Origin of the sequence: Micromonospora sp. C28ISP2-4 (genome assembly GCF_030519385.1) — a bacterium.
Lineage (GTDB): Bacteria > Actinomycetota > Actinomycetes > Mycobacteriales > Micromonosporaceae > Micromonospora > Micromonospora tulbaghiae.
Window position 1 is genome coordinate 1 of sequence record NZ_JAUMKG010000009.1, and the last position, 112,507, is coordinate 112,507.

110 protein-coding genes, 1 pseudogene and 1 riboswitch are annotated in these 112,507 nt (G+C 73.0%); of the genes and pseudogenes, 41 read left to right on the top strand and 70 right to left on the bottom strand.

The genetic code is table 11. The annotated features are described in order from the left end of the window. Nucleotides 1-72 precede the first annotated feature (72 nt). The 10 genes from Q3W68_RS26735 to Q3W68_RS26780 all read right to left on the bottom strand — a co-directional run bounded on the left by Q3W68_RS26735 (nt 73) and on the right by Q3W68_RS26780 (nt 16,134). Nucleotides 73-1,083 carry a sugar phosphate isomerase/epimerase gene (locus Q3W68_RS26735; protein ID WP_302908076.1) on the bottom strand — a complete coding sequence of 337 codons (1,011 nt, stop codon included), beginning with the start codon at nt 1,081-1,083 and terminating at the stop codon, nt 73-75. Between the two features lie 173 nt (nt 1,084-1,256). Further along, the gene (locus tag Q3W68_RS26740; RefSeq protein ID WP_302908077.1) at nt 1,257-3,371 is read right to left on the bottom strand and encodes a lectin; all 2,115 of its coding nucleotides are present in this window, start codon (nt 3,369-3,371) and stop codon (nt 1,257-1,259) included. Between the two features lie 17 nt (nt 3,372-3,388). After that, complete coding sequence (locus Q3W68_RS26745; RefSeq protein WP_302908078.1) at nt 3,389-6,226, bottom strand: RICIN domain-containing protein; 2,838 nt, start codon at nt 6,224-6,226, stop codon at nt 3,389-3,391. 287 nt (nt 6,227-6,513) lie between these two features. Continuing rightward, complete coding sequence (locus Q3W68_RS26750) at nt 6,514-7,581, bottom strand: polyprenyl synthetase family protein (protein ID WP_302908079.1); 1,068 nt, start codon at nt 7,579-7,581, stop codon at nt 6,514-6,516. A 765-nt stretch (nt 7,582-8,346) separates the two neighbouring features. Then, a complete protein-coding gene (locus tag Q3W68_RS26755) occupies nt 8,347-9,552 on the bottom strand; it encodes a Gfo/Idh/MocA family protein (RefSeq protein WP_302908080.1) in 1,206 nt (401 codons plus the stop codon). Nucleotides 9,553-9,572: 20 nt separating this feature from the next. Continuing rightward, nucleotides 9,573-10,625 (bottom strand): substrate-binding domain-containing protein, encoded by a 1,053-nt coding sequence (locus Q3W68_RS26760; RefSeq protein WP_302908081.1) that lies wholly within the window; start codon nt 10,623-10,625, stop codon nt 9,573-9,575. A 91-nt stretch (nt 10,626-10,716) separates the two neighbouring features. Further along, nucleotides 10,717-11,805 carry an ABC transporter permease gene (locus Q3W68_RS26765; protein ID WP_302908082.1) on the bottom strand — a complete coding sequence of 363 codons (1,089 nt, stop codon included), beginning with the start codon at nt 11,803-11,805 and terminating at the stop codon, nt 10,717-10,719. A 76-nt stretch (nt 11,806-11,881) separates the two neighbouring features. Further along, nucleotides 11,882-13,450: a sugar ABC transporter ATP-binding protein gene (locus tag Q3W68_RS26770; protein WP_302908083.1), complete on the bottom strand. Its 1,569-nt coding sequence runs from the start codon at nt 13,448-13,450 to the stop codon at nt 11,882-11,884. A gap of 178 nt (nt 13,451-13,628) precedes the next feature. Continuing rightward, complete coding sequence (locus Q3W68_RS26775) at nt 13,629-14,807, bottom strand: ROK family protein (protein WP_302908084.1); 1,179 nt, start codon at nt 14,805-14,807, stop codon at nt 13,629-13,631. Nucleotides 14,808-15,051: 244 nt separating this feature from the next. After that, nucleotides 15,052-16,134, bottom strand: a complete 1,083-nt coding sequence (locus tag Q3W68_RS26780; protein WP_302908085.1) for a YihY/virulence factor BrkB family protein — start codon at nt 16,132-16,134, stop codon at nt 15,052-15,054. Between the two features lie 1,021 nt (nt 16,135-17,155). Here Q3W68_RS26780 and Q3W68_RS26785 point away from each other — a divergent pair. The 5 genes from Q3W68_RS26785 (at nt 17,156) to Q3W68_RS26805 (ending at nt 24,107) form a co-directional block, all read left to right on the top strand. Then, nucleotides 17,156-19,342: a TRAP transporter fused permease subunit gene (locus Q3W68_RS26785; protein WP_302908086.1), complete on the top strand. Its 2,187-nt coding sequence runs from the start codon at nt 17,156-17,158 to the stop codon at nt 19,340-19,342. Further along, nucleotides 19,318-20,337: a TAXI family TRAP transporter solute-binding subunit gene (locus Q3W68_RS26790; protein ID WP_302908087.1), complete on the top strand. Its 1,020-nt coding sequence runs from the start codon at nt 19,318-19,320 to the stop codon at nt 20,335-20,337. Before Q3W68_RS26785 ends, Q3W68_RS26790 begins: the two co-directional genes overlap by 25 nt. Nucleotides 20,338-20,401: 64 nt before the next feature. Continuing rightward, nucleotides 20,402-22,753, top strand: coding sequence for a nitrate- and nitrite sensing domain-containing protein (locus Q3W68_RS26795; RefSeq protein ID WP_302908088.1), 2,352 nt, complete (start codon nt 20,402-20,404; stop codon nt 22,751-22,753). Then, the gene (locus tag Q3W68_RS26800; RefSeq protein ID WP_018787377.1) at nt 22,750-23,142 is read left to right on the top strand and encodes a roadblock/LC7 domain-containing protein; all 393 of its coding nucleotides are present in this window, start codon (nt 22,750-22,752) and stop codon (nt 23,140-23,142) included. The genes Q3W68_RS26795 and Q3W68_RS26800 overlap by 4 nt, the downstream gene beginning before the upstream one ends. Beyond that, nucleotides 23,139-24,107 (top strand): TAXI family TRAP transporter solute-binding subunit, encoded by a 969-nt coding sequence (locus Q3W68_RS26805; protein ID WP_302908089.1) that lies wholly within the window; start codon nt 23,139-23,141, stop codon nt 24,105-24,107. The genes Q3W68_RS26800 and Q3W68_RS26805 overlap by 4 nt, the downstream gene beginning before the upstream one ends. Before the next feature lie 48 nt (nt 24,108-24,155). Here Q3W68_RS26805 and Q3W68_RS26810 read toward each other — a convergent pair whose 3' ends face one another. After that, nucleotides 24,156-24,695, bottom strand: a complete 540-nt coding sequence (locus tag Q3W68_RS26810) for a GNAT family N-acetyltransferase (RefSeq protein ID WP_302908090.1) — start codon at nt 24,693-24,695, stop codon at nt 24,156-24,158. A 78-nt stretch (nt 24,696-24,773) separates the two neighbouring features. On the opposite strand from Q3W68_RS26810, the gene Q3W68_RS26815 reads away from it, so the two are divergent. The 5 genes from Q3W68_RS26815 to Q3W68_RS26835 are packed head-to-tail and all read left to right on the top strand — an operon-like array spanning nt 24,774 to nt 27,734. Then, complete coding sequence (locus Q3W68_RS26815) at nt 24,774-25,697, top strand: ABC transporter ATP-binding protein (RefSeq protein WP_302908091.1); 924 nt, start codon at nt 24,774-24,776, stop codon at nt 25,695-25,697. 32 nt (nt 25,698-25,729) lie between these two features. Next, nucleotides 25,730-26,521 (top strand): ABC transporter permease, encoded by a 792-nt coding sequence (locus Q3W68_RS26820; RefSeq protein WP_302908092.1) that lies wholly within the window; start codon nt 25,730-25,732, stop codon nt 26,519-26,521. Then, nucleotides 26,518-27,075 carry a TetR/AcrR family transcriptional regulator gene (locus Q3W68_RS26825; protein ID WP_302908093.1) on the top strand — a complete coding sequence of 186 codons (558 nt, stop codon included), beginning with the start codon at nt 26,518-26,520 and terminating at the stop codon, nt 27,073-27,075. The genes Q3W68_RS26820 and Q3W68_RS26825 overlap by 4 nt, the downstream gene beginning before the upstream one ends. Nucleotides 27,076-27,108: 33 nt before the next feature. Next, nucleotides 27,109-27,363, top strand: coding sequence for a type II toxin-antitoxin system Phd/YefM family antitoxin (locus Q3W68_RS26830; protein ID WP_043329066.1), 255 nt, complete (start codon nt 27,109-27,111; stop codon nt 27,361-27,363). Then, nucleotides 27,360-27,734, top strand: coding sequence for a type II toxin-antitoxin system VapC family toxin (locus Q3W68_RS26835; protein WP_302908094.1), 375 nt, complete (start codon nt 27,360-27,362; stop codon nt 27,732-27,734). The genes Q3W68_RS26830 and Q3W68_RS26835 overlap by 4 nt, the downstream gene beginning before the upstream one ends. A gap of 3 nt (nt 27,735-27,737) precedes the next feature. On the opposite strand, the gene Q3W68_RS26840 is transcribed toward Q3W68_RS26835, so the two are convergent. The 10 genes from Q3W68_RS26840 to ppdK all read right to left on the bottom strand — a co-directional run bounded on the left by Q3W68_RS26840 (nt 27,738) and on the right by ppdK (nt 39,279). Next, the gene (locus Q3W68_RS26840; protein WP_302908095.1) at nt 27,738-28,280 is read right to left on the bottom strand and encodes a hypothetical protein; all 543 of its coding nucleotides are present in this window, start codon (nt 28,278-28,280) and stop codon (nt 27,738-27,740) included. Continuing rightward, on the bottom strand, nt 28,280-30,175 hold the full coding sequence (gene dnaG, locus Q3W68_RS26845) for a DNA primase (RefSeq protein WP_302908096.1): 1,896 nt from the start codon (nt 30,173-30,175) through the stop codon (nt 28,280-28,282). The genes Q3W68_RS26840 and dnaG overlap by 1 nt, the downstream gene beginning before the upstream one ends. A gap of 73 nt (nt 30,176-30,248) precedes the next feature. After that, nucleotides 30,249-30,494 carry a helix-turn-helix transcriptional regulator gene (locus Q3W68_RS26850; RefSeq protein ID WP_013287928.1) on the bottom strand — a complete coding sequence of 82 codons (246 nt, stop codon included), beginning with the start codon at nt 30,492-30,494 and terminating at the stop codon, nt 30,249-30,251. 10 nt (nt 30,495-30,504) lie between these two features. Continuing rightward, complete coding sequence (locus Q3W68_RS26855; RefSeq protein ID WP_302908097.1) at nt 30,505-31,356, bottom strand: ABC transporter permease; 852 nt, start codon at nt 31,354-31,356, stop codon at nt 30,505-30,507. After that, nucleotides 31,353-32,327, bottom strand: coding sequence for an ABC transporter ATP-binding protein (locus Q3W68_RS26860; RefSeq protein WP_302908098.1), 975 nt, complete (start codon nt 32,325-32,327; stop codon nt 31,353-31,355). The genes Q3W68_RS26855 and Q3W68_RS26860 overlap by 4 nt, the downstream gene beginning before the upstream one ends. Before the next feature lie 44 nt (nt 32,328-32,371). After that, entirely contained in the window at nt 32,372-34,006 is a 1,635-nt protein-coding gene (locus tag Q3W68_RS26865; protein WP_302908099.1) for a BCCT family transporter, read from the bottom strand. 45 nt (nt 34,007-34,051) lie between these two features. Next, on the bottom strand, nt 34,052-34,888 hold the full coding sequence (locus Q3W68_RS26870) for a siderophore-interacting protein (RefSeq protein WP_302908100.1): 837 nt from the start codon (nt 34,886-34,888) through the stop codon (nt 34,052-34,054). Between the two features lie 39 nt (nt 34,889-34,927). Then, nucleotides 34,928-36,154 (bottom strand): deoxyguanosinetriphosphate triphosphohydrolase, encoded by a 1,227-nt coding sequence (locus Q3W68_RS26875; protein WP_302908101.1) that lies wholly within the window; start codon nt 36,152-36,154, stop codon nt 34,928-34,930. Then, nucleotides 36,151-36,498, bottom strand: coding sequence for a VOC family protein (locus Q3W68_RS26880; RefSeq protein WP_302908102.1), 348 nt, complete (start codon nt 36,496-36,498; stop codon nt 36,151-36,153). Before Q3W68_RS26880 ends, Q3W68_RS26875 begins: the two co-directional genes overlap by 4 nt. A 72-nt stretch (nt 36,499-36,570) precedes the next feature. Then, nucleotides 36,571-39,279, bottom strand: a complete 2,709-nt coding sequence (gene ppdK / locus Q3W68_RS26885) for a pyruvate, phosphate dikinase (protein WP_302908103.1) — start codon at nt 39,277-39,279, stop codon at nt 36,571-36,573. Nucleotides 39,280-39,860: 581 nt separating this feature from the next. On the opposite strand from ppdK, the gene Q3W68_RS26890 reads away from it, so the two are divergent. Continuing rightward, nucleotides 39,861-41,651, top strand: a complete 1,791-nt coding sequence (locus Q3W68_RS26890; RefSeq protein ID WP_302908104.1) for a family 20 glycosylhydrolase — start codon at nt 39,861-39,863, stop codon at nt 41,649-41,651. A 783-nt stretch (nt 41,652-42,434) separates the two neighbouring features. Further along, on the top strand, nt 42,435-43,082 hold the full coding sequence (locus tag Q3W68_RS26895) for a C39 family peptidase (RefSeq protein WP_302908105.1): 648 nt from the start codon (nt 42,435-42,437) through the stop codon (nt 43,080-43,082). A gap of 72 nt (nt 43,083-43,154) precedes the next feature. Here Q3W68_RS26895 and dusB read toward each other — a convergent pair whose 3' ends face one another. After that, nucleotides 43,155-44,318: a tRNA dihydrouridine synthase DusB gene (gene dusB, locus Q3W68_RS26900; protein WP_302908106.1), complete on the bottom strand. Its 1,164-nt coding sequence runs from the start codon at nt 44,316-44,318 to the stop codon at nt 43,155-43,157. A gap of 178 nt (nt 44,319-44,496) precedes the next feature. On the opposite strand from dusB, the gene Q3W68_RS26905 reads away from it, so the two are divergent. Together Q3W68_RS26905 and Q3W68_RS26910 are read left to right on the top strand one after the other, a co-directional pair. Continuing rightward, on the top strand, nt 44,497-45,051 hold the full coding sequence (locus tag Q3W68_RS26905; RefSeq protein WP_302908107.1) for a type IV toxin-antitoxin system AbiEi family antitoxin domain-containing protein: 555 nt from the start codon (nt 44,497-44,499) through the stop codon (nt 45,049-45,051). An 83-nt stretch (nt 45,052-45,134) separates the two neighbouring features. After that, nucleotides 45,135-45,458 (top strand): hypothetical protein, encoded by a 324-nt coding sequence (locus tag Q3W68_RS26910; protein ID WP_302908108.1) that lies wholly within the window; start codon nt 45,135-45,137, stop codon nt 45,456-45,458. Between the two features lie 64 nt (nt 45,459-45,522). Here the strand turns inward: Q3W68_RS26910 and Q3W68_RS26915 are convergent, their stop codons facing one another. The 3 genes from Q3W68_RS26915 to Q3W68_RS26925 form a co-directional block, all read right to left on the bottom strand. Further along, entirely contained in the window at nt 45,523-46,902 is a 1,380-nt protein-coding gene (locus tag Q3W68_RS26915; RefSeq protein ID WP_302908109.1) for a glycine--tRNA ligase, read from the bottom strand. Between the two features lie 113 nt (nt 46,903-47,015). Then, nucleotides 47,016-47,489 (bottom strand): hypothetical protein, encoded by a 474-nt coding sequence (locus Q3W68_RS26920; RefSeq protein ID WP_302908178.1) that lies wholly within the window; start codon nt 47,487-47,489, stop codon nt 47,016-47,018. Nucleotides 47,490-47,583: 94 nt separating this feature from the next. Beyond that, complete coding sequence (locus Q3W68_RS26925; RefSeq protein WP_302908110.1) at nt 47,584-47,925, bottom strand: antibiotic biosynthesis monooxygenase; 342 nt, start codon at nt 47,923-47,925, stop codon at nt 47,584-47,586. 27 nt (nt 47,926-47,952) lie between these two features. Here Q3W68_RS26925 and Q3W68_RS26930 point away from each other — a divergent pair, with 27 nt between their 5' ends. The 7 genes from Q3W68_RS26930 (at nt 47,953) to Q3W68_RS26960 (ending at nt 52,060) form a co-directional block, all read left to right on the top strand. Continuing rightward, nucleotides 47,953-48,216 (top strand): DUF6703 family protein, encoded by a 264-nt coding sequence (locus tag Q3W68_RS26930; RefSeq protein ID WP_302908111.1) that lies wholly within the window; start codon nt 47,953-47,955, stop codon nt 48,214-48,216. A gap of 83 nt (nt 48,217-48,299) precedes the next feature. Then, nucleotides 48,300-49,241 (top strand): metal ABC transporter substrate-binding protein, encoded by a 942-nt coding sequence (locus Q3W68_RS26935; RefSeq protein ID WP_302908112.1) that lies wholly within the window; start codon nt 48,300-48,302, stop codon nt 49,239-49,241. Beyond that, nucleotides 49,238-50,002: a metal ABC transporter ATP-binding protein gene (locus Q3W68_RS26940; protein WP_121685352.1), complete on the top strand. Its 765-nt coding sequence runs from the start codon at nt 49,238-49,240 to the stop codon at nt 50,000-50,002. Before Q3W68_RS26935 ends, Q3W68_RS26940 begins: the two co-directional genes overlap by 4 nt. 1 nt (nt 50,003) lies before the next feature. Further along, nucleotides 50,004-50,879 (top strand): metal ABC transporter permease, encoded by an 876-nt coding sequence (locus Q3W68_RS26945; protein ID WP_302908113.1) that lies wholly within the window; start codon nt 50,004-50,006, stop codon nt 50,877-50,879. Between the two features lie 43 nt (nt 50,880-50,922). After that, nucleotides 50,923-51,225 carry a metalloregulator ArsR/SmtB family transcription factor gene (locus tag Q3W68_RS26950; RefSeq protein ID WP_013287947.1) on the top strand — a complete coding sequence of 101 codons (303 nt, stop codon included), beginning with the start codon at nt 50,923-50,925 and terminating at the stop codon, nt 51,223-51,225. A gap of 52 nt (nt 51,226-51,277) precedes the next feature. After that, nucleotides 51,278-51,883 (top strand): hypothetical protein, encoded by a 606-nt coding sequence (locus Q3W68_RS26955; protein WP_013287948.1) that lies wholly within the window; start codon nt 51,278-51,280, stop codon nt 51,881-51,883. Nucleotides 51,884-51,892: 9 nt separating this feature from the next. Then, nucleotides 51,893-52,060: a hypothetical protein gene (locus tag Q3W68_RS26960; protein WP_302908114.1), complete on the top strand. Its 168-nt coding sequence runs from the start codon at nt 51,893-51,895 to the stop codon at nt 52,058-52,060. A gap of 45 nt (nt 52,061-52,105) precedes the next feature. Here the strand turns inward: Q3W68_RS26960 and Q3W68_RS26965 are convergent, their stop codons facing one another. From Q3W68_RS26965 to Q3W68_RS26980, 4 genes and pseudogenes are all read right to left on the bottom strand, one after another. After that, nucleotides 52,106-54,079 carry an acyl-CoA dehydrogenase family protein gene (locus tag Q3W68_RS26965; RefSeq protein WP_302908115.1) on the bottom strand — a complete coding sequence of 658 codons (1,974 nt, stop codon included), beginning with the start codon at nt 54,077-54,079 and terminating at the stop codon, nt 52,106-52,108. Nucleotides 54,080-54,187: 108 nt separating this feature from the next. After that, nucleotides 54,188-54,688, bottom strand: coding sequence for a DUF6328 family protein (locus Q3W68_RS26970; protein ID WP_302908116.1), 501 nt, complete (start codon nt 54,686-54,688; stop codon nt 54,188-54,190). A gap of 90 nt (nt 54,689-54,778) precedes the next feature. Beyond that, nucleotides 54,779-55,267: pseudogene (locus Q3W68_RS26975) on the bottom strand (sugar isomerase domain-containing protein); the annotation flags it as partial. A gap of 41 nt (nt 55,268-55,308) precedes the next feature. Next, nucleotides 55,309-56,145, bottom strand: coding sequence for an alpha/beta fold hydrolase (locus Q3W68_RS26980; protein WP_302908117.1), 837 nt, complete (start codon nt 56,143-56,145; stop codon nt 55,309-55,311). Nucleotides 56,146-56,221: 76 nt separating this feature from the next. Next, nucleotides 56,222-56,328, top strand: a riboswitch (TPP riboswitch). Between the two features lie 75 nt (nt 56,329-56,403). Here Q3W68_RS26980 and Q3W68_RS26985 point away from each other — a divergent pair. The 7 genes from Q3W68_RS26985 to Q3W68_RS27015 all read left to right on the top strand — a co-directional run bounded on the left by Q3W68_RS26985 (nt 56,404) and on the right by Q3W68_RS27015 (nt 62,365). After that, complete coding sequence (locus Q3W68_RS26985) at nt 56,404-56,994, top strand: ECF transporter S component (RefSeq protein WP_302908118.1); 591 nt, start codon at nt 56,404-56,406, stop codon at nt 56,992-56,994. 109 nt (nt 56,995-57,103) lie between these two features. Further along, on the top strand, nt 57,104-58,609 hold the full coding sequence (locus tag Q3W68_RS26990) for an ABC transporter ATP-binding protein (protein WP_302908119.1): 1,506 nt from the start codon (nt 57,104-57,106) through the stop codon (nt 58,607-58,609). Then, the gene (locus tag Q3W68_RS26995; RefSeq protein WP_302908120.1) at nt 58,606-59,406 is read left to right on the top strand and encodes an energy-coupling factor transporter transmembrane protein EcfT; all 801 of its coding nucleotides are present in this window, start codon (nt 58,606-58,608) and stop codon (nt 59,404-59,406) included. Before Q3W68_RS26990 ends, Q3W68_RS26995 begins: the two co-directional genes overlap by 4 nt. Before the next feature lie 70 nt (nt 59,407-59,476). After that, nucleotides 59,477-60,052: a MauE/DoxX family redox-associated membrane protein gene (locus Q3W68_RS27000; protein WP_302908121.1), complete on the top strand. Its 576-nt coding sequence runs from the start codon at nt 59,477-59,479 to the stop codon at nt 60,050-60,052. Nucleotides 60,053-60,085: 33 nt separating this feature from the next. Next, nucleotides 60,086-60,640 carry a TlpA disulfide reductase family protein gene (locus tag Q3W68_RS27005; protein WP_302908122.1) on the top strand — a complete coding sequence of 185 codons (555 nt, stop codon included), beginning with the start codon at nt 60,086-60,088 and terminating at the stop codon, nt 60,638-60,640. Further along, the gene (locus Q3W68_RS27010; RefSeq protein WP_302908123.1) at nt 60,637-62,148 is read left to right on the top strand and encodes an ABC transporter ATP-binding protein; all 1,512 of its coding nucleotides are present in this window, start codon (nt 60,637-60,639) and stop codon (nt 62,146-62,148) included. Before Q3W68_RS27005 ends, Q3W68_RS27010 begins: the two co-directional genes overlap by 4 nt. A gap of 10 nt (nt 62,149-62,158) precedes the next feature. Beyond that, nucleotides 62,159-62,365 carry a hypothetical protein gene (locus Q3W68_RS27015; protein WP_302908124.1) on the top strand — a complete coding sequence of 69 codons (207 nt, stop codon included), beginning with the start codon at nt 62,159-62,161 and terminating at the stop codon, nt 62,363-62,365. 63 nt (nt 62,366-62,428) lie between these two features. Here the strand turns inward: Q3W68_RS27015 and Q3W68_RS27020 are convergent, their stop codons facing one another. Continuing rightward, nucleotides 62,429-62,734 (bottom strand): hypothetical protein, encoded by a 306-nt coding sequence (locus Q3W68_RS27020; RefSeq protein WP_302908125.1) that lies wholly within the window; start codon nt 62,732-62,734, stop codon nt 62,429-62,431. Nucleotides 62,735-63,098: 364 nt separating this feature from the next. Between Q3W68_RS27020 and gndA the strand changes: the two genes are divergently transcribed. Then, nucleotides 63,099-64,541: an NADP-dependent phosphogluconate dehydrogenase gene (gndA, locus tag Q3W68_RS27025; protein WP_302908126.1), complete on the top strand. Its 1,443-nt coding sequence runs from the start codon at nt 63,099-63,101 to the stop codon at nt 64,539-64,541. A gap of 66 nt (nt 64,542-64,607) precedes the next feature. Here the strand turns inward: gndA and Q3W68_RS27030 are convergent, their stop codons facing one another. From Q3W68_RS27030 to recO, 4 genes are all read right to left on the bottom strand, one after another. Continuing rightward, nucleotides 64,608-64,832 (bottom strand): thioredoxin reductase, encoded by a 225-nt coding sequence (locus tag Q3W68_RS27030; RefSeq protein WP_302908127.1) that lies wholly within the window; start codon nt 64,830-64,832, stop codon nt 64,608-64,610. 148 nt (nt 64,833-64,980) lie between these two features. Beyond that, nucleotides 64,981-65,166 (bottom strand): hypothetical protein, encoded by a 186-nt coding sequence (locus Q3W68_RS27035; RefSeq protein WP_026268349.1) that lies wholly within the window; start codon nt 65,164-65,166, stop codon nt 64,981-64,983. 68 nt (nt 65,167-65,234) lie between these two features. Continuing rightward, nucleotides 65,235-66,011 (bottom strand): isoprenyl transferase, encoded by a 777-nt coding sequence (locus Q3W68_RS27040; RefSeq protein ID WP_194802397.1) that lies wholly within the window; start codon nt 66,009-66,011, stop codon nt 65,235-65,237. Between the two features lie 32 nt (nt 66,012-66,043). After that, on the bottom strand, nt 66,044-66,916 hold the full coding sequence (gene recO / locus Q3W68_RS27045) for a DNA repair protein RecO (RefSeq protein WP_302908128.1): 873 nt from the start codon (nt 66,914-66,916) through the stop codon (nt 66,044-66,046). A gap of 102 nt (nt 66,917-67,018) precedes the next feature. On the opposite strand from recO, the gene Q3W68_RS27050 reads away from it, so the two are divergent. After that, on the top strand, nt 67,019-67,852 hold the full coding sequence (locus Q3W68_RS27050; protein ID WP_302908129.1) for a DUF4097 family beta strand repeat-containing protein: 834 nt from the start codon (nt 67,019-67,021) through the stop codon (nt 67,850-67,852). Nucleotides 67,853-67,916: 64 nt separating this feature from the next. Here Q3W68_RS27050 and Q3W68_RS27055 read toward each other — a convergent pair whose 3' ends face one another. The 8 genes from Q3W68_RS27055 to Q3W68_RS27090 form a co-directional block, all read right to left on the bottom strand. Further along, nucleotides 67,917-69,095, bottom strand: coding sequence for an acyltransferase (locus tag Q3W68_RS27055; RefSeq protein ID WP_302908130.1), 1,179 nt, complete (start codon nt 69,093-69,095; stop codon nt 67,917-67,919). A 150-nt stretch (nt 69,096-69,245) separates the two neighbouring features. Continuing rightward, a complete protein-coding gene (gene era / locus Q3W68_RS27060; RefSeq protein WP_302908131.1) occupies nt 69,246-70,142 on the bottom strand; it encodes a GTPase Era in 897 nt (298 codons plus the stop codon). After that, nucleotides 70,139-70,525, bottom strand: coding sequence for a cytidine deaminase (locus Q3W68_RS27065; protein ID WP_120568509.1), 387 nt, complete (start codon nt 70,523-70,525; stop codon nt 70,139-70,141). Before Q3W68_RS27065 ends, era begins: the two co-directional genes overlap by 4 nt. Then, complete coding sequence (locus Q3W68_RS27070) at nt 70,518-71,927, bottom strand: hemolysin family protein (protein WP_302908180.1); 1,410 nt, start codon at nt 71,925-71,927, stop codon at nt 70,518-70,520. The genes Q3W68_RS27065 and Q3W68_RS27070 overlap by 8 nt, the downstream gene beginning before the upstream one ends. Next, entirely contained in the window at nt 71,903-72,376 is a 474-nt protein-coding gene (gene ybeY, locus Q3W68_RS27075) for an rRNA maturation RNase YbeY (protein WP_302908132.1), read from the bottom strand. Before ybeY ends, Q3W68_RS27070 begins: the two co-directional genes overlap by 25 nt. A gap of 39 nt (nt 72,377-72,415) precedes the next feature. After that, nucleotides 72,416-73,474 (bottom strand): PhoH family protein, encoded by a 1,059-nt coding sequence (locus tag Q3W68_RS27080; RefSeq protein WP_302908133.1) that lies wholly within the window; start codon nt 73,472-73,474, stop codon nt 72,416-72,418. Between the two features lie 135 nt (nt 73,475-73,609). Beyond that, nucleotides 73,610-74,986, bottom strand: a complete 1,377-nt coding sequence (locus tag Q3W68_RS27085) for a serine hydrolase (RefSeq protein ID WP_302908134.1) — start codon at nt 74,984-74,986, stop codon at nt 73,610-73,612. Then, nucleotides 74,983-75,327 carry a histidine triad nucleotide-binding protein gene (locus Q3W68_RS27090; protein WP_302908135.1) on the bottom strand — a complete coding sequence of 115 codons (345 nt, stop codon included), beginning with the start codon at nt 75,325-75,327 and terminating at the stop codon, nt 74,983-74,985. Before Q3W68_RS27090 ends, Q3W68_RS27085 begins: the two co-directional genes overlap by 4 nt. A gap of 93 nt (nt 75,328-75,420) precedes the next feature. Here Q3W68_RS27090 and Q3W68_RS27095 point away from each other — a divergent pair, with 93 nt between their 5' ends. Further along, nucleotides 75,421-76,182, top strand: coding sequence for an SDR family NAD(P)-dependent oxidoreductase (locus Q3W68_RS27095; RefSeq protein ID WP_302908136.1), 762 nt, complete (start codon nt 75,421-75,423; stop codon nt 76,180-76,182). 153 nt (nt 76,183-76,335) lie between these two features. Here the strand turns inward: Q3W68_RS27095 and Q3W68_RS27100 are convergent, their stop codons facing one another. From Q3W68_RS27100 to hrcA, 3 genes are all read right to left on the bottom strand, one after another. Then, complete coding sequence (locus Q3W68_RS27100) at nt 76,336-77,070, bottom strand: 16S rRNA (uracil(1498)-N(3))-methyltransferase (RefSeq protein ID WP_302908137.1); 735 nt, start codon at nt 77,068-77,070, stop codon at nt 76,336-76,338. 1 nt (nt 77,071) lies between these two features. Further along, nucleotides 77,072-78,217, bottom strand: a complete 1,146-nt coding sequence (dnaJ, locus tag Q3W68_RS27105) for a molecular chaperone DnaJ (protein ID WP_176710436.1) — start codon at nt 78,215-78,217, stop codon at nt 77,072-77,074. Nucleotides 78,218-78,290: 73 nt separating this feature from the next. After that, entirely contained in the window at nt 78,291-79,313 is a 1,023-nt protein-coding gene (hrcA, locus tag Q3W68_RS27110; RefSeq protein WP_091572036.1) for a heat-inducible transcriptional repressor HrcA, read from the bottom strand. Nucleotides 79,314-79,545: 232 nt separating this feature from the next. Between hrcA and Q3W68_RS27115 the strand changes: the two genes are divergently transcribed. Next, a complete protein-coding gene (locus Q3W68_RS27115) occupies nt 79,546-80,190 on the top strand; it encodes a DUF4870 domain-containing protein (protein WP_302908138.1) in 645 nt (214 codons plus the stop codon). Between the two features lie 39 nt (nt 80,191-80,229). Here the strand turns inward: Q3W68_RS27115 and hemW are convergent, their stop codons facing one another. After that, entirely contained in the window at nt 80,230-81,453 is a 1,224-nt protein-coding gene (gene hemW, locus Q3W68_RS27120) for a radical SAM family heme chaperone HemW (RefSeq protein ID WP_302908139.1), read from the bottom strand. A 19-nt stretch (nt 81,454-81,472) separates the two neighbouring features. Between hemW and Q3W68_RS27125 the strand changes: the two genes are divergently transcribed. After that, nucleotides 81,473-82,258, top strand: a complete 786-nt coding sequence (locus tag Q3W68_RS27125; protein ID WP_302908140.1) for an enoyl-CoA hydratase-related protein — start codon at nt 81,473-81,475, stop codon at nt 82,256-82,258. Between the two features lie 102 nt (nt 82,259-82,360). After that, a complete protein-coding gene (locus Q3W68_RS27130) occupies nt 82,361-83,221 on the top strand; it encodes a hypothetical protein (RefSeq protein WP_302908141.1) in 861 nt (286 codons plus the stop codon). Nucleotides 83,222-83,235: 14 nt separating this feature from the next. On the opposite strand, the gene Q3W68_RS27135 is transcribed toward Q3W68_RS27130, so the two are convergent. The 7 genes from Q3W68_RS27135 to Q3W68_RS27165 all read right to left on the bottom strand — a co-directional run bounded on the left by Q3W68_RS27135 (nt 83,236) and on the right by Q3W68_RS27165 (nt 90,154). Then, the gene (locus Q3W68_RS27135) at nt 83,236-84,069 is read right to left on the bottom strand and encodes a carbohydrate ABC transporter permease (protein WP_128136489.1); all 834 of its coding nucleotides are present in this window, start codon (nt 84,067-84,069) and stop codon (nt 83,236-83,238) included. After that, nucleotides 84,066-85,052 carry a carbohydrate ABC transporter permease gene (locus tag Q3W68_RS27140; RefSeq protein WP_302908142.1) on the bottom strand — a complete coding sequence of 329 codons (987 nt, stop codon included), beginning with the start codon at nt 85,050-85,052 and terminating at the stop codon, nt 84,066-84,068. Before Q3W68_RS27140 ends, Q3W68_RS27135 begins: the two co-directional genes overlap by 4 nt. Then, on the bottom strand, nt 85,049-86,341 hold the full coding sequence (locus Q3W68_RS27145; protein WP_302908143.1) for a sugar ABC transporter substrate-binding protein: 1,293 nt from the start codon (nt 86,339-86,341) through the stop codon (nt 85,049-85,051). The genes Q3W68_RS27140 and Q3W68_RS27145 overlap by 4 nt, the downstream gene beginning before the upstream one ends. A 223-nt stretch (nt 86,342-86,564) precedes the next feature. Next, complete coding sequence (locus Q3W68_RS27150; RefSeq protein ID WP_302908144.1) at nt 86,565-86,849, bottom strand: GlsB/YeaQ/YmgE family stress response membrane protein; 285 nt, start codon at nt 86,847-86,849, stop codon at nt 86,565-86,567. A 252-nt stretch (nt 86,850-87,101) separates the two neighbouring features. Next, nucleotides 87,102-87,389: a GlsB/YeaQ/YmgE family stress response membrane protein gene (locus Q3W68_RS27155; RefSeq protein WP_302908145.1), complete on the bottom strand. Its 288-nt coding sequence runs from the start codon at nt 87,387-87,389 to the stop codon at nt 87,102-87,104. Nucleotides 87,390-87,613: 224 nt separating this feature from the next. After that, complete coding sequence (gene lepA, locus Q3W68_RS27160; RefSeq protein ID WP_302908146.1) at nt 87,614-89,491, bottom strand: translation elongation factor 4; 1,878 nt, start codon at nt 89,489-89,491, stop codon at nt 87,614-87,616. A 126-nt stretch (nt 89,492-89,617) separates the two neighbouring features. Next, nucleotides 89,618-90,154 (bottom strand): DUF4240 domain-containing protein, encoded by a 537-nt coding sequence (locus Q3W68_RS27165; protein ID WP_135241591.1) that lies wholly within the window; start codon nt 90,152-90,154, stop codon nt 89,618-89,620. Between Q3W68_RS27165 and Q3W68_RS27170 the strand changes: the two genes are divergently transcribed. Further along, nucleotides 90,153-91,229: a phosphotransferase family protein gene (locus Q3W68_RS27170; protein ID WP_302908147.1), complete on the top strand. Its 1,077-nt coding sequence runs from the start codon at nt 90,153-90,155 to the stop codon at nt 91,227-91,229. The genes Q3W68_RS27165 and Q3W68_RS27170 overlap by 2 nt on opposite strands. Before the next feature lie 245 nt (nt 91,230-91,474). Continuing rightward, the gene (gene rpsT / locus Q3W68_RS27175) at nt 91,475-91,741 is read left to right on the top strand and encodes a 30S ribosomal protein S20 (protein WP_013287988.1); all 267 of its coding nucleotides are present in this window, start codon (nt 91,475-91,477) and stop codon (nt 91,739-91,741) included. Between the two features lie 346 nt (nt 91,742-92,087). Here rpsT and Q3W68_RS27180 read toward each other — a convergent pair whose 3' ends face one another. The 10 genes from Q3W68_RS27180 to pepN all read right to left on the bottom strand — a co-directional run bounded on the left by Q3W68_RS27180 (nt 92,088) and on the right by pepN (nt 103,409). Next, nucleotides 92,088-92,585 (bottom strand): hypothetical protein, encoded by a 498-nt coding sequence (locus Q3W68_RS27180; RefSeq protein ID WP_302908148.1) that lies wholly within the window; start codon nt 92,583-92,585, stop codon nt 92,088-92,090. Further along, nucleotides 92,582-93,562: a DNA polymerase III subunit delta gene (gene holA, locus Q3W68_RS27185; protein ID WP_013287990.1), complete on the bottom strand. Its 981-nt coding sequence runs from the start codon at nt 93,560-93,562 to the stop codon at nt 92,582-92,584. Before holA ends, Q3W68_RS27180 begins: the two co-directional genes overlap by 4 nt. 121 nt (nt 93,563-93,683) lie before the next feature. Then, nucleotides 93,684-96,080: a ComEC/Rec2 family competence protein gene (locus Q3W68_RS27190; RefSeq protein WP_302908149.1), complete on the bottom strand. Its 2,397-nt coding sequence runs from the start codon at nt 96,078-96,080 to the stop codon at nt 93,684-93,686. Then, nucleotides 96,077-96,853 carry a ComEA family DNA-binding protein gene (locus Q3W68_RS27195; RefSeq protein ID WP_302908181.1) on the bottom strand — a complete coding sequence of 259 codons (777 nt, stop codon included), beginning with the start codon at nt 96,851-96,853 and terminating at the stop codon, nt 96,077-96,079. The genes Q3W68_RS27190 and Q3W68_RS27195 overlap by 4 nt, the downstream gene beginning before the upstream one ends. Nucleotides 96,854-97,383: 530 nt before the next feature. Further along, on the bottom strand, nt 97,384-98,160 hold the full coding sequence (locus Q3W68_RS27200) for an SDR family NAD(P)-dependent oxidoreductase (RefSeq protein ID WP_302908150.1): 777 nt from the start codon (nt 98,158-98,160) through the stop codon (nt 97,384-97,386). A 9-nt stretch (nt 98,161-98,169) separates the two neighbouring features. Next, nucleotides 98,170-99,024 carry a DegV family protein gene (locus Q3W68_RS27205; protein WP_302908151.1) on the bottom strand — a complete coding sequence of 285 codons (855 nt, stop codon included), beginning with the start codon at nt 99,022-99,024 and terminating at the stop codon, nt 98,170-98,172. A 48-nt stretch (nt 99,025-99,072) separates the two neighbouring features. Beyond that, the gene (locus tag Q3W68_RS27210; protein WP_302908152.1) at nt 99,073-99,702 is read right to left on the bottom strand and encodes a histidine phosphatase family protein; all 630 of its coding nucleotides are present in this window, start codon (nt 99,700-99,702) and stop codon (nt 99,073-99,075) included. Next, nucleotides 99,699-100,103, bottom strand: coding sequence for a ribosome silencing factor (rsfS, locus tag Q3W68_RS27215; protein ID WP_013287996.1), 405 nt, complete (start codon nt 100,101-100,103; stop codon nt 99,699-99,701). The genes Q3W68_RS27210 and rsfS overlap by 4 nt, the downstream gene beginning before the upstream one ends. Nucleotides 100,104-100,213: 110 nt before the next feature. Beyond that, nucleotides 100,214-100,810 carry a nicotinate-nucleotide adenylyltransferase gene (nadD, locus tag Q3W68_RS27220; protein ID WP_018787303.1) on the bottom strand — a complete coding sequence of 199 codons (597 nt, stop codon included), beginning with the start codon at nt 100,808-100,810 and terminating at the stop codon, nt 100,214-100,216. 82 nt (nt 100,811-100,892) lie between these two features. Further along, the gene (gene pepN / locus Q3W68_RS27225) at nt 100,893-103,409 is read right to left on the bottom strand and encodes an aminopeptidase N (RefSeq protein ID WP_302908153.1); all 2,517 of its coding nucleotides are present in this window, start codon (nt 103,407-103,409) and stop codon (nt 100,893-100,895) included. 66 nt (nt 103,410-103,475) lie between these two features. Between pepN and Q3W68_RS27230 the strand changes: the two genes are divergently transcribed. Beyond that, nucleotides 103,476-103,694, top strand: a complete 219-nt coding sequence (locus Q3W68_RS27230; protein WP_013287999.1) for a DUF397 domain-containing protein — start codon at nt 103,476-103,478, stop codon at nt 103,692-103,694. A 7-nt stretch (nt 103,695-103,701) separates the two neighbouring features. On the opposite strand, the gene Q3W68_RS27235 is transcribed toward Q3W68_RS27230, so the two are convergent. Further along, nucleotides 103,702-104,088 carry a hypothetical protein gene (locus tag Q3W68_RS27235; RefSeq protein WP_302908154.1) on the bottom strand — a complete coding sequence of 129 codons (387 nt, stop codon included), beginning with the start codon at nt 104,086-104,088 and terminating at the stop codon, nt 103,702-103,704. A 238-nt stretch (nt 104,089-104,326) separates the two neighbouring features. On the opposite strand from Q3W68_RS27235, the gene Q3W68_RS27240 reads away from it, so the two are divergent. Further along, a complete protein-coding gene (locus tag Q3W68_RS27240; protein ID WP_302908155.1) occupies nt 104,327-105,592 on the top strand; it encodes a cytochrome P450 in 1,266 nt (421 codons plus the stop codon). A gap of 21 nt (nt 105,593-105,613) precedes the next feature. Here Q3W68_RS27240 and Q3W68_RS27245 read toward each other — a convergent pair whose 3' ends face one another. Both Q3W68_RS27245 and Q3W68_RS27250 read right to left on the bottom strand, forming a co-directional pair. After that, entirely contained in the window at nt 105,614-106,792 is a 1,179-nt protein-coding gene (locus Q3W68_RS27245; protein ID WP_302908156.1) for a zinc-dependent alcohol dehydrogenase, read from the bottom strand. Continuing rightward, entirely contained in the window at nt 106,789-107,427 is a 639-nt protein-coding gene (locus Q3W68_RS27250) for a cyclase (protein ID WP_302908157.1), read from the bottom strand. The genes Q3W68_RS27245 and Q3W68_RS27250 overlap by 4 nt, the downstream gene beginning before the upstream one ends. A 120-nt stretch (nt 107,428-107,547) precedes the next feature. On the opposite strand from Q3W68_RS27250, the gene Q3W68_RS27255 reads away from it, so the two are divergent. After that, nucleotides 107,548-108,633: a glycosyltransferase family 2 protein gene (locus tag Q3W68_RS27255; RefSeq protein WP_302908158.1), complete on the top strand. Its 1,086-nt coding sequence runs from the start codon at nt 107,548-107,550 to the stop codon at nt 108,631-108,633. A gap of 65 nt (nt 108,634-108,698) precedes the next feature. Here Q3W68_RS27255 and Q3W68_RS27260 read toward each other — a convergent pair whose 3' ends face one another. Genes Q3W68_RS27260 through Q3W68_RS27270 form a run of 3 tightly spaced genes read right to left on the bottom strand, consistent with a single transcriptional unit; the run spans nt 108,699 to nt 110,600 of the window. Continuing rightward, on the bottom strand, nt 108,699-109,337 hold the full coding sequence (locus tag Q3W68_RS27260; protein WP_302908159.1) for a DUF3618 domain-containing protein: 639 nt from the start codon (nt 109,335-109,337) through the stop codon (nt 108,699-108,701). Then, nucleotides 109,334-109,786, bottom strand: coding sequence for a phage holin family protein (locus Q3W68_RS27265; RefSeq protein ID WP_018787295.1), 453 nt, complete (start codon nt 109,784-109,786; stop codon nt 109,334-109,336). Before Q3W68_RS27265 ends, Q3W68_RS27260 begins: the two co-directional genes overlap by 4 nt. A 31-nt stretch (nt 109,787-109,817) precedes the next feature. Further along, complete coding sequence (locus Q3W68_RS27270; protein ID WP_302908160.1) at nt 109,818-110,600, bottom strand: hypothetical protein; 783 nt, start codon at nt 110,598-110,600, stop codon at nt 109,818-109,820. A gap of 209 nt (nt 110,601-110,809) precedes the next feature. Between Q3W68_RS27270 and Q3W68_RS27275 the strand changes: the two genes are divergently transcribed. Both Q3W68_RS27275 and Q3W68_RS27280 read left to right on the top strand, forming a co-directional pair. Next, nucleotides 110,810-111,274: a DUF4383 domain-containing protein gene (locus Q3W68_RS27275; protein WP_302908182.1), complete on the top strand. Its 465-nt coding sequence runs from the start codon at nt 110,810-110,812 to the stop codon at nt 111,272-111,274. A gap of 85 nt (nt 111,275-111,359) precedes the next feature. Next, on the top strand, nt 111,360-112,019 hold the full coding sequence (locus Q3W68_RS27280; protein ID WP_302908161.1) for a DUF6766 family protein: 660 nt from the start codon (nt 111,360-111,362) through the stop codon (nt 112,017-112,019). Nucleotides 112,020-112,034: 15 nt separating this feature from the next. Here Q3W68_RS27280 and Q3W68_RS27285 read toward each other — a convergent pair whose 3' ends face one another. Beyond that, nucleotides 112,035-112,484 carry a GNAT family N-acetyltransferase gene (locus Q3W68_RS27285; RefSeq protein ID WP_302908162.1) on the bottom strand — a complete coding sequence of 150 codons (450 nt, stop codon included), beginning with the start codon at nt 112,482-112,484 and terminating at the stop codon, nt 112,035-112,037. Nucleotides 112,485-112,507 lie beyond the last annotated feature (23 nt).

A 112,507-nucleotide genomic window follows, 5' to 3' on the forward strand; every position in this document is an offset into this window, starting at 1 on the left:
CCGGTTGTTCCCGTTTCGGGAGGGCAGCAAGTGCAAGATCGCGGGCGCGGAGGCGGGGGCGCGGAGGGCGGGTCAGGGGTGGCTGGTGCTGAAGGCGGCGTCGAAGGCGGCGCTCGGGGCGTCGAACGCCAGGCGGCGGACGAACTGGAGTGCCTCCGGCGCGCCGACCAGGCGGTCCATGCCGGCGTCCTCCCACTCGACCGAGATCGGACCGTCGTAGCCGATCGCGTTCAGCGCCCGGAAGCAGTCCTCCCACGGCACGTCGCCGTGGCCGGTGGAGACGAAGTCCCAGCCGCGCCGCATGTCGGCCCAGGGCAGGTGGGAGGAGAGCCGGCCGCGCCGGCCGTCGCCGGTACGGACCTTCGCGTCCTTGCAGTCCACGTGGTAGATCCGGTCGGCGAAGTCGAAGATGAAGTTCACCGGGTCCAGCTCCTGCCAGACGAAGTGCGACGGATCCCAGTTGAGCCCGAACGCCTCCCGGTGCCCGATCGCCTCCAGCGTGCGCTTCGTGGTCCAGTAGTCGTAGGCGATCTCGCTGGGGTGCACCTCGTGCGCGAACCGCACGCCCACCTCGTCGAACACGTCCAGGATCGGATTCCACCTGTCGGCGAAGTCCTGGTAGCCGCGCTCGATCATGGCTGGCGGCACCGGCGGGAACATCGCCACCGTGTGCCAGATGGACGAGCCGGTGAAGCCGACGACTGTGCGTACGCCGAGCTTCGCCGCCGCCCGCGCGGTGTCCTTGATCTCCTCGGCGGCCCGCTGCCGCACGCCCTCCGGCTTGCCGTCGCCCCAGATCCGGGCCGGCAGGATGTCCTGGTGCCGCTCGTCGATCGGGTGGTCGCAGACGGCCTGCCCGACCAGGTGGTTGGAGACGGCGAACACCTGGAGGTTGTGCTTGGCGAGGGTGGCCCGCTTGCGCTCCACGTACGAGTCGTCGGCGAGCGCCTTGTCCACCTCGAAGTGGTCGCCCCAGCAGGCGATCTCCAGCCCGTCGTAGCCCCACTCGGCGGCGAGCCGGCAGACCTCGTCGAACGGCAGATCGGCCCACTGGCCGGTGAAGAGCGTGATGGGTCGCGCCATTGTCCTTCTCCCCTGTGGTGATGGGGGATTCCGTCGCGGACCGGGGCGAGGACGACCGGAGGCGGCGGCGCGTGGGAACCGGTGGACGCCGGAGCGTCTGCTCCCGGGCGGGTTGCGCCTCCCGCCGGGTCACCGGCCACCTCGCGGTCGCCGCCTCCACTCTATGGCCTCCGTCAGGGCAGGGTCCAGCGCTGGTTCGCCGCGCCGGTGCACGTCCACAGGTGCACAGCCGTGCCGTCGGCCGAGTTGTTGCCCGACACGTCCAGGCACTTGCCCGACTGCGGGTTGCGCAGCGTCCCGTCGGCCTGCGCCGACCAGTTCTGCGCGCCCGTGCCGTTGCACGTGTAGAGCTGGATCTTCGTGCCGTCCGCGCTGCCGCCTCCCGACACGTCCAGGCACTTGCCGAGCGCCTTCACCGGCCCGTTCGGCGTCACCGTCCACGACTGCGCCGACGAGCCGTTGCAGGTGTAGAGCTGGATCTGGGTGCCGTCCGCCGACGACCCGTTGCGCACGTCCAGGCACTTGCCGGCCAGGCCCCGGATCGGGCCGGCGCCGCCGGTGCCGGTGCCGGTCGAGCGGACCAGCGTGAAGTCGTCGACGTCGAACAACCCGGAGCCGCTGCCGGTGAACGTCAGGTGGACTGTCTGCGTACCGGAGGGCACGCCGGTGAGCGCGGTGGACACGTCGGCGAACGTGGTCCAGCTGCCGGTGTTCGGCACCGCCACCTGGCCGAGCACCGGACCGGTCGGCGATCCGGTCCGCACCTGGAGCGTGCCGCCCGGGCCGCCGGACACCACCCGGGCGCGCAGGGACGTCACACCGGTCAGGTCCAGCCCCGGGTACGCGGCCCAGTCGCCCGGGTCCACGTACCCCAGGGTCTGGCCGCCGTTGGCGCCGGTCTTGGGGTACGCGCTGACGCCGCTGGCCGAACCGAACGCCTCGGCCTGGACGGTGGTGTTGCCGGTCGGCGGCGGCGTGCCGCCGAGTTCCTTGATCCGGATGTTGCGGAACGACGCGTCGTCGCCGGTGCCGTGGTTCTGGATGCCGACGTGCCCGGCGAGCGACCGCACCGGGTCGGTGTTGGTGAAGTCGTTGATGCGTACGCCGTTGAGGAAGACCTGAAGGCGCTCTCCCTCGACCAGGATCTCGTAGGTGTTCCACTCCCCCGCCGGGTTCAGCGCCGCGTCCCGGGCCGCCAGGTCGGCGGACTTGAAGCCGTAGATCGCGCCGGTGGTGCGGTCGGCCGCGTCGGTGGGGTCGATCTGGATCTCGTAGCCGTTGTTCACCGCCGAGTTCGGGTCGCTCGACGGCGGGAAGCCGACGAACACGCCGGAGTTGTCGTCACCGGCCAGCCGCCAGTCCAGCTTGAGCGAGTAGTTGGTGAACTGCTTGGCGCTGTACCAGTAGAGGCCCATGCCGCCGACCGAGGTGAGCGTGGCGTCGGCGTTGGTGAAGCTGCCCGGCCCGGCCTGCGACCAGCCGGTGGTGCCGCCGTTGTAGAGCGCGGTGTAGCCGGTCTCCGGCCGGCAGTCGGCCTTCGTGCGCCCGGCGGCGTAGCGGATGCCGCCGAGCAGGTGCGACCGGAACGCCGCGTCGGAGTACGACGCCTGGGTGTGGCCGCCGCCGGTGTAGAAGGACCGGCCGCCGCTGTACGTCTTGCACCAGGCGTGCGGGTGGTCACCGCCCATCGAGCCACCGGAGTACGTGGACTCGTCGAGGCTGGCCAGCACGTGCGCGGTGGAGCGGGCGTTGGTGCGGTAGTCGTACCACTCGTCGGTGCGGTTCCACCGCTGCGGCAGGTGCGCGGTGGCCGCGTGCGCCCGGTCCTCCACCTTCACGACGGCCGGCTGGATGGCCGGGTGGGAGGCGAACCAGGCGCCGACCAGGTTGCCGTAGAACGGCCAGTCGTACTCGGTGTCGGCGGCCGAGTGCACGCCGACGTACCCGCCGCCGGCGCCGATGTACGCCTCGAACGCCGTCTGCTGGCTGGCGTTCAGCACGTCCCCCGTGGTGTTGAGGAAGATCACCGCCTCGAAGCGGGCCAGGTTGGCGGTGGTGAACTGGGCGGCGTCCTCGGTCGCGGTGACCGTGAAGTTGTTGGCCGCGCCCAGCTCACGTACCGCCTGCGTGCCGGCCGCGATGGAGTCGTGGCGGAAGCCGGCGGTCTTGGAGAAGACGAGCACGTCGTAGGGGGCGTCGGCGGCGGCCGCCGGACCCGCGGGGACGGTGCAGGCGATGGCGGCGAGGACGGCGGTCACCGCCCCCAGCGCGGTACGCAGGAGCTTCATCTGGTTCTCCTTCATCCTCACGGCAGGGTCCAGCGCTGGTTGGCCGCGCCGGTGCAGGTCCACAGGTGCACAGCCGTGCCGTCGGCCGAGTTGTTGCCGGACACGTCCAGGCACTTGCCCGACTGCGGGTTGCGCAGCGTCCCGTCGGCCTGCGCGGACCAGTTCTGCGCGCCGGTGCCGTTGCACGTGTAGAGCTGGATCTTCGTGCCGTCCGCGCTGGCGCCGCCGGATACGTCGAGGCACTTGCCGAGCGCCTTCACGGTGCCGTTCGGCGTCACCGTCCACGACTGCGCCGACGAGCCGTTGCAGGTGTAGAGCTGGATCTGGGTGCCGTCGGCGGTGGCGGCGTTGCGCACGTCCAGGCACTTGCCGGCCAGGCCCTTGACCGGGCCGGTCCGGACGGCGGACGTGGTGAGCGTGAACGCGTCCAGGTCGTAGAGCGCCCCGCTGCCACCGGCAAACGTCAGGTAGAGCGTGGTGGTGCCGGCCGGCGGACCGGCGATCGTGCCGGTGACCGTGGTGAACGTGTCCCAGGCGCCGGTGACCGGGACGGTGGCCGAGCCGAGCACGGTGCCGGTGGCCGAGCCGGCCCGCACCTGGAGCGTGCCGCCGGCCCCGGCGGACGAGACCCGGGCGGTGAACCCGGTGGCGTCGGCCAGCAGGTACGGCTGGAACGCGATCCAGTCGCCGTTGTGGATGTCGCCGACGGTCTTGCCGCCCTCGGCGGCGGCCTTGTCGAACGTGTTGATCCCGGACGACGTCTTGAAGTGCTCGGCCTGCCGGTGCCGGGGCTGGAGCGTGTGCTGGGTGTGGGTGGTGAGGCCGCCGGAGTCGGTGTACTCGGCGTCGAAGACGGCGAAGATGTTCGCCGCGTCGTCGTGCTCACCGTCGACGGGTACGGCGATCGAGCCGGTGCAGCCGGTCGCCGAGGTGATCTGGTGGCCGTGCTGGTCGTGGCCGAGCACGTAGGTCATCTTGACCTTCGTGCAGTCGATCGTGGCGTCCTCCGGGTCGGTGACGGTGACCCGGAACGGCACCGTGTCACCGAAGGAGAACAGCTTGCCGTTGCCGGGCGTCTCGATCACCACCGTCGGCGCGGTGTTGCCCACTGTGATCGTCACGCCGGCGGTGCCGGTGGCGCCCTGCGGGTCGCGCACGGTCAGCGTGGCGGTGTACCTGCCGTTCGCGGTGTAGGTGTGCGACGGGTTCGCCGCGGTGGAGGTGCCGCCGTCGCCGAACGTCCACGCGTACGTCAGCGCACCGCCCTCCGGGTCGGACGAGCCGGCCGATGAGAACGCGACTGTCAGCGGTGCGGCGCCGGAGGTCCGGTCGGCGGCGGCGCGGGCCACCGGGGCGCGGTTGGCGCCGCCCAGGTAGTCGAAGCGGTACAGCGCCGAGTTGGCGTCGCCGTTGAAGTAGCCGGTGCCGTAGTCGAGCACGTAGTAGGCGCCGTCCGGGCCGAACGCCGAGTCCATCACCTGCTTGCCGGTCCACGGGAAGCTGTCGATGGTGCCGGGTGAGCCGTCCACGTTGACGTGGATCGGCTTGATCCAGCCCCGGCCGAACTCGGTGGCGAAGAACTGCCCGTCGAACGACTGCGGGAACTTCGTGGTGGACGGGTTCGCCGCGTCGTACCGGTAGACCGGGCCGCCCATCGGCGACTCGGAGCCGCCGCCGAACTCCGGCGGGCTGCCGGCGTCACCGGCGTAGCGGATCCAGGACGGCTTCGCCGCCGGCAGCGTGGCCAGCCCGGTGTTGCGGAACGAGTTGTTCGTCGGCCCGCCGGTGCAGTTGAACTTCGGGCCGGCGGTGCCGGTGGCGAAGTCCCACTCGGCGTACGTCTCGGCCGCCGTGTTGGTGCCGGTGCAGTACGGCCAGCCGTAGTTGCCGGGGCCGGTGACCCGGTTGAACTCGACCTGCCCGGACGGGCCGCGGGCCGTGGTGGTGCCGGCGTCCGGCCCGTAGTCGCCCACGTAGACGACGCCGGTGGCCTTGTCGACGCTGATCCGGAACGGGTTGCGGAAGCCCATCGCGTAGATCTCCGGGCGGGTCCGCGCGGTGCCGGGGGCGAAGAGGTTGCCGGCCGGGATCGAGTACGTGCCGTTCGCGTTCACCTTGATCCGCAGGATCTTGCCCCGCAGGTCGTTTGTGTTGCCGGCGCTGCGCTGCGCGTCGTATCCGGGGTTGCGGTTGGCCCGCTCGTCGATCGGGGCGTAGCCGGCCGAGTCGAACGGGTTCGTGTCGTCGCCGGTGGACAGGTAGAGGTTGCCGGCGGCGTCGAAGTCGATGTCGCCGCCGACGTGGCAGCACAGCCCCCGGTCGGCCGGTACGTCGAGCACGTCGACCTTGCTGGCCTGGTTGAGCGTGAAGTCGGCGTTGAGCGTGAACCGGGAGAGCCGGTTCACGCCCTGCCAGGCGGAGAAGTCGCTGCCGGTGGCGGGCGCGTCCCCCGCCGGGGTGGACAGCGGTGGCGCGTAGTAGAGGTAGATGTGCCGGTTGGAGGCGAAGCCGGGGTCGACGCCGACCCCCTGGAGCCCCTCCTCGTCGTGGGTGTAGACCGGCAGCGTGCCGATGACCGTGGTGGCGCCGGCCGCGTCGGTGCGGCGCAGCGTGCCGTTGCGGGCGGTGTGCAGGACCGACCGGTCGGGCAGCACCGCGAGCGACATCGGTTCGCCGGTCTCGGCGACACCGCGGGCGAGTTCGACCTGCTGGAAGTCGCTCGCCGGGATCGGGTGGGCGGACGCCGGGACGGACGCCGCGGCCGTTGTGACGGTGCCGGCGGTGGCCGCGAGCAGCAGCGCTGCGGCAGCGGCGATCGGTCGCCGGGCACGGGGGTGGTGGGGGTGGCTGGACATGCTGTGCTGTCCCTTCCTGACGCGCGCAGCCAGGATCGGGCGCGCGTCGCGCCGGATGCCGAGCAGGGGGATGCTGCGCCGGCCTGCCGGGGAGGTCGGCGGGCCGCGACCGCCGGTCAGGACCGGAGGTCACCTCGCCGAGGCGGGCGGTGCGGGGCGATCTGGTGCGGCGGTCACCTCGGCGAAACAGCGTTGTGCTGTGCACGACATTAAGACCTTTCGATCAGCCTGTCCATAGCTTCTGATCGATCGGCTTTGACTTTCGCCGCTCAGCGACAAAAGTGCTGTCACTCGTGGCGGTCGACCGCCCGCTCCGCGAGCGCCGCCAGCACCCGTCGCGCCGGTTCCGCCAGCGGCAACGCCTCCAGCGCGACAAGCGCCGCGTCGGCCCGGGTACGGATCATCCGCTCCACCGCCTCCCGGGCGCCGGACTCCTCGACGATGCCCCGCACCTCGGCCGCGCCGGCCTGGTCGAGGCCGGGATCGCCGACCAGCTCCCCCAGCCGGGCCGCGCCGGCCCGGGAGGCGGACGCCCTGGCCAGCGCCAGCAGCACTGTCGGCTTGCCCTCCCGCAGGTCGTCCAGGTTGGACTTGCCGGTCACCGAGGGGTCGCCGAAGACGCCGAGCAGGTCGTCGCGGAGCTGGAACGCGTCACCGAGCGGGTCGCCGAACCCGGCCAGCGCGGCCACCTCCTCCGGCGCGGCGCCGGCCAGCGCGGCGCCGATCTGCACTGGACGGGTCACCGTGTAGCGGGCCGTCTTCAGCCGTACCACTGTGAGCGCGTTCGCCACCGAGCCGTCCCCGGCCGCGCCGACCACGTCCAGGTACTCCCCCGCGATCACCTCCGAGCGCATCCGGGCCAGCAGCACGTGCCCCCGGCGCAGCCGCTCGGGCGGCAACCCGCACCCGTGGAACATCTCGGCCGACCAGGCGGCGCAGAGGTCGCCGCAGAGCACCGCCGCCTGCCGGCCGTACACCGCCGGGTCGCCCCGCCAGCCGCAGCGGGCGTGCAGGTCGGCGAAGAACCGGTGCAGCGTCGGCGCGCCCCGGCGGCGGTCGCTGCGGTCCACGATGTCGTCGTGGATCAGCGCGAACGCGTGGAACAACTCCAGTGACGCCGCGGCGACCACGATCGGCGGGGCGTCCGGGCCGCCGAATCCGCGCCAGCCCCAGTAGCAGAACAGCGGGCGGATCCGCTTGCCGCCGGCCAGGACGAACCAGCGTAGAGCAGTGTGGACGGCCCCCGTACCGTCGTCCGGCCGACCCGGCTCTCTCGCGTCCAGGAACGCGGCGAGCGCGGTGTCGAAGCGGCCCCGCAGCAGGGCCGGGTCGGTCGGTGCGACGGTTACGGTCATGGTGCCTCCCAGGCCGGTCCGGCGAGTTCGAGCAGCAACGCCTGCACGTCAGCGGCCTCCACCCGGGGCCGGATCGCGGCCCGGTCGAGGCAGAGCAGCACCGGGCCGAACGTGGTCAGCTCGTCGCGGGTGAACGGCGGGCCGGCAGCCGCGCCGGGGGCCGTCTCCGCGTCGCCGCGCGGCCGCCGCGCCTGCCGGCAGCACCCCAGAGGTGTACGTCTCGACAGAGGTGTACGTCTCGACGTCGAGGTGGTCGCAGCGGGCGACCGGACGGGCGGACAACGCGGCGAACGCCTCGCACGGCACCGGGCCGGCCGGATGGGGCGCCTCGACGGCCGCGGGCACCGGGACCTCGACCGCGCGCAGCCCGGCCGGGGCCTCCGCCGGCTGCGCCCAGGCACACGCCAGGTGCGCGAGATCCAGGAAGATCCCGAGCCGGTCGGTATCCATGTCTGAGAATACCTCGCGTGCTTGTCCCGTCGACTCCACCGGACAGCCCGGTTCGGGCTCGAAGCCGGCCCGGCGACGGCGGGCGCGGCGGCCACCGGTGTGGCCGGCCGGAGCCCGAGCAGGAAAGCCGGTCCGCCGGTGCGGCCGGGGAATCCCGGTCCGGCCGCACCGGAGGGCCGTGCTGGTCGTGCCGGCGGACACCGGCGGCACGCTCCCCGGAGCCGGCCTCGTCCCCGCCGCGGGGCGCAACCGCGGCGGGCCCTCGCCGGCCGGCGCCGGTGAGTGTCGGACGGACCCCGAAGGGCCCGCCTCGGGTCAGGCGGAAGCTTCGGCCAGGGCGGGCTCCACCTCCGTCCAGGCGGCCCGCTCGGCCGAGCGGGTCACCGCGTCGAGCACGAGCTGGACCTGAAGCGCGTCGGCGAACGACGGGGCCGGGTCGGCGCCGGTGGCGACCGCCTCGACGAAGTCGCGCGCCTGGTGGGTGAAGGAGTGCTCGTAGCCGATGATGTGGCCGGGCGGCCACCACGCGTCCAGGTACGGGTGGTCCGGCTCGGTCACCAGGATCCGGCTGAAGCCCTGCTCGGCGGCGGGCCGGGTGGCGTCCAGGAACTCCAGTTCGTTGAGGCGTTCCAGGTCGAACACGACGCTGCCACGCGAGCCGTTGATCTCGACCCGCAGCGCGTTCTTGCGGCCGGTGGCGAATCGGGTCGCCTCGTACGTGGCCAGCGCTCCCCCGTCGAGCCTGGCCACGAACACCGCCGCGTCGTCCACCGTCACCTGACCCATCGCGCTGCCGTTGCCGTCGGCCTGCGCGGCCAGGCCGCTCGAACCGGCGACGAGTGGCCGCTGTCGCACGAACGTCTCGGTGAGCGCGCTGACGCCGCTGACGAGCTGACCGGTGACGTACTGGGTGAGGTCGATGATGTGCGCGCCGATGTCACCGAGCGCGCCGGAGCCCGCCCTGTCCTTCTGCAACCGCCACACCAGCGGGAACTGCGGGTCGACGATCCAGTCCTGGAGGTAGGTCGCCCGGACGTGCCGGATCTCGCCGATCCGCCCGTCGGCCACCAGCTGCCGCATCAGGGCGACAGCGGGCACCCGCCGGTAGTTGAAGCCGCACATCGCGCGTACCCCGGACTCGCGTGCCCGGGCCGCGGCCTCGGTCATCTCCCGGGCCTCGGCGACGCTGTTCGCCAGCGGCTTCTCGCACAGCACGTGCTTGCCCGCGGCGAGCGCGGCGAGTGCGATCTCGCGGTGGCTGTCCCCCGGCGTGCAGATGTCGACCACGTCGATCTCGTCGGACTCGACGAGCCGCCGCCAGTCGGTGGTGTATCCGTCCCAGCCGAGCCGGTCGGCGGCCTCGGCCACCTTCGGCTCGTCGCGGCCGCAGACGAGCGCCATCCGCACCCGCGCCGGCAGGTCGAACACCCGGTTCACGGTGCGCCACGCCTGGGAGTGCGCGGCGCCCATGAACGCGTAGCCGACCATGCCGACGCGCAGGATGCTGTCGTGACTGGACAAGGTGGGTCTCCCCCCGTGTGTCAGAACCCGAGCTTCAGGTAGTTGCTCGCGTTCTCCTTGGTGATCGTCTCGGAGGCGAGCACGATCTCCTTCGGTACCTGGAGTTCGACCAGGTCGGACATGCCCTTGCCCTGGCCGATCAGGCGGGCCAGGGAGATGGCCGAGGAGGCCATCGACGGGCTGTAGGTGACTGTGGCCTTGAGGACCGTGTTGTCGGCGGCGATGTCCTCCATCGCCTTCTTGGAGCCGGCGCCGCCGACCATGATGAATTCCTTGCGGTTGGCCTGGTTGACCGCCGCGAGCACGCCGATGCCCTGGTCGTCGTCGTGGTTCCAGACCGCGTCGATCTTCGGCAGCGCCTGGAACAGGCCGGTGGCGGCCTGCTGCCCGGAGTCCACCGTGAACTCCGCGGGTCGCCGGTTGGCGACCTTGAACCCGTACGAGGCGAGCGTGTCGGCGAACCCCTTCGAGCGTTCCTGGGTCAGCTCCAGCGACTCGATGCCGGGGATCTCACCGATCACCGGGTTGCTCACGCCCTTGGCCTTGAGCTGCTCGGCGATGTAGGTGGCGGCGGCCACCCCCATGCCGTAGTTGTCGCCCTTGATCTGCAGCCGGTAGGCGCGCGCGTCCGGGAAGGCCCGGTCCAGGTTGACCACCGGGATGCCGGCCTTCATCGCCTCCAGGCCGAACGCGTTGAGTTCCTTGCCGTCGTGCGGCAGCAGCACGATCACGTCCGGCTTCTGCGAGATCAGCGTGGACAGCGCCGCCCGCTGGGCCGCCGCGTCAGCGCCGGCCTCGACCGACTTCAGCTCCACGTCCTGGTACGCCCCGGCCTGCGCCTTGGCGTTGTTCGTGATGGCGGCGATCCAGCCGTGGTCGGCGGCCGGGGCGGAGAAGCCGATGCTCACCTTCTTGCCCGGCTCGGTGTTGGCGCCGGAACCGGCCGCCTTGGTCTGCGCCTCGGTCGGGTTCTGCTCGTTGCTGGTGCAGCCGGCGAGCAGCACCCCGGCGGAGACGGCGGCCCCGCCGAAGAGCAGCCGGCGGCGGGACAGGTCATGGCGCGGTGTTCTCATGACGCCTCCTGGGATGAGGTGGTGGGGTGGTTTCGGGTGTGGCGGGCCGGACCACAGTCGGTACGACGGCAGCCGGGGGTGCGCGGTGGGGTCAGGTGGTGGTGGCCCGGTTGCGGGCGAGGAACTGGGTCAGGCTGCCGAACTGCACCTGCTGGACGAGGACGGCGGCGACGATGATGCCGCCCTTGACCATGTTCTGGGCCTCGGCGGACAGGTTGTTGATGGCGAACAGGTTGGTGATGGTGGAGAAGATGATCACCCCGAGCAGGGAGCCGATGATCGTGCCCCGCCCGCCGCTGAGCAGCGTGCCGCCGATGATCGCGGCGGCGATCGCGTCCAGCTCGTAGAGGTTGGCCATCGCCGCCTGCGCGGAGGTGGCCTGCGCGGTCAGCATGACCGCGGCGATGCCGCAGCACAGACCGGACAGCGCGTAGAGGAGCACCGTGTGCCGGCGGACGTTGATGCCGGCGAGCCGGGCCGCCTCCGGGTTGCCGCCGACCGCCACCGTACGGCGGCCGAACGTGGTGCGGTTCAGCAGCACCCAGCCGGCCGCCACCACCGCCACCAGGATGTAGACCAGCAGCGGGATGCCGAGCACGTTCGTGCTGGCGATGCCGTTGATGAACGTGTTGCCCGACACCTGGGTCTGCTTGTCCGAGATCTCCGCCGCCAGCCCCCGGGCGGCGACGAGCATGGCGAGCGTGGCGATGAACGGCACCAGCCGCCCGTACGAGACGAGCAGCCCGTTCACCACGCCGACGGCGAGCCCGACGGTGAGCGCGGTGAAGATCATGCCGCCCGCGCCGTAGCTCTGCGTCGCGACCGTGGTGCACCAGACCCCGGCGAGCGCGACGATCGCGCCGACCGACAGGTCGATGCCGCCGCCGATGATCACGAACGTCATGCCGACTGTGACCACGCCGACCACCGAGGCGAGCTTGAGGATGGTGAGCGTGTTGCCCCACACCCAGTTCGGGTCGCCGTAGAGATCGGGGCGGGTCAGGATGCCGATGGCCACGAGCACTACGAGCGTGGCGAGCAGGCCGAGGTTGCGCTTGACGCCCTCCCCGCCGTCGCCGCGCCACCAGGAGAGCTTCGCCGGCGCGCCCACCTTGGCGGTCTCCGCCCGCTCCACCGGCGGCGACTGCGCGGGCAGGGCGGATTCGGTAACGTCGCTCATGCCGGCGCCCCGCTTCGCGCGGCGCCACCATGAGGCTCTCCGGCGCTGTGTCGATGATTCGCTCGCTGTCGCTCGCTCATGCCGGTGCGCCTTCCATGAGGGACCCCGCCATGACGAGGTCGAGCACGGTGTTCTCGTCCAGTTCGCCGGCCGGGGCCTCACGGACCACCCGGCCCTCCCGCATCACCAGCACCCGGTCGGCCAGGCCCAGCACCTCGGGCACCTCGCTGGAGACCAGCAGCACCCCGACGCCGCGGGCGGCCAGATCGCGGATCACCTGGTAAAGCTCGGCACGGGCACCCACGTCCACGCCCCGGGTCGGCTCGTCGAGCAGCAGCAGCCGGGTGTCACCCAGCAGCCACCGACCGACCACCACCTTCTGCTGGTTGCCGCCGGAGAGCGTGCACACCGGCCGCCGTACGTCCCGGGGCCGCAACTCCAGCGACGCGGCGACCCGGTCGGCCTCGGCCCGTTCCCGTCCGGTGTCGGTGAAGCCGAGGCGGGCGTACCGGCTGAACGTGGCGAGCGTGACGTTGCGGTAGATCGGCTCGCCGAGCAGCAGCGCCTGACTCTTGCGCTCCTCCGGCGCCATGCCCATCCCGGCCCGTACCGCGGCGCCCACACTGCCGGGACGCAACGCGCGGCCGTCCACCCGGACCGTCCCGGCGTGCGCCCGGCGCGCGCCGAAGATGGTCTCCAGCAGCTCCGAACGGCCGGAACCGACCAGCCCGGCGATGCCGACGATCTCCCCCGCCCGGACCCCGAGCGAGACGTCGGCGAACTCGCCGTGCCGGGTCAGCCCCTCCACCCGCAGCAGTTCCGCGCCACCCCCGTGGTCGGCCGGGCGCTGCGGGAAGACGTACTCGATGGTCCGGCCGGTCATCCGGGCGACCAGGTCGCGGGTCGGCGTCTCGCGGGCCGGCAGGCTCGCCGCCGTGGTCCGGCCGTCCTTGAGTACGGTGACCCGGTCGCCGATCTCGCGGATCTCCTCCAGCCGGTGCGAGATGTAGATGACAGCGATGCCCTGCGCGGTGAGTTCCCGGATGATCCGGAACAGGTTCGCCACCTCGTCGTGGGCCAGCACCGCGCTCGGTTCGTCCATGATGATCAGCCGGGCCTCGTGGGACAGCGCCCGGGCCATGCTGACGATCTGCTTGCCCGCCGCCGGCAGGTGCCGCACCAGCCGCCCCGGTGGGATCTCCGGGTGGCCGAGCCGGGCCAGGATCTGCCGGGTACGCCGGGCCATGTGCCCCCGCCGGACGAAGCCGAACCGGCGCGGTTCGTGGCCGAGGAACGCGTTCTCCGCCACCGACAGGTCGTCGACCAGGTCGAGTTCCTGGTAGATGGTGGCGATGCCGGCGCGCATCGCGGCCTGCGGGTCGGCGAACGCCGCCGCCTCGCCCCGCCAGAGCACCTCGCCGGAGTCCGGCCGGTGCACCCCGGCCAGCACCTTGATCAGCGTGGACTTGCCGGCGCCGTTCTGCCCCAGCAGGCAGTGCACCTCGCCGGCCCGCACCTCCAGTTGCACGCCGTCGAGCGCGCGTACCCCCGGGAACGTCTTGACCACGTCGGTGAGGCGCAGGACCACCTCGCCCGCGACGGCGTCGGCGGGCGCCTCGACCAGCGGTTCTTCGATCTCGCTCACGCTGCACCGCCCTTCGTTCGCGACTGCGGGGCTCGCAGGAGCGGCTCACTCCTCGCGCTCACCGAGCCCGCCTTCGTTCGCGACTGCGGGGCTCGCAGGAGCGGCTCACTCCTCGCGCTCACCGAGCCCGCCTTCGTTCGCGACTGCGGGGCTCGCAGGAGCGGCTCACTCCTCGCGCTCACGCTGCCTCCCCGAATGCGAGGTCGCTCGCCAGCACGGCGGCGCCGGCGACGCCGGCGCGCGGGCCCAGCTCGGACAGGACGACCGGCAGGTTGCCGGTGGCCAGCGGCAGCGAGCGGCGGTAGACCACGCTGCGGATCTCGGCCAGCAGGATGTGGCCGAGCTGGGCCAGCCCGCCGCCGATCACGATCATCGAGGGGTTGGTGAAGCTGACCAGCCCGGCCAGCACGCTGCCGACCCGCCGGCCGCCGTCGCGGATGAGCTGGATGCAGGTGACGTCCCCCTCGATCGCCCCCTGCGCCACGTCCAGCGCAGTCACCACGCCCCGGGCCGCCAGCCGCTCGGCCAGCGCCGGGGACACCTCGGTGCGGGCCGCGACAGTCGCCTCGCGGGCCAGCGCGGCGCCGCTGAACACGGCCTCCAGGCAGCCGACGTTGCCGCAGGAGCACATCGGACCGTTCGGGTCGACCTGGATGTGGCCGATGTCCCCGGCGCAGCCGTCGGTGCCCCGGTAGACCTCGCCGTGCAGGTAGATGCCGCAGCCGATGCCGGTGCCGATCTTGATGAACAGGAAGTCGTCGACCGAGTGGGCCACGCCGCCGTGCCGCTCGCCGATCGCCATGATGTTGACGTCGTTGTCGACCACCGCCGGGCAGCCGTGCTCGCGGGTGAGCAGCTCGCGGACCGGGAACCGGTCCCAACCGGGCATGATCGGCGGGGAGACCGGCACGCCGTCGCGGAAGCTGACCGGCCCCGGTACGCCGATGCCGACCGCGTCGAGCCGCTCGTACGCGCCGTCCACCTTGGCCTTGTGCAGCAGCTCGTTGACCCGCTGGAGCGTCACCTTCGGGCCGGAGCGGATGTCGGCGGGCTCGGTGTAGGCGGCCACCGTCTCCAGCCGGCCGTTGACCACCTCCACGTCGATCGAGCTGGCGCCCAGGTCGACGGCGGCGAACCGCAGGTGCTGGCTCAGCTCGACGAGTGTGGAACGCCGCCCGCCGCGGGAGGCGGCAAGCCCGGCCTCGGCGACGTATCCGAGGGAGACGAGGCGTTCCAGCTCGGCGAGCAGGCGCGGGCGGGGCATCTGGAGCCGGTCGCCGAGCTCGGCGCGGGACACCGCGCCCTCGTCCCGGAGCAGCCGCAGAAGCCGTACGTGCAGGGGGTCGAACGTCCGCACCGGCAGTCACCTCCGCATCGGAAGTCCGTCACATCGACGACGGCGATGTGTGTTGTGTCCGACACAGTAGAAGTCTTCCGGGCCGCGTGTCCATAGCTTCGGCACGTCTGATGCAAACTTTTGTCCATACGAACAAAAGCGAGTTCCAGATCATGAAAACGCGCCGCCCCACCCGGGGTTCTTCCGGGCGGGGCGGCGCGTTTTCGGGTCGGATGCGTTCTCGGGGGTCGGACGCGTTCTCGGGTCAGCGGGAGGGCGCGCGCCCCTTCTTGCGCAGCTTGCGGTCGTCCCGCAGCTCGACGTAGGGCTCCTCGTCGGCCGGGTGCCCGGCCGCGATGGCCCGACTGCGCTCCAGCTCGGCGTCGAACTCCGCACCGAGCAGGATGGCGATGTTGCTCAGCCACAGCCACACCAGGAAGATGATCACGCCGGCGACCGCGCCGTACGTCTTGTTGTACGAGCCGAAGTTGCTGACGTAGAGCGCGAACAGTCCGGACACCACCAGCCAGAGCACCACCGCGAGCACGCCGCCGGGGCTGACCCAGCGGAAGCCGCCGTGCCGGGCGTTCGGCGAGGCCCAGTAGAGGATCGCGAACATCAGGCTCACCAGCACCAGCAGCACCGGCCACTTGGCGATGTTCCACACCGTCACGGCGGTCCCGCCGAGCCCGATCGCGTCTCCCGCCTGCTCGGCCAGCCCACCGGTGAACACCACGATCACGGCGCTGATCAGCAGCATCACGCCGATCACCGCGGTCACGCCGAGGCGTACCGGCAGCGTCTTCCAGATCGGCCGCCCCTCCGGCACGTCGTAGATGCTGTTCGAGGCGCGCATGAACGCGGCGACGTAGCCGGAGGCCGACCAGAACGCCGCCACCAGACCGACGATCGCCGCGATGCTCGCCAGCCCGCCGGACTGGCCGGCCTGGTCGATCGCGCTCTCGATGATGCGACGGATGTTCTCCTCCGGCACCGCCTGCCCGACGGTGTCCCGCACCCCCTCGGTGGCCCGGTCGCCGAGCAGGCCGAGCACCGAGATCAGCACCAGTACGCCCGGGAAGATGGAGAGCACACCGTAGTAGGTGAGCGCGGCGGCCCAGTCGGTCAGGCTGTCCTCCTGGAACTCCCGCACGGTCCGCTTGAGGGTCGCCATCCAGCCCGTGGCCGACAGGTCGGCCGGGCTGTCCGGCCCGTCGTCCGGCCCCACCGGCCCGGTGCGCTTCCGCCCGCCGGGCCGGTCCTGCCCGGCGCGGGCTTCGTTGCGCGTGGCGCGGGCGTCCTCGCGCCCGTCACGGGTGTCGTCGTGGGCGTCGTCGCGGGCAGCCATGGCACCTCCTCGTCGTCATGTCGTCCCGCACGACATGCCCTGACGAGGGCAGCGATAACCGCCGCACCCGCAAACCGGCCACTCGGCCGCCGACGGCCCGTCCCCGCCGCGTTCCCTGCCGGCCCGTTCCCCGGCCGAGACCTGCCCTCGACTCCCCCGTACCCACCCGCTCTCCACGGCCCGCGCCCTGTCGCCGCCTCCCCGTGGGGACCTTCCGCCCGCTCGCCGCCTTTGCTCTGCACCCATGCGCGCGGCAGACACGCTCCGTAACCATGTGCGCCAATGGGTGCAGAGCAGAGGCGGCGGGGACAACGCTCCCACCGCCACCCGACCACTCCCCGCCCGAGATCCCTGCGACCCGCCGCACCACCGCCACCGCCAATCGCCACCATCTCGACGATCGTCACGACGAGTGGAACGTCATGGGTGCCAAACGGGGCCGGAAGCGCCCATGACGTTCCACTCACCGAGGGGCGGCCACCGGCGGACCGCCGGCCCGGCGCGGAAGCGGGCGCGGCGTACGGGCGGCGAAGGCCGGTGCGCTGAAGTGACGCGTGATCCGTCTTTCGATGCCACCACCTCGGGGAAGTGGAGATGATCGTGGAACGCGACACGGCGAACGCGCCCTCCGGCCTTTCCCCGTCGGGTGAGCGCGGCGCTCGCGAGCGCGCCGGACCCGGCGCGACGGGCGCCGGCCAGCGCGGGCCACCACCGAGGACGCACCCACCTGAGTGGACACGTTGCGTGACGACAAGCACCGCGAGCACGCCCGTTCTTCATCGTTGTAAGCGATATCGGAGAGAGCCGCGAGAGACCGCCCTCCACCATTGCGAAACGGTTTCAAGAAAAATGTGCCGCGAGTGAGCGAACCTCCATTCCGTCACTCATTGCAATCACGATCGGCAATGTTCCCAACACGCGCGCTATTCGCGTATCGTGCCCCCTCGTGCCGCCCGTTCGCCCGTCCGACGCGATTCCCCCCAAACCCCGGCCGCCGTCCGGCGGACGACCGGGGTCCGACGTGGACGCCGAGGTGGTGTCGCTGCCGCCGGACGAGGGAAGCGTCGGCGGACCCGAGTGGGCCGACGACGGGCCGGGCGACACCGGAAGCCACAAGGAGCAGACCCCGGAACAGGCCCACCAGGACGCCCGCGACCTGGCCGCCCGGTTCGAGGAGGAGAAGCCGGGGCGGGTGCTCGCCGGACCGGTCGGCGTCCTCTTCACCGGGATCACAGTCGCGGTCGGACTGCTGACGCTCTGGCAGGTGTTCTTCCCGCTGGCCCAGGGCAGCAAGTACTACCTGATCTTCTTCCTGGCCGGCGTCCTGCCGATCGTGTTCCTCGCGTACCCCTCGGGCGTGCGGCTGCGGCGCGCCGGGGCCGACGCGGACGACCGGCGCGGACCGACGCCCGTGGACTGGCTGCTGGCCCTCGCCGCGCTCGTGGTCTGCCTCTACCCGGTGCTGCCGGTCACGATCGGCGCCGGTGGCGGCGGGTACGACGCCTTCCTGGACCGGCAGGGCCTGCTGGATCCGCTGGACGTGGCGTTCGGCACCGGACTGCTGCTCCTGCTGCTGGAGGCGTGCCGGCGTACCACCGGATGGATCCTGCCGGCGGTCTGTGTGCTGTTCCTCGGGTACGGCTACTACGGCGGGCTGCTGCCGCAGTCCTGGCCGGTGGCGCACGCGGGCCTCGACTTCGGGCAGCTCGTCGACGCGTTCTACAACTCCGACAGCGGCTTCTACGGCACGCCGCTGGACGTGGCCGCCTCGTACATCGTGCTGTTCACGATCTACGGCGCGGTGCTCGACCTGTCCGGCGCGGGCCGGTTCTTCGTGGAACTGTCCGCCGCCGCGTTCCGCCGCTCCCGGACCGCCGCCGGGCGCACCGCCGTCGCCTCGGGCTTCCTGCTCGGCACGGTCTCCGGCTCCGGCGCCGCCACCACAGTCAGCATCGGTGCGGTGACCTGGCCGATCCTGCGCCGCGCCGGCTACCCGGCGGAGCGGGCGGGCGGCATGCTCGCCGCCGCGGGCGTGGGGGCGATCCTGTCGCCGCCGACGCTCGGCGCCGCCGCGTTCATCATCGCCGAGTACCTGGGCGTGTCCTACCTTCAGGTGCTCGGCTGGGCCACCGTGCCGACGATCCTCTACTACCTGGGCATCCTGCTCTCCGTCGAGATCGACGCCCGGCGCTCCGGCGTGCGGCCGGTGGTCATCGACACCGGCTCGGCGTGGCGGCTGCTGGCCCGCTTCGGCTACCACTTCCTCTCGCTCTTCGTGATCATCGTGGTGCTGGCGCTCGGCGCGTCGGCGATGCGCGCCGTGGTCATCGCCACCGCGATCGCGGCCGTGCTGTCCTTCCTGGACCGGCGGCACCGCCTCACGCCGGCCCGGCTGGTGGCGGCGCTGCGCGACGGCGTACGCGGGGTGCTCGCGGTGAGCGCCGTCTGCGCCGCGGCCGGCATCATCACCGCCACCACCACGAAGACCGGCCTCGGGCCGCAGGCTGCCTCGCTGCTGATCAGCGGCGCGCAGGCGGTCAGCTCGGAGCCGGCAGTGGTGTTGGCGCTGACCGCCGTGCTCGCCGCCGTCGCGCTCAGCCTGCTCGGCCTCGCCGTGCCGGTCACCGCCTCGTTCGTCATCGGCTGGGTGATCATCGGCCCGGCACTGCTGAACCTGGGGGTCGAAGCGCCCGCCGCGGCCATGTTCGTCTTCTACTTCGCGGTGCTGTCCGAGGTCTCGCCGCCGACCGCGCTGGCCGCTGTCGCCGCCGCCGCTGTCACCGGCGGCCGGCTGGTGCCGACCATGTGGCAGACCCTGCGGTACGCGCTGCCGGCGTACCTGATCCCGCTGGCCTTCGTGATCACACCGACCGGCCTCGGCCTGCTCGGCATCGGCGGGCCCGGGCGGATCGTGACGGCCGGCCTGGTGTCGGCGCTGGGCGTCGCGGTGCTGGCGGTCGCGGCCGGCGGCTGGCTGCCCGGTGTGGGCCCGGCCGGCGTGCCGGAGCGGATCGTCGGCGCGATCGCCGGGCTGGTGCTGCTCTGGCTGGAACCGCTGCCCATGGCGATCGGCGCGGCGCTCGCCGCGCTCGCGGTCGCGGGCGTGTACGTCCGACGTGGCGCCGCCGGACACCCCGGCCGCCCGGCGGTCGAAGAATCCGTGGACCTTGGGGAGGAGAGAGAGTGGGACGGATCGACGCGAGGATAGTGGCGGGTGTCGGGGCACTTGTCCTGGTCGCCGCCGGTGCCGCCGGCTGCGGGGGCCGTCAGGACGGCGCGGCGAAGGACGACGCCGCACGCGAGGTCAGCTGCAAGGTCACCAAGGACACCCGGGTCGGCATCGCCACCGGCAACGCCACCGGCGTCTACTACGTGGTCGGCAACGCGCTCGCCGGTGAGCTGAGCAAGAGCACCGACGGGAAGCTGACCGGGACGGCCGCCGAGACCGGCGCCTCGGTGCAGAACGTCGAGCAGCTCGTCGCCGGCCAGTACGACGTGGCGTTCTCCCTGTTCGACACCGCCGTCAACGCGGTGCAGGGCAAGGGGAGCTTCAGCTCGCCGCAGCCGGTGAAGGCGCTGGCCCGGATCTACGACAACTACACGCAGGTGGTGGTCCGCGCCGACGCGGGGATCACGTCGGTGGCCGACATGAAGGGCAAGAAGATCTCCACGGGCTCGCCGAAGTCCGGTACCGAGGTCATCGCCAACCGCCTGCTCACCGCCGCCGGGCTGGACCCGGCCAAGGACATCCAGGCGCAGCGGCTGGACCTCACCAAGACCGTCGACGGCATGAAGGACGGCAGCATCGACGGCTTCTTCTGGTCCGGCGGCGTGCCGACCGGCGGGGTCACCGACCTGTTCACCACCTCCGGCGACAAGGTGAAGTTCGTCGACATCAGCCCGCTGCTGCCGAAGATGGCCGAGCTGAACCCGGCGTACCAGGCGGGCACCATCGGCAAGGACATCTACCGGACCCCGGCCGACGTGCCCACCATCGTGGTGCCGAACGTGCTGCTGGTGCGCGACAACCTGGACGCCGACGTGGCCTGTGCGATCACCCGGACGGTCTTCGACTCCAAGGATGCCCTGGCTCAGGCGAACCCGGCGGCGAAGGGCATCGACCTGGGCAACGCCCGCAAGACCGATCCGGTGCCGCTGCACCGGGGCGCGGAGCGGGCGCTGAGCGACCTCGGCGCGAGCTGACCTGAACGGGCCGGGCCCGGACGCGCGTCCGGGCCCGGCCCACCGACCCGACCCGGAGACCCCCGTGCCGCTGCCCCACCCGGCCCGCGTACGCCGGCATCACCGCTCCGCGGACCGCACCGGACACCTCCGCTCGGTCCGCGTCCAACTGCTGGCCCCGATCCTGGTGGCCACCGCCGGCCTGGTCGTGCTGGGGGCGGCGCAGACCGGCGCCGCGCTCGACGCGTCCACCGACGCCGACCGCGCCCGCGTGCTGGCCGGCACCGCCACCGCGACCGTACGGCTGGTGCACGAGCTGGAACGCGAACTGGGCGAGACGGCCGCGTTGCGCCAGCGCGGCGGTACGTCGGGCCGCCCGCTCGTGGACGCGCAGCGCCGCCGGGTGGACACGGCGGTGGACCGCTACCGCTCGGCGCAGGGTGACGCGCGCCGGGCCGCCCCGAACCTGGCCGGGGTGCTGGACGACGCGCGCGGACGCCTGGATCAGCTCACGCCCACCCGCGAGCTGGCGCTGGCCGGCGAGCGCGGCGACCCGGCGTACGTGTCGCTCGTGGAGTCGCTGCTCGCGGTCGCGGACGCGTTGCCGAGCCAGCTCCGCGACGCCGACCTGGCCAACCAGGCGCGCGAGGTGGCAGCGGTGGCCGCCCAGGAACACCTGTCCGCGCTGGAGCGCGACCTGCTGCGGGCGGTGTTCGTCAGGGGTGGCCTGCAAAGTGGCGAACTGGCCCGGCTGGGCCGGCTGCGGGGCGCCCGGGAGCAGCGGCAGGCCGAGTTCCTGCGCATCGCCTCCGACCCGGCGAACAAAGCCTGGTACCGCCTGGTCGACGGCACCGACGTGACCACTGCCCGCCGGATACGTGACGCAGTGCTCGACTCCGACGGCGCGCCGGGCACGGTGAAGACCGACGGTGACGCCTGGTACGTGGCGCAGAGCGGCGCGATCCGCCGGTACAACCTGCTCGGCCGGGACCTGTCCGACGGGCTGGACCGGGACGCGGCGGACCTGGCCGGCGAGGCCCGGCTGCGCGCCGTGCTGACCGCGGGCGCGACGAGCACCGTCGCGCTCGGCTCGCTGGTCACCGCCGTGCTGCTGGCGGTCCGCACCAGCCGCCGGTTGCGCCGGCTGCGGGTGGCCGCGCTCACCATGGCGAACCGGGAGCTGCCGGAGCGGATCACCGCTATCGCGGCGGGCGAGGGAACGCCGGCGGAGGGTGCGGCGACCCGGATGACCGACGGGATCAGGCGGGGCCGCGACGAGGTGGCGCAGGTCGCCGAGGCGTTCGACACGGTGAACCGGGCCGCGTTGCGGCTGGCCGGGCAGCAGGCCGAGTTGCGGCTGGACGTGACCCGGATGGCGGAGGCGCTGGCCCGGCGCATCCGGACGCTCATCACCCGGCAGCTGCGGCTGCTCGACGACTTCGAGCGCGAGGAGACCGACCCGGACGCGCTGGCCCGGCTGTTCGCGCTGGACCACCTCGCCGCCCGGTTGCGCCGCAACGGGGAGAACCTGCTGGTGCTGGCCGGCGGCGAGCCCGGCCGGGGGCACGAGGGCGCGTTGCTGCTGGAGGACGTGGTGCGGGCGGCGGCCTCCGAGATCGAGGACTACCCGCGGGTGGAGATCGACGTGCCGATCGCCGCGGTGCACGGCGCGGCGGCCGGCAACCTGGTGCACCTGCTGGCCGAGCTGCTGGAGAACGCCACCGTCTACTCGCCACCCGAGGCCCGGGTGCTCGTCGACGGCCGGCGCACCGTCGACGGGCTGGTGCTTCGTGTCCACGACCAGGGCATCGGCGTCAGCGAGAGCCGGCTGGCCGAGATCAACGAACGGCTGGCCCTGCCGGCCACGCTGTCCAGCGCCGCGGCGGGCAGCATGGGTCTGCACGTGGTGGCCCACCTGGCCGCCCGGCACGGGATCCGGGTGCAGTTGCACAACCCCGGCACCGGGACGGTGGCGCAGGTCGACGTACCGGAGTCGGTGCTGACCCGGGTCGAGTCGGTGGCGTCCCGGCCGGCGGTCGAGCGGCGACCGCGCGCCGCGGCCTGGTTCAAGTCCGGGCCCGCCGCCCGGTCGGCGGCCGGCAGCCGCAGCCTCGTCACCAGCGCCACGACCGTCGGCCCGGTGCGCGGCGTCGCCGCCGTCCGCACTCCGGGAGGCGCGTTGCTGGCGCCGAGCACGGCGCGGATCCGGCCGGTGAGCGGGCCGCCGACGCCCGTCCCGACCACCGCCGCCGGGCTGCCCCGGCGGCAGGTGGGCGGCCACCTGCCCGGGCCGATGCCGGACGCCACCGCGCCGCCGCCGGCCACCGACCTGCTCGACCCCGAAGTGGTACGTGCCCGGCTGTCCGCCCTCGCCGAGGGGGTGGCCAGCGCGACCCGCCGTGCCCCGAACACCACACCAAACGGGAGAAGACCATGACCTCACCGTCCTCCACCGGCCTGGACTGGCTGCTGGCGAACTTCGCCGAGCAGGTGCCGGACGTCTCGCACGCGCTCGCGGTCTCCGAGGACGGGCTGCGGCTGGCGTCCTCGCCGGACCTCGCCCCCGACCAGGTCGACCAGCTCGCGGCGGTGATCAGTGGGCTGGCGAGCCTGACCGTGGGCGCGGCCCGGCTGATGTCCGCCGGCCGGGTACGCCAGCAGATCGTCGACATGGACGGCGGGGTGATGCTGGTGATGGCGGTGGGTGAACGGGCACTGCTCGGTGTGCTCGCCGCGCCCGGCTGCGACCTGGGCCAGATCGGCTACGAGACGGCGACGCTGGTGCAGCGGGTGGCGGAGGCGCTGGAACCGGCGGTGCGCCGGTGACCGGCCGCTCGGTGCGGCTGCTGGCCGCGCTGATGTCGGCGGTGCTGGTGGCCGGCTGCGCGGCCGAGCACTCCACTCCGGAGGCGTGGCACGGTGGGCGGATCTTCCTGGCCACCGGCAACACCACAGGTGTCTACTACCAGCTCGGCGGCGGGTACGCCGACCTGATCACCCGCCACCTGCCGGGGTACGAGGCGCGGGCGGAGCCGACCGGCGCGTCGGTGGAGAACATCACCCGGGTGGCCAGCGGCGACATGGAGATCGCGTTCAGCCTGGCCGACACGGCGGCGGACGCGGTCGACGGGCGCGGGGCGTTCGACAAGCAGCCGCAGCCGGTGCGCGCACTGGCCCGGGTCTACAGCAACTACACGCACGTGATCGTGCGCGCCGACGGCAAGATCGGCAGCTTCGCCGACCTGCGCGGCAAGCGCATCTCCACCGGTTCGCCGAAGTCCGGCACCGACATCATCGCCGGGCGCCTGCTCACCGCCGGTGGCATCGACCCGAACCGGGACATCAAGCGGTTCAACCTGTCGCTGCCGGAGACGGTCACGAGGATGCGCGCCAAGAGCCTGGACGCCATGTTCTTCTCCGGCGGCCTGCCCACACCCGGCGTCAAGGACCTGCTCTCCTCCGCGCCCGGCACGTTCCGGCTGCTGCCGCTCGACGAGCTGATCGAGCCGTTGAGCGCCCGCTTCGGCGCGGTCTACACCACCGCGACGCTGCCGAAGGAGGTCTACGGCACGCCCGCGCCGACGCCGACCATCACGGTGGCGAACGTGATCCTGGTGGCGGCCGACATGCCGGAGCAGCTCGCGTACGACCTGACCCGGGTGCTGTTCACCTGGCAGGGCGAGCTGATCCAGGTGCACCCGGAGGCGGCGAACTTCAACCGGTCCAGCGCCGCGGCGACCCGGCCGATCCCGCTGCACCCGGGCGCGCAGCGGTTCTACCGCACCGGCTGAGCGCGGGACCGTGCCGCCTCGGCCCGCGCCGGGGCGGCGCCGCGCCTGCTACGGCGTCCAGTCGCGCCGCAGCAGGCCGTAGATCACCAGGTCGGTGAAGCCGTTGCCGTCGTACTCGCGGTCCCGCTGGGTGCCCTCGTGGACGAACCCGCACCGCTCGGCGGTGCGCCGCATGGCCGTGTTGCCGGCGAGCGTCTCGATCTCCAGGCGGCGCAGGTTGCGGTTGCGGAAGCCGTACCGGCAGAGCAGCCGGATCACCTCGGTCCCGTACCCCTGGCCGCGCGCCTCCGGCAGCAGCGTGATGCCGAGGTGGGCGTACCCGTTGAAGGTGTTGATCCCCCACAGCACGCCGGTGCCGAGGAACGTGCCGTCGGCCACGGTCTCGGCCAGCAGCGACACCGGGGCGTCGACGGCCGGCTGCTCGGCGGCGCGCTTCTCCAGCCGGGCCCGGACCTGGCCGACGTGGTGTGGCAGGAACGGCCCGTCGTCGGTGACCAGGTGCAGTTCCGGGTCGGCGTTCAGGCGGAACAGGTCCGGCGCGTCGTCGGGGGTGGGCGTGCGCAGGCGGACCCGGTCGGTGGCGAACATGCCGCGACGCTAACGGCGGGTGGCCGGGCCGACAACCGCATTTGGCCCGCCTACCGACCGGTCGGTAGGGTGGCTGGCATGACCCCGCTAGTGCTCGCCACCGCCCTGACCAAGACCTACGGGACCCGGGACGTCCTGCGCGCGCTCGACCTCGCCGTCGCGCCCGGCAGCCGGTTCGTCGTACTCGGCCACAACGGCGCCGGCAAGTCGACGCTGCTGGAGATCATCGCGACGCTGCGCACCCCGACGTCCGGCTCGGTACGCGTCGGCGGGTTCGACACGGTCACGCAGGCCCGGGACGCGCGACGCCTGATCGGCCTCGCGCCGCAGTCGAACGCCCTGGACCCCCTCGCCACCCCGGCCGAGGTGCTCGACTTCCACGGCGTGGCGCTCGGGCTGGGGCGCCGCCGGCGCGCACAGCGAACCCGGGAACTGATCGACCTGTTCGGCCTGGGCGAGCACCGCTCGTCCCGGGTGGCCGAGCTCTCCGGCGGCACCCGCCGCAAGCTGGACCTGGCGGTGGCGCTCGTCGCCGAGCCGGCAGTGGTGATCCTGGACGAGCCGACCACCGGCCTGGACCCGCTCGCCCGCATCGACTTCTGGGCCGAGCTGACCCGCCTCAACCACTGCGGGACGTCGCTGCTCATCTCGACCCAGGATCTCCACGAGGCGGACGTGCTGGCCACCGAGATCGCGATGCTCCGGGAGGGCCGTGTGGTCGCCCAGGGCTCACCGGCGTCACTCAAGCAGCGTGTGGGCGCCCGGACGCTGACGCTCGACATGTCCGGCGCCGCCGCCGCGACCGCGCTCGCCGCCGCGTCCGAGGCCGGGTTCCGCGCCGACCCCGGCCATCCGGACCGGGTACGCCTCAGCGTGCCCGACGATCCGCGGGCCCTGGCGAGGGCCCTGGCCGAGGCCGGCGACGCCGCCGCCCACATCACCCGGCTGCAACTCGCCGAGCCCTCCCTCGACGACGTCTTCGTCGCCCTCGCCGCCCGCTGAGGCGCCCCACCGCACCCGAAAGGCCCGAACCCGTGCTCCCGCTCGCAGTCACCCCGCCCCGCCGCTCTCCGGCCCCTGTCGTCCTCGCGGCGATCAGGCGCTCGACCCGGGCTGTGCTCCGTACGCCCGCGCTGCTCGTCGCCCCGGTCGCACAGTCCCTGTTCTTCCTGCTCGTCTACGCCGGGCAGCTCGATGCCGTGGGCAGCACCTACCTGGACGGGACGAGCTTCATCGCGTTCCTGCTGCCGCTGATCCTGCTCACCGGCGTCGCCACCGGCGCGGGCGCCGCCGGCACGCTCGTGCTGGGCGACCTCACCAGCGGCTACCTCGACCGCCTCCGGCTCGCCCACGGGAGCACCACGCCGTTCCTCGTCGGCCCGGTCGTGGCCGCGCTGATCGCCGTCGTCCTCCAGATGGCTGTGACAGTCGCCGGGGCCACGGCGATCGGCTACCGGCCGGCGAGCTGGTCCGGCGTCGCCGGGATGCTGCTGCTGATGCTGGCCCTGGGCCTCGCCGTCGCACTGCTCAGCATGACGCTCGCGATCCGGTCCGCCTCGGCGTCGGCCACCAACCTGGTCACGCTCGCCGTGTTCGGCCTGTCGTTCTTCACCGGCGTGTTCGCGCCGGTCGACCAACTCGCCGGCTGGATGCGGGTGATCGCCGTCGTCAACCCGCTCACCTATATCGTCGACACCGCCCGCCAGCTCGGCGGCGGCACGTCGCTCACCGCGGCTCCGGTCGGCGTGGCGGCCATTGCCGCCCTGGCCGTCGCCGGAACCGCCGCCTGCGCCCTCGCCCTCCACCACGCCAGGAAGAACCGATGAGCCCCACCGACACGCGCACCCAGATCATGGACGCCTTCGCCGAGCAGCTCGCCGCGACCGGCTACCAGGGCATCTCCCTGGTCGGGGTGGGCCGCAGCGTCGGCATCCAGAAGCCGTCCATCTACCACCACTTCCCCGGCGGGAAGGAGGACCTCTACATCGCGGTGGCGGAACGGTACATCCGGGACGTCGGCGGCCGGATCTCGGCGGCGCTGTCCGAAGCCGGCGACGTGGCGCACCGGCTGCACGCGCTCGCCACCGTCGCCGCCGGTCAGCACGGCGACGCGATCACGTTCGAGCAGCGCATCTACGACACGCTGCCGCTCGTCTCCGCCGGGACCAGCGAGCATGTCTCGGGCCTCTACGTCGCGCTGATGCTGGCGCCGGTGACCCGGTTCTTCGCCGAGGCGAAGGCGGAGGGCGCCGTCACCGGCGAACCGGAGTTCCTGATGAACGCGTTCCTGCACCTGGCCCGCGCGGCCGACCTCACCGACGAGACCGGACCCGCCCGGGTCGTCGCGCTCTTCCTCGACGGCGCCCGCCCACGTGCCTAAACTAAGGACTTAGCTAACCGAGGAGGTCGCGCCGTGTCGGCTGAGGCTGTGCACTACAACATGCATGACGCCAAGACCCACCTATCGCGCATCATCGAGCGGGTGGAACGCGGCGAAGAGATCATCATCGACCGGGCGGGCACACCTGTGGCGAAGGTCGTACCGCTGGTGCGCCGGACCGATCGCACGGCGATCGGCTCCCTCGCGGGGCAGGTGGACCTCTCGGGTGACTGGGATTCGCCACAGACCAACGCCGAGATCGCCGCCGACTTCGGGATCGGCGCATGACCCTGCTGCTGGACACCCACGTCGCGCTCTGGGCCATCACCGGCGACGCCACCCTCGGCGTCGAGTTCCTCGACCGGCTACGCCACGACCCCGATGCCTTCCTCTCCCCGGTCAGCCTCTGGGAGATCACCATCAAGCAGCAGGCGGGAAAACTCTCCGGTCCTCCCGACCTCGCGGAACGGGTGCGGGACATGGGGTTCCGTGAACTGCCGGTGACCCACGACCACGCCATCACCGCAGGCCGCCTGCCGCCGCATCACCGGGATCCCTTCGACCGGATGCTGGTGGCGCAGGCGATCACGGAGAACCTGACCCTGGCCACCCGCGACGCCTTCATCCCGCTCTACGAGGTCGACGTCCTCAAGGTGTAGGTGTCAGGCGTCGGCGGGGGTGGTGGCGGCGCGCGCCGCCGCGACCAGCCGTGCGGTCTCGGCGGTCACCGCCTCGTCGTCGGCCGGCGTTCCCGGGTCGTAGCGGACCGTCCAGGTCAGGCCGTCGACACCGGACACCCGCCGGGCCGCGATCCGCCCGGAGCCGCCGGGCACCTCGTGGTGCGAGGTGTACGCCACCGAGCCGGTGACCCGCGCGCGGACCTGGTGCGGCAGGTCACCCGGGTCGACGAGCAGGTACGTCTCGGGCAGGCCGTCCGCGACCACCAGGTAGCCGTCGTGCTCGGCGACCGGCTCGGCCGGGGTGACCGTCAGCTCCCGGCCGGACCAGACCGCCTTGAGGATGTCGTGCCAGCCGATGCGGTCCACGCGGCCGGGCAGCCAGAGCCCCCGGTTGCTGGCGACCAGCACCCCGTCGTTGCCGCCCTCGCCGGTGCCGGCCGCGGCCCAGGCGAGCACCCGCTCGTCGGCGGCCAGCGGCGGCCGGTCGGCCGACGGCAGCTTCGGCCGGCGGTTGAACAGACCCATCACAAACCTCCGGCGGCCTGCTCGCGCAGTGCCCGTGCGTGCTGTTCCAGCGAGAGCAGTTCCCCGAACAGGGCGAAGTACTCGTCCTTGTTGCTCACCGGGTTGACCCGCTGGATCTTCGACTTCAGGTCACGGATGCGGCCGGTGACCGAACTCCACTGGAGCCGGGCCATGGTGATCGACACGTATCTCGGGTCGGGCTCGCCGTCGATGCGCAACGGCTCCACCGCCAGCTCGCCGATCAGCGCCTGCCCGGCCAGGTCGTCGCAGGCGTCGCGGACCCGCCCGATCCAGACGGCGCCGCCGGTGGCGCCGGACGCGCCGCCGGCCGCGGCCACGGCGGCGCGTACCGCCACGTGCACTGGGTGCTGGTAGTCGGTCGCCTCGACCGCGTCGAACATCGGGCCGGCCAGCACCGGCTCCTGCAACGCCAGCTTCAACGCCTCCCGCTCCACCATGGAACGCGGGCTGTCCACAGCGGGCGCGGCGGGGCTCGGGCGAGCCGGGGCGGCGGGCGCGCCACCCGGCTGCGGCCCGTGCGCGGCGCTCAGCACCGCACGCTGCACCAGCTCGATCTCCATGCCGAGGTCACCGGCGAGCTTGCGCACGTACTCCGGGCGCTTCTCCCGGTCCTTGATCTTCGCCACCAGGGGCGCGGCGCGGCGCATGGCCTCGACCCGGCCGTCGACGGTGTCCAGGTCGAACCGGCTGATCACGTGCCGGAGCGCGAAGTCCACGAGCGGCTCGCGGCGGGCCACCAGGTCGCGTACGGCCAGGTCGCCCTTTGCCAGGCGCAGCTCGCACGGGTCCATGTTGTCGGGGCTGACCGCGATGAAGGTACGCCCGACGAAGCGCTGGTCGTCCTCGAAGGCGCGCAGCGCCGCCTTCTGGCCGGCCGCGTCGCCGTCGAAGGTGAAGATGATCTCGCCGGCCCGCTCGTCGCTGTCGAACAGCACCCGGCGCAGCACCGAGATGTGGTCGCCGCCGAACGCGGTGCCGCAGGTCGCCACCGCTGTCGGCACGTCGGCGAGGTGGCAGGCCATCACGTCGGTGTAGCCCTCGACCACCACCACCTTGCCCTGCTTGGCGATCTCCCGCTTGGCCTGGTCGATGCCGTAGAGCACGTGCGACTTCTTGTAGATCGGCGTCTCGGGGGTGTTGAGGTACTTCGGGCCGTCGTCGTCGTCGAACAGCTTGCGGGCGCCGAAGCCGATCACGTCGCCGGTGATGTCCCGGATCGGCCACATCAGGCGGCGGCGGAACCTGTCGATCAGCGAGCCGGAGCGGGCCGGGCGGGACAGGCCGGCGGTCACCAGCTCGTCGTGGGTGAAGCCCTGCTGGCGCAGGTGCTTGGTGAGCAGGTCCCACCCGTCGGGGGCGAAGCCGCAGCCGTACCGCTCGGCGGCGGCCCGGTCGAAGCCGCGCCCGGCGAGGAACTCGCGGGCCGGGCGGGCACCGGCGGTGGTGAGCTGGGCCCGGTAGAACTCGACGGCGGCGGCGTGCGCGGCCACCAGCCGCTGCCGCTGCCCCTGCTGCGGGCGGGTACGCGGCGCGGACCGGTCGTCCTCGACGTAGCGCAACTGGATGCCGGCGCGGGCGGCGAGCCGCTCGACGGACTCGACGAAGCTGAGGTGCTCGGCGTCCATCAGGAACTTGATCGCGTCGCCGCCGACGCCGCAGCCGAAGCAGTAGAAGACGTTGCGGGCGGGCGAGACGTTGAACGACGGGCTCTTCTCGTCGTGGAACGGGCAGAGCCCCTTGAGGTTGCCGCCGCCGGCCGACTTGAGCGTCACCACCTCGGAGATGACGTCCGCGATGGCGGTGCGCTCGCGGACCAGCGCGATGTCCTCGTCCCGGATCCGCCCCGCCATGACCGCCACCCCCTCGGCGTACATCCTGCCCTGCCGGACCGACGTTCCGGCGGCCGGGGGGACGGGCGTGTGGCCGGCCACGCCTGTCGCCGCCGGCTCAGGCCGAGCGGGCCGCCGCGGGGTCGCCGATACGCGGGAACGGCTCGATCGAGAAGACCACCTCGACCGGCACCTCGAAGTACGCGGCGATGCGCAGCGCCAGGTGCAGGCTGGGCCGGAACTCGCCGCGTTCCAGGTAACCGACGGTCTGGTAGTGCACACCGAGCGCGTCGGCCAGTTGCCGCCGGGAGATGCCCCGTTCGGCGCGCAGCACCGCGATCCGGTTGTGCACGGTCTCGCTCATCGACGCCCTCTCATCCGACCCGCTGCATGGCCCGCTCCCGCCGGGCCGCGACCCGCGAGCCGGACTCCCGGCGGGCCATCCGGCGCAGCACCACCGGGGCCAGCACGAGCCCGAGCAGCGCCCAGGCGCCGAGCACGCCGACCGTCTCCAGGTGCCGCCAGGAGCCGCCGAGTTCGACAGCCGCCAGGTCGCCCGGGAGCAGCGCCGAGCGCATGCCCAAGCCTAGCCAGTAGAGCGGGAAGACCTGGGCGACGCCCTGGAGCCAGCCGGGCAGGCCGTTGATCGGGTAGAAGATGCCGGACAGCGCGATGAGACCGAAGATCGGCATCACCACCAGGCCCATGTTGCGCGGGTTCTCCACCAGCGAGCCGATCACCGCGCCCAGCGGCAGCGTCGCCACCAGCCCGAGCGGCACCACCCAGGCCAGCGTGAGCCAGGCGCCGGGGTCGCCGAGCCGCAGCCCGTCGAGGAAGAACAGCCCGGGCGTGAGCTGGATGACCACGCCGATCAGCGCGACCGCCGACACCAGCACGATCTTGCCGACCAGGTAGCCGAGCATGCCGTCCGGGATGGCCTTGGCGCGCAGCAGCGTGCCGTCCTCCCGGTCGATGACGAGCTGGTTGGCCAGCCCGAGCAGGCCGCCGAAGAGCAGGCCCATGCCGAGCGCGCTGGGCAGCGTACGGGCGCCGAGCGAGAAGTCGGTGCCGGGCACCGTCGAGCCGCGCATCCAGAACACGGCGATCAGCAGCACCACCGTGGGGAAGAAGTAGGTCCAGAGATCCTGGCCGTTCGTGAACGTCGCGCGCAGCTCGATCACGCCGCGCCGCAGCCCGGCCCGCAGCGCGTTGGTGGTCGGGTTCATCGGTTCGCCTCCTGCTGCCACACCCGCTCGGCCCGGCCGGTACGGATGCCGGTCTCCTCCTCGTGCACAAGCGCCAGGTACGCGTCCTCCAGGCTGGCGCGGCGCACCTCCAGTTCGCGTACCCGGTCGCCGTGCTCGCGGAGCAGGTCGCGCAGGAACGCGGTGGCGTCGGCGGTGGCGTGCACGTACCGCTCGCCGTCGCGGGTCCAGCGCACCTCGGCGTCCCCCGCGACGCGCCGGGCGAGCTGGTCGGGCGAGCCCTCGGCGATGATCCGGCCGCCGGCCAGGATGAGGATGCGGTCGGCCAGCTTCTCCGCCTCGGCCAGGTCGTGCGTGGTCAGCACGATGGTGGTCTCGTCCAGGTCGGCCAGGCGGTGCACCAGCTCGTGGAACTCGCGCCGGGCGGCCGGGTCGAAGCCGACAGTCGGCTCGTCCAGGAACAGCAGCTCCGGCCGGCCGACGATGCCGACCGCCACGTCGAGCCGGCGGCGCTGACCACCGGAGAGCCGGGACACCCGGCTGCCGGCGTGCGCGGTCAGTCCCACCGTCTCCAGCAGCTCGTCGACCGGCCACGGGCGCGGGATCCGGTCGGTGGCGTACGGCGCGTAGAAGTCGCCGAGGTGGGCGAGCAGCTCCCGCACCCGCCACTTGCCGTGGTCGCGCCAGGACTGGAGCACCACGCCCAGCCGCGCGCGCCACCGCTCGTCGCCGCGCGCCGGGTCGGCGCCGAGCACGCGCACCGTGCCGGCCGAGGGCACCCGGAAGCCTTCGAGGATCTCGATGGTGGTGGTCTTACCCGCGCCGTTGGGCCCGAGCAGCGCCACCACCTCACCCCGCCGGGCGGTCAGGTCGACGCCGTGCAGCACGTCGACGGCGCCGTAGCGCATACGCAGGTCGCGCACGTCGAGGACGAGATCCTCGTCGGGAGGCCGGGGGGACGCGACGGCCCCTGGGAGTTCGACCGCAGTCATGCCTCGGAATGTAGCACCCATACTACAAACGGAGGTACCCCCACTCAGGAGCGAGGACGGTGGAACCAGCGCGTGACGGGGGCCGGCTCCTCCTCCTCGTACGACCGGGCCGCGCGGACGGCGGCGGCCAGGCCGGAGCGGCGAGGCCGGGGTCCGGCGCGCAGCATCGGATCGGCGGCCATCTCCCGGAGCACCGCGACGGCCAGGCCCAGCATCACCACGACGAACGGCAACGCGACCAGGATGGTCGCCTGTTGCAACGCGGCCAGGCCGCCGGCCAGCAGCAACGCCGCCGCGACCGCGCCGATCAGCACGCCCCAGAGCACCACCACCCCGCGGTGCGGCCGCAGCGCGCCGCGCGAGCTGAGCGAGCCGAGCACCAGCGACGCCGAGTCCGCGCTGGTGACGAAGTAGAGCGCGATCAGCACCATGGCGAGCACGCTCGTCAGCGTCGCCAGCGGCAACGCGTCGAGCAGCCCGAACAACGCCTGCTCGGACCCCGCGTCCATGTCCGCCACCAGGTCCCGGGTGCCGGTGGTCTGCGTACGCAGGGCGCTCCCGCCCATCACCGCGAACCAGACGGTGCTCGCGCCGCTGGGTATCAGCAGCACCCCGATCAGGAACTGGCGGACCGTACGGCCGCGCGAGATACGGGCGATGAACGTGCCCACGAACGGCGCCCAGGAGATCCACCACGCCCAGTAGAAGATGGTCCACGAGCCCAGCCACGCCGGATCGGAGAACGCCCCGGTACGCGTCGACATGCGCACCAGGCCGCTCAGGTAGTCACCGACCGAGGCCGGCAGCACCTCCAGCGTGTAGACGGTCGGGCCGACCACGAACACGAACAGCATCAGCACGACGGCGATCAGCACGTTCGTGGTGGACAGCCACTTGACGCCCCGGTGCAGTCCGGAGAAGGCGGACACGACGAACGCGAGCGTGAGCGCGCCGATGATCGTCAACTCGACGGCCCGGCTGTCCGGCACCCCGGCCACCAGGTCGAGGCCGGCCGCCACCTGGAGCGCGCCCAGCCCGAGACTGGTCGCGGAGCCGAACACGGTGGCGAAGACGGCGAGCAGGTCGATCGCGCGGCCGAGCGGGCCGTCGGTCCGGTCGCCGAGCAGCGGCGCGAACGCGGACGAGATCCGGTTGCCCCGCCCCTTGCGGAACGTCGAGTACGCCAGCGCCAGCGCCGCGATCGCGTAGATGCCCCACGGGTGCAGCGTCCAGTGGAAGAGCGTGTACTGCATCGCCGTGGCGGCGGCGGGGCCGGTCTGCGGCGCGACACCGGAGGCGGGAGGCGGCGTGGCGTAGTGCTGGATCGGTTCGGCGACGGCGAAGAACACCAGGCCGATGCCCATGCCGGCGCTGAACATCATGGCGATCCAGGCCAGCGTGTCGAACTCCGGCCCGTCGTCGTCGGCGCCCAGCCGGATCCGGCCGAACCGGGAGGCGGCCACGACGACCGCCAGCACCAGGAAGGCGTCCGCCGCGACCACGAAGAACCAGCCGAACGTGCTCACGGACCAGGCCAGGCCGGACTCGCCGAACCGGGCCAGTGAGCCCCGGGCGAACACGCCCCACAGCACCACCGCGAGCACGCCGGCGACCCCGGCGCCGAGCACCACCCGGTCGACCGGCTGGGTCGCGGGTCGCTGCCCCGCCTGTCCCGTCATGCCCCCATCGTGGGTGGGACGGCCGTACCGGTGGGCCGGAACGCGTCAGGACGCGACGGCTGCTGCCTCCTCGGCCTCCACCGCGGCGTTCCAGGCCGGCTTGGTGGACCGCCAGCCCTCGTCGTCCATGCCGCGCCGCCAGTAGCCGGAGATGGACAGGTCGCCCCGGGGCACGCCGCGCTCGACGCGCAGCAGCCGCCGCAGCTCCTTCATCGCGCCGGCCTCGCCGTGCACGAACGCGTGCACCCGGCCGGGCGGGAACTCCAGCGCCCGGACCGCCTCGACCAGCGGCTCGCCGTACGGGCGCCCGTCACGGTGCAGCCAGCGCACCTCGACCTCGCCCGCGCTGCTCAGGGGCAGCTCGTCGGCCGGGCCGCCGACCTCGACGTACACCTTTGCGGGCGCGCCCACCGGCAGCCGTTCCAGGGCGGCGGCGATGGCCGGCAGCGCGCTCTCGTCGCCCGCCAGCAGGTGCCAGTCCGCGTCCGGGTCCGGCGCGTACGCGCCGCCCGGCCCGGCGAACAACACCCGGTCGCCCGGACGCAGCGCCGCCGCCCACGGCCCGGCCAGCCCCTCGTCGCCGTGGTGCACCACGTCCACGGTCATCTCACCGGCCGCGGCGTCCCAGGCCCGGACCGTGTACGCGCGCAGGCGCGGCCACTGCTCCGCCGGGAACTCCCGCTTGATCGTGGCCAGGTCGACCGGGTACGGGTAGGTCACCCCGGCCGGCGGGAAGACGAACTTCACGTAGTGGTCGGTGTACGCGCCCACCGGCAGCCCGGCCAGCTCGGGCCCGCCCAGGACCAGGCGGATCAGGTGTGGGGTGGGCCGCGCGGTCCGGACGACCGTGGCGGCGGTGAGCTTCTTCGGGCGATCCGTCATGCTGCTTAGGCTAGCCTAAGCTCCGCAGGGGTGATCCGGTCAGCTTGGCGACACCAGCCGGGCGTGCCAGGCCAGCGCGGCCGGATCGGTGAGCGAGGCTACCTGGTCGATCACCACGCGCAGCCGCGCGGCGTCGTCCGCCGCGTCCCGCCACAGCGGCGCGAACACCGGATCGAGCGCGTCGGGCGCCCGGTCCAGCAGCACCGCCACCAGCCCCGTCAGGACGTCGCGCTGCCGCGCGTAGCGGTCCTCGGCGCCGGGACGGCGCATCACGTACCGCAACGCGATGCCCTTGAGCAGTGCGCACTGCGCCCGGATCCGGCGCGGCACCACCAGGTCGGCGGCGTAGCGGCGGTGCGGTCCGGGACCGTGGCGCTGCTCGGTGGCGGCCACCACACCCGCCACGAACCGGCCGGTGAGCACGCTGGTGGTGGCCTTCAACGCGGCGAGGGCGCGATGGCTGCCGTCGTACGCGGCCAGCGGCGCGAGCACCGGATCGGCCAGCAGGTCGGCGAGCACCTCGCCCAGGTCCTCCGGCGCCTCACCCGAGTAGGCGGCGGCCACGTCGGCGCAGAGCGCCCGCCGCTCGTCCGCGTCGGCCAGCAGCGGGCGCAGGTCGACGTACCCGCCCTGGATGCCGTCCTCGACGTCGTGCACCGAGTACGCCACGTCGTCGGCCCAGTCCATCACCTGGGCCTCCAGGCAGCGCCGGGCGCCGGGCGGGGCGCCCTCGCGCAGCCAGTCGAAGACCGGGCGGTCGTCGGCGTACACGCCGAACTTGCGCTCGCCGGGGCGACGCGGCCACGGGTACTTGCTGACCGCGTCCAGCGCGGCCCGGGTCAGGTTCAGCCCGGCCGAGCGCCCGTCCGGGGTGAACACCTTCGCCTCCAGCCGGGTGAGCACCCGCAGCGTCTGCGCGTTGCCCTCGAAGCCACCGCAGGCGGCGGCCAGCTCGTCCAGGGCGTACTCGCCGTTGTGCCCGAACGGCGGGTGACCCAGGTCGTGCGCCAGCCCGGCGGTGTCCACCACGTCCGGGTCGCAGCCCAGCCGGGCGCCCATCTCGCGGGCGATCTGCGCGACCTCCAGCGAGTGGGTCAGCCGGGTACGCAGGAAGTCGTTCGTCCCGGCGGTGTGCACCTGCGTCTTCGCGGCGAGCCGGCGGAACGCCGCCGAGTGCAGCACCCGGGCGCGGTCCCGCTCGAACGGCGACCGGCCGTACCCGGTGTCCTTGGGCGCCTCGTCGACCAGACGCGCCGCGTCGCTCATTTCTCCCGGAGCACGCAGAACTCGTTGCCCTCCGGATCAGCGAGCATCGTCCACTCCACGTCTCCCTGGCCGATGTCGACGTGCCGGGCGCCCATGTCGACAAGGCGCTCCACCTCGGCCTCCATGTCGGCCGGGCGCAGGTCGATGTGCAGCCGGTTCTTCCCCTGCTTCGGCCCGGCGACCGGGACGAAGACGAGACCGGGCAGCGTGTCGGGGGTTCGGCGGATCTCCACCTCGTCCGGCTTGTCGGTGATCACCTGATAGCCGAGCGCCTCCGCCCACCAGCTGGCGAGCCGGGACGGATCCCGGGCGTCGACTACCAGGTTCTCCCAGACGGCGGTCATGTGGACACCCCTCCTGATCGACACGCGGCGGAAGCTCAGGTTACGCCGAGGAGGCCGGAATGGCGCGCCGGGTCAGCGGGAGTCCGAACCCGTGGTGGTGATGGCCGCGCGGCCGGCCTCCAGCCGGGCCACCGGCACCCGGAACGGCGAGCAGGAGACGTAGTCCAGCCCGACTTCGTGGAAGAAGTGCACCGAGTCCGGGTCGCCGCCGTGCTCGCCGCAGACGCCGAGCTTCAGCCCCGGGCGGGCCGCCCGGCCCTCCTCGGCGGCGATGCGGACCAGCCGGCCGACGCCGTCGGTGTCGATCGACTCGAACGGCGAGATGCCGAAGATGCCCAGCTCCAGGTAGCGCCAGAAGAACGCGCCCTCCACGTCGTCCCGGGAGAAGCCCCAGCCCATCTGGGTCAGGTCGTTGGTGCCGAAGGAGAAGAACTCGGCCGCCTCGGCGATCTGACCGGCGGTCAGCGCCGCCCGGGGGACCTCGATCATCGTGCCGATCAGCACCTCGACGCCGCTGTCCCCGACCACCTCGGCGATGATCCGCTCGGCTTCGGCGCGTACCGTCTCCAGCTCCTGCACGGCCCCGACCAGCGGCACCATGATCTCCGGGCAGGCCGTGCCGCCGTCACGGACGACCGCGACGGCGGCCTCCGCGATCGCGCGGACCTGCATGGCGAACAGGCCCGGGATGACCAGGCCGAGCCGGACTCCGCGCAGGCCCAGCATCGGGTTCTCCTCGTGCATCCGCCGCACGGCGGCGAGCAGCGCCTCCTCCTTCGCCACGTCCTCGCCGCGCTCCTGGGCGACCGCGACGTTCACCGCGAGCTGCTCCAGCGGGGGCAGGAACTCGTGCAGCGGCGGGTCGATCAGCCGCACGGTGACCGGCAGGCCGTCCATCTCGCGGAAGATCTCGATGAAGTCGGCCCGCTGCAGCGGCAGCAGCGCGGCGAGCGCCTCCTCCCGCTCCCGTTCGCCGGAGGCCAGGATGAGCCGCTCGACCAGCTCGCGCCGGTCGCCGAGGAACATGTGCTCGGTGCGGCACAGGCCGATGCCCTCGGCGCCGAAGCGCCGCGCCCGGGCCGCGTCCGCGCCGGTGTCGGCGTTCGTGCGCACCCGCAGCCGCCGCGCCGCGTCGGCGTGCGTCATGATCCGGTGTACGGCCCGGACCAGCGCGTCGTCGGTGTTCTCCGGGTCGAGTTCGCCCTCGAAGTACTGCACCACCTCGGATGGCATGACCGGCACCTCACCGAGGTACACCTTGCCGGTGGTGCCGTCGATCGAGACCACGTCGCCCTCGTTCACCACGTGGCCGCCCACTGTGAACTTCTTCGCCGGCACGTTGACGTCCAGCTCGTCGGCGCCGGAGACACAGGTCTTGCCCATGCCGCGGGCCACCACGGCGGCGTGGCTGGTCTTGCCGCCCCGGGAGGTCAGGATGCCCTTGGCGGCGATCATGCCGTTGAGGTCGTCCGGGTTGGTCTCCCGGCGGACCAGGATCACCGACTCGCCCTCGGCGGCCAGCTCGACCGCGCGGGCCGAGGTGAAGACGACCTTGCCGGAGGCGGCGCCCGGGGAGGCGCCGATGCCCTTGGCGACCGGCTCGAACTCGTGGTCGAGCTGGAAGCGCGGGAACATCAGCTGGGCGAGCTGCGCCCCGTTGACCCGGTGCAGCGCCTCGTCCAGATCGATCAGGCCCTCGTCGACGAGCTGCCCGGCGATGACGAACGCGGCGGCGGCGGTGCGCTTGCCCACCCGGGTCTGGAGCATCCAGAGCTTGCCGCGCTCGATGGTGAACTCGATGTCGCAGAGGTCCTTGTAGTGCTCCTCCAGCCGGGCCATGATGCCGAGCAGCTGGTCGTACGAGGTCTTGTCGAGCTGCTCCAGCTCCTGCAACGGCACCGTGTTGCGGATGCCGGCCACCACGTCCTCGCCCTGGGCGTTCGCCAGGTAGTCGCCGTAGATGCCCTGCGCGCCACTGCCCGGGTCGCGGGTGAACGCGACGCCGGTACCCGAGTCGGGACCGAGGTTGCCGAAGACCATCGTCACCACGTTGACTGCGGTGCCCAGGTCGGCGGGGATGCGCTCCTGCCGGCGGTAGAGCACCGCCCGCTCCGCGTTCCACGAGTCGAAGACCGCGCGGATGGCGAGGTCGAGCTGCTCGCGCGGCTCCTGCGGGAACTCGCGACCGGTGTGCTTGGCGAAGATCTGCTTGTACACGTCGACCAGCCCGCGCAGGTCGTCGGCGTCCAGGTCCAGGTCGTTGTGCGTACCCTTGGCGCGTTTGATCTCGTCCAGCGCGTGCTCGAACTCCTCGCCCGGCACCTCGCAGACGGTCTTGCCGAACATCTGGATCAGCCGGCGGTAGGAGTCCCAGGCGAACCTGTCGTTCCCCCCGGCCTGGGCGCTCAGGCCGATCACGCTGCGGTCGTTGAGACCCACGTTGAGGACGGTCTCCATCATGCCCGGCATGGAGAACTTGGCGCCGGAGCGTACCGAGACCAGCAGCGGGTCGTCCGGGTCGCCGAGGCGCCGGCCCATCTCGCGCTCCAGCGACCCCAGGTGCGCCTCGATCTGCCCGGCCAGACCGTCCGGCTCGCGCCCGGTCGTCAGGTACGCCTTGCAGGCCTCCGTGGTGATCGTGAAGCCGGGCGGAACCGGCAGGCCGAGATTCGTCATCTCGGCCAGGTTGGCCCCCTTGCCGCCGAGCAGATCCTTGAGATCCTTGTTGCCCTCGGCGAAGTCGTAGACGTACTTCTGCTCGACCGGATCGTGCGCTGCCACCAGAGCCTCCCACGCGCGCCATTGACACTTAACGAAGGTTCAGTTCGGACATACCCCGGTAGTGACCACCGGTAATCCCGGCTTTGTCAGCGTCGGTGGGGCGAAGGCTAGGCGAGTTTCGAGAAACCTGGGAGCGTTCGGTGACTTTCGGCACAACGGTCACCACAATCCGCGTTCGTACGGGTTTTTGGGAACGCTTCCACGAGCACGATCACGCAATTTCGCCTCCCCTCGTACTCTTGACGTCACTGCATCTCGCGGAACCTGACCTTTGCCATATCCCGCGCGAATACACCCTCGGAGCCGTCGCCGTGCCGACCAACCCCGCCGCCCCCGAGACCGGGCCGGAGCCGTCCGACACCCGCCCCACCAGCCCGTCCTCCGGCGGCGGTCCGCCGTCCGGCGCGGCGCCGTCAGCGGGTCCGTCGCCGTCAGCGGGTTCGGCACCGTCGGCGACTTCGGCAGCGTCGGCGGGTTCGGCACCGTCAGCGGATTCGGCACCGTCGGCGGGTTCGGCGCCGTCGGCGGATTCGGCACCGCCGGCTACTTCGGCACCGGACGCGGGTGAAGGGCTGCCCGGTGTGCCGGCGCCCGCGGCCGAGCTGGCCCGGGTCGCCGCGGGGCGGGCCGCCGGAGCGCTCGCCGGACCGGCGCCGGTCCGGCTGGGCGACGTGGTGCCGGCGCCCGAGCAGGTGCTCCCGGACCCGGCCGGTGACTTCACGCTGAGCGCGGACGCGGCGCTGCGGGTCAGCCCCGCCGGGCGGGACGTGGCCGAACAGCTCGCCCGCTGGCTGCGCCCGGCCACCGGCTTCCCGCTCCCGGTCGCCGGCACCACCGAGGGCGGCCCGCTGACGCTCACTCTGTCCCCGGCGGACGCCGCCGTACCGGCCGGCTCCGTCGCACCGACCGGCTCCGTCGCACCGGCCGGCTCCGTCGCGGCCGCCGCCTCCGGCGCGGTGGACGACGCCGGCGCGGTGGACGACGCCGGCGCGGTGGACGACGCCGGCGCGGTGGACGACGCCGGCGCGGTGGACGACGCCGGCGCGGTGGACGACGCCGGCGCGGTGGACGACGCCGGCCTCGGGGACGAGGGCTACCGCCTCGACGTGACCGCCGACGGCGTCCGGATCACCGCCGCCACCCCGGCGGGGCTGTTCCACGGCGCGCAGACGCTGCGGCAGCTGCTACCGGCGCCGATCGAGAGCCCGACCACTGTGGCCGTGCGCTGGGCGGTGCCGGGCGGCACGATCGTCGACCGGCCGCGCTTCCCCTACCGGGGCGCCATGCTCGACGTCGCCCGCCACTTCTTCCCTGTGGAGGACGTGCTGCGGGTGGTCGACCACCTGGCCCGCTACAAGCTCAACCACCTGCACCTGCACCTCACCGACGACCAGGGCTGGCGGATCGCCGTCGACTCCCGGCCCCGGCTCGCCGAGGTCGGCGGCGCGACAGCTGTCGGCGGCGGCCCCGGCGGCTGGTACACCCGCGACGACTACCGCCGCATCGTCGCGTACGCCGCCCGCAGGCACGTCACAGTGGTGCCCGAGATAGACCTGCCGGGCCACACGAACGCGGCGCTGGTCGCGTACCCCGAACTGGCGCCCGGCAAGATCGCGCCGCCGCCGTACACCGGCACCGCTGTCGGCTTCAGCTACGTCGACCCCGCCGACGAGCGGACGTACGCCTTCGTCGCGGACGTGGTCGGCGAGGTGGCCGCGTCGACGCCCGGGCCGTGGCTGCACCTCGGCGGCGACGAGGCGTTCAAGGTGCCGGCCGACAGCTACCGCGCGTTCGTGGAGCAGGCGCAGCGGCTGGTCGCCGCCACCGGCAAGACCGTCGTCGGCTGGCACCAGCTCGCCCCGGCCGAACACGTCGACGGGCGCGTCCTGCAGTGGTGGGGCACGAACGGCGACGATCCGGAGACCGCCGACGCGGTACGCCGGGGCGCCCGGCTGATCCTCTCCCCCGGCAACCACGCGTACCTGGACATGAAGTACGCCCCGGACACCCCGATCGGACACGACTGGGCCGGTCTGATCGACGTGCGCCGGGCGTACGAGTGGGATCCGGCGACCCACGTGCGGGGCGTACCGGCCGACGCGGTGCTGGGGGTGGAGGCGCCGCTGTGGACCGAGTCGGTCACGACGCTCGCCGAGGTCGAGTTCATGCTCTTTCCGCGCCTGCCCGCCGTCGCCGAACTGGCCTGGTCACCACGCGAGACGCACGACTGGTCACGGTTCCGCACCCGGCTGGCCGCCCACGGCCCGCGCTGGACCACCGCCGGCATCACGTTCCATCCCTCCCCGAGATCCCCTGGCCCCCGACCCGCCCCGGATCCACCCAGCCCACCCCCCACCCCCCACCACCCCTAACCACGCGGGAGCCCCGCCGGCCATCCCAAGTCTCGTCGATCATGAAGCTGACGGTGACAAACCGGACACAACCCTCCGTCAATTCATGATCGACGCCCGCCTCCCGGTGGCGGTGCATCCAGCCGCCCCTCGCCGCCGAGAGGCCCCGAGATCTTGGTACGGAACGGCCCTCGGAGGGGCGCCCGTGTACCAAGATCTCGAAGCTGACCGCCCAGAACCCGACATTGGCACCCAACGCGACTCACTCCCACATCGGATCGGTGATCAAGGAGTTTGTGTCCGGCGCACGACCTCAAACGGACACAAACTCCTTGATCAACGGGGTGGTGGTGGTGGGGGCCCTCGGCGCGGCTGCGGGGAGGGCGGGCGGGGTTGGTGCGGGCGGCAGCAGCCCACTGGGGTCGGTGTCCGGGTTCGGGGTGGCCGGGGTCGCCGGTGGGGCGGAATCGGGGGTGGGCGCGGGGCGTTGTACATGGCAGACCGCGCCGCACGCCGGCCGCCCGCCCGCCCGACCGGGCCGGGCCGGGAATCAGGCCGGGACGCCGGTCGTTACATCCTCGGAGCCGCGAGCAGGCCGACAGCGCCCGCCGAGCCGGCCCCACCACCGGGCAGCGCGCCGGGAATGACCCCGGACCCCCGTTCGTTACATCCCCGAGCCGCCGGAGCAGGCCGACCCCCTGGCCGCCCGAGCGAGCCACCGGCCCGACGCACGTACCGGGCCACCTGATCTTTCTTCGCGGCATCCCCCATCGCCGCGTACCCCCGACAGAGAGGCAACTGATCATGGCTACCACTCTGCTGCGCAAGACCGCTCTGACCGCCGCCGGTATCGCCGCCACCGCTGGTGGCATCGCCGGCCCCGCCATCGCCGCCCAGGCCACCCCGGCCGAGCGCGCCGCCCAGGTCGTCACCAGCGACCGCACGCACGGCGAGCGCGAGCTGGGCGTGCGCTACGAGGCGCAGCCGAACTTCTACTTCTGTGGCCCGGCCGCGGCCCGTAACGCGCTGAGCGTGCAGGGCAAGAACATCGACGTGCACGCCATGGCCGAGGAGATGGGTACCACCGAGGACGGCACCAACTCCATCAACGACATCACCCCGGTGCTGAACAAGGAGACCGGCAAGGACGTCTACAAGTCGACCGAGATCCCGGTGGACAAGGCCGGTGAGAAGGTGGAGAAGCTGCGTGCCGACGTGGTGCGCACGGTCGACGACGGCCGGGCCGTGGTGGCGAACATCGCCGGCACCGCGACCGACACCGACGGCAACACCCACTCGTTCGAGGGTGGCCACTACATCAGCGTGGTCGGCTACCGCGACGGCGGCAAGGTCGTGACGATCGCCGACTCGGCGAACCCGGACCAGGCCTCGTACCGCATGGACGTGGACGCCCTGGCGCACTGGATCGCCAGCCGCGGCTACAGCTCCTGACCGAGTGACAATGACGAAGGGCCCGACCCCGGAACGGGGGTCGGGCCCTTCGGCGTGTCCAGGGTCGGCGGGTCAGCCGCCGGAGTCGTCCAGCTCGGCGCCGTCGGGCGGGGTGTCGTCGTCGCGGCTGGCCAGCCAGCCGTCCGGCAGGAAGACCTTGCCCGGGGAGTTGGTGCGGCCGCGCGGCTGGCCGAGGTTCTCCACCGGGAACGGTACGGCCGGGTCGAGCTTGCCGAGCAGGTCGTCGAGCTGCGCCAGGCTCTCGATCATGGCGAGCGAGCGACGCAGTTCGCTGCCGATCGGGAAGCCCTTCAGGTACCAGGCGACGTGCTTGCGGAAGTCGGTGCAGCCGTCCCGCTCGCCCCGGGCCGGGTTGCGCGCGCCCGCCACGAACTGCTCCACCAGCAGCTCGGCGTGCCGGCGCATGGTCACCGCCACCTCACCGAGGCTCGGCAGCCGCCGCTCGGCGCTCCCGTTGAACGCTGCCTCCAGGTCGGCGAACAGCCACGGCCGGCCCAGGCAGCCGCGCCCGATCACCACGCCGTCGACGCCGGTGTGCGCGACCATCCGCAGCGCGTCGTCGGCCTCCCAGATGTCGCCGTTGCCGAGCACCGGCACGTCGAGCGCCGCCTTGAGCGTGGCGATCGCGTCCCAGTCGGCGGTGCCGGAGTAGCGCTGCGCGGCCGTACGCCCGTGCAGGGCGACCGCCGCGACGCCCGCGTCCTGTGCCGCCAGCCCCGCCTCGACGTACGTCAGGTGGTCGTCGTCGATGCCCTTGCGCATCTTGACGGTGACCGGCACCCCGGCGGGTGACGCGGCGTCGACAGCGGCCTTGACCAGCCGGGCGAACAGCCGGCGGCGCCACGGCAGGGCCGAGCCGCCGCCCTTGCGGGTCACCTTGGGCACCGGGCAGCCGAAGTTGAGGTCGATGTGGTCGGCCAGGTCGCGCTCGACCACGATCCGCACGGCGGCGGCGGTGATCTCCGGGTCGGTGCCGTAGAGCTGGAGGCTGCGGGGCTGCTCCTCGGCGCCGAAGGCGATCATGCGCAGCGTCTTCGGGTTCCGCTCGACGAGCGCCCGCGTGGTGATCATCTCGCAGACGTAGATGCCGCCGCCCTGCTCACGGCAGAGCCGGCGGAAGCCGACGTTGGTGATCCCGGCCATCGGCGCGAGCACCACCGGCGGCCACACCCGGTGCGGGCCGATGGTCAACGCGGGCAGGGTCGGGGCAGTCACCGCACAAGTGTAAGGAAGGGCCCCCTCTTAACGTCTCCGGTAGAGCAGGGGCCCCCTGTTAACAGGGCACATATCACAGCCCTGCCGCCCGGCGGGCGTTCTCCACAACCGGGGCGGCCGTCCACAGGCCGGGCGCACGGGCGGGACGTGGATCGGTCCGGCGCGCACGCTGCCGAGCATGCCCGAACAGCCACCCGAACTCAGCGACCTGGCGGAACGCCAGCAGCAGATCGTCACGCGGACGCAGCTTCTCGGCGTCGGATTCGACGACATGTACCTGTACCGGCAGACCCGGCGCGGCCTCTGGCAGCGGGTGCTGCCAGCGACGTACGCGCTCGTCACCGGCACCCTCACCGACGAGCAGCGGCGCATCTCGGCGGCGCTCTACGCGGGCGCCGACGCGCAGCTCACCGGCCTGGCGGCCCTGATCTGGTACGGCTTCCGGTACAGCCCGCGCACCGCCGACGTACACCTGATCCTGCCGCACCACGTGCGGCGCCGCTCGGCCGGTCACGCGGTGATCGCGCGGGCCCTGGAGCTTGATCCGCGGGCCCGGCGGACCACGCTGTACCCGGTGTGCTCGCCGGCCCGGGCGGTCGTGGACGCCGCCCGCGACCTGCGCGAGCTGCGGCCGGTACGGGCGACGGTGGCCGAGGCCGTGCAGCGCGGTTTCACGACCTGGACAGCCTGGACGCGGAGATCCGCCGGGCCCGGCGTAGCCGCACCGCCCTGATCCGGAAGGCGTTCGCGGAGATCACCGACGGGGTCCGCTCGGCGCCGAAGACGGAGCTGCGGGAGTGCCTGGGCGGCAGCGGCGTGCTCGGCGGGATCCTGTGGAACCCTCGGCTCTCGGCCGCCGACGGCACCCGGCTGCCGACGCCGGACGGCTACCTCGCGGACTGCGCGGTGGCGCTGGAGGTCGACTCGCGGGAGTACCACCTCAGCCCGAACGACTGGGCGCGGACGCTGGACCGGCACAACGAGCTGAGCCGGCACGGGGTGCTCATCCTGCACTTCACGCCGGCGCAGATCCGCAGGGAGCCGGGCCGCGTGCGGCGCACGGTGGAGGACGCGTACGCGGCCCGGCGCGGGCTGGGCGCCGTGACGGGCGTACGGGCGGAGCCGATCTCCCCTGGATGACGGGTGTTAAGAAGGGGCCCCTTCTCTACGCCAGGCGTTAAGAAGGGGCCTTCCTTACACGCGATCAGCAGCCGGGGAGGCGCTCGATCAGGTAGCGCTCGACCTGGTCCAGCGAGACGCGCTCCTGGGCCATGGTGTCCCGGTTCCGGACCGTGACCGCGTTGTCGTCGAGCGTGTCGAAGTCGACAGTCACGCAGAACGGCGTGCCGATCTCGTCCTGCCGGCGGTAGCGGCGGCCGATCGCCTGCGAGTCGTCGAACTCGACCACCCAGCGCTTACGCAGGTCGGCGGCGAGCTGCTTGGCCTTCGGCGACAGCGCCTCGTTGCGCGACAGCGGCAGCACGGCGACCTTGACCGGGGCCAGCCGCGGGTCGAAGCGCATGACTGTGCGCTTGTCCACGCCGCCCTTGGTGTTCGGCGCCTCGTCCTCGTCGTACGCCTCCAGCAGGAACGCCAGCACCGCGCGGGTGAGGCCGGCGGCCGGCTCGATCACGTACGGGATCCAGCGCTCGCCCTTGCCCTGGTCGAAGTACGACAGGTCGACGCCGGAGTGCTTGCTGTGCGTGGACAGGTCGAAGTCGGTGCGGTTGGCGATGCCCTCCAGCTCGGCGAAGTCGGTGCCGCCGAACTGGAACCGGTACTCGATGTCGACTGTGCGCTTCGAGTAGTGGGAGAGCTTCTCCTTGGGGTGCTCGTAGAAGCGTAGGTTCTCCTCGGACAGGCCCAGGTCGAGGTACCAGTTCCAGCGCTCCTGAAGCCAGTACTCGTGCCACTGCTCGTCGGTGCCCGGCTCGACGAAGAACTCCATCTCCATCTGCTCGAACTCGCGGGTCCGGAAGATGAAGTTGCCCGGGGTGATCTCGTTGCGGAACGACTTGCCGGTCTGCGCGATGCCGAACGGCGGCTTCTTGCGGGCGACCGTCTCCACGTTCTTGTAGTTGACGAAGATGCCCTGGGCGGTCTCGGGGCGCAGGTAGTGCATGCCCTCGTCGCTCTCCACCGGGCCCAGGTAGGTCTTCATCAGGCCGTTGAACATCTTCGGCTCGGTGAAGGTGCCCTTGTTGCCGCAGTTGGGGCAGTTCAGCTCCGTCAGCGAGGTCAGCGGCTTGCCGTGCTTGGCCTCGTACGCCTCTTCCAGGTGGTCGGCCCGGAACCGCTTGTGGCAGGACTGGCACTCGGTCAGCGGGTCGACGAACTCGGCGATGTGGCCGCTGGCCTCCCAGACCTTGCGGGCCAGGATGACCGCCGAGTCGAGGCCGACGACGTCGTCGCGCTGCTGCACCATGGTCCGCCACCACTGCCGGCGGACGTTCTCCTTCAGTTCGACGCCGAGCGGACCGTAGTCCCACGCCGACCGGGTGCCCCCGTAGATCTCGCTGGAGGGAAAGACGAAGCCCCGGCGCTTGGCGAGGCTGGTGACGGCGTCGATACGGTCGGCTGGCATGTTTCCTCCTACGCCGGCTGGCGGTCGGCGCGGTTGAGATGGATGGAACCGGGCTGTTCGGGACAACGGTACGACCGTGTCCGTCCCGAGCCCAGCAGAATACCGGGGGCCGGTCAGCTCACCCCGCAGACCTCCACGCCGCCCGTCTGCTGGTCCGGCGCCAGCGTGACGGTCTGCGCCTCCCGCCGGCCGCCGGCCAGCGTGACGTCCACCGGCACGGTGAGCGTGGTGAGGTCGACCTCGCCCACCCGGTAGCCGGAGATCTGCGGCTCGGTGGCCACCCGCCGCTCGAACTCGCGCCGGGGCTCGCGTCGGCGGATGTCGTCGCAGAGCGTGTCGTACGCCTTGGACCACTCCCGCGCCACGAGCGCCTGGTAGTAGTCGTTCGTGACCGCCCGGCCCTGCTCGCCGATGGCCTGGGCGTTGCTCACGGCCAGGCCGAGCACCGCCGCGCCGCCTCCGCCGCAGCAGATCAGCACGGCGAGCGCGCCGGCGCCGAGGCCGAGCCAGAGCCGGGTCCGCCCGCCCTCGGTGGGCGGGGCGGCGAACGGCGGCGCGGCGCCGGGCCCCTGCGGCGGCGCGGGCACCCCGGGGTCCGCCGGCGGCGCGGGCGGAACGGATGGCGGGGGTGGCGCGGCCGGTCCGGGAGCGGTCATACGCGCCAGGGTAGTGCCCCGGCTCTCAGCGATACGGACGTGCGGCACGATCGCTGGCGACGACGACGATCTCCCCCTCGGGGGCGGCGCCGGCGAGCGTCTCGTACGCCGACGGCTCGTCCACCGATCGGGCGAGCAGCGGCACGGCGGTGACCTTGACGTCGAACCCGCCGAGCGCCCGCCGGTAGGCACCGACCGACTCCCACTCGGTGACCAGGAGCCAGTGGTCCGGGTCGTCGAGCGCCCGCAGCAGTTCACCGCGCAGGTAGCCGGGGCGGGCGGCGAGCGCGGCCAGCGCGGCGTGCGCCGACCGGGTGAACTCGTCCACCGTTTCGGCGTCCACCACGAAGCGGTTGGTGACCAGCACGGCGTTCCTCCTCGTAGAGTTTGTGGCATGCAGCGTACGCAGAGTCCCGTGCTGTCCCGGTTGGCACGGCTCAACCCGACGGCGGTGTTCCTGGCCGCGCTGGCAGTGGTGCTTGTCGGCCTCTTCGCGCCCGGCCCGGCGGGCGGCGTCCTGCTGCTCGTGCTGGCCGGCGGGCTGGTCTGGCTGATGTCAGTCACCTGGCAGGTGCAGGCCCCGGCGACCCGGATGCTCCGGCTGGTGATGTTGACCTTGTTGATCGCGGTGGCGCTGGCGAAGCTCATGGTCGGCTGACCTGACGAAGCAGAGCTGACCTGCGCTGACATGCAATCATGCGTTTTTGACAATAGTTTTCGTTGTCGCGGACAGTTGAGCCCATGACCGTTCGTGCACCGCGCCGCATCCTGACCGCCGCGACCACCGCCCTGCTCGCCGCCGCCGGCCTGACCGCCTGCGCCGACGGCTCGGGCGCCGCGAGCGAGCCGGGCAGGGTCGACGTGGTGGCCGCGTTCTACCCGCTCCAGTTCCTGGCCGAGCGCATCGGCGGCGACACCGTGGCGGTCAGCAACCTGACCAAGCCCGGCGCCGAGCCGCACGACCTGGAACTCAACCCGCGGCAGGTCGGCCAGATCGTCGACGCCGGCGTGGTCGTCTACCTCAGCGGCTTCCAACCGGCGGTGGACGAGGCGGTGGAACAGAACGGCGGCGACCGCGCGTTCGACGTGGCGGGCGTGACGCCGCTGCTGGACGCGGCCGCCGGTGGCCACGACCACGAGGGCGAGGCCGGGCACGCCGAGGAGGGCGGCGGCAAGGACCCGCACGTCTGGCTCGACCCGACCCGGCTGGCCACCATCGGCGACAAGCTCGCCGAGCGGCTCGGCAAGGCCGACCCGGACCACGCCGCCGACTACACCGCCCGCGCCGCCGCGCTGCGCACGGAGCTGACGAAGCTGGACACCGAGTACGCCGACGGCCTGCGCACCTGCCAGCGCCGGGAGATCGTGACCAGCCACACCGCGTTCGGCTATCTGACCGAGCGCTACCGGCTGGAGCAGATCGGCATCAGCGGGCTCACCCCGGAGTCCGAGCCGTCCCCGAAGCGCCTCGCCGAGGTCGCCGAGGAGGCCCGGGAGCACCAGGCCGGCACGATCTTCTTCGAGACGCTGGTCAGCCCGAAGGTCGCCGAGACCATCGCGCGTGAGGTCGGGGCGAAGACGGCGGTCCTGGACCCGCTGGAGGGCCCGCCCGCCGACGGCGACTACCTCTCCGCGATGCGCGCCAACCTGCAGACCCTGCGAACCGCTCTGGACTGTTCATGACCCCACCCGTGATCGAGATCGCGCACGCCACGGTCGGCTACGACGGCCGCCCGGTGCTGCGTGACGTCTCGTTGACAGTGACCGCTTCCGAAGTCGTCGCCGTGCTCGGCGCCAACGGCTCCGGCAAGTCGACGCTCGTGCGCGCCGCGCTCGGCCTGGTGCCGGTCGGCGCCGGGTCGGTCGCCCTGTTCGGGACGCCGCAGCGCCGCTTCCGGCAGTGGCACCGCATCGGGTACGTGCCGCAGCGGCTCGGCGCGGGCAGCGGAGTGCCCGCCACGGTGCGCGAGGTGGTGGCGTCCGGGCGGCTGGCCCGCCGGGGCGTACTGCGGCCCGCGGGCCGGGCGGACCGGGAGGCGGTGGCGGCGGCACTGGAGGCGGTCGGGCTCGCCGACCGGGCCGGTGACCCGGTGTCCACACTCTCCGGCGGCCAGCAGCAGCGCACCCTGATCGCCCGCGCGCTGGCCGGCGGGCCGGAGCTGCTGGTGCTCGACGAGCCGACCGCCGGGGTGGACGCGGCCAGCCAGGAGGCGTTCGCCGGGGCGCTGCGCACGTTCCGCGACGGCGGGGGCACTGTGCTGCTCGTCGCGCACGAGCTGGGTCCGCTGCGCCCGCTGATCAGCCGGGCCGTGGTGGTGCACCAGGGCGGGATCGCCCACGACGGCGCGGTGCCCGAACCGGCCGGCCACCACGCCGACCCGGACCACGAGCACGTGCACCCGCACTGCGACGAGGAGCCCGCCCGGCTCTGGACAGGCATCTGAGATGGACCTCTTCCAGTACGACTTCATGCTCCGCGCCCTGGTCGGCGCGCTGATCATCGGGCTGGCCGCGCCGGCGCTCGGCATCTACCTGGTGCAGCGCCGGCTGGCGTTGATCGGCGACGGGCTCGGGCACGTGGCGCTCACCGGTGTCGGTGCGGGACTGCTGCTCAACCGCTCCCCCGTGCTGGTGGCGGTGATCGCCGCGACGCTCGGCGCGATCGCGATCGAGCTGGTCCGCGCGTACGGGCGCACCTCCGGTGACCTGGCGCTGGCGTTGCTGTTCTACGGCGGCATCGCCGGCGGCGTGATGCTGGTCGGGCTCTCCGACGCCAGCAGCGGGTCGCTCAACGCGTACCTGTTCGGATCGCTGACCACCACCTCCCGGGCCGACCTGATCACCATCGGGGTGCTCGGCGTGGTGCTGCTGGTGACGATGCTGGTGCTGCGCCCGGCGCTGTTCGCGGTGTGCCACGACGAGGAGTACGCCCGGGTGTCCGGCCTGCCGGTACGGGCGCTGAACCTGCTCATCGCGGTCGGCACCGCGGTCACCGTGACCATCGCCATGCGGGCGGTCGGGGTGCTGCTGATCAGCGCGCTGATGGTGGTGCCGGTGGCCGCCGCGCAGCAGGTGACCCGGGGTTTCCGGTCGACCATGACGGCGGCCATGGCGCTGGGCCTGTTCGCCGCCGGCGCCGGGGTCTGGGTGGCCGCCACCGCCGACACCGCGCCCGGTGCGTCGGTGGTGCTCGTGGCGATCGGCTCGTTCCTGCTGGTCGCGCTCGCGGCGGCCGGTGTGCGGGCGCTGCGGCGGCGGGTACGGGCCGACCGGGTCACGCCGCCGTCCGAGCCGGCCGAGCACGAGGTGCTGCTGCGGTGAGGCCCTACCCGCCGGCGCAGCTGGGATTGGTTACCGTTACAGGGTGACCGGCACGAACGGGTACGACGCCTTCGAGGGTGCGGGTGACCTGCTGCGCGCGCTCTCGGCCCCGATCCGGCTCGCGATCGTGAGCGAGCTGGCCGAGGGCGAACGCTGCGTGCACGAGCTGGTCGAGAAGCTCGGTGCCCCTCAGCCGCTGGTCTCCCAGCACCTGCGGGTGCTGCGGGGCGCCGGGGTGGTGCGCGGGTCGCGGCGCGGCCGGGAGATCGCGTACGCCCTGGTCGACGACCACGTCGCGCACATCGTGGCGGACGCCGTCAGTCACGCCGGCGAAGGGTCGCACTGAGCGGGAAATCGGCCAGGTGCCGACGCGCCCCCGCCGTGGGACGCTGTCCGGCGTGAAGATCTACGCCGACCGTTTTCCCACCGCCGTCCGCCAGTTCCTCACCGACCTGCTCGTGGTCGTCTGGGTGTACGCGGCGATCCGCTTCGCGCTGTGGCTGCACGACGTGGTCGAGAAGCTCGCCGTACCCGGGCAGAAGCTGGAGGGGGCCGGCGGTGGTCTCGCCGACAACCTGGCCGACGCCGGCGGCAAGGTCGGCCGGGTGCCGATCGTCGGCGACGAGCTGACCGCGCCGTTCACCCGCGCCGCCGACGCCGCCCGCTCGGTCGCCGAGGCGGGCCGCGACCAGCAGGAGCTGGTCGGGCAGCTGGCGCTCGGGCTGACCGTCGCGGTGCTGGTGTTCCCGCTCGGCCTGGTGCTGTTCGGCTGGCTGCCGCTGCGCCTGCGCTGGATGCGCCGGGCCGGCGCGGCGAAGGCGCTGGCCGGCGTGCCGGCCGGCCGGGACCTGCTGGCGCTGCGCGCGCTGGCCGGTCAGCCGCTGTCGAAGCTGACCCGGATCGCGCCCGACGTCGCCGAGGCGTGGCGGCGCGGCGACGACGCGACAGTCGACGCGCTCGCCGCGCTGGAGCTGCGTGAACTGGGGCTGCGCGGCGGCCGGTAAGGTGTGCCGGTGCTGTACTTCCTGATCGTCGTCGCCGTGCTGCTGCTGGGGTACGCGGGCGTGCTTGTGAGTTTTCTCCGCAAGGGCCGCAAGATCCCGCCGTCGGCGTACCTGGTGCTGGCCGGTCTCAACGGCCTGATCCTGGCCGGCGTCCTCGCCTGGGCGATCGCGCGCTGACCCACCGGCGGTCGTCCGGGTGGGGCGACCGCCGGGGCGGTACGGTCAGCCGGCGGGCGGGATGCGACGGCGGACGTCCTGCTCGGCCGACGGCCCCGGTTCCCAGCGGGCCACCCACGGCAGGTCGGCGGCCGGGGTGACGACGCCGTCCTCCACCGAGGCGTACCGGCCGGCGACGATGCGCTTGGCGGCGGCCACGTCGACCGAGTCGGTGTTCGACCACAGACCGGTGAACAGCTCGTCGACACGCAGCCGGGCCTGCCGGCAGAACAGGTCGGCCAGCTCGACGTTCTCCGGGTGATCGTCCCGTTCGGCGTAGGCCCGGACGCAGACCGCGCTCATCGCGAACAGCTCCGCGCCGATGTCCACCACCCGGCCGAGGAACGCCTGCTTGCGCTCCATCTTCCCCTGCCACCGGGACATCGCGTAGAAGGTCGACCGGGCCAGCTTGCGGGAGGTCCGCTCGACGTGGCGCAGGTGCCCGGCCAGTGGCCCGAACTCCTGGTACGCCCCGGGCGTCTGCCCCTTGCCGACGGCGAGCGTGGGCAGCCACTTCGCGTAGAAGGCGCCGGCTCGCGCGCCCGCCCTGGCCTTGCGGCCCAGCCCGGCGTCGGGGTCGATGATGTCGCCCGCCACGGACAGGTGCGCGTCGACCGCCTCGCGGGCGATCAGCAGGTGCATGATCTCGGTGGAGCCCTCGAAGATCCGGTTGATCCGCAGGTCGCGCAGGAGCTGCTCGACGGCGGCCGGCCGTTCCCCCCGGGCGGCCAGCGAGTCGGCCGTCTCGTAGCCGCGGCCACCGCGGATCTGGATCAGCTCGTCGGCGATCCGCCAGGCCATCTCGCTGGCGTAGAGCTTGACCAGCGCCGCCTCGATCCGGATGTCGTTGCGGTCGTCGTCGGCGAGCATGCAGGACAGGTCGAGCATCGACTCCATGCCGTACGTGGTGGCGGCGATGAATGACAGCTTCTTCGCCACCGCCTCGTGCTCGCCCACCGGGCGGCCCCACTGGACCCGGTCCGCAGCCCACTCGCGAGCCACGTTGAGCGCCCACTTGCCGGCGCCGACGCACATGGCGGGCAGCGAGAGCCGGCCGGTGTTCAGCGTGGTCAGGGCAATCTTGAGGCCCTTGCCCTCGCCGCCGATCACGTTCTCCTTCGGCACGAAGACGTCGTGGAACCGGGTGAGGCTGTTCTCCAGGCCGCGCAGCCCGACGAAGGAGTTGCGCCGCTCCACTGTGATGCCGTCGCTGTCGCCCTCCACCACGAACGCGGTGATGCCGCCACGCCGCCCCTCGGCGGCCGGCACCCGGGCCATCACCACCAGCAGCGTGGCGAGCGTGCCGTTCGTGGCCCAGAGCTTCACCCCGTTGAGCCGGTAGCCGGTGCCGTCCGCCGTCGGCTCGGCGGTGGTGGCGAGCCGGGCCGGGTCGGAGCCGACGTCCGGCTCGGTGAGCAGGAAGGCGGAGACCTCACCGGCAGCGAGCCGGGGCAGGAACCGTTCCTTCTGCTCGGGCGTGCCGAACATCTTCAGCGGCTGCGGCACGCCGATCGACTGGTGCGCGGAGAGCAACGCGCTGACCGCCGGGTTCACCGAGCCGACGAGCATCAGCGCCCGGCAGTAGTGCAGGTTGCTCAGTCCGAGCCCGCCGTACTTCCGGTCGATCTTCATGCCGAACGTGCCGAGCCCGGCCAGGCCGTGGAACACCTCGTCGGGGATGCGCGCGTCCCGCTCGATCGCCGCACCGTCCACCTCGGATGTCAGGTACGCGCGCAGCGCGCCGAGGAACTCGTCGGCACGGGCCACCTCGGCCGGGTCGGGGCGGGGCCACGGGTCGATCAGGTCGAGCCGGAACCGGCCGAGGAACAGTTCCTTGCCGAAGCTGGGCCGGTCCCAGGCCGACTCGCGGGCCGCCTCGGCGACCTGGCGGGCCTCCTTCTCGGAGACCTGGCCCGCCTCGGTGGGCAGCGGCCCCGCGCCGTCGGGTGACTCGGGCCGGCTGTTCTGTGTCGTGGTCACGGCTGCCTCCTCGTCGGTCCGGCTGCGTCGACGCGCTCGACGAAAACGACGCTACCCCCGGGTGTTACCCAGGGGTAGCGCCGCGTGCACGCCCGATTTGGCGGACCGTCAGTCGGTGAGGGACTGCGGGTTGTCGTCCTCGTCGTCGATGTCGTCCTCACCCCAGTTGCGCCGGCTGAACGGCAGGATCGCCCAGAAGAGCAGGAACCAGAGGCCGGTGAGTGCGCTGAGCAGGAACGCGATCGGCCGGTCCAGCACGAAGTCGGTGACCAGCAGGACCGAGCTGACCATCGCGATCAGCATGAAGAACAGGCCGCCGGTGGCCATCCGGTGGGCGAACCGGACCAGCTCCGGCTTACGGCCCTGGCGGAACAGCGCCCGGTGGAACGCGACCGGAGAAATGATCATTGCGGCGGACGCGGCGGCGGTCAGCAGCGCCAGGATGTAGATGTCGCGCTGGAACTCGGTGGTCCGCCCGAATCCGTTGCTGAACGGCAGCGTCAGCAGGAAGGCGAACAGGATCTGCACGCCGGTCTGCGCGACCCGCAGCTCCTGCAACAGATCGGCGAAGTTGCGCTGCCAGCGCTGCTTCTCGGATTCCTTCGACACTCGCGGACCTCCCGTGAGACGGCACGGCCGGCGGGTGAACGCCCACCGGCAGGACGGCCTGTGCCCCGTACGGATGATCACGAAACCGGTTCAGGAACCGCGGCGGATGCGGCCCGCGTACCGGGCCTCCAGCTCGGCGTTGTGCTCGTCCCCGCCGGTGATGTTCGCGGACAGGTAGACCGGCGGGCGCTGCCCCGCCGCGACCAGCCGGGCCACCACCTCGGCGACGATCTGCTGGGCGAGCAGCGCCGCGGTGATCGAGGAGACCGCGCCGACCGCGCCGCCGCCGGGTAGCGGCAGCGTGGCGTCGCCGTACGGGGCGCCGTTGTCCAGCACCACGTCGGCGAAGTCGGCGAGCTTGCGGCCGGACGGGTGCCGCGACGTCATCCGGGCCGAGTGCTGCGCCGAGGTGATCGCCACCAGGCCGTGCCCGCGTTCCTTCACGACGGACGCGAACTCGACCATCGCCCCGTTCACGCCCGAGTTCGAGGCCAGCACGAACACGTCCTGCGGCCGGATCGGCGCCAGCTCGTAGAGGCGGTGCGCCACCGCCGGGTCGCGTTCCAGCTTCGGGCCGATCGTCTCCGTCACCACCGCCAGGTAGGCGTCGGCGCTCACCGTCATGCCTCCTCCGTTCCTGCGCACCGGGCGAGGATCGCCTCGGCCAGCGGGCCGGGCGCCTCGTCCGGGATCCAGTGGCTGACCCCGGGCAGCACCACGAACCGGTAGTCACCCGTGACGTGCGCTGCGCACGCCTGCGCGGCCGTCCGGCCGATCGCCACGTCCTTGTCGCTCCAGACGAACGTGGTGGGCACCCCGACCGGGGCGACCGCCTTCATGTCCGTACCGGTCATCGCGCGGTACCAGTTCAGCGCCGCCGTCAACGCCCCCGGCTCGCGCATCGGCTCGGCGTACCGGGCCACCGCGTCGGCGCCGCCCACTCCGCCGAGCAGCTTGCGCAGCGCGGCGCCGTGCCACGCCAGCAGCACCTTTTCCGCCGTACCGGGCTTGCGGAACAACGCGATGTAGGCGGACTTGACCTTCTGCCGGGGGTCGGTGGCGAGCGCGTGGCCCATGGCGGCCGGGTGCGGCACCGACACCGCGGTCAGCGTCCGGACCGGCTCCGGGTGCGCCGCCGCCAGGCCCCACGCCACGATCGCGCCCCAGTCGTGGCCCACCACGTGCGCGCGGGTCACCCCGAGCGCGTCCAGCACGGCGGCCGCGTCGGCCACCAGCTCCGGGATCCGGTACGCCCCGACGTCCGCCGGACGCGCGCCGGGCGAGTAGCCGCGCTGGTCGAGCGCGTACGTGCGCAGCCCGGCGGCGTGCAGGGCGGGCGTCACCGCGTCCCACTCGCCGGAGTGCTGCGGGAAGCCGTGCAGCAGCAGGACGGGATCACCGCCCTCGGGGCCGCCGGCGCGTACCTCGAACGTCAGTCCCCGCGCATCCACCAGCATGATCGCCACCATACCGACACTCGCCCTGCTGGGCCGGGGCCCGTGGTCGGTGCTAGCGTCTGCGACGAGACAACTTCACATCCGACAGGGGAGCGCACAGCGCTGAGAGTGCGGGCCGGTGCCCGCAGACCCTCGAACCTGATCTGGGTAATGCCAGCGCAGGGAGTTCGGTCGACCTCCAGCCGCGTCGCCGTCCGGTGACCACCGGGCGCGGCGTGCGTCTTCTCCTGGTTCACCTCGACGAACTGGGAGCCAACCGTGAACCACACCGACAGCAACCGCTGGCGTACCGTCGACATCGTCGTCGCCTCGGTCATCGCCGTCGCCTTCGGCGTCGTGTTCTGGGCCTGGGGCCTGCTCTGGAGCGCCACCGACGCGGCGTTCGCGTTCTTCCCGCCGGCACAGGCCGTGCTCTACGGCGTGTGGCTGATCCCGGCGGTGCTCGCCGGCTTGATCATCCGTAAGCCGGGGGCGGCGCTGTACTGCGAGACGGTGGCCGCGATCATCTCCGCCCTGCTCGGCAGCCAGTGGGCGGGCATCGTGATCCTCCAGGGCCTCATGCAGGGCATCGGCGCCGAGCTGGCGTTCGCCGCCTTCCGCTACCGCTCGTTCAAGCTGCCGGTGGCGGTGCTGGCCGGCGCGCTGACCGGCCTCGGCGCGGCGATCTTCGACTTCGTCTACTGGAACAAGGCGTACGACTTCGCCTCCTACCGCCTCCCGTACGCGCTGATCACGATCGTCAGCGCCACGATCGTCGCCGGCTTCGGCGCCCACGTCCTCACCCGCGCGCTCGCGAACACCGGCGTCCTGGACCGCTTCCCCGCCGGCCGCGACCGAGCCTTGGTCTGAGGCCTCACCCCCCGCCCGGTGATCAAGGAGTTTGCGTCCGCCGGGCACGGTTTTCCGGACGCGAACTCCTTGATCACGCAGGCTGGGCCGGGAGAGGGGGTGGTGGGCGGTGAGCGCTGTGGTGCTGCGGGGGTTCGGGTGGCGGCACGGGGGGCGCCGGCGCTGGGCTCTGCGTGGAGTGGATCTGCGGGTGGAGAGCGGGGAGCGGGTGCTGCTGCTCGGGCCCTCGGGGGCCGGCAAGAGCACGCTGCTGGCGGCGCTGGCCGGGCTGCTGCCGGAGGACTCCGGCGAGCAGGAGGGCACCGTCGAGATCGACGGGCTGGACCCGCGCAAGGCCCGCGAGCGCGTCGGCATCGTCTTCCAGGATCCGGAGACCCAGCTCGTGATGGCCCGCTCCGGCGACGACGTGGCGTTCGGGCTGGAGAACCGTGGCGTACCCGCCGGGGAGATCTGGCCCCGCGTCGACGAGGCGCTGGGCCGGGTCGGCTTCCCGTACCCCCGGGACCGCCCGACCGCCGCGCTCAGCGGCGGCGAGCAGCAGCGGCTGGCGCTGGCCGGCACGCTCGCGCTGCGCCCCGGACTGCTGCTGCTCGACGAGCCCACCGCCAACCTCGACCCGGCCGGCGCCACCCTGATCCGCCGGGCCGTCGCGAACGCGCTCGACCCGGACACCACGATGATCCTGGTCGAGCACCGGGTCACCGAGGCGCTGCCGCTGGTCGACCGGGTCGTGGTGCTGGAACCCGGCGGCGGCGTCCGCGCCGACGGGCCGCCCGAGACGGTCTTCGCCGCGCACGGCGACGCGCTGACCGCCGCCGGGGTCTGGGTGCCGGGCCGCACCGTGCCGCACCGGCACGCCACCGCGCCGCCCGGCGACGTGCTGCTCACCGCCGACCGGCTCGGCCTCCCACCCCGGCTCGACCCCACCGATCTTCGGGTACGTGCCGGCGAGGCGCTCGCCGTCCTCGGCCCGAACGGCGCCGGCAAGTCCACACTGGCGCTGCTCCTGGGCGGCCTGCTACGACCCGGAACGGGCACGGTCACCGCGTCCGCCGAACTGGCTGGGCGGGACGCGCGTACTCCCCCGCACCGCTGGCGGGCACCCGCCCTGGTGCGCCGGATCGGTTCGGTGTTCCAGGATCCGGAGCACCAGTTCGTCACCGCCACGGTCCGCGACGAGCTGGCGCTCGGCCCGCGCCGCACCGGCCGGCCAGAGTCGGCGGTGACCGCCACAGTCGACGACTTGCTGCACCGGTTGCGGTTGGACGAGCTGGCCGGCGCCAATCCGTACACCCTCTCGGGTGGGGAGGCGCGGCGGCTGAGCGTGGCGACGGCCCTGGCCACCGCGCCACGCCTGCTGATCTGCGACGAGCCCACGTTCGGCCAGGACCGGCGGACCTGGCTGGAGCTGGTCGACCTGCTCGCCGAGCTGCGCGACGCCGGGCACGGCGTGGTCGCGGTGACCCACGACGAGGACTTCGTCGCCGCGCTGGCCGACCGGACGCTCACCCTGCGCCGGTCCCCGTCGGACCCCGACGGGCGACCCTCGGCCGGCGATGGTCCGGCTGCCGGGCGCTCGGGCGACGACGGTCCGGCTGCCGGGCGTGCGCCGTGATCGACCTCGAACCGGTCGCCACGCCCGGTGCTCCGCTGGCCCGGCGCAACCCGGTGGCGAAGCTGGCCGCCACGATGGTGTTCACGCTGGTGCTGGTCGCGACGCTGGACCCGGTCGCACCGGCCATCGCGATCGCCGTCGAACTGGCGGTGCTACCGCTGTTCGGCGTGCGCTACCGGGTGCTGGCGCGGCGCGCCTGGCCGCTGCTGGCCGGCGCCGTCGGCATCCTCGTCACGCTCGTGCTCTTCGCCGCCGACCGCTCCGGTCCGGTGCTGGTGGAGGCCGGCCCGGTGCTGGTCACCCAGGGCGTGCTGGTCACCGCGCTCGGGCTGGTCCTGCGCATGCTCGCGGTGGCACTGCCCGGCGTCATCGTGTTCGCCACCACCGACCCGACCGACCTGGCCGACGCCCTGATCCAGAACGCGAAGGCACCGGCCCGGTTCGCCATCGGGGCGCTGGCCGCATTCCGGATGGTGCCGCTACTGGAACAGGAGTGGCGGATGATCAGCATGGCGCGGCGGGCCCGGGGCGTGGACGCCGGCCGCAACCCGCTGGCCAAGCTGCGGCTGTTCGCGTCCACCGCGTTCACGCTGCTGGTGGGCGCGATCCGGCGGGGTACCCGGCTGGCGGTGGCGATGGACGCGCGGGGCTTCGACGCGGGCACCCCGCGTACTGTCGCCCGCCCTCAGCGCTTCGTCCTCGCCGACGCGCTGTTGATCATCGGAGCGGCGCTGACGGCCGGCGCGGCGCTGACCGTCAGCGTGCTGCTCGGCACCTTCCGCCCACTGATCGGCTGACCCCGCCCGCCGGGACACGAGATCGACGATCTCCTTTCGTGATCGTGGTCGATATTGTTAGCCTGGCTCGGTGCTTGAGCACCTGGACATCGCGTTGCGTTGCCTGATCGGCGTGGTCTTCCTGGCCGCGACCTACGGCAAGGTCCACAGCCGCGTGTCCTGGCGCGAGTTCGTCGCCTCACTCGCCGCCATGCGGGTCGTGCCGGCGCGGCTCGTACCCGCCGTGGCCGGTGTGGTCGGCCTGGCCGAAGCCGCCGTCCCGGTCCTGCTGCTGGTGCCGCCGACCCGCCGGCTCGGCCACGTGCTCGCGGCCCTGCTCCTGGTCGCCTTCAGCAGCGGGATCATCATCACGCTGAGTCGCCGGCAACGGGTCGCCTGCCGCTGCTTCGGTGCGACTGGCGCACCACTCGGGCGGCGACACCTGCTCCGCAACGGCCTCCTGATCGCCGCCGCGGCGGTGGGAGTGGCAGCCGCAGGCGCCACCGGCGAGGTGGCCCCGGCAGGCGTCGCCGTGGCCGCGGTGGCCGGTGCGGTGAGCGGACTGCTCTTCGTGTGGTTCGACGACATCACCGACCTCTTCGTCACCCAGCCGGCCCGGCCCGACGGCGACCGCGGACGTGCCGGTGGACCGGTGACCCCGAGGTAGCCGAGCACTCCGACAAGCACGAAGGAGCAACCGATGGCGTATCTCGCCGCTGCCGTCATCGTCGTCGGCATCATCGGCCTGCTGAACCTGGTCCTCGCCCTGGGGGTGATCAGGCGGCTCCGCGAGCACACCGTACGACTCACCGCGCTCGAGGCCGGGCACGGGCACGGGCACAGCGACGGGATCATGCTGGGGGCCGGGAGCGCGGTCCAGCCGTTCCAGGCAGTCACCGAGGACGGCGTGACAGTCACCCGGGACGGGCTGGCCGGACCCACCCTCGTCGCGTTCTTCTCCCCCGACTGCACCCCCTGCCGGGAGCGGATGCCGCAGTTCATCCGGTACGCGGCCGAGCATCCGGGCGGCCGGGACCGCGTCGTCGGGGTCGTGGTGAGCGATCGCGCCGCCGCAGGTGAGTACGTCGCCGCGCTGAGCCCGGTGGCCCGGGTCGTCGTCGAGTCCGACGGAGGGCCGCTCTGCACCGCCTTCGGGGTGCAGGGCTTCCCGGCGATCAGCCTGATCGACGAATCCGGCGTCGTCGTCGCCAGCGGCTCCCTGATCGAAGACCTCTCGGCACCCGTGGCCGGATGAGTCCACCCGGCGACGCCGACGCCGCCGGCCCACGGGCCGGATCGCCTGAGGAGACGCCGAGCAGATCACCTCGCACGACCGCCGACCGGCGGTGGCCGCTGCTGGCCGCCGCCGTCATGGGTGCCCGCCTCGTCCGACGCGGGGCACCCCTGGCCACGACCGCCTACGGCCTGGTCACGTTGGCGAGCGGGGTACTGCCGATCGTCACCGCCTGGCTGCTCAAGGTCGTGCTGGACGCGGTCGGCAGCGGCGCGGACCGGGCCACCGTTCTCGCCGCCGGCGCCGGTCTGGCCGCCGCCGGGCTCGGCACCGCTCTGCTGCCGCAGCTCGGCGCCTACCTGACCGGCGAGATCGGACGGAACATCGCTCTCGTCGCCGACGACGAGCTCTACCGCTCGGTCGGGCGCCAGGTCGGACTGGCGCGGCTGGAGGACCCGACCTTCCTGGACCGGCTGCGGCTGGCCCAGGACGCCGCGGCCATGCCGGTCCAACTGGTGGAGGCGGCCTTCGGCCTGGTACGCGGTGTGCTGCTGGTCGGCGGCTTCGTCGGATCGCTCGCCCTGCTCAGTCCCGTCCTCACCGGACTGGTCCTGCTGGCCGCCGCACCCGTGTTCCTGGCGGAGCTGGCGCTCGCCCGACGCCGGGCCAGGGTGCAGTGGCAGGTCGGCCCGTGGGAACGCACCGAGATCTTCTACCGGGACCTGCTCCAGGACGTGCAGGCGGCGAAGGAGATCCGGCTGTTCGGCCTGGAGGACTTCCTGCGCGGGCGGATGTTGCGTGAGCGACGCCGGGCCAACCGGGCGTTGCGCCGGGTCGACCGGCGGGAGCTGTTCATCCAGGGCGGGCTGGGGGTGCTGGCGGCGGTGGTCGGCGGAGCCGGGCTGCTCTGGGCGGTCCGGGCGGCGTACGCCGGCGAGCTGACCGTCGGCGACGTCTCGATTGTGATCGCCGCACTGGCAGGCGTGCAGACCGGGCTCAACGCGCTGGTGCGTGCCATCGCCAACGGGCACGAGCAACTGCTGCTGTTCGACCACTTCACGGTGATCGCCACCGGCCCGGTTGATCTGCCACCCGCCGTCGACCCGGCACCTGTGCGGCCGCTGCGCCGTGGCATCGAACTGCGGGACGTCTGGTTCCGCTACAGCGACGAGCTGCCCTGGGTGCTGCGCGGCGTCGACCTGCACCTGCCGGCGGGACAGGCGTTGGGGCTGGTCGGGCTCAACGGGGCGGGCAAGAGCACCATCGTCAAGCTGCTCTGCCGCTTCTACGACCCGAGCCGGGGGGCGATCCTCTGGGACGGTGTCGACCTGCGCGACCTCGACGTGGTGGAACTCCGCCGCCGGATCGGTGCGGTCTTCCAGGACTACATGGCCTACGACCTGAGCGCGGCGGAGAACATCGGCGTCGGCAACCTCCCGGTGTCCGACGACCGGGACCGGCTGGTCCGGGCGGCCCGCAAAGCCGGGGTGCACTACGTCCCGCCTGTCGGCGGGATGAACCTCGATTAAGGAGGAACCGATGATCCGACTGATCGAATCACTGGGCGACCGGGTGCTCAACCTGGTCGTCCCGAAGACCACTGCCGCTGCCGCGGCAGCGTGCACGCCGGGCTGGGGCGCCTACTGCGACTGCCGGTCCGGGAAGCCCTACTACCTGTACTGCCGCTGCGTGAACGGGATCCGGCGCTGCGACTGCACCGCCCGGAACGGGATCGGCACCTGCTGATCCTGTCCCACCCACCGTGAGCCCGCCCTGCCGTCATCGGCGGGCGGGCTCACTCCTTGGCGGTCAGCTGCGGCGGAAGGCGTAGAACCGGGTCTGGCCGGCGCGCTGGCTGCGCCCGGTCAGCCGGGCCTGCCGCCCGGCAGGCGGGCCGGACCTGGGCGGCGTCGAAGAGCCGCCGGGCAGGACCGGGATCTCCGGCGGCACGGTCGACGGCACCGGGTCCGCCGGCAGCACCGGCTCCGTCGGCAGCACCGGGTCTGCCGGCAGCACCACCGCGGGCGGCGCCACGGAGAGCGCGTCGAGCTTCCGCGGGGCCACCTGCGGAGCGGACTGCTTGCGGGACTTCTTCGGATTGCGCTTCGCGGGCATTCGCGGGCCTCCTGTCGTGCGGGCGCGCCGACCGGGACGCGCCGAGCGAGGGCTCCGGTGCGTTCCGATCACGACAGACACCGCAACCGACGGCGGTGGGGAAGGGATGCGGACGCCCGGAGCAGGACGGGTCCACGGCACTGGCGGCGGTGGACCGGGCTCGGAGGTGGGGCGTCACTTACGCATGCGGCAACGCTATCGCGCCACCGGCACGCCGCGCATCCGAATTACCGGAAGAACCGCGAGGACACGCGACGGACGCACGGCCACCCGCCGGTCACGCCCTGTCGACGTCCCCGCCCGCTCCCCCGACGACCGCGATACGGTCGCAGGACGGCAGCACGGACGAGAGGTGGCGGTACGCATGGCAGAGCAGGCGACGGCGCAGATCGGGGTCACCGGTCTGGCGGTGATGGGCCGCAACCTGGCCCGGAACCTGGCCCGCAACGGCTTCGCCGTGGCGGTGCACAACCGGTCGCCGGAACGTACCCGCAGCCTGGTCGCGGAGCACGGCGACGAGGGCACCTTCGTGCCGTCGGAGTCGCTGGCGGACTTCGTCGGCTCGCTGGAGCGGCCCCGCGCGGTGATCGTGATGGTGAAGGCCGGCGCGCCGACCGACGCGGTGATCGACGAGCTGGTCCCGCTGCTGGAGGAGGGCGACATCGTCGTCGACTGCGGCAACGCGCACTTCGCCGACACCCGCCGCCGGGAGGAGGCGCTGCGCGAGCACGGACTGCACTTCGTCGGCACCGGCGTATCCGGCGGCGAGGAGGGCGCGCTGCTCGGCCCGAGCATCATGCCGGGCGGTTCGGCGGAGTCGTACCGCAAGCTGGGGCCGATCTTCGAAAAGATCGCCGCGCAGGTGGACGGCGAGCCCTGCTGCCGGCACATCGGACCGGACGGCGCGGGCCACTTCGTGAAGATGGTGCACAACGGCATCGAGTACGCCGACATGCAGCTCATCGCCGAGGCGTACGACCTGTTGCGGGCCGGTCTGTCGGCGAGCCCGGCGGAGATCGCGGAGATCTTCCGGGAGTGGAACGCCGGGGAGCTGGGGTCGTTCCTCATCGAGATCACCGCCGACGTGCTCGGCCACACCGACGCGGCCACCGGCCAGGCGTTCGTGGACGTGGTGCTCGACCAGGCCGAGCAGAAGGGCACCGGCCGCTGGACCGTGCAGAGCGCGCTCGACCTCGGCATCCCGATCACCGGCATCGCCGAGGCCACGTTCGCCCGGTCGCTGTCCGGCCACGCCGGCCAGCGGGAAGCCGCCCGCCGCGTGTTCGGCGACGCGGGCGAGAAGTGGCAGGTGGACGACCGGGAGACGTTCGTCGAGGACGTCCGCCGCGCGCTGCTGGCCAGCAAGATCGTCGCGTACGCGCAGGGTTTCGACCACATCCGGGCCGGCAGCCGGGAGTACGACTGGGACATCGACCTTGGCGGCACTGCCACCATCTGGCGGGGCGGCTGCATCATCCGGGCCGGTTTCCTGGACCGGATCCGGGAGGCGTACGACGCGGAGCCGGACCTGTCGACGCTGCTCGTCGCGCCCTGGTTCGCCGAGCGGGTCAGCGACGGCGTACCGGCCTGGCGACGGGTGGTGGCCGACGCGGCCCGGGCGGGCGTGCCGGCCCCGGCCTTCGGGTCGTCGCTGGCCTACTTCGACGCGCTGCGGGCGCAGCGGCTGCCGGCCGCGCTGATCCAGGGGTTGCGGGACAACTTCGGCGCGCACACGTACCACCGGGTGGACCGGGACGGCTCGTTCCACACGCTCTGGGCGGGCGACCGCTCCGAAGTGGAGGCGTGAGCCGCGCCGGCACCGGCGTGGGCCGCATCGACACCAGCCCGGGCCGCCCCGGTCCCGGCGTGCGGCTCACCAGGCCCGCTGACCGTCCGGCGCGGGCGCCCAGCCGGCCGCCGGCTCCCCGGCCGCCAGCTCGCCGATCTCACCGGAGCGGACCTCCGGCGTGTGCCCGAGGTCGGCGCACCACCGCTGCGCCACGTCGGCGCACAGTGCGGCGACCGCGTCCCGGCGGGCCGGCTCCACCAGGTCGGCGGCGGCCAGGGCAGCAGTCATCTCGTACCGGAGATCGCGCATCCTCCACCCCCGTGGCGGGCGCGCACCCGGCGGCACGCCCCTGCGCCGATCGTAGAGCGGAACGCCCCGCGCCCGGCGGGAAAGCCGGATGCGGGGCGTCACGCTCGGGCCGGATGTCGGCCGCGGCCACCCGGGCCGGACGTCGCGGTCAGAAGAACCGGCGACGCTTGGCCTTCTGCGGCCGGATCAGGTCGGCGCCCTTGGTCAGCAGACGGCTCACCCCGGACGGGCCACGACGGGCCTCCAGGGTGTGGCTGAGCCGGCGCGCGCCGGCCGCCGCCAGCGGCACGGCGACCGCCATGACCGCCCACTGCGCGATCCGCTTCTGAATCATGTGGTTCACCTCCGCGTTTGCTGCCTACCGGTATCGGTACCCAGCAGAACGGGTCGGTAAGCGTGACGTCAGGCGCCCGGGGCGACCGGGTTGGGCAGGGCGCCGCCGAAGCGGCGGTCGCGCTGGGCGTACAGCTCGCAGGCGTACCAGAGGTGGCGGCGGTCGAAGTCGGGCCAGAGCGTGTCCAGGTAGACCAGCTCGGCGTACGCGGTCTGCCAGAGCAGGAAGTTGGAGATGCGCTGCTCGCCCGAGGGGCGCAGGAACAGGTCGACCTCGGGCACCTCGGGGTGGTAGAGGTAGCGCGCCACCGTCTTCTCGTTCACCTTGGCCGGGTCCAGCTTGCCGGCCGCCACGTCGCGGGCGATCCCGGCGGCGGCGTCGGCGATCTCCGCCTGGCCGCCGTAGTTGACGCAGAACTGCAGCGTCAGCGTCGAGTTGCCGCGCGACATCTCCTCGGCGGTTTGCAGCTCGGAGATGACGCTCTTCCACAGCCGGCCCGCGCGGCCGGACCAGACCACCCGTACGCCCAGGTCGACGAGCTGGTCCCGGCGGCGGCGGATGACGTCGCGGTTGAAGCCCATCAGGAAGCGGACCTCGTCCGGCGAGCGCCGCCAGTTCTCGGTGGAGAACGCGTACGCCGACAGGTAGGGGATGCCCATCTCGATCGCGCCCTCGACGGCGTCGAACAGGCTGTGCTCGCCCTGCTCGTGGCCCTTGGTGCGGGGCAGGCCGCGCTCCTTGGCCCAGCGGCCGTTGCCGTCCATCACGATGGCGACGTGCCGGGGCACCGCTGCGGGCGGCAGCGCCGGCGGTCGGGCGCCGGAGGGGTGCGGGGTCGGCGGCACCGGCTCGCGGCGGGTCGCCCTCGTCGATCGGATCACTCGGTCATCTCCCTGTTCACACCGGCGACGGGCCCGGCGCCGGAGCGCGGCGGGACCACATCCGGCCCCGCGCCGCCGGGCGGCGGGACCGCGCCGGACGCCGGGGCGCCCCGGTCGACCAGCGGCAGCGAGCGTAGCGCGCGCTCCAGATGCCACTGGAGGTGCGCCGCGACCAGCCCGCTGCACTCCCGGCGTATGCCGGTCTCGGCCGCGTCCGCGTACCCCCAGTCGCCGGAGGTCAGCGCGGACATCAGCTCCAGCGTGGCCGGCGCGGGGTGAGCGGCACCGGGCGGCCGGCAGTCCGGGCAGACCGCGCCACCGGCCGGTACGGAGAACGCGCGGTGCCGGCCCGGCTCGCCGCAGACCGCGCAGGCCGCGAGCGCCGGGGCCCAGCCGGCGAACGCCATGCCGCGCAGCAGGTACGCGTCGAGCACGAGGGTGGTGGCGTGCTCGCCGCGGGCCAGCGACTTCATCGCGCCGAGGGTGAGCTGGAACAGCCGCAGCGACGGCTCGCGCTCGACCGGGGTGAGCCGCTCGGCGGTCTCGGCGATCGCGCTGGCCGCGGTGTAGCGGGGGTAGTCGCCGAGGAACCGCTTGCCGTACAGCTCGATCGCCTCGACCTGGCTGACTGTGTGCAGCGAGCTGCCCTGGTTGCCCTTGGGGTCACCGGCGAGCTGAAGGTCGACGTGCCCGAACGGTTCCAGCCGCGCGCCGAACCGGCTCATGGTGCGCCGCACGCCCCGGGCCACCGCGCGCAAGCGGCCGTGCCGGCGGGTGAACAGCGTGATGATGCGGTCGGACTCGCCCAGCTTCTGCACACGCAGCACCACCGCGTCGTCGCGGTAGAGCTGTCGGCGGTACCCGGCCATCAGGCCATTCTCCCTCCGGGTGCGATCTCAGGGTCGGCTCGGGGTGCACCGTCGGGCGATCCCCGATGTGCCGGGTGCTCGGCCGGACCTAATGTGCTGGCCATGGCTTCGCTCCGCACCGTTCCCCGGCCGCGCAACGCTTTCCGGCCCCGCACGGGTTTCCAGGCACGCGGCGTGGTGGCCGCCACCGCGGCCACCGCCCTCATCGTGCTCGCCGGGTGTGACACCCTCTCGTTCCGCCGCCTCGACTTCGACCAGACCGAGCGGACGAAGATCACCAAGATCACCGTGGACGACGACGGCGCCGGCGACGTCGTGGTCCGGGCCAACAGCCCCGCCGACCAGGTACGCGTCAAGCGCGTGGTCCGCTACCAGGGCGACGAGCCGAACAGCCGGTACGAGATCAAGGGCGACGAACTGGTCCTGCCCACCGACTGCGGGCACCGGTGCAGCATCTCCTGGGAGGTGACCGCGCCGCCCGGCGTGGTGGTGCGCGGCGGCACCGGCTCGGGCAACGTCGACCTCAGCGACGTCGGCGCTGTCGAGTTCACGCTCAGCTCCGGCGACCTGACCGTCCGGGGCGCCACCGGCGAGGTCCGCGCGTCCACCACGTCGGGCAACATCCGGGTCGTCCAGGCGGCCGGCCCGGTGCGGCTGCGGGCCCGCTCCGGCGACATCGAGGCCCGCCGGCTCGCCTCCGCGATCGACGCGGAGACCACCTCCGGCAACATCGTCGTCGAGCTGGACCAGCCGGCGCCGGCCCGGGTGCACGCCACGAGCGGAGACGTCGACCTGGCCGTACCGGCGGGCCGCTACCGGGTGCGCGCCAAAGCGACGTCCGGCGACACCGACGTGCGCGTCACCGACGACCCGACCGCGTCGGTGCAGCTCGAAGCGTCCGCCACCAGCGGCAACGTCACGGTCAGCACCCGCTGACCCGACGGCGTCCGGCCGGGCGGTCGCGGACGTCGCGAGGACCGGGGCCGTACCCGGTGGTGGCTCAGCCGGGTGTGTTCCGCCGGGACACCGGGGCGCCGTCGTCCCGGCCGGGGCGCACGGGGGCCTCGGCCGGGCGGCGCGGCGCCGGCACCCGGGCGCCGACGCTGACCAGCGCGTCCTCCGCTCCGGCGGGGGCCGGGCTGGCCGGGGCGGCCGCCGCCCGGTCGGCCAGGGTCCGCCGCGGCTTGCCGGGGATCAGTTCCGGGGTACGCCGGGCGGCCACGTCCTCGACCCAGCCGACGAGCAGCGTCACCACGCCGACGAGCGCGAAGACCAGCCCCACGCGCAGCCACAGGCCGACCGGGTCGCGTGGCGACCAGCCGACCAGGCCGACGAGCGGGGTGAGGAGCACCACGAACGGCATGTGCCATAGATAGATCGTCAGCGCCCGCCGGTTCACCACCGTCACCGCCCGGCCGAGCGCCGGCACTCGGTCGACCCAGGTGACCCCGACCGGTGCCCGGCCGATCGCCACCAGGATGAACGCCGCCGACCAGAGCGCGTTGCCGAGCGGGATGTCGTTGATGTCGTACCCGCGCGGGCCCGGGTGGGTGACGATCCAGGCCAGCCCGGCCGCGCCGACCACGGCGGCCACCGGCAGCAGCACCCGGTTGCGCATCCGGCGCAGCAGCCCGTCGTGGTGGGCGAAGCCGAGCAGCCAGGCGCCGAAGTAGAGGCCGAACTCGCGCAGCACCGTCGGCGGGTTCGCCAGGATGCCGGCCTCGATCGCGATCAGCAGCAGGTACGGGGCAGCGAGCGTGGGCAGCGGCGCCCGGCGGAACAGCCAGAGCACGAGCGGCGAGGCGAGCACGAACCACAGGTAGTCCCGCAGGTACCAGATCGGGCTGAGCGCCAGCCCACCCCAGTAGTTGGCCGGCGGGTCGCCGATCGGGAACAGCCAGAGCAGCACCTTCGGGCTGAACGCCAGCCCGGTGAGCAGCATGGCCGGTACGAAGACCGCGGCGACCACCCACAGCGACGGCAGCAGGCGGCGCAGCCGGCGGCCGACCGCGCGCACCCCGCTGCGGTCGAGTGACGCCGCCATCAGCGACCCGGCCAGGGCGAACATCACCGACATCGCCGGGAACACCAGCGTGAGCGTGGCGTAACCGGTGACGTGGTAGGTGACGACTCGCAGGATGGCCAGGAAGCGGAGCAGGTCCAGATAGCGGTTTCGCATCAGCTCGCGGCGGGGTCCGGGGGCAGAGACAATGGTCCCTACCCTGCTCCCGGACACCGCGAAACAGCCAAGAACACCCATGGAAAGTGAGATGTCCCATAGGTCTGGCTGATCCTGATCACCAGCCGTCGGGACCGCTTGGCCCGCCGGTCAGAAGCCGAGCTTGCGCAACTGCTTCGGGTCGCGCTGCCAGTCCTTCGCCACGCGTACGTGCAGGTCGAGGTAGACCCGTGTGCCGAGCAGCTCCTCGATCTGCCGCCGGGCGGTGGTGCCCACGTGCTTGAGGCGGCTGCCCCGGTGGCCGATCACGATGGCCTTCTGGCTCGACCGCTCGACGTACACGTCGGCGTAGATCTTGGTGAGGTTGCCCTCCGGGATCATCTCCTCGACCACCACGGCGATGGAGTGCGGCAGCTCGTCGCGTACGCCCTCCAGCGCCGCCTCGCGCACCAGCTCCGCCACGAGCACCTGCTCCGGGTCGTCGGTGAGCATGTCGTCCGGATAGAGCTGCGGCGAGGACGGCAGGTAGCCGGTCATCACGTCGACGAGCGTGTCGACCTGGTGGCCGGAGACCGCGCTGACCGGCACCACGTCGGCGAACTCGCCCAGCTCGCTCACCGCGAGCAACTGCTCGGCCAGCCGCTTCTTGTCGACCAGGTCGGTCTTGGTGACCACCGCCAGCACCGTGGCCTTGAGGCTGGCCAGCTCGCCGGTGATGAAGCGGTCGCCCCGGCCGACCGGCTCGTTCGCCGGAACGCACAGGCCGATCACGTCGACCTCGCTCCAGGTCTCCCGGACCAGGTCGTTGAGGCGCTCGCCGAGCAGCGTGCGGGGCCGGTGCAGACCCGGGGTGTCGACGAGCACGAGCTGCGAGTCCGGCCGGTGCAGCACCGCCCGGATGATGTGCCGGGTGGTCTGCGGCTTGTTCGAGGTGATCGCGATCTTGGTGCCGACGATCGCGTTCGTGAGCGTCGACTTACCGGCGTTCGGCCGCCCCACGAAACAGGCGAAACCGGCCCGGTAGGGACGCTCCTCGGGCGTGGTCACTCGACCACCGTGCCGAGGACGGTGCCGTCCGGCGCGGCCACGTGGACCGGCGCGTCGGCGGACAGGTCACGCACCGCGGCGTGCCCGGCCCCGTCCAGCGTCGACGCCTCGGTCACCACCACGGCGGCCTCCAGCCGGCTCGCGCCCGCCGCCACCGCCGAGGCGACCGCGAGCTGGAGCGCGGTCAGGGTCAGCGACGGCAACGCCACGCTCGCCGCCGCGTACGTCCGGCCGTCCTGGTCGCGGACCGCGGCGCCCTCCACGGCCGCCACCCGGCTCCGCGCGCCCCGGGCCAGGACTACGAGCTTGGCGTCCTCGGCGCTCAGCTCGGCCGGGTCGGCGGGGGTGGGCAGGGCAGCCGGTACGGCGGGTGACTCAGGCATCGGCGGGTTGCCTCTCCTCGGAACGGTTGTTGTCGCCACGCGAGTCGGGCGGCTCGCTTCGGTTGGTGCCCTCCGGCGCGTCACCCCGGTCGACCCGGCTCACCAGAACCGTGTCGATCCGGTTGCGCCGGCCGGTGGTGCCCTCGGCCACCAGCCGCAGCCCGGCCACCTCGGCCTCGGCGCCCGGGATGGGCACCCGGCCGAGCGCCTGGGCGAGCAGGCCGCCGACCGTCTCCACCTCGTCGGTGGGCAGCTCGGTGTCGAACAGCTCGCCCAGATTCTCCACCGGCAGCCGCGCGGTCACCCGCACGGCCCCGTCCGGCAGGTGCTCGACCGGCGGGCGCTCGACATCGTACTCGTCGGTGATCTCCCCGACGATCTCCTCCAGGATGTCCTCGATGGTGACCAGCCCGCCGGTGCCGCCGTACTCGTCGACCACGATGACCAGGTGGTTGCGGGCCGCCTGCATCTCGGAGAGCAGGTCGTCCACCGGCTTGGACTCCGGCACGAACGTGGCCGGGCGCATCAGCTCGGCCACCGGCATCTGCCGGGCGCCCTGGTCGCCCTGCACCCGCCGGATCAGATCCTTGAGGTAGAGCACACCGAGCACGTCGTCGACGTTCTCGCCGATCACCGGGATGCGGGAGAACCCGGAGCGCAGGAACAACGCCAGCGCCTGTGCGAGCGTCTTGCTCTCCTCGATCCACACCATCTCGGTACGCGGCACCATCACCTCGCGGGCGATGGTGTCGCCGAGCGCGAAGACCGAGTGGATCATCTGGCGCTCGCCGTGCTCCACCACGCCGCGCTGCTCGGCCAGGTCGACCAGCTCCCGCAGCTCCACCTGGGTCGCGAACGGCCCCTCGCGGAAGCCCTTGCCGGGGGTGACCGCGTTGCCGATCAGGATCAGCAGCGACGCCAGCGGGTTGAGCGCGCGGCCCAGCCAGCGCACCAGCGGCGCGACAGCGCGGCCGACCGCGTACGCGTGCTGGCGGCCGATCGTCCGCGGGCCGACGCCGACCACCACGAAACTCACCACGGTCATCGCGCCGGCGGTCACCAGCGCCGCCCGCCAGCCCGCGCCGAACGTGTCGACAGCCACCAGCGCGACGAGCGTGGTGGCGGTCAGCTCGGCCAGCAGACGCAGCAGGAGCAGCAGGTTGAGATGGCGGACCACGTCACCGGCGACCGCCTGGAGGGCACGCCCGCCGCGGGCGCCGTCCCGGGTCAGCTCAGCGGCGCGGGCCGGCGAGACCGCGGCCAGCGCCGCCTCGGTCATCGCGATCAGGCCGGCGAGCACCACCAGCCCGGCGGCGAAGACCAGGAGTTGGAGATCGGGCAGACCGGCGGGGGTGCGGACCGCCGCCAAGGTTTCCATCACCGCGACCGGGTCGACCGCCAGCCGGCCAGCAGCCGGGCCTGGAGACCGAACATCTCCCGCTCCTCCTCGGGCTCGGCGTGGTCGTAGCCCAGCAGGTGCAGCACGCCGTGCACGGTGAGCAGGTGCAGCTCGTCGGCGGCCGAGTGCCCGGCGGCAGCGGCCTGCTTGGCCGCCACCTCCGGGCAGAGCACGATGTCGCCCAGCAGGGCCGGCTCACCGCCGGCCGGGGTGCTCTCCCCCGGGCCGTGGTCGACGCTGCCCTCGTCCATGGGGAAGGCGAGCACGTCGGTCGGACCGTCGCCACCCATCCAGCGGTGGTTCAGCTCCGACATGTATTCGATGTCGACGAGCAGCACTGACAACTCGGCGAGGGGGTTGACCCCCATCTCGTCGAGAGCGTGCCGCGCGACGGCGAGCACGGCGTCGGTGTCGACGTCGACACCCGACTCGTTGGCGATCTCGATGGACAACTGTCTTCCTCTGATGATGTGACGGCTTCCGCCGGCCGGTCAGCGACGCCGGCCGGCCCGGCCGCCCTGGGCGGTCCGCCCCGGTACGGCGTGCACACTCTGCGCCTGCTGGTTCTCCCGCTCGGCGTCCCAGCGGGCGTACGCGTCGACGATCTCGCCCACCAGCTTGTGACGCACCACGTCGGAGCTGGAGAGCTGGGCGAAGTGCACGTCCTCGACGTTGTTCAGGATCTCCCGGACCACTCGCAGGCCGCTCGTCGTCCCGCCCGGAAGGTCCACCTGGGTGACGTCACCGGTAACGACGATCTTGGAGCCGAAGCCGAGCCGGGTGAGGAACATCTTCATCTGCTCGGGCGTGGTGTTCTGCGCCTCGTCCAGGATGATGAACGCGTCGTTCAACGTCCTTCCGCGCATGTACGCCAGCGGCGCCACCTCGATCGTGCCGGCGGCCATCAGCTTCGGGATGGTCTCCGGGTCGAGCATGTCGTGCAGGGCGTCGTAGAGCGGGCGCAGGTAGGGGTCGATCTTCTCGTTCAGGGTGCCGGGCAGGAAGCCCAGCCGCTCCCCCGCCTCGACCGCCGGCCGGGTCAGGATGATCCGGTTGACCTGCTTGGCCTGGAGCGCCTGGACGGCCTTCGCCATGGCCAGGTACGTCTTGCCGGTACCCGCCGGGCCGATGCCGAAGACGATGGTGTGCGCGTCGATCGCGTCGACGTACTTCTTCTGCCCGAGCGTCTTGGGCCGGATGGTGCGCCCGCGCCGGGAGAGGATGTTGAGCGTCAGCACCTCGGCGGGCCGCTCGGCGCCGCCCTGTTCGAGCATGCCGACGGTACGCCGTACCGCGTCTGTGGTCAGGGTCTCGCCTTTCTCGATCAGTTCGAGCAGCTCACTGAAGAGACGCTCGGCGAGGGCGTTGTCGGCGGGGGCGCCGGTGATGGTGATCTCGTTGCCGCGGACGTGGACGTCACTGTCGATCGAGCGCTCGACGAGCCGCAGGATCTCGTCGCCCGCGCCGAGCAGGTTCACCATGATCTTCTGGTCTCCGACCGTGATCCTGGTCTGCACACGCGGCGTGCCGGGAGGTGGGGTGCCGGTCATAGGTCGGGCCCGTCGGGCCCTGCGCCACCTGCTCTCCGATTCTCGGGCGCCGGGCCCTGCTGGCGCGGCGTGCGGTTACCTCCATCGTATCGGGTCGGCACCGTACACACCGCGCGCATTTCCGGTGCTCGCCGGTCAGCCGCCGACGCGGAAGTCGTACCCGTCGAAGGTCTCCTGCGTGCGGGTGAAGCGGTAGGTCGCCCAGTGCATCCGGACCACCACGCCGTGCTCGTCGCGGGTCAGCCGCAGCAGCTCCCCTGCCTCGCGGCCGGAGACCGTGCGGAACACGTCCGGCCGGTCCGGCAGCGGCGCGAACACGGCGGGCGGCTTCCCGGCGGGGTCGTCCGCGCCACGGGCCCGCAGCGTCCCGTCGTGCCAGGAGAAGACGTACTCGAAGCCCTCGCCCCACCAGCGGCCCAGCACGCCGCGCAGGTGGTCCGGCGCGGGCGGGCCGGGACGCCACGGCTCGATCTCCGCCGGGTCGTGCTCGGCGGCCGCGGCGAGCAGCCGGTGTGACAGGTCGAACACCTCCACGCCGGTGCCGGACGAGCCGAGCACCGCGGCGCCCATCGCCCCGGCGGTGCCCTGCCCGCCGCGCCGCCCGTACACGGCGGCGAGGAACCCGGGCATCGCCCCGTCGTGGCCCACGTGGGTCACCCGCTCCGGCTGCGGCACCAGGATCAGCCCCAGCCCGAAGCCGGCCGCCCAGACCGACTCGTCGGTGGGGGTGAGCGGCCAGCGCATCTCCTCGACGGTCGTCGCGGCGAGCACCGCGCCGTCCGGGTCCATCGCCGCCGGGTCGGCCAGGAACGCGGCCCAGCGGGCCATGTCCGTCGCGGTGCTCCAGAGCTGCGCGGCCGGGGCCACCGCGCCGAAGTCGGCCGGTGGCTCCGGGTGGACCTCGTCGGAGTACGCGTCGACCAGGAACCCGGTCGCGGCACGCCCGGTCGGGTGCGGGTGGGTGGAGGTGAGCCCGAGCGGGCCGAGCACCCGGTCGGCCAGCACCTCCGCCCAGGTGCCGCCGCGCAGCCGGGCGACCGCCTCGCCGAGCAGCGCCAGGCCGAGGTTGGAGTAGTGGAAGCGCCGGCCGGCGGGCAGCACCCGCTCGACCCGGGCCAGGTCCGCCAGCATCTCCTCGACGGCCGGGGCGCGCAGGCTGTCCCACACGTCGCCGTGCGGCTCGCGCTGCATGCCGGCCGTGTGCGACAGCAGCCGGCGTACGGTCGCGTCGCCGTGCGCCGGCAGGTCGAGATGCCGCCCGATCGGGTCGTCCAGGTCGAGCAGGCCGTCGTCGCGGCACTGCATGACGAGCGCCGCGGTGAACGTCTTGGTGACCGAGCCGATCCGGAACACCGTCTCCGGCCCCAGCGGGGTGTCGTTGCCGGTGTCGCCCACCGTGCAGGTCCAGAGCGGCCGGTCGGCCCGGTGCAGGGCGGCCGACACCGCCGGGATCCGGCCGGTGGCCTGGGCCTGGCGCACCATCCGGCCGAGCCGGTCGGAGACGTCGGTCATCGGCAGAGCATCGGACCGAGCGGCGCGCCGCCGAGCAGGTGGGCGTGCACGTGGAAGACCTCCTGGCCGCCGTACGGGCCGGTGTTGAACATCAGCCGGAACCCGTCCACGGTCAGGCCCTCCTCCTCCGCGACCACGGCGGCGGTCTGGAGCACCTCGCCGGCCAGCTCGGGCGCGCCCTGAGCCAGCGTGGCCACGTCCGCGTAGTGCTCCTTCGGGATCACCAGCACGTGGGTGGGCGCCTTCGGGTCGATGTCCCGGAAGGCGAGGGTGTTGGCGGTCTCGCGGACGATGGTGGCCGGAATCTCCCCGGCGACGATCCGGCAGAAGAGGCAGTCCATCGCAGCAGTGTAAGGAAGGGCCCCCTGTTAACGCCTCCGGTAGGGGAAGGGGCCCTTCTTAACACCCCGGCCCGATGCGGCAGGATGGCCGCCATGTCGGGACGGGCGGTGCTGGTGACGGGGGCCTCGCGGGGCATCGGACGGGCGGTGGCGCGGGCGTTCGCCGCCGGCGGGGACCGGGTGGCGATCCACCACCGGGACTCGGCCGAACTGGCGGAGCGGCTGCGCGCCGAACTGCCCGGCGACGGGCACGTGGTGGTACGCGCCGACCTGGCCGACGCCGACGCAGTACGCGCCATGGTGGACGAGGCGACCCAGCGGCTCGGCGGCCTCGACGTGCTGGTGAACAACGCCGGCGTGTTCGGGCCGGCCGATCCCCCGCACCCGGTCTTCGAGAGCAGCTACGAGCAGTGGCGGGCGCGGTGGCGGGAGGTGCTCGACACCAACCTGGTCGGCGCGGCGAACGCCGCCTGGTGCGCCGCGCAGCACATGCGCGAACGCGGGGGCCGGATCGTGAACGTGTCGTCCCGGGGCGCGTTCCGGGGCGAGCCGGCCAACCCGGCGTACGGGGCCAGCAAGGCCGGGATGAACGCGATGGCCCAGTCGCTCGCGGTGGCGCTGGCGCCGTACGGCATCGCTGTGGCCTGCGTGGCGCCCGGCTTCGTCGAGACCGACATGACGAACGAGCACCTGAAGAGCGAGCGGGGCGAGGCGGTACGCGCTCAGTCCCCGTTCCACCGGGTGGCCCGGCCGGAGGAGATCGCCGCGGCGGTGCACTGGCTGGCGAGCCCCGAGGCCGAGTGGGCGTCCGGCACCATCATCGACCTGAACGGCGCCTCCTACCTCCGCTCCTGACCCTCCCGCACTTCCCCTCCCCCGCCACCGCCCTCCCGACCCCCCGCGATCTTGCACTTCCGGCCCCGACAAAGCATTGCAAAAGGGGCGCAGCGAGGGCCGAAAGTGCAAGATCGCCGCGCGGAAGGGCGGGCGGAGGGCGGGGCGCGCGGGTTACCAGTGGGTCAGGCGGGTGGCCAGGACCGTCAGGGCGGCTACGCCTGCCGTGGACGTCCGCAGGACGGAGGGGCCCAGGCGGACCGTACGGGCGCCCGCCTCGGCGAACGCGGCCAGCTCGTGGTCGGCGATGCCGCCCTCCGGGCCGACCACGAGCACGATCTCCCCGGCGGTCGGCAGGTCGACGGTGGTCAGCCGGTCCTGTGCGCCCTCGTGCAGCACGAACGCGCCGGCCGCACCGGCGATCCGGCGGGCCACCGAGACGGTGGACTCGTCCGGCGCGCCGGCCACCACCGGCAGCCACGGGCGGCGGGCCTGCTTGGCCGCCTCCCGGGCGGTCGCGACCCACTTCTGCCGGGCCCGTTCGCCCCGCTCGCCGCGCCACTGCGCCACCGAGCGGGACGCCGCCCAGGGCACGATCTCGTCCACCCCGACCTCGGTCATCGCCTGCACTGCGAGTTCACCCCGGTCGCCCTTGGCGATGCCCTGCACCACGACCAGCCGGGGCACCGGCGCGTCCGCGTACCCCCGGCTGGTGACCCGCAGGTCGAGCGTGCCCCGGCCGACGGCGGTGACCACCGCGGCGGCGGTGCCGCCCCGGCCGTCGGCGAGCACCAGTTCCTCGCCGACGCGCAGCCGCTGCACAGTGGCCGCGTGGTGGCCCTCCGGGCCGTCCAGCGTCAGCGTGTCACCGGTGGGCAGCGCCTCGACCAGGAACAGCGGCGCGGACACCTCAGGCGTGCCCGTTGAAGGCGTCGCGCATCCGGGAGAAGAAGCCGCCCTGCTTGGTCAGCTCGGCGACCTCCTCGCCGCGCGTCTTGGCGAAGTCGCGCAGCATCCGCTCCTGGTCGGCGTCGAGCTTGGTCGGGGTACGCACGTCCAGGTGCACGTAGAGGTCACCCCGGCCGGTGCCGCGCAGGTGCGGTACGCCCCGGGCGCGCAGGCGCAGCGTGCTGCCGGGCTGGGTGCCGGGCTTGACGTCGACCGTCTCCTCGCTGTCGAGCGTCTTGATGGTCAGCCGGGTCCCGAGCGCGGCGGCGGTCATCGGCACCGTCACCCGGCAGTGCAGGTCGTCGCCCTTGCGGGAGTAGACGTCGTGCGGCCGCTCGTGGATCTCGACGTAGAGGTCGCCGGCGGTGCCACCACCGGGGCCGACCTCGCCCTGCTGGGCCAGGCGGATCCGCATGCCGTCCTCGACCCCGGCCGGGATCTTGACGGTGAGCGAGCGGCGGGTGCGCACCCGGCCGTCACCGGCGCAGGTCGGGCAGGGGTGCGGGATGGTGGTGCCGTAGCCCTGGCAGACGGTGCACGGCCGGGCGGAGACCACCTGGCCGAGGAACGTCCGCTGCACCGACTGCACCTCGCCGCGGCCGCCGCACGCCTCGCAGGTGGCCAGGTGGGTGCCGGCGGCGGTGCCGGCGCCGGAGCAGGTGGTGCAGAGCACCGCGGTGTCGACGGTGATCGGCGCCTCGACGCCGAACGCGGTCTCGTTGAGGTCCAGTTCCAGGCGCAGGATCGCGTCCGCGCCGGGGCGGGTACGCGGACGCGGGCCCCGGCTGCCGCCCGCGGCGCCGCCGAAGAACGCGTCCATGATGTCCTGGAAGCCGACGAACGGACCGGCGCCGCCCGGGCCGCCGGGACCGCCCGCGCCACCGCCGCCCGGTGCGAGCGGGTCGCCGCCCAGGTCGACGATCTGCCGCTTCCGGTCGTCCGAGAGGACCTCGTACGCGGCGTTGATGTCCTTGAACTTCTCCTGGGCCTCCGGGTCCGGATTGACGTCCGGGTGGAACTGCCGCGCCAGCTTGCGGTAGGCGCGCTTGATCTCGTCGTCGGAGGCGTCCCGGCTCACGCCGAGAATGCCGTAGTAGTCCCTGGCCACTGCGTTAGGTGTCCTCATGTTCGTCTCGCGTCGCTCCGGTCGTCGGCCGGAACCGGCCGTCGGCCCTGACTGGTCAGTTCTGGGCCAGCAGTTCGCCCACGTAGCGTGCCACGGCCCTCACCATGGCGATATTGCCGGGGTAGTCCATCCGGGTCGGCCCGAGCACGCCGAGTCCACCGACGATCGTGCTGCCCGGTCCGTAGCCGGTGCTGACCACCGAGGCGGCCCGCAGGTTGTCGTATTCGTTCTCGTCGCCGATGAGCACCCGGGTGGTGCTCGGTTCGGTCTCGCCGATCAGTTTGAGCAGCACGACCTCTTCTTCGAGCGCCTCCAGGATGGGCCGCAGCGAACCCTGGAAGTCGAGCAGGCCGCCCCGGGTGAGGTTGGCCTGGCCGGCCAGCGCGAGGCGTTCCTCGTGCCGTTCCACGAGCGTCTCCAGCAGCACGGTGGAGAGCGTGGTCATGGCCGGGCGCAGGTGCGGCGCGGACTCGTCGACGAGCGCCTGCACCAGCGGCGGCGTCTCGGCGAGCTGGCTGCCGACGAGCTTCTCGTTCACCAGCCGGCGCAGGTCGGTCACGTCGTCGGCGGGCACCGGGGCGGGCAGCTCGACCAGCCGCTGCTCGACCCGGCCGGTGTCGGCGATCATGACGACCATCAGCCGGGTGGTGGAGATCGGTACCAGTTCCAGGTGGCGCACCTTGGAGCGGGCCAGGCTCGGGTACTGCACCACTGCGACCTGCCGGGTGAGCTGGGCGAGCAGCCGGACCGTGCGGTGCACCACGTCGTCCAGGTCGACGGCGCCGACCAGGAAGCGCTCGATCGCCCGGCGCTCGGCCGGGCTGAGCGGCTTGACCCGGGACAGGCGGTCGACGAAGAGGCGGTAGCCGCGGTCGGTGGGCACCCGGCCGGCGCTGGTGTGCGGCTGCCGGATGTAGCCCTCCTCCTCCAGCACCGCCATGTCGTTACGGACCGTGGCCGGCGAGACGCCGAGCTGGTGCCGCTCGACCAGGGCCTTGCTGCCGACCGGCTCCTGCGTGGCGACGTAGTCCTCGACGATCGCGCGCAGCACGGCGAGTTTGCGGTCGTCGAGACCCATTCCCCACCTCCTGACGCACCTCGGCCGGGCCGGCGCGCGGCATCCGCCGGGCGGCTGGCACTCGACTGTAGCGAGTGCCAGTCTACGTCGGCACCCCCGCCGACGCGATGATCGCCCGACGGACCTGCGGTGCGGCCCGCCACACAGCACGGCCCACCAGGGCCGGACAGCCGGTCATCGTCGGTCTGTGTCGCTCTGGTGCGAGTTGACCGGTGCCCCTACCGTGGCGACCATGACTGAACCTCCTCGCCCTCCCGGGGCAGGGGACTCCGGCCCCCAGCCCGACCCGTCGGCGCCCTACGGCTCGCCGGCCGGCGAACCGCCCACCGCTCCACTGTCCGGCGCGCCGGGCGCGGGCGGCTATCCCCCGCCCGGTGACTATCCGCCCCCGGGTGGCTACCCGCCTCCGGGCGGCCAACCTCCGCCGGGCGGCTACCCGCCCCCCGGCGGTTACCCCCCGCCGGGCGGCACGCCGGGCTACGGCGCCGGCTACCCCGCCGGTGGCGGATACGGCCCCGCCGCGTACGCGAACAGCGACGAGAAGACCTGGGCGCTGGTGTCGCACTTCGGTGGCGCCGCGGGTGTCATAGTCGGCGGTGGCCTGCTCGGCTGGGTCGCTCCGCTGATCGCGCTGATGAGCCGGGGCCAGCAGTCGCCGACGGTCCGCGCGCACGCCGTCGCGGCGCTGAACTTCCAGATCACCTGGGCCATCGCCGGCGTGCTCGCCTGGGTGATCACGATCATCACCTGCGGGATCCTGTTCTTCGTCCCGATGCTGGTCTGGCTGGTGCCGCTGATCTTCGGGATCATCGGCGGGGTCAAGGCCAACGACGGCGTGCTCTACCGCTACCCGATGAGCTACAGCTTCACCAAGTGACGCCTCCGGCCGGCCGAGGGGGCGGCCGGCCGGACCCGATCACGGCAGCAGGTCGCGTACCACCGCGTCGGCCAGCAGCCGGCCGCGCAGCGTCAACACCACCAGCCCCCGCGCGTACGCCCCGGCGTCGAGCAGCCCGGCGTCGCGGGCCCGCTCGGCGCCCGCCCGGCCGGCGGCGTCCAGCACGTCCAGCGGCAGTCCGGAAGCGAGCCGCACCCGCAGCATCACGTCCTCCATGTGCTGCTCGTCAGCGGTGAGCCGTTCCCGGGCCAGCGCGGGCGAGGCGCCCTCGGCCAGCCGTGCCGCGTACGCGCTCGGGTGCTTGACGTTCCACCAGCGCACGCCGCCGACGTGGCTGTGCGCCCCCGGGCCCAGGCCCCACCAGTCGGCGCCGCTCCAGTAGAGCAGGTTGTGCCGGCACCGGGCCGCCGCCGAGCGGGCCCAGTTCGACACCTCGTACCAGGAGAATCCGGCCTCGCCGAGCGCCGCCTCCGCGGCCAGGTAGCGGTCCGCCGCCACGTCGTCGGAGGGGTACGGCAGCTCGCCCCGGCGCATCCGCGCGGCCAGCCGGGTGCCGTCCTCCACGATCAGGGCGTACGCGCTGACGTGGTCCACGCCCGCCTCGACCACCTGGGCCAGCGAGGCGGCGAAGTCCTCAGCCGTCTCGCCCGGCGTGCCGTAGATCAGGTCGAGGTTCACGTGCTCGAACCCGGCGTCGCGCGCCTCCAGCGCGGCGGCTGTGGCCCGGCCCGCGCTGTGCCGCCGGTCGAGCACCGCGAGCACCCCCGGCGCGGCGGACTGCATGCCCAGCGAGATCCGGGTGTACCCGGCCGCCCGCAGCGTCTTGAGCGACTCCGGGCCGACGGACTCGGGGTTGGCCTCGGTGGTGACCTCGGCGTCGGCGGCCAGCCCCCACACGCGGTCGATGCCGTCGAGGATCCGGGCCAGGTCGTCGGCGGGCAGCAGGGTGGGCGTGCCACCGCCGACGAAGACGGTGTCGACCCGGGGCGGCGGCGAGTCGCCCAGCACCCGGGCGGCCAGCTCCAGCTCGGCCAGCACGGAGTCGGCGTACGTCTCCCGGCTCGCCCCGCCGCCCAGCTCCGAAGCGGTGTACGTGTTGAAGTCGCAGTAGCCGCACCGGCTGGCACAGAACGGGACGTGGACGTACACGCCGAAGCCGCGCGCGCCGACGGCGCGAGTGGCGGTGGCGGGCAGCGATCCGTCGCGCGGGACGGGTTCGCCTTCTGGAAGGACGCCGGGCATGGCCACTAGTGTGCCCGGCATGACCTCTCCGGACGCTCTCGTGCGAGTCGCCACGGCCCGTGGGGTGACCACCCTCACCCTGGACAGCCCGCACAATCGCAACGCGCTCTCCACGCCCCTGATGACCGAGCTGCTGGCCGGGCTGGCCGACGCGGTCGCCGACGACGCGGTACGCGCGATCGTGCTCGACCACACCGGCCCGGTCTTCTGCTCCGGCGCCGACCTGAAGGAGACAGCCGCCGCGTACGCCAGCGGGACGGTGCCCGCCGGGATGCTCGGCGACGTGCTCGTCGCGGTGCGGGAGTGCCCGAAGCCGGTGGTGGCGAAGGTGGCGGGGCCGGCCCGGGCCGGTGGGCTGGGCCTGATCGCCGCCGCCGACCTGGCGGTCTGCGCGCAGGAGGCGACGTTCGCGTTCACCGAGGTGCGGATCGGGGTGATCCCGGCGGTGATCTCGGCGACCGTGCTGCCGCGGCTGGGCCAGCGGGCCGCCGCCGAGCTGTACCTGACCGGCGACACGTTCGACGGCCGCCGCGCCGCCGAGATCGGCCTGGTCACCGCCGCGGTGCCGGCCGACGAGCTGGACGCCGCCGTCGAGCGCTACTGCGCCTCGCTGGTCAGGGGTGCCCCGGGGGCGCTCGCCGGGGCGAAGGACCTGCTGCGCCGGCCGGCCGGCCCGGACCTGCGGGCCGAGATCGCCGAGTTGGCCGCGCTGTCGACCGGGTACTTCCTCTCCGACGAGGGGCGCGAAGGCGTGATGGCGTTCCGGGAGAAGCGTCCCGCCGCCTGGGTGCCCGCCGAAGACTGAGGTTCGCGGCGGGTCCCAGGTGAGCGGACCTGGGGCCCGCCGGTCGGCCGAGGCCCGCGCTGGCGGGTGGGACGTACGCTTGTCGGACTGTCGGGACAGGGGGTGCGGGTGCGGACGCGAGCGGCGATCGTGGCATCTGGGGTTGCGGTGTGCGTGCTGGCACTGCTCGCCGTCTACGTCGTGACCAAGCAGTTCGGCGAACACCTGCGGCTGCCGCTGGCCAGCCGGACCTGCACCGTGAAGGCAGACGGCGAGGTGGTGCTCGGCGCCGACCAGATGGCGAACGCGGCCACCATCGCGGCCATCGGGATGCAGCGCCGGATGCCCGAGCGGGCGGTGGTGGTGGCGCTGGCGACCGCGTACCAGGAGTCGCACCTGCGCAACATCGCCCACGGCGACCGCGACTCGCTCGGCCTGTTCCAGCAGCGCCCGAGCCAGGGCTGGGGCACCCCGGAGGAGATCCAGGACCCGCGGTACGCGGCGAACAAGTTCTACGCCGCGCTGAAGAAGGTAAAGGGCTGGGAGCGGATGCGGGTCACCGACGCCGCCCAGCGGGTGCAGCGGTCGGCGTTCCCCGAGGCGTACCAGAAGTGGGCGGACGAGTCGGAGGTCCTCACCCGCGCGCTGCTCGGCCACGCGACCGGCGCGGTGGCCTGCACCGTCAGCTCGCCGCCGACGATGCGCGGCCCGGCCGCCGCCAGCGCCGTGCTGGAGAGCCTGTCGCTGGACTGGGGGCTGCCCCGGCTGGCCACAGCGACCGACCTGACCGCGCTCACCGTGCCGGCCGGTGACGACCGCAACGGCTGGCGGTACGCGCACTGGCTCGTCTCGCACGCCGACGACCACGGCGTGAAGAAGGTCCGCTTCGGCAACCTGGAGTGGACCGCCGAGCAGGGCTCCTGGGCCCGGGTGAAGGGCGATCCGACCACCGAGGTGCGTGCCGAGGTGTTCGCCGCGGCCTGACCGCCGCCGCCGGGTCAGCCCTTGACCGCTCCGGCGACCAGGCCGGAGACCATCCGGCGCTGCACCAGCAGGAAGAAGACGATCACCGGCAGGGTGAACAGCGTGGACGCCGCCATGACCGAGCCCCAGGCGGTGTCGTCGCGGCCGAAGAAGAACGTCATCGCCACCGGCAGCGTGTACTTCTGCTGGTCGTTGATGAAGGTCAACGCGAAGATCAGCTCGTTCCACGCGGTGATGAACGAGAAGATGCTGGTGGCGACCAGGCCGGGCGCGACCAGCGGGAACAGCACCTTGCGGAACGTCTGCGCCCGGCTGGCGCCGTCGATGGCGGCGGCCTCCTCCAGTTCCTTGGGCACCGCGGCGACGAAGCCGCGCAGCATCCAGACCGCGAACGGCAGCGAGAAACCGAGGTACGTGAGGATCAGGCTGGGCAGCGTGTTGTAGAGGCCGAGCCGCTGGATCATCAGGAACAGCGGGATGACCAGCGCCTCCAGCGGGATCATCTGCACCACCAGCAGCATGATCAGGAACGTGGTGCGCAGCTTGAACCGGAACCGGGCCACGGCTGTCGCGGCGAGCAGCGCGACCAGCCCGCTCAGCAGCACCGTCGCCAGCGCGACGAGCGCGCTGTTGAGGAAGAAGTCGGCGAACGTCACGCCCGGGATCAGGTTGCCGGTGAGGATCTCCCGGTAGTGCTCCAGCGTCGGCTCCGCCGGCACCGGCCGGGGGGTGGACGAGAAGATTTCCCGGTTGGGCTTCAGCGAGGTCGCCACCATCCAGTAGACCGGGAACGCGGCGAAGAGCGCGACCAGCAGGCCCGCGCCGTTGAGGGCGATCTTCTTCGTCATTCGTCCTCCTGCCGCAGCACCATGCGGACGTACAGGGCGGTCACCACGAGCAGGATCACGGTGAGGATGACGGCGATGGCGGAGCCGAGGCCGTACTTGGGCGGCGGCGAGAACGCCTCCGCGTACGAGTAGATCGACAGCATGAACGTCGACCGGTCCTGGGTGCCGCCGGCCAGCACGAACTGCTGGGTGAAGACCTTGAAGTCCCAGATCGTGGAGAGCACCACGAGGATGCCGAAGACCGGCCGCAGGACCGGGAACGTGACCGACCAGAAGACCTTCCACGGCCCGGCGCCGTCGACCCGGGCCGCCTCCTGCAACTCCGTCGGCACGCTCTTGAGCCCGGCCAGCACGCTGACCGCGATGAACGGGAACGAGTGCCAGACCACCACCAGCGTCAGGATGGCGAAGAACAGCAGCGGGTCGTTGAACCAGCCGTACCCGGTCCAGTCGCTGCGCCCGAACAGGGCCGTGGAGAGCCCGTCCGGCAGCTTGTTGAACAGCCAGGTGACCAGGCCACTCGTGTCGTCGAAGATCCACTTCCAGACGATCGTTCCGGTCAGCGCCGGGGTGGCCCAGGCGAGCATCACGCAGCTCGCCACGAACGTGGCCATCTTCTTGCCCAGGCGGTTGAGCAGCAGCCCGACCAGGGTGCCGAGGATCATCGTGAGCGCCACGTTGGCTAGCGCGAACAGCACCGTGTTGCGCAGCACCGTACGGAAGAACGGGTCGCCGAGGATCTGCGCGTAGTTGGCCAGGCCGACCCACGGCCACTCGCGGTCGCCGCGTAGCTGCCGGACGCTGTCCAGCTTGTGGAAGGACATCCACACGACCTGGCCGAGCGGCCAGAGCAGCAACACGGCGATGATCGCCAGGCAGGGCAGCAGGAGCAGGTACGGAAGGTGGTCCACCCGGCGACGGCGCCGCCGCGCGGGGATCTCCCGCGCGGCGGCCTCGCCGGTGGCCTCGGTCAGCGTGGTCACTTGGCGTTGAGGATGCTTTCCATCTCGGTGGCCGCGTCGGCGGTGGCCTTCTCGACCGTCTTCTGGCCCTTGATGACCGAGCTGTTCATCGCCTGGGTCACCGTCTTGGTGCGGCTCACCTCGACCCACTTCGGGGTGAGCGGGGTCAGCTTGGTGTTCTGGATGGCGGTGGCGAACGCGGCCATCACCTTGTCGTTCGCGTAGTCGCCGCTGCTGACCAGGTCCTGGTAGACCGGGAAGAAGCCGAGGCTGCTGGCGAACTCCTTGTCCTTCTGCTTGCTCAGCAGCACGGTCATGTAGTCCCAGGCCAGCGCCTGTCGCTCGCTGTCCTTCCAGATGGCGATGTCGGAGCCGCCGGCGAACGCCGGGGCGGGCTTGCCGTCCGGGCCGGGGATCGGGAACGTGCCCCACACCTTCTCGATGTCGGGGTTGTCCTTCTTCATCGCGCCGCCCTGCCAGCTACCGGCGAACGCCATGGCGGCCTTGCCGGTGGCGAACTGGGTGCGGGCGTCGACCTCGTTCCACCCGGCGGCGGCCGGCGGGGCCACCTTGTGCACGGTCACCAGGTCGGTCCAGAACTTGACCGCCTTCTGCGCCTCGGGGGTGTTGTAGCCGGACTTCCAGCTGTCGCCCTCCTTGGTGGCGATCTCCGCGCCGGCACCCCAGAGGAAGGAGTAGAACGGCAGCTCGGAGTTGCCGGGCAGGGCGATGCCGTAGGTGCCGGGCTTCTTGGCCTGCACGGCCTTCGCGGCGGCCACCATCTCGTCCCAGCTCGTCGGCGGCTTCACGCCGGCCTCGGCGAACCAGTCGGTGCGGTAGTAGACGGCGCGCACGCCGGCGTACCACGGCACGCCGTACTGCTTGCCGTCGAGCTGGGCGTTCTTGACCAGGTCGGGCAGGATGTCCTTGCCCTCGGACCAGCCGTTGAACTTGTCCGAGACGTCGGCCAGGGCCTCCTGCGCGGCCCAGCCCTGGGTCTCGGTGTTGCCCAGCTCGGTCACGTCCGGGCCCTCGCCGCCGGCGAGCGCTGCCTGGAACTTCTTCGGCGCCTCGAGCCAGGGGATGTACTGCACCACGACGTCGGTCTCGGGGTGCTTCTTCTTGAACTCCGCCTCGACGCTGTCGAGGAACTTGGTCTGGGCGTCGCCGCCCTCACCCATCATCCACACAGTGAGCTTGCTGTTGTCGGCGGCCTTGTCGTCGTCGCCGGAGCCACCGCACGCGGTCAGCACCAACGCGGCCGACGCCACGATGGCGGTGACCGGAGCCAGCCGCTTCCACCTGTTCACGCCATATCTCCCTCAGGGCCGTTTGGCACTAACCTTCTCCGCCGCACCTTAGTAGGAAAATTTCCTTTACAACAGGGGGTGTTCGTGACGGAGGGCACAGGCGACCGTATCGCAGCCGGAGGCCCGGCCGACATCGATGCCGTCCGGGCAGTTCAGGGCCCACGTACGCCGACGGGCGCCCGGCCGGTGAGGCCGGGCGCCCGTCGAGGCGCGTGGTGCGGGGTCAGTAGCGCGAGACGCTGCGGCGACGGCCGATACCGGCCACCAGGGCCACGCCGATCGCGGCGAACAGCACCTGCAGCATCAGCTCGCGCCAGTCGATGCCGGCGGTCTCGGCGAAGCCGGAGGCCCGGGCCACGATCGTGCCCAGAAGCGCGGCGCCGACGCCGATCAGCATGTGCAGCCACATCGGCATGTTCTGCCGGCCCGGCACGACCAGCCGGCCCAGCGCGCCGACGATCAGACCAACGACCAGCGCCGTGATGATGCCCCAAACGGTGAGCTCCATGGTCGCCCTCCTCCTTAAGATCGGGTCACACATTTCGTGTGGTTACTGTCGTGATCGCTAAGTTCCCGACCGCTCGGAAATCCAAACCGACTCCGATGACGAATTGTTCAGACGTACCCTGACCTGCTGCTTCGCACCGAAACCCGGCGCGGCGGGCGCACCCGGCGCACCGACGGGGTTCAATGCGCCGAATACGCCGACGGGCGCCCGGCCGGGTCGGCCGGGCGCCCGTCGAGGCGCGTGGTGCGTGAATCAGTAACGCGAGACGGCGCGGCGGCGGCCGACGCCGGCCACCAGGGCCACAGCGATGGCGGCGAGCACGACCTGCACGGCCAGCTCGGCCCAGTCGATGCCGGCGGTCTGCGTGGCGATGCCGAGCGCGCGGGCCAGGACGGTGCCCAGCAGCGCCGCGCCGACGCCGATCACCATGTGCAGCCACATCGGCATGTTCTGCCGGCCCGGCACGACCAGCCGGCCCAGCGCGCCGACGATCAGACCCACGACGAGCGCGGTGACGATGCCCCAGACGGTGAACTCCACGGTCGGTCCTCCTAAGCGATTTCGCACGTTCTGTGTGCGTTTGCTGTCGTGCCCGGTAAGTGCCCGACGCATCGAAAACCGAAACCGGCGGCATCGACCGCCGCTCCCCCGTCCGGGACGAACCCGCAGGTGGGAGCGCTGCCAGAGGCTTGAAATTTCCTGGGTACGCGAACCGGCCGGCGCCCCGAGGACGAGGACACCGGCCGGTTCGTGGAGCGGGACCGCTACTTCTTGCCCGCGGGCTTGCCGTCACTGGAGTCGGACGACAGCGCCGCGATGAACGCCTCCTGGGGCACCTCCACCCGGCCCACCATCTTCATCCGCTTCTTGCCCTCCTTCTGCTTCTCCAGCAGCTTGCGCTTACGGCTGATGTCACCGCCGTAGCACTTGGCGAGCACGTCCTTGCGGATCGCGCGGATGGTCTCCCGGGCGATCACCCGGCTGCCGATGGCCGCCTGGATCGGCACCTCGAACTGCTGGCGCGGGATCAGCGTGCGCAGCTTCGCCGCGATCGTCGTGCCGTACGTGTACGCCTTGTCCTTGTGCACGATCGCGCTGAACGCGTCGACCGGCTCGCCGTGCAGCAGGATGTCGACCTTCACCAGGTCGGACGCCTGCTCGCCGGAGGGCTCGTAGTCCAGCGAGGCGTAACCCTTGGTGCGGCTCTTGAGCTGGTCGAAGAAGTCAAAGATGATCTCGGCCAGCGGCAGCGTGTAGCGCAGCTCCACCCGGTCGGCGGAGAGGTAGTCCATGCCGAGCAGGCTGCCCCTGCGGCCCTGGCACAGCTCCATCACCGCGCCGACGTAGTCGTTCGGGGTAAGCACTGTCGCCCGCACGGTCGGCTCGTACACCTCGGCGATCTTGCCGGTCGGGTACTCGCTCGGGTTGGTGACCACGATCTCCTCGCCGTCCTCCTGGATGGCCCGGTAGACCACGTTCGGAGCGGTGGAGATCAGGTCGAGGTTGAACTCCCGTTCCAGCCGCTCCCGGATGATCTCCAGGTGCAGCAGGCCGAGGAAGCCGCAGCGGAAGCCGAAGCCCAGCGCGCCGGAGGTCTCCGGCTCGTAGGTGAGCGCCGCGTCGTTGAGCTTGAGCTTGTCCAGCGCCTCGCGCAGGTTCGGGTAGTCCGAGCCGTCGATCGGATACAGACCCGAGTAGACCATCGGCTTCGGGTCCTTGTAGCCGCCGAGCGCCTCCTTGGCCGGGTTGTTGTTGATGGTGACCGTGTCACCCACCCGGGACTGGCGCACGTCCTTCACGCCGGTGATCAGGTAACCCACCTCGCCGACGCCGAGCGCGTCGGCCTTCACCATCTCCGGCGAGATGACGCCGATCTCCAGCAGCTCGTGGACCGCGCCGGTGGACATCATCTTGATCCGGTCCCGGGCGGAGATCCGGCCGTCGATCACCCGGACGTACGTGACCACGCCCCGGTAGACGTCGTACACCGAGTCGAAGATCATCGCGCGGGCCGGAGCCTCGGCGTCGCCCACCGGCGGCACGAACTGGCGGACGATCTCGTCGAGCAGGTAGGGCACGCCCTCGCCGGTCTTGCCGGAGACCTTGATGCAGTCCGCCGGGTCGCCGCCGATCAGGTGGGCCAGCTCCTCGGCGTACTTCTCCGGCTGGGCGGCCGGCAGGTCGATCTTGTTGAGCACCGGGATGATGTGCAGGTCGTTCTCGAGCGCCAGGTAGAGGTTGGCGAGCGTCTGCGCCTCGATGCCCTGCGCGGCGTCGACGAGCAGGATCGCGCCCTCGCAGGCGGCCAGCGAACGGGACACCTCGTAGGTGAAGTCCACGTGGCCCGGAGTGTCGATCATGTTGAGCACGGCTGTCTCGCCGGCCCGGTCGCCCTCGCGGATCGTCCACGGCATGCGCACGGCCTGGCTCTTGATGGTGATGCCGCGCTCGCGCTCGATGTCCATCCGGTCCAGGTACTGCGCGCGCATCTGCCGCGGGTCGACCACACCGGTGAGCTGCAACATCCGGTCGGCCAGGGTCGACTTCCCGTGGTCGATGTGGGCGATGATGCAGAAGTTCCGGATGCGCGCCGGGTCGGTGGCACCAGGAGCGTTCGCGCCGGGATCGAGCGTCGGTGGCACAGCGGTCCGTTCTGGTCGGCTGACGTGAGCGGGCCGGCGCGCCGCCGGCCCCCTCCATGGTCCCACGTCGCCCGGGGCGCGCCCGGGCTCCCCCTTCACTCCACCGCTATCCCACGGGTGGCTCGGCTATTCCACGGGTGGCTCGACGAACAGCGCGGCCAGCCTCGGCAGCCGGCGCCGGGCCTCCTCCTCGTCGTCGAAGTCCCAGAAGTCGTTCAGGTCGGGCACCGGAACCGGGTCGCGCTCGGCCGGCAGGTCGGACGCGGTCGCCTTCCGGTACGCGTCCCACGGCACCGCCAGCATCTGCTCGCACTCGAACTCCTCGCCGCTGAGCGCCGCGGCCCGGACCTGCGGCAGCTCGGCCAGCGCGTCGGGGTCGCCGACCGCCCGCGCGAACACCGCCCGGCCCTGGGTCATCAGCCAGCCCCGGAAGTATTCGAAGCCGTCGTCCGAGGCGCCCCCGTTGATCAGGTAGGCCGCGCCCCAGAGGTCGACCTTGTAGGAGGCGGCGAGCACCCGCCGCTGGTGGTGGGCGTAGCCGACGATCTCCTCCGGGTCGCGCTCGGCCAGCAGCGCGACCGCCCGGGCGGCGACCGCGTCGGGCTCTCCCCCGGCACCGGCGCGGGCGTCGTCGATCAACTGCCAGAACTCGTCGGTCCTCATGACGGGCAGTCTGGCAGAGCCCACCGACGCGCGGGTTCGCCGCGCGCCGCGGGTGCGGCAGCATGGTGTGGTGCGCGCGACATCCCCACCGCCGGTTCCGTACGGGTCGACGGCCGTCCGGCCCGGCTGGGCCGACCTGCCGGCCGGGCTGCGGGACGCGCTGGCCGCCCGGATCGGCGGCGAATCGGCAGCGGTCCGGGTGGCGGCCGGCGGGTTCACCAGCGGCTTCGCCGCCGTACTGACCGGACCCACAGGGGAACGGGTGTTCGTCAAGGCGGCGGCACTGCACGGGCAACGGCACCTGGTCGACTGGTACGCCCACGAGGCCGCCATCCTGGCCCGGCTCCCGGCCGGCCTGCCGGTGCCCCGGCCGCGCTGGGCGCTCACCGAGTCCGGCTGGTACGCGCTCGCGCTCGACGCGATCGACGGGCACATCCCCCGGCTGCCCTGGGAGCCGGCCGAGCTGGACGCCGCCCTCGCCACGTACGCGGAAGTCGCCGCCGCGCTCGCCGACCCGCCCGCGGAGCTGACCGCGCTCCGGCTCCCCCGCCTCGCGGACCTGGCCCGCGACGACATCCTCTGGTGGGGCGAGGTGGCCGCCGGGCGCGAGCCGCTGCCCGAGCCGGCGACCGGTGCCCTGCTGGCCGAGCTGGTCGCACTGGAGTCGCGCCTGCCCCGGTACGCCGACGCGGCCCCCGGGCTGGCCCACGGCGACCTGCGGGTGGACAACCTCCTGATCGACTCCGACGGGCGGGCCTGGTTGTGCGACTGGCCCTGGCTCTGCCACGGACCGGCCTGGTTCGACCTGGCCGGGCTGCTGCTCACCGCGTACGCCAGCGGCCTGGACGCCGACGCCGCGTTCGCCGCCCACCCGGCGGCGGCCGGGGCACCAGGGGACGCGCTGGACGTGACGCTCGCCGCGCTCGCCGGCTACTTCCTGACCGGGGCCGCCGCCGGGCCGTCGAACGCCTCCCCGCACCTGCGCGCCCACCAGCGGTGGAGCGGGGAGCAGGCGCTCGGCTGGCTGGCCGAGCGCCGGGGCTGGTCCTGGGCACGCCCCACCCCTTCCCCTTGATCCACACCAGTTCGGCGAGATGGCGGCATCCCACGGGCCCTCACCCCACCACCTCCCCGAAGTGGCGCGCCGCTCGACCGGCCTGGGGGGAACGGCGTGCTTGGTGACGGGGACCGGATGGGCCGGGCGGAGGCGTTTTGGCTCGTCCGGGGCCGACCTGGTAGCCTGGCTTTTCGCGCGGCGATGACGCATGCTCGTCGTGCGCGAAAGCAGACCAACCCGAGCTATCAAGACGAGGCTGTCGCGTGGCGAACATCAAGTCCCAGATCAAGCGCAACCGGCAGAACGAGAAGCGCCGGCTGCGTAACAAGTCGGTCAAGTCGTCGCTGAAGACCGCCATCCGGAAGTTCCACGAGGCTGCCGAGGCGGGCGACACCGAGAAGGCCACCGTGCTCATGCGCGAGGCCACCCGCAAGCTGGACAAGGCTGCCAGCAAGGGTGTCATCCACTCGAACCAGGCGGCCAACCGGAAGTCGGCGATCGCCAAGCGCGTCGCCTCGTTCTCTGCCTGACCAGCGCTACAGATCCCACCGGAAGCCCCGGGGCCATTGTGCCCACGGGGCTTCCGGCTGTCCGCACGCCCAAGCAGCGCTCGCCCCGCGGATGCGCGCCGAGCGTGCGCTGCGGAGATCTTGGAAGATTTCGGCCCCTATGAGGGCCGTTTCCTACCAAGATCTGCGGGGTGATCGCGCCACAGTCGGTCGGCGGAGGCTCCGGCGGGAGAGCGCGGGCGTTTCGGAGGGCGCGGCGCGAGGCGGAGCGCGGGCTGTTCGGAGGGCGCGGCGCGAGGCGGCGGGGCGCGGGCGTTCGGAGGGGCGCGGCGTGGGGCGGCGGGAGAGCGCAGCCCGGTGGCTGCGGCTACCGCTCGTTCGGGCGGTCGAACGTCGCGCGTTGCGGATGGTGGTAGCGGACGCCCCGGGAATCCGCGGTCGCGCCGCCAGGCAAAGTACGGGAGCTCGCCGGCGCCGTGCCGCCCGGCAGCGGCCCCATGCTCGCCGCGCCTCCCGGGAGCGCACGGGCGCTCGCCGGCACGCGGGCCCGCCCGATCACCGGCTCCATCTGCCGGCGGAAGCGGTCCCGCTCCTGCTCGGGCACCTGCGCGGCGGTGCGGATGACCATCTCGGCCACCACGTCGTTGAGCTTGACCATCGCGGCCACCGCGATCGGCAGCACCAGCACCGCCCACCAGCTCACCAGTTCGGCGAGCGCGAGCAGCACGGCCAGCGCCACCGCGCCCTCGAAGAAGAGGAAGCAGAGCACCCCACCCGGGTTGACGAAGCGCAGTCCCAGCACCCGGGCGTAGAGCGGGCGGTACCGCTCCTCGTCCGCGGCCACCGTCGACCACGCTCGGGTCACCGGGCGCCGCCCTGCCGGGCCGCTGCGACCGAGAACACGGCCCGCTCCAGCGCGTACGCCCGGTCGTCGGCGCCGCCCTTGACGGCCGCGTTGCACTCGGCGGCCACCCGCATCGCCTCGACCAGGCCCTCCGGCGTCCAGCCCCGGGCGCGTACCTGGGCCTTCTCGATCTTCCAGGCGGGCATGCCGAGCGTCTTGGCCAGCTGGAACGCGCTGCCCCGGCCGGCTGCGGCGACCCGGGCCACGGTCCGTACGCCGTCGGCCAGCGCGTCGGCGATCGGCACCGGGTCCACGCCGACGTGCAGCGCCCACCGCAGCGCCTCCAGCGCGCCTGGCACGTCACCGACCATCGTCGCGTCGGCGACGGTGAAGCCCGTGACCTCGGCCCGTCCCCGGTAGTAGCGGGCGACAGTGTCCGCGCCGATCCGCCCGTCGGTGTCGGCCACCAACTGCGAGCAGGCGGCGGCCAGCTCACGCATGTCGTTCCCGACTGCGGCGACCAAGGCGTCGGCCGCGTCGGGCGTGCACTTGCCGCCGATGCGGCGGATCTCGTCCCGCACGAAGGCGGCCCGCTCCCGGTCGCCTTTGAGCTTCACCGCCGGCACCACTGTGGCGCCGGCCGCCCGCAGGCCGTCGGCGAACGCCTTGCCCTTGGCCCCGCCCAGGTGCAGCACCACGAGCTGCACGTCCGGGTCGGGATTCTTCGCGTACGCCAGCAGCGCTGTGGACAGGTCCTTGCGGGCGTCCTGACCGGACCGGAGCACGAGCACCCGGCGACCGCCGAACAGCGAAGGGCTGAGCATCTCGGCGATCTCGCCGACGGTGAGCGTGCCGGCCTGGTATTCCCGCACGTCCACGTCGGGGTCGACCTCGCGGGCCCGGGCGACGGCTTCGGTGACCGCTCGCGTGGCGAGCAGCTCCTCGTCGCCGAGGACGAGCACAATAGGAGGCAGGTCGGCGGGGGTCACGTCGCCCATACTCGCACGCCCTCCGACCCGGCCGGGCCTGCTCATCGGGGACTGTGACGGCGCAGCCCGCACACAGCGCAAATCCAGACATTTGACTTGATCCCCCATCTACCGCGACAAGATCCCCCGGTTATCGTGGTGGCCCCGACTCGGCGCCACGTCTCACCACCGCGAGACCGGCACCCACCCGGACCGCCGCGACGTCCCCGTCGGTGTCGGTACGCAGCACCCGCGCACCGCCCCGGGTCAGCCGGTCCAGCAGCCCGGCGTTGGGGTGCCCGTAGTCGTTGTCGACGCCCACGCACACCAGCGCGACCGCCGGACGCACCGCTGCCAGGAACTCCGGCGACTGGTACGCCGACCCGTGGTGGGCCACCTTCAGCACGTCGGCCCGGATCGCCGCGGCCGGTGTCGTCTCCAGCATCGCCCGCTGCTCCTCGGTCTCGGCGTCACCGGTGAGCAGGATCCGTACCCCACCCACAGAGGCGGCCAGCACCAGCGAGTTGTTGTTCGGGTCGGACCGGCTGCCCCGCAGCGGGTACGGCGGCCCGACCGCGACCAGGTCCACCGCGCCCGCCCGCCACCGCCACCCCGCCTGCACCGGGGCCGGCGACGTACCGGCCCGGCGGGCCGCATCACGCACCTGGGCGGCCCCGTAGAACGGCTCGGACCAGGACGGACCCACCACCGCGCCCACCCGCCGGCCCCGGAACACCCCGGCCACGCCGCCGACGTGGTCGACGTGGAAGTGGCTGACCACCAGCAGCGGCACCTCGCGTACGCGAAGACGGCGCAGGCAGGCGTCCACGCCGGACGGCTCCGGGCCGGCGTCGACCACCACGGCCCGGCCGGCCGCGACCGGCAGCACCACCGCGTCCCCCTGCCCCACCGCGCACGCCACCACCACCCAGCCGTGCGGCGGCCAGCCGGAGGCGAGCAGCCGGACCGGCACCGCGCCCAGCACCACCGCCACCGCGACGACAGCGATCAGCCGTCGCGCCCGGCGTCGCCGGAAGGCGAGCAGCAACGCCACGCTCACCGCCGCAAGCAGCACGGCCCCGGCCACCCCGCCCGCCCACGGCAGGTTCCCGGCCGGCAGGTCCGCCCCGTACGCGGCCACCGCCACCAGCCAGCGCGCCGGCCAACTCGCCAGCCAGGCCAGGAACTCCGCGCCGCCCGGCCACAGCGGCGACAGCACCGCCGCCAGCACGCCGAGCACAGTGGCGGGCGCGACTGCCGGTACCGCGAGCAGGTTCGCCGGCACCGCCACCAGGCTGACCGTCGCGGACAGCCCGGCGATCACCGGACCGCAGGCGAGTTGTGCTGCGGCCGGCACCGCGAGCGCCTCGGCCAGCCCGGCCGGTACGCCCCGGCGCCGCAACGCGTCCCGCCAGCCCGGCGCGAGCAGCAGCAGTCCCCCGGTGGCGCAGACCGACAATGCGAACCCCGGGTCGCCGGCGAGGTCCGGGGCGTACAGGACCAGGCCGGTGACCGCGGCGGCGAGGGCGGGCAGCGCCGATCGGGACCGCCCGGCGGCGAGCGCGGCGAGCCCGATCGCGCCCATCGCCGCGGCACGCACCACGCTCGGCGAGGGCCGGACGAGGATGACGAACCCGACGAGCGCGAGTACGCAGAGCGTGGCGGCGGTACGCGGACCGGCGCGCGCCCAGCGGGCCAGCAGCAGCACCGCCCCGACGACGATCGCCACGTTGGAGCCGGACACCGCGTTGAGATGCGTCATCCCGGTGGCCCGGAAGTCCTCCTCCACCTCCGGCAGCAGCCGGCTGGTGTCTCCGACCACCAGACCGGGCAGCAGCCCGCCCGGCGCATCGGGCAGCGGTTCGCAGGCCCGTTGCAGCCCGGCGCGCAGCACGCCGGCGGCCCGTTGCGGCCACGACGCGTTGCCGCGCAGTGTGGGCGGGTCGGGGGTGGAGAGCACGGCGGCGGTCAGGTCGCCGCCGCGCGGGGCGGACAGTCGCCCCCGGCTGGTGACCCGCTGCCCGGGCAGCAGTGGACGCCAGGCCGGGTCGGTCGCCAGCACCAGGGCGCGTACCGGGCCGGTGACGCGAGCGCCGTCGGACCCGGTGAGCCGGATCAGGTCCACGCGGACCAGCAGCATCGGTGGGCGGCCGGGGGCACCGCGTATCGGACGGGGGTCGTCCCGCAGCACCATCTCGGCGGTGACCGGGGCACGGTCGGTGACGAGCGCGCGGACCGGTGCGGCGTCGCGGACCGCGACCCGGGCGCCGGTGGCCGCCGCACCGCAGAGCACGCCGAGCAGCACGGCCACCGCGGTCCAGCCGTAGCGGCGGACCGTCGCACCCGGCCGGCCCAGCACACCGCACAGGTGTAGGCCCGTGAGCAGGGCGAGCGCGGCGGCGACGGCGGCCGTCCACACGCTCTCCCGGACGGTCAGGTGCAGCCCGGCCAGCGCGGCCAGCCAGGCGGCCACCGCCAATCCGGCCAGCCGCAGGTCGGGCACGTCGCGGTCGGCCGCGTCACCATCGAGGGGGCGTCGGCCGTTCACACCGTCACCAGTTCCTTGAGCTGCTCGTACCGGGCGTCGCCGATGCCGTCGACCTGGCGCAGGTCGGACACGGACCGGAACCCGCCGTTGCGGTCCCGGTGGTCGAGGATCCGCTGGGCGAGCACCGGCCCGACGCCGGGCAGCGCGTCGAGCTGGGCCAGCGTCGCGGTGTTGAGGTTGACCGGTCCCGCGGGCGCTGCCGAGCCGCCCGGCGCACCGCCGCCCGCTGCGGCGGGTCCGGCCTGCCCCGGCGGGGCGGTGACGCCGACCAGGATCAGCTCCCCGTCGGTGACCTTGCGGGCCGGGTTGAGCAGCGCCACGTCGACACCGGGCAGGGCGCCGCCTGCCGCCTCGATCGCATCCGCCACCCGGGCGCCGGCGGGTAGGCGGACCAGGCCGGGGCGACGGACCTTCCCGGCCAGCGCGACGACCACCTGACCGGGTGAGCCGGCCGGCGCGGGCCCCCCGGGAGCCGCTTCGGTCGCCGCGCTCACCGGCGCCTCGGCGGACGCGGCGACCGGCTGGACGGGCTCGGCGCTGGGACGCGAGCGCCACGCCCAGACGGCGGCCACCACGACCACCACCGCCGCCACCGCCGCGAGCGCCCGCACACCCCGCCGGCCGGGATCGAACGCCCCTGGGCCGGGCAGCCGGGACACCAGACCGCGCACGGACGCCGACGGACGGTCCATCTCGGCGTCCGACTCACCGGGCGCCGGATCCCCGAACGGCTGCTCCCACACGCCGTCACGCCCCGGGAGAGCTGGTCGCAGCCCGTAGCCCGGCTCGCCCTCACCTGTCACACGCCCGGGACCAGATCCGGACCGATCCTCCGAGCCCAGCCCACCGCCGGATCCCGAACCAGGCCGAGCCCTGGAACCCAGCCCAGCCCCACCAGGCCCGCGCACAGAGCCGGACCGATCCTCGGGGTCCGGCCCAGACGCACCAGGGCCGCGCCCAAAGGCCGACTCCAGCCAGGTCCCACCTGGCCCAGGTTCGAGACCCGGCTCGAAGGAGCGCCAGGGCTCGGGCGGAGACAGTGCCTCCGGCATCATCGCGCCGATGGGCCGGCTCGGACGGCCGACAGGAGCCGACGGGGCGGCGTCTGCCGCATCAGCGCCCCCGAACAGCCGGGCGAGCCGCCGCCGTACCGTCGTCTCCTCGTCGTCTGGCACGGCTCGGGACGCTACGGCGACGGCTCGTCAACCGTCGGCCGGTCAACTCTCACCCGTGGACGACGGGAGCACTGTGGACAGGGACCCGATCAAACCCCGACTGTGCTAGCGCGGCCGGGAGGCGAAGCTCAGCGCGCCTCCGGGTCCAGGCCCAGCGCGGCCCGTCCCCCGTCGACCGGCACCGTGGCGCCGTTGACGAACGCGGCGCGTTCGGAGAGCAGGAACGCGACCACCTCGGCCACCTCGTCGGTACGCCCGACCCGGCCGAGCGGGTGCAGCCGGGCCATCTCCGCGTCGACGTGCGCCACCCCGGCCGGGTCGAGTCCGGCCAGGTAGGCGGCGTGCCGTTCGGTGTGGATGGACCCGAGCGCGACCGCGTTGGCGCGGATCCCGCGGGGCCCGTAGTCGACGGCGAGCGCCCGGGTCAGCCCTTCGAGGGCGGCCTTCGCGGTGGCGTACGGGAGGGCACCGGGCACCGCCCGGCGGGCCTGGTGGGAGGAGACGTTGACGATCGCGCCGCCGGTGCGCGCGGCCAGGAACCGGCGTACGGCGGTGCCGGCTCCCGCGACGGCGGGGCGCAGGTTGAGCGCGATCAGGTCGACCACCTCGCTCGCGGGCGCGCGGTGCAGGTCGGCGTCGCGGAAGACGGCGGCGTTGTTGACCCAGCCGGCCAGCGGCGCGTGCGCCTCGGCGCGGTCGGCGGCCCGGCCGGTGACTGCCTCGTCGCCGGCGTCCCCGGTCACGGCGTGCAGCCGGTCGGCGAGCGGATGGCGGGCCAGCCAGTCCAGCGCGCCGCTGTCCCGCTCGACCACGACAACTGTGCCGCCGTCGGCTGCCAGTCGTTCGACGATCGCCCGTCCGACGCCGCGCCCGCCGCCGGTGACGACGTACGACAGTGGGCTCATCCGGCCACCCTAGGGCGTGCGGCGGTGCACCACCACGCACGCGAGTCCCGGCCCGGCGTGCGCGGCGACCACCGCTCCCGCCTCGGTGACGTACGTGTCGTGCAGCCGGTCGCCCAGCCGTTCGGTCAGCGCCGTCAGCAGCTGCTCGGCCCGTTGCGGCGCGGCGAGGTGGTGCACGGCGAGGTCCACGGGGGCGTCGCCTGCCGCCTCGACTGCCAGGTCGACCAGGCGTGCCACGCCCCGGCTGGCGGTACGGACCTTGTCCTTGACCACGATCGCGCCGTCAGGCATGTGCATGATCGGCTTCACCGAGAGAGCGGTGCCGAGCAGTGCCTCGGCCGCGTTGATCCGGCCGCCCCGGCGCAGGAACTCCAGCGTGTCGACGTAGAAGTAGATGGTGGTCCGGGTGACCGCGTCCAGCGCCGCGTCGCGTACCCCGGTCAGGTCGGCGCCCTGCGCGGCGGCCGCGGCGGCGGCGAGCGCCGGGAAGCCGAGGCCCATGCCGGTGGATCGGCTGTCCACGACCGTGACGCGGTCGTCGCCGACCTCGCCGGCGGCGAGCCGGGCGGCCTCGACGGTGCCGGACAGTTCGGCGGACAGGTGCACCGACACCACGCCGTCGGCGCCCTCGGCGAGCAGCGCGCGGTAGACCTGCGCGAACTGTTCCGGCGCGGGCCGGGACGTGCTCACCGAGACCCGCCGGCCGCTGAGCGCGCGGGTGGCGTCGGCCGGGGAGGTCTCGACGCCCTCCAGCCCCTCCGCGCCGTTGAGGACGACGGTCAGCGGGACGACTGTGAGCCCGCGTGCGCGGACCAGGTCGGGGGGCAGGTAGGCGGTGGAGTCGGTGACGACCGCGACGGGCATGACCGGCACGCTAGCCGATGGCGCTGTGACCCGCCGGGGCCGGAGGTGTCAGACCGCGTCGGTGAGCGCCGGCTGGGTGATCAGACCGACGTTGTGCGCGCGCAGGTGCCAGCCCCGGGCGTCGTCGTGGCGCAGTTCGGTCCAGTGGCAGTTCGCCAGCGAGCCGAGGCTGCGCAGCACCGTGTGGTCCCAGCCGAGCAGGTGCCCGACGCCCTGCCGGGCGCCGCCGCCGTGGGTGGTCACCACGACGGTGCCGCCGGTGGCCAGGTCGGCCGCGTCCTGGAATCCGGCGCCGAGCCGGGCGCCCAGGTCACCCAGGGGCTCGATGCCGGCGCCGGGGTCGGGGTCGCCGGCCCGCCAGCGGGCGTACTCGTCGGGGAAGCGCTCGGCCACCTCGGTCAGGGTGAGGCCCTGCCACTGGCCGAAGTGCCGTTCGCGCAGCCGGGCGTCGGAGCGGACCGGCAGCCCGGTCAGCGCCGCGAGCGCGGCGGCGGTGTCGGCGGCCCGGCGCAGGTCGCTGGCGACGATCGCGTCCGGGCGCAGCGCGGCCAGCACCGGAGCGGCGGCGCGGGCCTGCTCCCGGCCGAGGTCGTTGAGCGGCACGTCGGTCTGACCCTGGACCCGGCTCGCGGCGTTCCAGTCGGTGTTGCCGTGCCGCCAGACGATCAGGCGGGTCATTCGGCGGTGGCGGTGCCGGCGGCCGAGTCGGCCAGGTCGCGATCGGTGAACGGGATCTGCGGGCAGTCCTTCCAGAGCCGGTCGAGCGCGTAGAACTCGCGCTCCTCGGTGTGCTGGACGTGGACCACGATGTCGACGTAGTCGAGCAGCACCCAGCGGCCACCCCGCTCGCCCTCGCGGCGCACCGGCTTGGCCTTCTCCGGCAGCTCCAGCAGGCGCTCCTCGATGGCGTCGACGATGGCGAGCACCTGACGCTCGTTCGGAGCGGCGGCCAGCAGGAACGCGTCGGTGATCGCGAGCTGGTCGCCCACGTCGATGATGACGATGTCCTGTGCCTTCTTGTCGGCCGCGGCCTGGGCGGCGGCCATCGCCAGCTCGTGCGCGCGTTCGGAAACTGTCACCGTTCTCCTTCGATCAACCGTGCGACCCTCCAAGCCTCTCACACCCGGCGGTGCACCGACTTGTCAGTTCTGGTCGATTTCAGGCATGAACCGGGACGTACGGGGGCGAATCACCGCTGATAGAGCCGCCGTTTCGCGATGTACTGCACCACACCGTCGGGCACCAGGTACCACACCGGCTCCCCCCGGGCGACCCGCGCGCGGCAGTCCGTCGAGGAGATCGCCATCGCTGGCACCTGCACCAGGCTCACCGAGTCGGCCGGGAGGTGCTTGTCGGTGAGTTCGAAACCGGGCCGGGTCACGCCGATGAAGTGGGCCAGTTCGAGCGCGTCGTCCAGGTCCTTCCAGGAGAGGATGCGCTCCAGGGCGTCCGCGCCGGTGATGAAGAACAGCTGCGCCTTCGGGCCGTACTCGGCGTGCAGGTCGCGCAACGTGTCGACGGTGTAGGTGGGACCGCCCCGGTCGATGTCGACCCGGCTCACCTGGAAACGCGGGTTGGAGGCGGTGGCGATCACCGTCATGAGGTAGCGGTCCTCGGCCGGGGTGACCGCTTCCTCCGCCTTCTGCCACGGTTGCCCGGTCGGCACGAACACGACCTCGTCCAGACCGAACCGGTCGGCCACCTCGCTCGCCGCCACCAGGTGCCCGTGGTGGATCGGGTCGAACGTGCCGCCCATGATGCCGACCCGCCGGATGTCTTCCTCCACCCAGCGATCGTAGGCCGCGCCCCGGACGGGCCCGGGCGGGGTCGGCAACGCCGGGCGGGTGAGCCCGCCCGGCGTTGCCCGGTCACGCCGACGCGGCGGCCACCGCCGTCCGGGCCACGAGCGCCCGGCGCATGTCGTCGTCCAGGTCGGTCACCCACCGCCGCAGGCCGGGCGTCAGGTCGTCGCGGGCCAGCAGCGCCGCAGCCATCTCCCGGGTGGGCTGCGCCACGGCGTAGCGGGGGTACGCGGCGACTGTGACCGCGTCGGCCACCCACGCGGTACGCAGACGCGCCGCCTCCGGCATGTCGGTGAAGTAGCGCTCCACGTACCCGGCGGTCAGCTCGGCCTGCTCCGGCTGCCAGAAGCCCTCGGCGGTCGCCTCGACCAGCCGGTTCGACAGCTCGGTGCTGCGGGTGACGATCTCCCAGGCGGCCCGCTTCGCGTCGGCGTCGGGCAGCGCGGCCCGGCACGCGGCGGCCTGCTCGGCGCCGGTGGCGCTGCGGTCGGCGTCGGCCTCGGCGTCGATCTCCGGCGTGCCGGCCGCGCCGAGCACCACGAGCCGGCGCAGCACCGCCCAGCGCAGGTCGGCGTCGACCGCCAGCCCCGGCGGCACGCCCTCGCCGGCCAGCCAGCCGGTGAGCATGGCGGTGTCGGTGGTGGCGCCGATCAGTCCGCGCGCGGCGGCGAGCTGCAACGACCCGCCCGCGGGCGCCGAGTCGAGCAGCGCCGCGCAGGCGGTCGCGACCCGCAGCAGCGCCGCGTCACGGGCGAGCGGATCGAGGTAACGGTCGATCAGCCGGCGGCTGAGCAGCAGCACGTCCTCGACGATCGTCACCTCGGTCTCGGCCGGAAGCGCCGCCCCGATCAGCTCGGCGAGCGCGCCGGCCGGCCGTTCCCCGTCGGTGACCGCGTCCAGCGTCTCGGCCCAGAGCAGCGCCCGGGCCAGCGAATCGTCGAGCGCCGGCAGCAGCAGCGGCACCGCGTCCGCCGAGGCCGGATCGAGCCGGATCTTCGCGAACGTCAGGTCACCGGCGTTCGGCAGCAGGAGCCCGGTGGCGGGCCGCCCCACCAGCTCGGGCAGCGGCGTACGGCCGCCGTCGGCGTCCGGGTCGAGGTCGACATCGAACCGGTACGCCGGGCCGTCCGCCGTGTGGTGGGCGACGCCGATGCGGTGCGGCCTCAGCACCGGGTGGCTCGCCGGGGCGGTCTGCACGATCGCCACGTCGGTCCACCGCCCGTCGGCGTCCACAGCGGTGTCGACCCGCAGCGTGTTCACCTGCGCGCGGCGCAGCCAGCGTTCCGCCCAGCCGTCCAGGTCGCGGCCGCTCGCCGCGCCCAGCGCGGCCAGCAGATCGGCGAGCGTGGCGTTGCCGAACCGGTGCGCCGCGAAGTGCGCGTTCAGCCCGGCCAGGAACGCCTCGTCACCGAGCCAGGCGACGAGCTGGCGCAGCACGCTGGCGCCCTTGGCGTACGAGATGCCGTCGAAGTTCAGCAGCGCCTGCGCGGCGTCGGCGACCTCCTCCGGCGCCACCGGATGGGTGGAGGGGCGCTGGTCGGCGGTGTAGCCCCAGGCCTTGCGGCGGCTGGCGAACGTGGTCCACGCCCGGTCGAACCGGGTCGCCTCGGCGGTGACCCGGGTGCCGAGGTATTCGGCGAAGGACTCGTTGAGCCAGAGGTCGTCCCACCAGCTCATGGTGACCAGGTCACCGAACCACATGTGCGCCATCTCGTGGGCGATGGTGGTGGCACGCAGCTCCCGCTGGGTGTCGGTGACAGCGGAGCGGAAGACGTAGTCGTCGCGGATCGTGACCAGGCCCGGGTTCTCCATCGCGCCGGCGTTGAACTCGGGCACGAACGCCTGGTCGTACTTGCCGAACGGGTAGCGCTCGGCGAACAGCTGGTGGAAGCGGTCGAGGCACTGCCGGGTGACGGTGAAGATCTCGTCGGCGTCGGCGTCCAGGTGGGCCGCGAGCGAACGCCGGCAGTAGAGGCCGAGCGGGATGCCGTCGTGCTCGGCGCGCAGCACGTGCCACGGCCCGGCGATCAGCGAGACGAAGTAGGTGGCCAGCGGCTCGGTGGGCGCGAACTCCCAGCGCCCCGGCGCGGGCCGGTCGGCGAGCGGCCCGTTGGCGGCGACAGTCCACTCCGGCGGCGCGGTGACGGTCAGCGTCACCGGTGCCTTCAGGTCGGGCTGGTCGAACGCGGCGAAGATGCGCGGCCCGTCGTCCAGGAAGGACATCGCGTAGAGGTACGTCTCGCCGTCGGCCGGGTCGACGAAGCGGTGCAGCCCTTCGCCGGTGTTGGAGTAGGCCATCTCGGCCTCGACGGTGAGCGTGTTGGTCGCGGCCAGCCCGGTCAGCGGCAGCCGGTCGCCTGCGAGCAGCGCCGGGTCGAGTTCGCTGTCGTTGAGGCGGGCGGCGAGGAGTCGGCGGGGCTTGACGTCGACGAAGGTCTCGGCGCCGGGGGTGGCCCGGAACCGGATGGTGACGGCGGAGCGGAACCGCTCGGCGTCGCCGGTCAGGTCGAGGTCCACATCGTAGGACTCAACGGTGATCGACGCGCGGCGCGCGGTCGCCTCTGCACGGGTGAGGCTCGGCATCCGCTTATCCTGCCCGATGAGGTCCGCTCGGGCCTTCCCGTTACGCATGGCGATGGAGGAGCAGCGATGGGTCAGCACCCCAAGGGCGATTTCGACCTCTCCCGGGCGGTTTGGCAGCGGGCTGAGGGCGACACCTCCGAGGGAGCGGTCGAAGTGGCCTTCGTCGACGACCTGATCGGTATGCGCAACTCCGCCGAGCCGGACGGGCCGGTGCTTGTCTTCACGCAGGCCGAGTGGGACGCGTTCGTCGCGGGCGCCCAGGACGGCGAGTTCGACCTGGACTGAGCGCGCCTCAGTCACCGTCGCCCCAGCCGAGACCGCCCGGACCGGGCGCGTGGTGGAAGCCGGGGTGACCGGCCACGTCGGCGCAGCGCTCGCCGTCGGGCCCGACCGCGTCGCAGAACAGCCGCTCGGCGCGGTGCCAGGCGTCCGCCGGGGACAGCGCCGCCGCGCCGAGCGCCAGCTCCGGGCGGAGCAGGCCGAGCGCTTCGGCGTACGCGACGGCGTGCTCCCGCGCGACGGCGGGATCGGCGGCGGCGAAGCCCAGGTGCACTGTGAAATGGCGCGGCGGGCGGGGTGCGGAGCGCCGGGGCGCGCCGATCAGCGGCCCGTCGCGGCCGTCGCCGCGCAGCCGGGCCGGCGCCTCGCGGTGCCGTCGTGCCGCCCTGTCGTCACGCATGGGTGCCCTCCCCCGTCGCCGGTGACACCCGCCGGACGTCGCGCCGGCGGGCGGCGGACCGGTCGCCGCCGGTCCGCGAACCCGAGCCAACCAGCTTTTGCGCGCCCGGGGAGGGGCCAGCACCCGCCCACGTGGCCGGCCCCTCCCCCGAAGGGCCGGAGCTGCTGAAATGGAGGGTTCGGCCGCGCCGGCCCGGGTAGGTAGGCAGGGTCGCCGAACCGCGTCAGGAGCAGCCGAGATGAGCACCATGCCGAGCGACCGGAGCCCGGACAGCACGCTTGCGTTCCTGCGGGAGGGCTACCGCTTCGTCGGCGACCGTTGCGACCGCCTCGGCACCGACGTCTTCCAGACCCGGTTGCTGCTGGAGCCGACGATCTGCCTGCGTGGCCGGGAGGCCGCCGAGCTGTTCTACGACGAGGAGCGGTTTGTCCGGCGCGGCGCCATGCCGATGCGCGGGCAGCGCACGCTCACCGGCGTCGGCGGCGTGCAGGGTCTCGACGGGCAGGCGCACCTGGTCCGCAAGGCGATGTTCATGTCGATCATGACGCCGGCCGCGATCCGCCGCCTCGGGGAGATCTTCGACGAGCAGTGGCGGGCCCGGATCCCCGACTGGGCCGCGGGCGGCCCGGTGGTGCTCTACGACGAGGTGGGAAAGATCCTGACCCGTACGGTCTGGGACTGGGCCGGGGTGCCGCTGGCCGAGGCCGACGTGCCGCGCCGCACCGCCGAGATGCACGCGATGATCGAGGCGCCGGCCGCACTGGGCCCCCGGCACTGGCGTGGACGGCTCGGCCGCCGGAACGCGCAACGCTGGGCCGGCGACCTGATCGAGCGGGTACGCGCGGGCGCCGTGCCCGCCCCTGAGGGCAGCGCGCTGGCGGTGGTGGCCGGGCACCGGGACGAACGGGGTCTGCCGCTGCCCCGCCGGATCGCCGCTGTGGAGCTGCTCAACGTGCTGCGCCCCACCGTCGCCGTGGACCGGTACGTGGTCTTCGCCGCGCTGGCGCTGCACGACCACCCGCACTGGCGGGACCGGCTACCCGGCGACGACGCCGCGACCGAGCAGTTCGTGCAGGAGGTACGCCGCTACTACCCGTTCTTCCCGGTCGCCGCGGCCCGGGTACGCCGCTCGTTCCAGTGGCGGGGGTACTCGTTCCCGCAGGGCCGGCGCGTGCTGCTCGACCTGTACGGCACGAACCACCACCCCGACGTGTGGCCCGAGCCGGAACGGTTCCGCCCGGAGCGCTTCGCCGGCTGGCGCGACGACCCGTTCGGCCTGGTCCCGCAGGGCGGCGGCGACCACTACACCGGCCATCGCTGCGCCGGTGAGTGGATCACGATCGAGCTGATGAAGCGGGCGGTGACGAACCTGACCGGCGCGATGACGTACCGCGTGCCGCCGCAGGACCTGGCGCTCGACCTCGGCACCATGCCGGCGTTGCCGCCCGCCGGGCTGGTGCTCGACGGGGTACGCCCGGCCGGCGGGGTACGCCCACTGCGCTGAACGGGCGCACCCCTGACGCGGTCAGGCGGCCTGCGGGTGCAGCACGGTACGCAGGCAGCCGTCCTCCTTCTTCTCGAAGATCTCGTAGCCCCGGGCACCCTGCTCCAGGGACATCGGGTGGGTGGCCAGGTAGCCGGGGTCGATCTCGCCGGCCGCGACCCGGTCCAGCAGCATCGGGATGTAGCGCTGGGCGTGCATCTGCCCCATCCGCAGCACCAGGGCCTTGTTCATGGCCGCGCCGAGCGGGAACTTGTCCACCAGGCCGCCGTACACGCCGACGATGCTCACCGTGCCGCCCTTGCGAGCCGCCATGATCGCCTGCCGGACCGACGTGGGCCGGTCGGTCTGCGCGCGTACCGTCTGCTTGGCCTTGTCGTACGCGTACGCCGGGCCGACGTCGTGCGACTCCATGCCGACGGCCTCGATGCAGGCGTCCGGGCCGCGCCCGGCGGTCATCTCCCGCAGCGCCTCCAGCACGTCCGTCTCGGCGTAGTTGATCGTCTCGACGCCGAGGCGCTGCGCCGCGGTGGCGAGCCGTTCCGGCAGCCGGTCGATGATCACGACCCGTTCGGCGCCGAGGATCTGCGCGGACCGGGCCGCCATCTGGCCGACGCCGCCGGCACCCCAGACCGCCACCACCTCGCCGCCCTTGAGGTTGCAGAAGTCGGCGGCCATCCAGCCGGTGGGCATGGCGTCGGAGGCGAACACGACCGAGTCGTCGGGCACTCCGTCCGGCACTCTGAACGCGCCGACGTCGCCGAACGGCACCCGGATGTACTCGGCGTGGCTGCCGGAGTAGCCGCCGGCCGCGTGCGAGTAGCCGAGGATGCCCGCGGGCGAGTGGCCCCACAGCTTCTCGGTGAAGACCGGCTGCGGGTTGGAGTTGTCGCACAGCGAGAACTGCTCGGTGCGGCAGTACCAGCACGAGCCGCACGCCACCACGGAGCCGACCACGACCCGGTCACCGACGGAGATCCGCCGCACGTCCGGACCGGTCTCGACCACCTCGCCCATGAACTCGTGGCCGAGGATGTCACCCTCGCGCATCGCCGGCAGGTAGCCGTTGATCAGGTGCAGGTCGGAGCCGCAGACGCTGCTCGCGCGTACCTTGACGATGATGTCCCCGCCGGACCTGACTGTCGGTTCCGGCACGTCCCGCACCGCAAGCTTGCCGACGCCCTCCCAGCACAACGCCCTCACGGTCGTCCTCCCGCCATCAGCTTCTCGCGTACCTTGTCCGTCGCCCGTTCCTGCCGCGGGCTGCGCCCGGACGGGTCGTGCCGGGTGTCGAGCACCTGCCCGGTCTCGATCAGCGACTTGATCCGGCGCAGTGTGGTGCGCAGACCCAGGTCCGGGTCGTCGCCGCCGACGAGGCCGACCGCCCGCCGGATCGGGCCGGACCGCCAGCGCAGCTCCGCCCGGATCTCGGTGCCCCGGTCCTGCGGGGCGGCGGCCAGCTCGACCCGGCCGCGCTGGGCCACCGGTCCGTCGGTGACCCGCCAGCTCAACCGGCCCGGACCGTCGACGGTGATCTCGGCCCGCCACTCGGTGCCGCCGCCGGCCGGGTCGGCGGCCACGCAGCGCCACCGGTTCGCGTCGATCTGCTCCAGCGTCGCCCACTCGGCCAGGCCCCGGTCGAGCCGTTCCCGGTCGGTCCAGAAGCCGATCACCTCGTCGACCGGCCGGTTCACGGTGATCCCGCGGCGCACCACGTACCAGCCGTCCTCCCGGTCGGGCTGGTGCCGGTGCCGCCGGCGGGCCACCGTCCGGGTGACCCCGAGCGCGGTCACCGCGGCGGCGCCGGCCATCGCCCATCTCGTCGCGTTGCTGGGCATCACGTCTCCTCCCGACTCGGACCGTCCGTATCCGGGTGCGCTACCCGACGCAGCGCGCCCGAAACGGTTTCAGCAGCCGCATTCCGGGCAAGTCGCGTGATCCGACACGAGGGAGGCGACGTGAACCGACCTGCCGCCGCGCACCCGCACGACGAGGGCGCCGCGTCCGCGCCGGTCCGGCTGCCGATGGCGTACGTTCTGCCCCTGCGCGCCCACGACGACAGCGGCCTGGACGAGCTGACCGGGTACCTGCGCGAGCTGAGCCGCTGGGTCGACGTGGTGGTGGTCGACGGATCGGCGCCGGAGCTGTTCGCGCGGCACGCCGCCGCCTGGGACCGGCTGGTGCGGCACGTGCCGCCGGACCCGGCGCTGCGCGGGCGCAACGGCAAGGTGCTCGGCGTGCTCACCGGCGTCGCGCTGGCCCGGCACGAGCACGTGGTGATCGCCGACGACGACGTCCGGTACGACCGGGCGGCCCTGTGCGCCGTGCACCAGATGCTGGACGGGGTGGACCTGGTCCGGCCGCAGAACCACTTCGACCCGCTGCCCTGGCACGCCTGGTGGGACACCGGCCGGACACTGCTCGCCCGCGTGTTCGGCGGCGACTGGCCGGGCACGCTCGGGGTGCGGCGGAGCACGTTCCTGGCCATGGGCGGCTACGACCCCGACGTGCTCTTCGAGAACCTGGAGCTGGTCCGGACCGTGCGCGCGTACGGCGGCAGCACCGCCACCCCGGCGTGGCTGTACGTTCGGCGGCTCCCGCCGACCGCCGCGCACTTCCTCGGGCAGCGCGTCCGCCAGGCGTACGACGAGACGGCCCGTCCGGTGTGGCTGCTGGCCGCGCTGGCGGTGCTGCCGGCGACGGCGGTCGCGCTCGCCACCCGCCGGCCCGGGCTGCTGCTGCGCGCCGGAGTGGCGACTGTCGCGGTGGCGGAGCTGGGCCGGCGGCGGGCGGGCGGCGCCCGGGTCTTCCCGGCGCACACGAGCCTGGCCGCGCCCGCCTGGGTGCTGGAACGCGGCCTGTGCGCCTGGCTCGCGATGGGCCGGCGGATGCGCGGCGGGGTGCCGTACGCGGGCGCCCGGCTGCGGACGGCGGCCAACCCCACCCGCCTCCTGCGCCGGCGGATGACGCGGCGCCGCCCCGACGACCTGGTGCTCTGGGTGGAGACCGGGGCGATGCCCCCACCGCTACGCGCCGAGGTGTAAGGAAGGGCCCCTTCTTATCGCCTGGGCGATAAGAAGGGGCCCTTCCTTACCGAGGGCGCGGACCTTCAGGACCGCGCCTGCTCGGCGCTGTGCCGGACGTCCTGGGCGGCGGCGCGGCCGTCGTCCTTGACCGTGTGCGCGGCGTCCTGCGCGGTGGCCTTCACCGACTCGGCGGCGTGCTGCGCCGGCTCGCGCAGCTCCTCCTTCAGTTCGGAGGCGACCTCGCCCAGCTTCTCCTTGACGACGCCGCCGTGCTCGGCGGCCTTCTCCTTGACCTGCGCGGCGACCTGCTGCTCGCGGCGGGTGGCCGGGATCAGCGAGGAGACCAGCATGCCGACGCCGAAGGCGATCACGCCGGCGGCGATCGGGTTGCCCTCGGACTTCTGCCGCACCACCTGCGGTGCCCGGTGGGCGGCGTCGCTGACCGTGGCGGCGGCGGACTGCGCCTTGTCGCCCACGGTGGAGGCCATCGAGGAGGCGTGGCCGCCCACCGAGTGGGCGGCGTGGCCGGTGCTGTGGCCGAGGTCCGATGCGGTTCCCATCACCTTGTCCTTCACGTTCGTCAGCGCGCTGCGCACACGCTGCTTGCGGTCGTCGACGATGCGGCTCGGGCTGACCTTGTACGCCAGGGCGTCCACGTCCGAGCTGAGGTTGTTGCGGGTGGCTTCGATCTCGCGGCGGATCTGCTCGGGATCGGTGCTCATCGGGTGACTCCCTCCGGGTGCGGCTTGAGCGCGTCGGGGATGCGCTGCACGCTGTCGTTGGTCTGCTTCAGGCCGCGGATCCGCTCGGCGTTCTTCTTGCCCATCGAGTACAGGACCGCTGCGACCGCGGCCCAGATCACGGCCACGATCAGCGCGGCCAGCCCGGAGTCCATGACGTTGTCGAGGAACTGCCAGATCGCGATCGAGACGAAGAGCGCCACCATGTAGCCGCCGAAGCCGGCGCCGCCGAACAGGCCGGCGGCCTTGCCCGCCTTCTTGCCCTCCTGGCGGATCTCCGCCTTGGCGAGCTCGACCTCCTGGCGCATCAGCGTGGACAGGTCGGTGGTGACCTGACGCATCAGGTCACCGAGCGAGCTGCCGCGTACCTCGTCGGCGTGGGGCGGGGCGCCCGCCGCCTGATAGCCGGGGTCCTGCGTGGGTACGGTCATGCCGTCGCCTCCCTTCTGCCGGTGCGGCCGGTCACGGGCGGGGAGCGCCGGTCGACGGGACACCCGGCAGCGGGTCGGTGCGCTCCGGCGGCGGCAGCGGCTGGCCGGTACCACCCGCCGGGTCGGCCCAGGTGTTCGGGGCGCCGCCGGTCGGGTAGGTCGCGCCCGGCGCGGAGTAGCCCGGGTCCGGCTCGGCGTAGCTGCCCGGAGTCGGGTCGAGGTAGCCGCCCGGCGGCACCTGGTCCGGCACCTCACGCGCGGCCGGGATGACGGCGGTGCGGTCCGGGTCGTACGCCGGCCGCGCCGTGCTGTCGTCGCCGAGCGCGGTGATGTTGCGGGTGAGCCGCCCGGCGACCACCCCGAGCAGCGCCGCGCCGACGAGGAACGTGCCCGGGTTGCGGCGGGCGTAGTTCTTCACCTCGTTGAGCAGGTCGCCCGGCTCACGCTGCTCCAGCCACCCGGCCACGCCGTGCACGCGCTCGGCAGCCTGGTGGGCCAGCTCGGTGACCGGCCCGGAGCCGCCACCCTGCTGCGCCATGGTGCGCATCTCGTCGGCGAGCGACCGCAGCCCGCTGGCGGCGCGCTGCTGCTGCTGACCGGCCTGCGCGGTGACCTGGCCGCGGGCCTCGCCGTAGAGGTCGCGGGCCTGCCGCTTGGCCTCGCCCACCACCTCCCGGCCCTGCTCCTTGGCGGTCTGGGCGACCGCGCCGCCCGCGCTTGCGGCGTCGGAGCCGACCTGGCGGGCCTGGTCGCGCACACCGCCACCGTTCGTCGACTGGTACGTGGCCGAACTGGGAGAAAGATCCTGAGTCATGGTGTCCCTTCCGCTCGTGTGTTGCCAGCGGGTGTCTTCGGGGGGTACGCGGATTGTTTCCGCGTGACAATGGCCCTACCCCAGGTCGTCCGATCCATGCCTGATTCCTGATTTCTCTGCCGGAGCGGCCCGTCCCGGTCAGACAATGGAATGCCTGCCCGCCCGGGCGGCGGCCGAGTTCCACGGGGGTGACAGGGATGGCACGTGACGTGCGCGAACACGCGTCCGCCCGGCCTGCGGTGCAGAAGGTCGCGCTCGCGGCGGCAGCCCTCTTCGCGCTGATCGGCGTGCTCGGTTTCGTGCCCGGCATCACCACCCACTACGGCGACATGACGTTCGCCGGGCACCACTCCGAGGCGAAGCTGCTCGGGGTGTTCCAGGTGTCGGTGCTGCACAACCTGCTGCACCTGTCGTTCGGGCTGGTCGGTCTGGTGATGGCCCGGCGGCTGGGCGGGGCGCGGGTCTTCCTCGCCGGTGGCGGCGCGCTCTACCTGGTGCTGTGGCTGTACGGCTTCGCCATCGACCGGGACACCGCTGTGAACATCCTGCCGATCAACGACGCCGACAACTGGCTGCACCTGGCCCTCGGCTTCGGCATGCTCGCCGCCGGCCTGCTGCTCAACAACAACCTCGGCACCGGCAGCCGGGTGGAGGCACCCTTCGACCGCCCCTGACCAGGCGCGACACGCCGGTACGGCGTTTGCCGCGGCCCGCCGCCGGGCAGGAGGGCAGGCGCGAGCGGGTCGAGGAGGTCCGGCGATGCCACGGTGGTTGCGCGACAACATGCTCTCGATAGCCATGCTCGGCGCGTTCCTGGTCTTCCTGCTGCTGCAGAGCGTCTTCGGCTGGCAGGTGCACAACGAGGAGCTGAGCCGGTACGGCGTCGAGCCGCTGAGCTGGTGGGGCTATCTCGGCACCGGGCACTTCGCCGAGGCGGTGTTCGAGAACTGGGAGTCGGAGTTCCTCCAGATGGGCGGCTACGTGCTGCTCACCGCGTACCTGGTGCAGAAGGGCTCGGCCGAGTCGAAGCCGGAGGGCCAGACGGACCGGCCGGAGGACAACCGCGACCACGCCGGCCCCGACTCGCCGTGGCCGGTACGCGTCGGCGGGCTGCCGCTCGTGGTCTACCGGAACAGCCTCGCCATCGCGCTCCTGATGATCTTCGGGGGTGCGTTCCTGGGGCACCTGTTCGGCGGCGTGGCCGCCTACAACCAGGAGCAGGCGCTGGAGAGCGGCGCCGCCCCGATCAGCGCGTGGCAGTTCCTCGGCACCAGCGACTTCTGGTTCCAGTCCATGCAGAACTGGCAGAGCGAGTTCCTCGCCGTCGGCGTGCTGATCCTGCTCAGCATCGTGCTGCGCCAGCACGCCAGCCCGGAGTCGAAGCCGGTCACCGCGCCGCACGCGCAGACGAGCGCCTGAGCGTCAGGCCGCCGATCAGGCCGCCACCGGCAGCCGCTTGGCGAAGCAGACGCTGAACGGGTTGTCCACGTACTCGCCGTAGACCGGGATCGGCTCGTAACCGCTGGACCGGTAGAGCCCGATCGCGGCCGGCAGGTAGGTGCCGGTCTCCAGGCACACGGTGCGGTGCCCCTGCTGGAACGCCAGTTCCTCCAGCGCCACGAGCAACTGCCGGGCGATGCCCCGCCCCCGGTACGCCGGCCGCACGTACATCCGCTTCAGCTCACCGGTGTCCGCGTCGAGCGCCTGGAGACCGCCGCAGCCGACCGCCCGGCCACCGATCACGACGGCCAGGTAGCGGATGTCGGTGTGCACGACAGTGACCTGCCCGTCCAGCCCACCGTCGGCGTCGCGCAGCTCACGCTGCTGGGCGACGACGAGCGCGGCGATCTCCGGATCGGTGGCGGGACGGGACTCGATCAACATGCCCGTACGCTAGATCGGCCGGA

Coding starts and splice junctions, on each gene's coding strand:
- Q3W68_RS27015 (WP_302908124.1), top strand. CDS start 62,159: ATGATCCGACTGATCGAATCACTGGGCGACCGGGTGCTCAACCTGGTC.
- Q3W68_RS26800 (WP_018787377.1), top strand. CDS start 22,750: ATGACCTCACCGTCCTCCACCGGCCTGGACTGGCTGCTGGCGAACTTC.
- Q3W68_RS26870 (WP_302908100.1), bottom strand. CDS start 34,888: ATGACGGATCGCCCGAAGAAGCTCACCGCCGCCACGGTCGTCCGGACC.
- Q3W68_RS27250 (WP_302908157.1), bottom strand. CDS start 107,427: ATGCCCAGCAACGCGACGAGATGGGCGATGGCCGGCGCCGCCGCGGTG.
- Q3W68_RS26860 (WP_302908098.1), bottom strand. CDS start 32,327: ATGACTGCGGTCGAACTCCCAGGGGCCGTCGCGTCCCCCCGGCCTCCC.
- Q3W68_RS27285 (WP_302908162.1), bottom strand. CDS start 112,484: ATGTTGATCGAGTCCCGTCCCGCCACCGATCCGGAGATCGCCGCGCTC.
- Q3W68_RS26815 (WP_302908091.1), top strand. CDS start 24,774: ATGACCCCGCTAGTGCTCGCCACCGCCCTGACCAAGACCTACGGGACC.
- Q3W68_RS26740 (WP_302908077.1), bottom strand. CDS start 3,371: ATGAAGCTCCTGCGTACCGCGCTGGGGGCGGTGACCGCCGTCCTCGCC.
- Q3W68_RS26865 (WP_302908099.1), bottom strand. CDS start 34,006: ATGACGGGACAGGCGGGGCAGCGACCCGCGACCCAGCCGGTCGACCGG.
- Q3W68_RS27235 (WP_302908154.1), bottom strand. CDS start 104,088: ATGCGTGACGACAGGGCGGCACGACGGCACCGCGAGGCGCCGGCCCGG.
- Q3W68_RS26945 (WP_302908113.1), top strand. CDS start 50,004: ATGGACCTCTTCCAGTACGACTTCATGCTCCGCGCCCTGGTCGGCGCG.
- Q3W68_RS26835 (WP_302908094.1), top strand. CDS start 27,360: ATGACCCTGCTGCTGGACACCCACGTCGCGCTCTGGGCCATCACCGGC.
- Q3W68_RS26780 (WP_302908085.1), bottom strand. CDS start 16,134: ATGGCTGCCCGCGACGACGCCCACGACGACACCCGTGACGGGCGCGAG.
- Q3W68_RS27240 (WP_302908155.1), top strand. CDS start 104,327: ATGAGCACCATGCCGAGCGACCGGAGCCCGGACAGCACGCTTGCGTTC.
- Q3W68_RS26895 (WP_302908105.1), top strand. CDS start 42,435: ATGGCTACCACTCTGCTGCGCAAGACCGCTCTGACCGCCGCCGGTATC.
- Q3W68_RS26825 (WP_302908093.1), top strand. CDS start 26,518: ATGAGCCCCACCGACACGCGCACCCAGATCATGGACGCCTTCGCCGAG.
- Q3W68_RS27095 (WP_302908136.1), top strand. CDS start 75,421: ATGTCGGGACGGGCGGTGCTGGTGACGGGGGCCTCGCGGGGCATCGGA.
- Q3W68_RS27050 (WP_302908129.1), top strand. CDS start 67,019: ATGGCTTCGCTCCGCACCGTTCCCCGGCCGCGCAACGCTTTCCGGCCC.
- Q3W68_RS26745 (WP_302908078.1), bottom strand. CDS start 6,226: ATGTCCAGCCACCCCCACCACCCCCGTGCCCGGCGACCGATCGCCGCT.
- Q3W68_RS26855 (WP_302908097.1), bottom strand. CDS start 31,356: ATGAACCCGACCACCAACGCGCTGCGGGCCGGGCTGCGGCGCGGCGTG.
- Q3W68_RS27055 (WP_302908130.1), bottom strand. CDS start 69,095: ATGCGAAACCGCTATCTGGACCTGCTCCGCTTCCTGGCCATCCTGCGA.
- dnaG (WP_302908096.1), bottom strand. CDS start 30,175: ATGTACGCCGAGGGGGTGGCGGTCATGGCGGGGCGGATCCGGGACGAG.
- Q3W68_RS26940 (WP_121685352.1), top strand. CDS start 49,238: ATGACCCCACCCGTGATCGAGATCGCGCACGCCACGGTCGGCTACGAC.
- Q3W68_RS26760 (WP_302908081.1), bottom strand. CDS start 10,625: ATGAGAACACCGCGCCATGACCTGTCCCGCCGCCGGCTGCTCTTCGGC.
- Q3W68_RS27010 (WP_302908123.1), top strand. CDS start 60,637: ATGAGTCCACCCGGCGACGCCGACGCCGCCGGCCCACGGGCCGGATCG.
- Q3W68_RS26905 (WP_302908107.1), top strand. CDS start 44,497: ATGCCCGAACAGCCACCCGAACTCAGCGACCTGGCGGAACGCCAGCAG.
- hrcA (WP_091572036.1), bottom strand. CDS start 79,313: ATGGGTCTCGACGACCGCAAACTCGCCGTGCTGCGCGCGATCGTCGAG.
- Q3W68_RS26735 (WP_302908076.1), bottom strand. CDS start 1,083: ATGGCGCGACCCATCACGCTCTTCACCGGCCAGTGGGCCGATCTGCCG.
- Q3W68_RS27205 (WP_302908151.1), bottom strand. CDS start 99,024: ATGCCCGTCGCGGTCGTCACCGACTCCACCGCCTACCTGCCCCCCGAC.
- Q3W68_RS27265 (WP_018787295.1), bottom strand. CDS start 109,786: ATGACCGTACCCACGCAGGACCCCGGCTATCAGGCGGCGGGCGCCCCG.
- holA (WP_013287990.1), bottom strand. CDS start 93,562: ATGGGCGACGTGACCCCCGCCGACCTGCCTCCTATTGTGCTCGTCCTC.
- Q3W68_RS27270 (WP_302908160.1), bottom strand. CDS start 110,600: ATGACTCAGGATCTTTCTCCCAGTTCGGCCACGTACCAGTCGACGAAC.
- Q3W68_RS27115 (WP_302908138.1), top strand. CDS start 79,546: ATGACTGAACCTCCTCGCCCTCCCGGGGCAGGGGACTCCGGCCCCCAG.
- Q3W68_RS27020 (WP_302908125.1), bottom strand. CDS start 62,734: ATGCCCGCGAAGCGCAATCCGAAGAAGTCCCGCAAGCAGTCCGCTCCG.
- Q3W68_RS26915 (WP_302908109.1), bottom strand. CDS start 46,902: ATGCCAGCCGACCGTATCGACGCCGTCACCAGCCTCGCCAAGCGCCGG.
- Q3W68_RS26765 (WP_302908082.1), bottom strand. CDS start 11,805: ATGAGCGACGTTACCGAATCCGCCCTGCCCGCGCAGTCGCCGCCGGTG.
- Q3W68_RS27080 (WP_302908133.1), bottom strand. CDS start 73,474: ATGACCGGCACCCCACCTCCCGGCACGCCGCGTGTGCAGACCAGGATC.
- recO (WP_302908128.1), bottom strand. CDS start 66,916: ATGGCCGGGTACCGCCGACAGCTCTACCGCGACGACGCGGTGGTGCTG.
- Q3W68_RS27135 (WP_128136489.1), bottom strand. CDS start 84,069: ATGACGAAGAAGATCGCCCTCAACGGCGCGGGCCTGCTGGTCGCGCTC.
- Q3W68_RS27210 (WP_302908152.1), bottom strand. CDS start 99,702: ATGACCCGCCTGATCGTCTGGCGGCACGGCAACACCGACTGGAACGCC.
- Q3W68_RS27260 (WP_302908159.1), bottom strand. CDS start 109,337: ATGAGCACCGATCCCGAGCAGATCCGCCGCGAGATCGAAGCCACCCGC.
- Q3W68_RS27165 (WP_135241591.1), bottom strand. CDS start 90,154: ATGAGGACCGACGAGTTCTGGCAGTTGATCGACGACGCCCGCGCCGGT.
- Q3W68_RS27230 (WP_013287999.1), top strand. CDS start 103,476: ATGGGTCAGCACCCCAAGGGCGATTTCGACCTCTCCCGGGCGGTTTGG.
- Q3W68_RS27090 (WP_302908135.1), bottom strand. CDS start 75,327: ATGGACTGCCTCTTCTGCCGGATCGTCGCCGGGGAGATTCCGGCCACC.
- Q3W68_RS26935 (WP_302908112.1), top strand. CDS start 48,300: ATGACCGTTCGTGCACCGCGCCGCATCCTGACCGCCGCGACCACCGCC.
- Q3W68_RS26875 (WP_302908101.1), bottom strand. CDS start 36,154: ATGAGCGACGCGGCGCGTCTGGTCGACGAGGCGCCCAAGGACACCGGG.
- Q3W68_RS27085 (WP_302908134.1), bottom strand. CDS start 74,986: ATGACCGACGTCTCCGACCGGCTCGGCCGGATGGTGCGCCAGGCCCAG.
- Q3W68_RS27035 (WP_026268349.1), bottom strand. CDS start 65,166: ATGATTCAGAAGCGGATCGCGCAGTGGGCGGTCATGGCGGTCGCCGTG.
- Q3W68_RS27125 (WP_302908140.1), top strand. CDS start 81,473: ATGACCTCTCCGGACGCTCTCGTGCGAGTCGCCACGGCCCGTGGGGTG.
- Q3W68_RS27200 (WP_302908150.1), bottom strand. CDS start 98,160: ATGAGCCCACTGTCGTACGTCGTCACCGGCGGCGGGCGCGGCGTCGGA.
- gndA (WP_302908126.1), top strand. CDS start 63,099: ATGGCAGAGCAGGCGACGGCGCAGATCGGGGTCACCGGTCTGGCGGTG.
- pepN (WP_302908153.1), bottom strand. CDS start 103,409: ATGCCGAGCCTCACCCGTGCAGAGGCGACCGCGCGCCGCGCGTCGATC.
- Q3W68_RS26850 (WP_013287928.1), bottom strand. CDS start 30,494: ATGAGCGAGACCGTGCACAACCGGATCGCGGTGCTGCGCGCCGAACGG.
- Q3W68_RS27150 (WP_302908144.1), bottom strand. CDS start 86,849: ATGGAGCTCACCGTTTGGGGCATCATCACGGCGCTGGTCGTTGGTCTG.
- Q3W68_RS26750 (WP_302908079.1), bottom strand. CDS start 7,581: ATGACCGTAACCGTCGCACCGACCGACCCGGCCCTGCTGCGGGGCCGC.
- Q3W68_RS27280 (WP_302908161.1), top strand. CDS start 111,360: ATGCCACGGTGGTTGCGCGACAACATGCTCTCGATAGCCATGCTCGGC.
- Q3W68_RS27065 (WP_120568509.1), bottom strand. CDS start 70,525: ATGCCTGAGTCACCCGCCGTACCGGCTGCCCTGCCCACCCCCGCCGAC.
- Q3W68_RS27005 (WP_302908122.1), top strand. CDS start 60,086: ATGGCGTATCTCGCCGCTGCCGTCATCGTCGTCGGCATCATCGGCCTG.
- Q3W68_RS26810 (WP_302908090.1), bottom strand. CDS start 24,695: ATGTTCGCCACCGACCGGGTCCGCCTGCGCACGCCCACCCCCGACGAC.
- Q3W68_RS26930 (WP_302908111.1), top strand. CDS start 47,953: ATGCAGCGTACGCAGAGTCCCGTGCTGTCCCGGTTGGCACGGCTCAAC.
- Q3W68_RS27030 (WP_302908127.1), bottom strand. CDS start 64,832: ATGCGCGATCTCCGGTACGAGATGACTGCTGCCCTGGCCGCCGCCGAC.
- Q3W68_RS27170 (WP_302908147.1), top strand. CDS start 90,153: ATGACGGGCAGTCTGGCAGAGCCCACCGACGCGCGGGTTCGCCGCGCG.
- hemW (WP_302908139.1), bottom strand. CDS start 81,453: ATGCCCGGCGTCCTTCCAGAAGGCGAACCCGTCCCGCGCGACGGATCG.
- Q3W68_RS26840 (WP_302908095.1), bottom strand. CDS start 28,280: ATGGGTCTGTTCAACCGCCGGCCGAAGCTGCCGTCGGCCGACCGGCCG.
- Q3W68_RS26980 (WP_302908117.1), bottom strand. CDS start 56,145: ATGCTGGTGGATGCGCGGGGACTGACGTTCGAGGTACGCGCCGGCGGC.
- Q3W68_RS26880 (WP_302908102.1), bottom strand. CDS start 36,498: ATGACCGCCGTCTGGGAGAACCTGGTAGTCGACGCCCGGGATCCGTCC.